This window comes from Halomonas sp. NYA30, assembly GCF_976980765.1.
In genome coordinates, this window is record NZ_OZ334477.1 from 1,489,870 (window position 1) to 1,605,212 (window position 115,343).

The 115,343-nt window shown below is 54.0% G+C and carries 102 protein-coding genes (2 of these 102 only partly in view); 73 read left to right on the plus strand and 29 right to left on the minus strand.

Features of this window, described 5'->3' with window-relative positions; genetic code table 11:
• The 8 genes from ACWI0H_RS06770 to ACWI0H_RS06805 form a co-directional block, all read left to right on the plus strand.
• On the plus strand, positions 1-85 hold the 3' end of the coding sequence (locus tag ACWI0H_RS06770; protein WP_485875673.1) for a DUF932 domain-containing protein. The gene continues 725 nt to the left of window position 1, outside the view; 85 of the gene's 810 nt are visible here — the last part of the coding sequence; the start codon falls outside the window, past its left edge; its stop codon occupies positions 83-85.
• A 55-nt stretch (positions 86-140) separates the two neighbouring features.
• Positions 141-665: a RadC family protein gene (radC, locus tag ACWI0H_RS06775; RefSeq protein WP_485875675.1), complete on the plus strand. Its 525-nt coding sequence runs from the start codon at positions 141-143 to the stop codon at positions 663-665.
• A 190-nt stretch (positions 666-855) separates the two neighbouring features.
• Complete coding sequence (locus ACWI0H_RS06780; protein ID WP_485875677.1) at positions 856-1,689, plus strand: Rpn family recombination-promoting nuclease/putative transposase; 834 nt, start codon at positions 856-858, stop codon at positions 1,687-1,689.
• Positions 1,690-1,694: 5 nt separating this feature from the next.
• Positions 1,695-1,976 carry a DUF4351 domain-containing protein gene (locus tag ACWI0H_RS06785; protein WP_485875679.1) on the plus strand — a complete coding sequence of 94 codons (282 nt, stop codon included), beginning with the start codon at positions 1,695-1,697 and terminating at the stop codon, positions 1,974-1,976.
• On the plus strand, positions 1,957-2,262 hold the full coding sequence (locus ACWI0H_RS06790) for a hypothetical protein (RefSeq protein WP_485875681.1): 306 nt from the start codon (positions 1,957-1,959) through the stop codon (positions 2,260-2,262). Before ACWI0H_RS06785 ends, ACWI0H_RS06790 begins: the two co-directional genes overlap by 20 nt.
• Positions 2,263-2,288: 26 nt before the next feature.
• On the plus strand, positions 2,289-2,447 hold the full coding sequence (locus ACWI0H_RS06795; protein WP_485875682.1) for a hypothetical protein: 159 nt from the start codon (positions 2,289-2,291) through the stop codon (positions 2,445-2,447).
• A gap of 230 nt (positions 2,448-2,677) precedes the next feature.
• The gene (locus tag ACWI0H_RS06800) at positions 2,678-3,055 is read left to right on the plus strand and encodes a hypothetical protein (RefSeq protein WP_485875684.1); all 378 of its coding nucleotides are present in this window, start codon (positions 2,678-2,680) and stop codon (positions 3,053-3,055) included.
• Positions 3,056-3,355: 300 nt separating this feature from the next.
• Positions 3,356-4,255 (plus strand): Rpn family recombination-promoting nuclease/putative transposase, encoded by a 900-nt coding sequence (locus ACWI0H_RS06805; RefSeq protein ID WP_485875686.1) that lies wholly within the window; start codon positions 3,356-3,358, stop codon positions 4,253-4,255.
• Positions 4,256-4,379: 124 nt separating this feature from the next.
• Here the strand turns inward: ACWI0H_RS06805 and ACWI0H_RS06810 are convergent, their stop codons facing one another.
• On the minus strand, positions 4,380-5,651 hold the full coding sequence (locus tag ACWI0H_RS06810) for a tyrosine-type recombinase/integrase (protein WP_485875688.1): 1,272 nt from the start codon (positions 5,649-5,651) through the stop codon (positions 4,380-4,382).
• A gap of 108 nt (positions 5,652-5,759) precedes the next feature.
• Between ACWI0H_RS06810 and ACWI0H_RS06815 the strand changes: the two genes are divergently transcribed.
• A complete protein-coding gene (locus ACWI0H_RS06815) occupies positions 5,760-6,053 on the plus strand; it encodes a helix-turn-helix domain-containing protein (RefSeq protein ID WP_290693347.1) in 294 nt (97 codons plus the stop codon).
• 259 nt (positions 6,054-6,312) lie between these two features.
• Entirely contained in the window at positions 6,313-7,701 is a 1,389-nt protein-coding gene (locus ACWI0H_RS06820) for a hypothetical protein (protein WP_485875690.1), read from the plus strand.
• A 535-nt stretch (positions 7,702-8,236) separates the two neighbouring features.
• Here the strand turns inward: ACWI0H_RS06820 and flgK are convergent.
• Positions 8,237-10,963 (minus strand): flagellar hook-associated protein FlgK, encoded by a 2,727-nt coding sequence (gene flgK, locus ACWI0H_RS06825; RefSeq protein ID WP_485875692.1) that lies wholly within the window; start codon positions 10,961-10,963, stop codon positions 8,237-8,239.
• Between the two features lie 203 nt (positions 10,964-11,166).
• On the opposite strand from flgK, the gene ACWI0H_RS06830 reads away from it, so the two are divergent.
• On the plus strand, positions 11,167-11,565 hold the full coding sequence (locus ACWI0H_RS06830) for a hypothetical protein (RefSeq protein ID WP_485875694.1): 399 nt from the start codon (positions 11,167-11,169) through the stop codon (positions 11,563-11,565).
• 118 nt (positions 11,566-11,683) lie between these two features.
• On the opposite strand, the gene ACWI0H_RS06835 is transcribed toward ACWI0H_RS06830, so the two are convergent.
• From ACWI0H_RS06835 to ACWI0H_RS06850, 4 genes are all read right to left on the minus strand, one after another.
• Entirely contained in the window at positions 11,684-12,205 is a 522-nt protein-coding gene (locus tag ACWI0H_RS06835; protein ID WP_485875696.1) for an opioid growth factor receptor-related protein, read from the minus strand.
• 48 nt (positions 12,206-12,253) lie between these two features.
• Positions 12,254-13,063 carry an HNH endonuclease gene (locus tag ACWI0H_RS06840; protein WP_485875698.1) on the minus strand — a complete coding sequence of 270 codons (810 nt, stop codon included), beginning with the start codon at positions 13,061-13,063 and terminating at the stop codon, positions 12,254-12,256.
• 332 nt (positions 13,064-13,395) lie between these two features.
• Positions 13,396-13,710, minus strand: a complete 315-nt coding sequence (locus tag ACWI0H_RS06845) for an addiction module antidote protein (RefSeq protein ID WP_485875700.1) — start codon at positions 13,708-13,710, stop codon at positions 13,396-13,398.
• 4 nt (positions 13,711-13,714) lie between these two features.
• A complete protein-coding gene (locus ACWI0H_RS06850) occupies positions 13,715-14,011 on the minus strand; it encodes a type II toxin-antitoxin system RelE/ParE family toxin (RefSeq protein ID WP_485875702.1) in 297 nt (98 codons plus the stop codon).
• Between the two features lie 976 nt (positions 14,012-14,987).
• Here ACWI0H_RS06850 and ACWI0H_RS06855 point away from each other — a divergent pair.
• The 7 genes from ACWI0H_RS06855 (at position 14,988) to ACWI0H_RS06885 (ending at position 22,393) form a co-directional block, all read left to right on the plus strand.
• Positions 14,988-16,505, plus strand: coding sequence for a class I adenylate-forming enzyme family protein (locus ACWI0H_RS06855; protein ID WP_485876170.1), 1,518 nt, complete (start codon positions 14,988-14,990; stop codon positions 16,503-16,505).
• Positions 16,506-16,517: 12 nt separating this feature from the next.
• A complete protein-coding gene (locus tag ACWI0H_RS06860) occupies positions 16,518-17,684 on the plus strand; it encodes a thiolase domain-containing protein (protein WP_485875704.1) in 1,167 nt (388 codons plus the stop codon).
• Between the two features lie 93 nt (positions 17,685-17,777).
• The gene (locus ACWI0H_RS06865; RefSeq protein ID WP_485875706.1) at positions 17,778-18,545 is read left to right on the plus strand and encodes a 3-hydroxybutyrate dehydrogenase; all 768 of its coding nucleotides are present in this window, start codon (positions 17,778-17,780) and stop codon (positions 18,543-18,545) included.
• Positions 18,546-18,597: 52 nt separating this feature from the next.
• A complete protein-coding gene (locus ACWI0H_RS06870; RefSeq protein WP_485875708.1) occupies positions 18,598-19,164 on the plus strand; it encodes a LuxR C-terminal-related transcriptional regulator in 567 nt (188 codons plus the stop codon).
• Positions 19,165-19,388: 224 nt separating this feature from the next.
• Positions 19,389-20,486 (plus strand): C4-dicarboxylate TRAP transporter substrate-binding protein, encoded by a 1,098-nt coding sequence (locus ACWI0H_RS06875; RefSeq protein ID WP_485875710.1) that lies wholly within the window; start codon positions 19,389-19,391, stop codon positions 20,484-20,486.
• Positions 20,487-20,589: 103 nt separating this feature from the next.
• Positions 20,590-21,090, plus strand: a complete 501-nt coding sequence (locus ACWI0H_RS06880) for a TRAP transporter small permease (RefSeq protein ID WP_485875712.1) — start codon at positions 20,590-20,592, stop codon at positions 21,088-21,090.
• Positions 21,083-22,393 (plus strand): TRAP transporter large permease, encoded by a 1,311-nt coding sequence (locus tag ACWI0H_RS06885; protein ID WP_485875714.1) that lies wholly within the window; start codon positions 21,083-21,085, stop codon positions 22,391-22,393. The genes ACWI0H_RS06880 and ACWI0H_RS06885 overlap by 8 nt, the downstream gene beginning before the upstream one ends.
• Positions 22,394-22,841: 448 nt before the next feature.
• Here ACWI0H_RS06885 and ACWI0H_RS06890 read toward each other — a convergent pair whose 3' ends face one another.
• Positions 22,842-24,851: a hypothetical protein gene (locus ACWI0H_RS06890; RefSeq protein ID WP_485875716.1), complete on the minus strand. Its 2,010-nt coding sequence runs from the start codon at positions 24,849-24,851 to the stop codon at positions 22,842-22,844.
• Positions 24,852-25,195: 344 nt separating this feature from the next.
• Between ACWI0H_RS06890 and ACWI0H_RS06895 the strand changes: the two genes are divergently transcribed.
• The 3 genes from ACWI0H_RS06895 to ACWI0H_RS06905 all read left to right on the plus strand — a co-directional run bounded on the left by ACWI0H_RS06895 (position 25,196) and on the right by ACWI0H_RS06905 (position 29,949).
• A complete protein-coding gene (locus ACWI0H_RS06895; protein WP_485875718.1) occupies positions 25,196-27,133 on the plus strand; it encodes a DUF4214 domain-containing protein in 1,938 nt (645 codons plus the stop codon).
• 612 nt (positions 27,134-27,745) lie between these two features.
• Entirely contained in the window at positions 27,746-28,945 is a 1,200-nt protein-coding gene (gene ltrA, locus ACWI0H_RS06900; protein WP_485875720.1) for a group II intron reverse transcriptase/maturase, read from the plus strand.
• A 308-nt stretch (positions 28,946-29,253) separates the two neighbouring features.
• The gene (locus ACWI0H_RS06905) at positions 29,254-29,949 is read left to right on the plus strand and encodes a hypothetical protein (protein WP_485875722.1); all 696 of its coding nucleotides are present in this window, start codon (positions 29,254-29,256) and stop codon (positions 29,947-29,949) included.
• Positions 29,950-30,504: 555 nt separating this feature from the next.
• On the opposite strand, the gene ACWI0H_RS06910 is transcribed toward ACWI0H_RS06905, so the two are convergent.
• Complete coding sequence (locus ACWI0H_RS06910) at positions 30,505-30,942, minus strand: hypothetical protein (protein WP_485875724.1); 438 nt, start codon at positions 30,940-30,942, stop codon at positions 30,505-30,507.
• Between the two features lie 140 nt (positions 30,943-31,082).
• Here ACWI0H_RS06910 and ACWI0H_RS06915 point away from each other — a divergent pair, with 140 nt between their 5' ends.
• Positions 31,083-31,334 (plus strand): hypothetical protein, encoded by a 252-nt coding sequence (locus ACWI0H_RS06915; RefSeq protein WP_485875726.1) that lies wholly within the window; start codon positions 31,083-31,085, stop codon positions 31,332-31,334.
• Positions 31,335-31,341: 7 nt separating this feature from the next.
• On the opposite strand, the gene ACWI0H_RS06920 is transcribed toward ACWI0H_RS06915, so the two are convergent.
• Both ACWI0H_RS06920 and ACWI0H_RS06925 read right to left on the minus strand, forming a co-directional pair.
• On the minus strand, positions 31,342-31,665 hold the full coding sequence (locus tag ACWI0H_RS06920; RefSeq protein WP_485875728.1) for an NUDIX hydrolase: 324 nt from the start codon (positions 31,663-31,665) through the stop codon (positions 31,342-31,344).
• Entirely contained in the window at positions 31,666-31,959 is a 294-nt protein-coding gene (locus tag ACWI0H_RS06925) for a hypothetical protein (RefSeq protein ID WP_485875730.1), read from the minus strand.
• Positions 31,960-32,113: 154 nt separating this feature from the next.
• Between ACWI0H_RS06925 and ACWI0H_RS06930 the strand changes: the two genes are divergently transcribed.
• Positions 32,114-33,070: an Rpn family recombination-promoting nuclease/putative transposase gene (locus ACWI0H_RS06930; RefSeq protein WP_485875732.1), complete on the plus strand. Its 957-nt coding sequence runs from the start codon at positions 32,114-32,116 to the stop codon at positions 33,068-33,070.
• 12 nt (positions 33,071-33,082) lie between these two features.
• Here ACWI0H_RS06930 and ACWI0H_RS06935 read toward each other — a convergent pair whose 3' ends face one another.
• The 5 genes from ACWI0H_RS06935 to ACWI0H_RS06955 form a co-directional block, all read right to left on the minus strand.
• A complete protein-coding gene (locus ACWI0H_RS06935) occupies positions 33,083-33,304 on the minus strand; it encodes a hypothetical protein (protein ID WP_485875734.1) in 222 nt (73 codons plus the stop codon).
• 91 nt (positions 33,305-33,395) lie between these two features.
• Positions 33,396-33,788 (minus strand): opioid growth factor receptor-related protein, encoded by a 393-nt coding sequence (locus ACWI0H_RS06940; protein WP_485875735.1) that lies wholly within the window; start codon positions 33,786-33,788, stop codon positions 33,396-33,398.
• Complete coding sequence (locus ACWI0H_RS06945) at positions 33,754-34,068, minus strand: addiction module antidote protein (RefSeq protein ID WP_485875737.1); 315 nt, start codon at positions 34,066-34,068, stop codon at positions 33,754-33,756. Before ACWI0H_RS06945 ends, ACWI0H_RS06940 begins: the two co-directional genes overlap by 35 nt.
• Positions 34,069-34,072: 4 nt before the next feature.
• The gene (locus ACWI0H_RS06950; RefSeq protein ID WP_485875739.1) at positions 34,073-34,369 is read right to left on the minus strand and encodes a type II toxin-antitoxin system RelE/ParE family toxin; all 297 of its coding nucleotides are present in this window, start codon (positions 34,367-34,369) and stop codon (positions 34,073-34,075) included.
• Between the two features lie 263 nt (positions 34,370-34,632).
• Entirely contained in the window at positions 34,633-35,001 is a 369-nt protein-coding gene (locus tag ACWI0H_RS06955) for a site-specific integrase (RefSeq protein ID WP_485875741.1), read from the minus strand.
• Positions 35,002-35,030: 29 nt separating this feature from the next.
• On the opposite strand from ACWI0H_RS06955, the gene ACWI0H_RS06960 reads away from it, so the two are divergent.
• The gene (locus ACWI0H_RS06960) at positions 35,031-35,225 is read left to right on the plus strand and encodes a hypothetical protein (protein ID WP_485875743.1); all 195 of its coding nucleotides are present in this window, start codon (positions 35,031-35,033) and stop codon (positions 35,223-35,225) included.
• A gap of 196 nt (positions 35,226-35,421) precedes the next feature.
• Here ACWI0H_RS06960 and ACWI0H_RS06965 read toward each other — a convergent pair whose 3' ends face one another.
• Both ACWI0H_RS06965 and ACWI0H_RS06970 read right to left on the minus strand, forming a co-directional pair.
• Positions 35,422-36,471, minus strand: coding sequence for a calcium-binding protein (locus ACWI0H_RS06965; RefSeq protein WP_485875745.1), 1,050 nt, complete (start codon positions 36,469-36,471; stop codon positions 35,422-35,424).
• 46 nt (positions 36,472-36,517) lie between these two features.
• A complete protein-coding gene (locus ACWI0H_RS06970) occupies positions 36,518-38,782 on the minus strand; it encodes a DUF4214 domain-containing protein (protein WP_485875747.1) in 2,265 nt (754 codons plus the stop codon).
• Between the two features lie 158 nt (positions 38,783-38,940).
• Here ACWI0H_RS06970 and ACWI0H_RS06975 point away from each other — a divergent pair, with 158 nt between their 5' ends.
• From ACWI0H_RS06975 to ACWI0H_RS07000, 6 genes are all read left to right on the plus strand, one after another.
• On the plus strand, positions 38,941-40,242 hold the full coding sequence (locus ACWI0H_RS06975; protein WP_485875749.1) for an IS1380 family transposase: 1,302 nt from the start codon (positions 38,941-38,943) through the stop codon (positions 40,240-40,242).
• Between the two features lie 197 nt (positions 40,243-40,439).
• Positions 40,440-40,769, plus strand: coding sequence for a helix-turn-helix domain-containing protein (locus ACWI0H_RS06980; protein WP_485875751.1), 330 nt, complete (start codon positions 40,440-40,442; stop codon positions 40,767-40,769).
• Positions 40,741-41,763: an RNA-guided endonuclease TnpB family protein gene (locus ACWI0H_RS06985; RefSeq protein WP_485875753.1), complete on the plus strand. Its 1,023-nt coding sequence runs from the start codon at positions 40,741-40,743 to the stop codon at positions 41,761-41,763. The genes ACWI0H_RS06980 and ACWI0H_RS06985 overlap by 29 nt, the downstream gene beginning before the upstream one ends.
• A gap of 112 nt (positions 41,764-41,875) precedes the next feature.
• Positions 41,876-42,115 carry a hypothetical protein gene (locus tag ACWI0H_RS06990; RefSeq protein ID WP_485875755.1) on the plus strand — a complete coding sequence of 80 codons (240 nt, stop codon included), beginning with the start codon at positions 41,876-41,878 and terminating at the stop codon, positions 42,113-42,115.
• A gap of 30 nt (positions 42,116-42,145) precedes the next feature.
• Complete coding sequence (locus tag ACWI0H_RS06995; RefSeq protein WP_485875757.1) at positions 42,146-43,258, plus strand: RNA-guided endonuclease InsQ/TnpB family protein; 1,113 nt, start codon at positions 42,146-42,148, stop codon at positions 43,256-43,258.
• 213 nt (positions 43,259-43,471) lie between these two features.
• Positions 43,472-43,849 (plus strand): DUF4214 domain-containing protein, encoded by a 378-nt coding sequence (locus ACWI0H_RS07000; RefSeq protein WP_485875759.1) that lies wholly within the window; start codon positions 43,472-43,474, stop codon positions 43,847-43,849.
• Between the two features lie 320 nt (positions 43,850-44,169).
• On the opposite strand, the gene ACWI0H_RS07005 is transcribed toward ACWI0H_RS07000, so the two are convergent.
• Both ACWI0H_RS07005 and ACWI0H_RS07010 read right to left on the minus strand, forming a co-directional pair.
• Positions 44,170-44,910, minus strand: coding sequence for a response regulator transcription factor (locus tag ACWI0H_RS07005; RefSeq protein ID WP_485875761.1), 741 nt, complete (start codon positions 44,908-44,910; stop codon positions 44,170-44,172).
• A gap of 12 nt (positions 44,911-44,922) precedes the next feature.
• A complete protein-coding gene (locus ACWI0H_RS07010; protein ID WP_485875763.1) occupies positions 44,923-46,242 on the minus strand; it encodes a sensor histidine kinase in 1,320 nt (439 codons plus the stop codon).
• A gap of 109 nt (positions 46,243-46,351) precedes the next feature.
• On the opposite strand from ACWI0H_RS07010, the gene ACWI0H_RS07015 reads away from it, so the two are divergent.
• From ACWI0H_RS07015 to ACWI0H_RS07045, 7 genes are all read left to right on the plus strand, one after another.
• Complete coding sequence (locus ACWI0H_RS07015; protein ID WP_179917458.1) at positions 46,352-47,653, plus strand: IS1380 family transposase; 1,302 nt, start codon at positions 46,352-46,354, stop codon at positions 47,651-47,653.
• Positions 47,654-48,188: 535 nt separating this feature from the next.
• On the plus strand, positions 48,189-55,226 hold the full coding sequence (locus ACWI0H_RS07020; RefSeq protein ID WP_485875765.1) for a DUF4347 domain-containing protein: 7,038 nt from the start codon (positions 48,189-48,191) through the stop codon (positions 55,224-55,226).
• A 352-nt stretch (positions 55,227-55,578) separates the two neighbouring features.
• Positions 55,579-55,731, plus strand: a complete 153-nt coding sequence (locus ACWI0H_RS07025) for a hypothetical protein (RefSeq protein ID WP_485875767.1) — start codon at positions 55,579-55,581, stop codon at positions 55,729-55,731.
• 77 nt (positions 55,732-55,808) lie between these two features.
• Complete coding sequence (locus ACWI0H_RS07030) at positions 55,809-56,246, plus strand: hypothetical protein (RefSeq protein ID WP_485875769.1); 438 nt, start codon at positions 55,809-55,811, stop codon at positions 56,244-56,246.
• A 169-nt stretch (positions 56,247-56,415) separates the two neighbouring features.
• Positions 56,416-57,189, plus strand: coding sequence for a SapC family protein (locus ACWI0H_RS07035; protein ID WP_485875771.1), 774 nt, complete (start codon positions 56,416-56,418; stop codon positions 57,187-57,189).
• 144 nt (positions 57,190-57,333) lie between these two features.
• A complete protein-coding gene (locus ACWI0H_RS07040) occupies positions 57,334-59,079 on the plus strand; it encodes a DUF6311 domain-containing protein (RefSeq protein ID WP_485875773.1) in 1,746 nt (581 codons plus the stop codon).
• Between the two features lie 229 nt (positions 59,080-59,308).
• Entirely contained in the window at positions 59,309-60,379 is a 1,071-nt protein-coding gene (locus tag ACWI0H_RS07045; protein ID WP_485875775.1) for a DUF4214 domain-containing protein, read from the plus strand.
• A gap of 128 nt (positions 60,380-60,507) precedes the next feature.
• Here the strand turns inward: ACWI0H_RS07045 and ACWI0H_RS07050 are convergent, their stop codons facing one another.
• Entirely contained in the window at positions 60,508-64,332 is a 3,825-nt protein-coding gene (locus ACWI0H_RS07050; RefSeq protein WP_485875777.1) for an Ig-like domain-containing protein, read from the minus strand.
• A 116-nt stretch (positions 64,333-64,448) separates the two neighbouring features.
• Between ACWI0H_RS07050 and ACWI0H_RS07055 the strand changes: the two genes are divergently transcribed.
• From ACWI0H_RS07055 to ACWI0H_RS07090, 8 genes are all read left to right on the plus strand, one after another.
• Positions 64,449-65,302, plus strand: a protein-coding gene (locus tag ACWI0H_RS07055; RefSeq protein ID WP_485875549.1) for an IS5 family transposase whose coding sequence is annotated in 2 segments (ribosomal slippage) — positions 64,449-64,791 and positions 64,791-65,302 — 855 coding nt in all. Because the reading frame shifts where the segments join, the coding sequence is not laid out codon by codon here.
• A gap of 195 nt (positions 65,303-65,497) precedes the next feature.
• Complete coding sequence (locus ACWI0H_RS07060; protein WP_485875779.1) at positions 65,498-66,751, plus strand: IS256 family transposase; 1,254 nt, start codon at positions 65,498-65,500, stop codon at positions 66,749-66,751.
• 361 nt (positions 66,752-67,112) lie between these two features.
• Entirely contained in the window at positions 67,113-67,469 is a 357-nt protein-coding gene (locus tag ACWI0H_RS07065) for a GtrA family protein (protein ID WP_485875781.1), read from the plus strand.
• Entirely contained in the window at positions 67,469-68,407 is a 939-nt protein-coding gene (locus tag ACWI0H_RS07070; protein WP_336269464.1) for a glycosyltransferase family 2 protein, read from the plus strand. Before ACWI0H_RS07065 ends, ACWI0H_RS07070 begins: the two co-directional genes overlap by 1 nt.
• A gap of 3 nt (positions 68,408-68,410) precedes the next feature.
• On the plus strand, positions 68,411-70,144 hold the full coding sequence (locus ACWI0H_RS07075) for a DUF6311 domain-containing protein (protein ID WP_336269463.1): 1,734 nt from the start codon (positions 68,411-68,413) through the stop codon (positions 70,142-70,144).
• 8 nt (positions 70,145-70,152) lie between these two features.
• The gene (locus ACWI0H_RS07080) at positions 70,153-71,754 is read left to right on the plus strand and encodes a DUF6311 domain-containing protein (RefSeq protein WP_485875783.1); all 1,602 of its coding nucleotides are present in this window, start codon (positions 70,153-70,155) and stop codon (positions 71,752-71,754) included.
• Positions 71,755-72,108: 354 nt separating this feature from the next.
• The gene (locus ACWI0H_RS07085) at positions 72,109-73,638 is read left to right on the plus strand and encodes a DUF4214 domain-containing protein (protein WP_336270694.1); all 1,530 of its coding nucleotides are present in this window, start codon (positions 72,109-72,111) and stop codon (positions 73,636-73,638) included.
• A gap of 236 nt (positions 73,639-73,874) precedes the next feature.
• Positions 73,875-74,889, plus strand: a protein-coding gene (locus ACWI0H_RS07090) for an IS630 family transposase (protein WP_101146788.1) whose coding sequence is annotated in 2 segments (ribosomal slippage) — positions 73,875-74,261 and positions 74,263-74,889 — 1,014 coding nt in all. Because the reading frame shifts where the segments join, the coding sequence is not laid out codon by codon here.
• 429 nt (positions 74,890-75,318) lie between these two features.
• Here the strand turns inward: ACWI0H_RS07090 and ACWI0H_RS07095 are convergent.
• Positions 75,319-76,878 (minus strand): DUF4214 domain-containing protein, encoded by a 1,560-nt coding sequence (locus tag ACWI0H_RS07095; RefSeq protein ID WP_485875785.1) that lies wholly within the window; start codon positions 76,876-76,878, stop codon positions 75,319-75,321.
• A 218-nt stretch (positions 76,879-77,096) separates the two neighbouring features.
• Between ACWI0H_RS07095 and ACWI0H_RS07100 the strand changes: the two genes are divergently transcribed.
• Both ACWI0H_RS07100 and ACWI0H_RS07105 read left to right on the plus strand, forming a co-directional pair.
• On the plus strand, positions 77,097-77,627 hold the full coding sequence (locus ACWI0H_RS07100) for a hypothetical protein (RefSeq protein ID WP_336269673.1): 531 nt from the start codon (positions 77,097-77,099) through the stop codon (positions 77,625-77,627).
• Positions 77,599-78,054 carry a type II toxin-antitoxin system YafO family toxin gene (locus ACWI0H_RS07105; RefSeq protein ID WP_336269674.1) on the plus strand — a complete coding sequence of 152 codons (456 nt, stop codon included), beginning with the start codon at positions 77,599-77,601 and terminating at the stop codon, positions 78,052-78,054. Before ACWI0H_RS07100 ends, ACWI0H_RS07105 begins: the two co-directional genes overlap by 29 nt.
• A 104-nt stretch (positions 78,055-78,158) precedes the next feature.
• On the opposite strand, the gene ACWI0H_RS07110 is transcribed toward ACWI0H_RS07105, so the two are convergent.
• Positions 78,159-78,287 carry a hypothetical protein gene (locus tag ACWI0H_RS07110; RefSeq protein WP_336269676.1) on the minus strand — a complete coding sequence of 43 codons (129 nt, stop codon included), beginning with the start codon at positions 78,285-78,287 and terminating at the stop codon, positions 78,159-78,161.
• Positions 78,288-78,461: 174 nt separating this feature from the next.
• On the opposite strand from ACWI0H_RS07110, the gene ACWI0H_RS07115 reads away from it, so the two are divergent.
• Together ACWI0H_RS07115 and ACWI0H_RS07120 are read left to right on the plus strand one after the other, a co-directional pair.
• Positions 78,462-79,091: a sensor histidine kinase gene (locus tag ACWI0H_RS07115; RefSeq protein ID WP_336269677.1), complete on the plus strand. Its 630-nt coding sequence runs from the start codon at positions 78,462-78,464 to the stop codon at positions 79,089-79,091.
• A 12-nt stretch (positions 79,092-79,103) separates the two neighbouring features.
• Entirely contained in the window at positions 79,104-79,841 is a 738-nt protein-coding gene (locus ACWI0H_RS07120; protein ID WP_336269678.1) for a response regulator transcription factor, read from the plus strand.
• 206 nt (positions 79,842-80,047) lie between these two features.
• Here the strand turns inward: ACWI0H_RS07120 and ACWI0H_RS07125 are convergent, their stop codons facing one another.
• Together ACWI0H_RS07125 and ACWI0H_RS07130 are read right to left on the minus strand one after the other, a co-directional pair.
• Entirely contained in the window at positions 80,048-80,629 is a 582-nt protein-coding gene (locus ACWI0H_RS07125; RefSeq protein WP_485875786.1) for a FlgO family outer membrane protein, read from the minus strand.
• Between the two features lie 4 nt (positions 80,630-80,633).
• A complete protein-coding gene (locus ACWI0H_RS07130) occupies positions 80,634-81,299 on the minus strand; it encodes a hypothetical protein (RefSeq protein ID WP_485876172.1) in 666 nt (221 codons plus the stop codon).
• Positions 81,300-81,852: 553 nt separating this feature from the next.
• On the opposite strand from ACWI0H_RS07130, the gene iscB reads away from it, so the two are divergent.
• The 4 genes from iscB to ACWI0H_RS07150 all read left to right on the plus strand — a co-directional run bounded on the left by iscB (position 81,853) and on the right by ACWI0H_RS07150 (position 87,042).
• Positions 81,853-83,223 carry an RNA-guided endonuclease IscB gene (gene iscB / locus ACWI0H_RS07135; RefSeq protein WP_101145152.1) on the plus strand — a complete coding sequence of 457 codons (1,371 nt, stop codon included), beginning with the start codon at positions 81,853-81,855 and terminating at the stop codon, positions 83,221-83,223.
• Positions 83,224-83,311: 88 nt separating this feature from the next.
• A complete protein-coding gene (locus tag ACWI0H_RS07140; protein WP_485875787.1) occupies positions 83,312-84,316 on the plus strand; it encodes an OmpA family protein in 1,005 nt (334 codons plus the stop codon).
• Positions 84,317-84,816: 500 nt separating this feature from the next.
• Positions 84,817-85,755, plus strand: a complete 939-nt coding sequence (locus ACWI0H_RS07145) for an HAD-IIB family hydrolase (protein ID WP_485875788.1) — start codon at positions 84,817-84,819, stop codon at positions 85,753-85,755.
• 66 nt (positions 85,756-85,821) lie between these two features.
• Complete coding sequence (locus ACWI0H_RS07150) at positions 85,822-87,042, plus strand: glycosyltransferase family protein (RefSeq protein ID WP_485875789.1); 1,221 nt, start codon at positions 85,822-85,824, stop codon at positions 87,040-87,042.
• A 78-nt stretch (positions 87,043-87,120) separates the two neighbouring features.
• Here the strand turns inward: ACWI0H_RS07150 and ACWI0H_RS07155 are convergent, their stop codons facing one another.
• Entirely contained in the window at positions 87,121-88,737 is a 1,617-nt protein-coding gene (locus ACWI0H_RS07155; RefSeq protein ID WP_485875790.1) for a methyl-accepting chemotaxis protein, read from the minus strand.
• Positions 88,738-88,966: 229 nt separating this feature from the next.
• On the opposite strand from ACWI0H_RS07155, the gene ACWI0H_RS07160 reads away from it, so the two are divergent.
• The 8 genes from ACWI0H_RS07160 to ACWI0H_RS07195 all read left to right on the plus strand — a co-directional run bounded on the left by ACWI0H_RS07160 (position 88,967) and on the right by ACWI0H_RS07195 (position 95,666).
• Positions 88,967-89,833, plus strand: coding sequence for an MBL fold metallo-hydrolase (locus ACWI0H_RS07160; protein ID WP_485875791.1), 867 nt, complete (start codon positions 88,967-88,969; stop codon positions 89,831-89,833).
• 49 nt (positions 89,834-89,882) lie between these two features.
• A complete protein-coding gene (locus tag ACWI0H_RS07165; protein ID WP_176302761.1) occupies positions 89,883-90,350 on the plus strand; it encodes a YeeE/YedE family protein in 468 nt (155 codons plus the stop codon).
• An 11-nt stretch (positions 90,351-90,361) separates the two neighbouring features.
• Positions 90,362-90,781 carry a DUF6691 family protein gene (locus tag ACWI0H_RS07170; protein WP_176302762.1) on the plus strand — a complete coding sequence of 140 codons (420 nt, stop codon included), beginning with the start codon at positions 90,362-90,364 and terminating at the stop codon, positions 90,779-90,781.
• 123 nt (positions 90,782-90,904) lie between these two features.
• Positions 90,905-91,621 (plus strand): response regulator, encoded by a 717-nt coding sequence (locus ACWI0H_RS07175; RefSeq protein ID WP_485875792.1) that lies wholly within the window; start codon positions 90,905-90,907, stop codon positions 91,619-91,621.
• Positions 91,618-92,937: an ATP-binding protein gene (locus ACWI0H_RS07180; protein WP_176302764.1), complete on the plus strand. Its 1,320-nt coding sequence runs from the start codon at positions 91,618-91,620 to the stop codon at positions 92,935-92,937. The genes ACWI0H_RS07175 and ACWI0H_RS07180 overlap by 4 nt, the downstream gene beginning before the upstream one ends.
• Positions 92,938-92,964: 27 nt before the next feature.
• The gene (locus ACWI0H_RS07185; RefSeq protein ID WP_176302765.1) at positions 92,965-93,630 is read left to right on the plus strand and encodes a c-type cytochrome; all 666 of its coding nucleotides are present in this window, start codon (positions 92,965-92,967) and stop codon (positions 93,628-93,630) included.
• Positions 93,627-94,637, plus strand: coding sequence for a c-type cytochrome (locus ACWI0H_RS07190; protein ID WP_336269695.1), 1,011 nt, complete (start codon positions 93,627-93,629; stop codon positions 94,635-94,637). The genes ACWI0H_RS07185 and ACWI0H_RS07190 overlap by 4 nt, the downstream gene beginning before the upstream one ends.
• 159 nt (positions 94,638-94,796) lie before the next feature.
• Positions 94,797-95,666 carry an Rpn family recombination-promoting nuclease/putative transposase gene (locus ACWI0H_RS07195; RefSeq protein WP_485875793.1) on the plus strand — a complete coding sequence of 290 codons (870 nt, stop codon included), beginning with the start codon at positions 94,797-94,799 and terminating at the stop codon, positions 95,664-95,666.
• A gap of 536 nt (positions 95,667-96,202) precedes the next feature.
• Here ACWI0H_RS07195 and nadS read toward each other — a convergent pair.
• The 4 genes from nadS to ACWI0H_RS07215 all read right to left on the minus strand — a co-directional run bounded on the left by nadS (position 96,203) and on the right by ACWI0H_RS07215 (position 100,180).
• Positions 96,203-96,487, minus strand: coding sequence for a NadS family protein (gene nadS / locus ACWI0H_RS07200; RefSeq protein ID WP_485875794.1), 285 nt, complete (start codon positions 96,485-96,487; stop codon positions 96,203-96,205).
• Positions 96,488-96,629: 142 nt separating this feature from the next.
• Positions 96,630-97,412, minus strand: coding sequence for a thiol:disulfide interchange protein DsbG (gene dsbG, locus ACWI0H_RS07205; protein WP_485875795.1), 783 nt, complete (start codon positions 97,410-97,412; stop codon positions 96,630-96,632).
• A gap of 66 nt (positions 97,413-97,478) precedes the next feature.
• Positions 97,479-98,294 carry a TlpA family protein disulfide reductase gene (locus ACWI0H_RS07210; RefSeq protein ID WP_485875796.1) on the minus strand — a complete coding sequence of 272 codons (816 nt, stop codon included), beginning with the start codon at positions 98,292-98,294 and terminating at the stop codon, positions 97,479-97,481.
• A gap of 119 nt (positions 98,295-98,413) precedes the next feature.
• On the minus strand, positions 98,414-100,180 hold the full coding sequence (locus tag ACWI0H_RS07215) for a sugar phosphorylase (RefSeq protein ID WP_485875797.1): 1,767 nt from the start codon (positions 100,178-100,180) through the stop codon (positions 98,414-98,416).
• Positions 100,181-100,391: 211 nt separating this feature from the next.
• Between ACWI0H_RS07215 and nrdR the strand changes: the two genes are divergently transcribed.
• From nrdR to ACWI0H_RS07275, 12 genes are all read left to right on the plus strand, one after another.
• Positions 100,392-100,895: a transcriptional regulator NrdR gene (gene nrdR / locus ACWI0H_RS07220; protein ID WP_176302770.1), complete on the plus strand. Its 504-nt coding sequence runs from the start codon at positions 100,392-100,394 to the stop codon at positions 100,893-100,895.
• Positions 100,892-102,058 (plus strand): bifunctional diaminohydroxyphosphoribosylaminopyrimidine deaminase/5-amino-6-(5-phosphoribosylamino)uracil reductase RibD, encoded by a 1,167-nt coding sequence (gene ribD, locus ACWI0H_RS07225; protein ID WP_485875798.1) that lies wholly within the window; start codon positions 100,892-100,894, stop codon positions 102,056-102,058. The genes nrdR and ribD overlap by 4 nt, the downstream gene beginning before the upstream one ends.
• Before the next feature lie 110 nt (positions 102,059-102,168).
• Positions 102,169-103,335 carry a bifunctional 3,4-dihydroxy-2-butanone-4-phosphate synthase/GTP cyclohydrolase II gene (gene ribBA / locus ACWI0H_RS07230; RefSeq protein WP_485875799.1) on the plus strand — a complete coding sequence of 389 codons (1,167 nt, stop codon included), beginning with the start codon at positions 102,169-102,171 and terminating at the stop codon, positions 103,333-103,335.
• Positions 103,336-103,408: 73 nt separating this feature from the next.
• On the plus strand, positions 103,409-103,897 hold the full coding sequence (ribH, locus tag ACWI0H_RS07235) for a 6,7-dimethyl-8-ribityllumazine synthase (protein ID WP_176302773.1): 489 nt from the start codon (positions 103,409-103,411) through the stop codon (positions 103,895-103,897).
• Positions 103,894-104,388 (plus strand): transcription antitermination factor NusB, encoded by a 495-nt coding sequence (gene nusB, locus ACWI0H_RS07240; protein WP_101145129.1) that lies wholly within the window; start codon positions 103,894-103,896, stop codon positions 104,386-104,388. The genes ribH and nusB overlap by 4 nt, the downstream gene beginning before the upstream one ends.
• Positions 104,389-104,424: 36 nt before the next feature.
• A complete protein-coding gene (gene thiL / locus ACWI0H_RS07245; protein WP_485875800.1) occupies positions 104,425-105,426 on the plus strand; it encodes a thiamine-phosphate kinase in 1,002 nt (333 codons plus the stop codon).
• A complete protein-coding gene (locus tag ACWI0H_RS07250) occupies positions 105,423-105,896 on the plus strand; it encodes a phosphatidylglycerophosphatase A family protein (RefSeq protein ID WP_176302775.1) in 474 nt (157 codons plus the stop codon). The genes thiL and ACWI0H_RS07250 overlap by 4 nt, the downstream gene beginning before the upstream one ends.
• 99 nt (positions 105,897-105,995) lie before the next feature.
• Entirely contained in the window at positions 105,996-107,249 is a 1,254-nt protein-coding gene (locus ACWI0H_RS07255) for a DUF945 family protein (protein ID WP_485875801.1), read from the plus strand.
• Between the two features lie 157 nt (positions 107,250-107,406).
• Positions 107,407-109,914 carry an endopeptidase La gene (lon, locus tag ACWI0H_RS07260; RefSeq protein ID WP_485875802.1) on the plus strand — a complete coding sequence of 836 codons (2,508 nt, stop codon included), beginning with the start codon at positions 107,407-107,409 and terminating at the stop codon, positions 109,912-109,914.
• 191 nt (positions 109,915-110,105) lie between these two features.
• Entirely contained in the window at positions 110,106-111,230 is a 1,125-nt protein-coding gene (locus ACWI0H_RS07265) for an RNA-guided endonuclease InsQ/TnpB family protein (protein ID WP_101145334.1), read from the plus strand.
• Positions 111,231-111,421: 191 nt separating this feature from the next.
• Positions 111,422-113,584, plus strand: coding sequence for a methyl-accepting chemotaxis protein (locus ACWI0H_RS07270; protein WP_485875803.1), 2,163 nt, complete (start codon positions 111,422-111,424; stop codon positions 113,582-113,584).
• A gap of 187 nt (positions 113,585-113,771) precedes the next feature.
• Positions 113,772-115,343: the 5' portion of a methyl-accepting chemotaxis protein gene (locus tag ACWI0H_RS07275; RefSeq protein WP_485875804.1), read on the plus strand. Its footprint extends 606 nt past the window's final position; the window shows 1,572 of its 2,178 coding nt (coding positions 1-1,572); its start codon is at positions 113,772-113,774; its stop codon lies beyond the right edge, outside the window.

The window sequence follows — 115,343 nt, forward strand, 5'->3', positions numbered from 1 at the left end:
GACCGAAGACGTGCGCTTAAATCGTGCGTTATGGAAGCTCACCGAGCGCTTTGCGGAGCTGAAAGGTGCTGATTTAGCAGCATAAATCGCCAAAAGTTTTTCTACGGATTTTTCTACAGAAACGCCCCCCAGGAGACACCATGAACGCACCGCTCAACGCCTCGCTACTCACCAACCCCCAACTGATTGCCGGGGAGGAGCCCGGCACCTACCGCGTCAATGGCGACGTGACTGACGCCCAGCTGTTACACCTGGCCAAGATGATTGCCCAAAAGCGGCTCAGCAAAGGCAATAAACTCGGCAGCCCCGATGAAGTTCATCGCTGCCTGCAAACCCTGCTGCTCGACTACCCCTACGAGGTGTTTGGTACCTTGCTATTAGATACCCAGCACCGACTGATCGCCTTTGATGAGCTGTTCCGGGGCACTATCGACTCAGCCAGCGTCTACCCCCGCGAGGTCATAAAGCACGCCATTGAGCACAACGCCGCCGCTGTCATTCTGGTGCATAACCACCCCAGTGGTGATCCTGAGCCCAGCGATGCCGACCGGCGCATTACCCAGCGGCTTCAGGAAGCACTGGGCTTGGTGGATATTCGTGTCTTGGATCATGTCGTGGTGGGCCATGAAGGCTACACCTCGTTCGCCGAACGGGGGTGGCTGTAAGACCAAAGTCATCACTCGTCCTCATGCTTCCCTGCCTCACGACTGCCCTGACCGGCAGCGTGGGGTTGGGCTGTCTAGGTGGGTTCTCTTTTTTTCTTTATGCAGTGGATAGATAGGATGAGGAAGGGTGCGGTTGAGCGTTTGCCAGCGCGGGCTGTGGTAGCATGAGGCCATTACGACAGGAGTTTCCATGAGCGAGTTACTCGACCCTACCAACGATTACGTTTTCAAGCGGCTGTTCGCCGAAGCACCCGATTTGCTAGTGGATCTGATCAACGATCTTCGCCCGGATCTGCCCGATATTACGTCAGTCGAGATCCTCAATCCCAACATTGAGCCGTCAGAGCTGAACGGAAAGTACATCATTCTCGATGTGCTGGCACGCGATGGCGAAGGCAACTGCTACAATGTTGAGGTGCAGGTGCGCCGTTATGGCGCGTGGCACAAGCGGGGGTTGTTCTACCTGACCCGCACGCTGGGAAGTCAGCTGAGCGCCGGGGAAGATTACCAAGAGCTGCGTGCCTCGGTAGGCCTGCACCTGCTGGACTTCGACCTGTTCACGGATACGGCCGCCGAACGTGAGCAGGCGGTGTGGCGCTTTGAAATGCGCGATGAACGCCAGCCGAATATTTCGCTGGGGAACGTTTTGCAGATGAACCTGATCGAATTGAACAAGGCGGATCGCCTGGGCTTGCCAGAGGGCCCGTTGCGCGCCTGGATCACCTTCTTCAAGCACTGGCAGGAGGAATTGACGATGGCGAATGTCGCCCATGAACCGGTGAAACGTGCGATGAGCCGCATCCGCGAGCTTAGCGCCGATGAAGAAACCCGCCGCCTGGCCTTTGTGCGAGAGCGGGCGCTAAGGGATGAGGTGTCATTGCTGAATGATGCTCGCAGAGAAGGCCGCGAAGAAGTGGCGAGGAACTTGATTTTAATGAACTTATTGGCTGATGATCAAATCGCTGTTGCCTCGGGGTTAACAGAAACCGAAGTTAAGGCACTGCGTGCTGAAGTGAAGCATTGATGGCAATGAGTCGCATCCGAGAGCTTAGCGCCGATGAAGAAACCCGGCGCTTGGCCTTTGTGCGTGAACGGGCACTACGGGATGAGGTGTCGTTGCTGAACGATGCAAAGCGAGAAGGTGAAATGACAGGAGAGCGTCGCGTTCTGCAGCGTCTGCTGAGAAAACGCTTTGGTGAGTTACCCGCGTGGGTAGGTGAAAAGTTGGAGCGGGCTGATACTGGGCAGCTAGAAACCTGGACAGATGAAATACTGACTGTCGATAGCCTTGATGAACTTTTCAAACACTAAGTCTTCCCAAAAAGCGATGAACCGCATCCGCGAACTCAGCGCCGATGAAGAGACCCGCCGCCTGGCTTTTGTGCGTGAACGGGCATTACGGGATGAAGTGTCATTTTTGAATGATGCTCGTCGAGAGGAGGCCAGCGATAACCTCCGCTCTCTTGTCAAGCTCAAGTTTGGTGATGTGCCTCAGTGGGTAGAAAGTCGTGTCGAGCAGGCCAACCACGCCCAACTGAAAGCCTGGATGGATAAGGTGCTGTTTGCTGATAGCTTGGACGAGATGTTCGAGCGATAGCTTCTTCTTGGCAGGAGGAGTTAACGATGTCCAATGTTGCCCATGAACCGGTTAAACGTGCGATGAACCGCATTCGCGAGCTCAGCGCCGATGAAGAGCCCCCCCCCCCCCGCTTGGCGTTTGTGCGGGAACGAGCGTTGCGAGATGAAGTGTCGATGCTGAACGATGCTCGGCGGGAAGACTGAGAAGAAGTGGCAGGTGGCTGAACCTTAAAACAAAAAAGATGTTGCGGCCATCGGTGATATATGTCAGCTCCCTGAGGATAAAGTAGCCTATCTTCGTGCTGACATTCATCCCTGAGTCTTGATAGCTCATTAACCGGTCAAGAAGACTATGAGCCGCGTCACAGAGCTCAAGGCCGACGAAAAAGTCTGCTGCTTGGCATTAACTAAATTCGGATGAATAGGTGAATAACATGTTCCAGAACTGGAAAAAGCTGCCTGTAGAAAATGCACTGATTAAAGAGTTGTCCATGTCTGGGAATGGGAAAGATTGTATTGTTTTTATTCAGACAGAAGAGCCTGAGCAGCAGGTCGTATTTGAAATGAGAGACCCATCGCTAACGATTGATATACAAGGCCATATCGTCGCTAAATCATTTAGTCATGGTGATACTGTTTTGGGTGTGAGTTATCAACCTTTCAATAAAATGCGTTTAGAGCAGGCTGAAATCGCTTACCCAGGCGATGAGGAACAGGAATGGGAGCGTTCATTGAAGCGTTTTGAAGAAGGTCGAGATGATTTCATTGGATACACGATTTTTCACGCACGGATGAAATTGGTAGCCATCTAGCTAACTGGTTCCAGAATTTTTGGCCTCGCTTTCTCATACTTTTCAGCACGCACAAAAAACAAAAAGGCAGCCTCAATGGCTGCCCTTTTTGTATCTTATTGTTTTTATATATTTTTCTTGATTACCCTCTGTTTGATACCCGCTACCCGTTGAATTACCTTGTGTCTCCACTGAAGGCGGAATGGTAGTGAGCGTTGCGGAACGGGTGTTGTGGTAAAATGAAGGCATTAAGACAGGAGTCAGCATGAGCGATCAAGACGATAGCCGCCGGGCTGATCATGACAGTCGTGGAAGATGGCGTTGGAATCCTATTTTGAAGAGTTTCTGGATTTACTGTTCCCGGCGATCAATGAGCAGGTGGACTGGTCAAAGGGCTACAGCTTTCTGGATACAGAGCTTCAGCAGATTACACCTGATGCTGATAGTGGAAGACGCCACGCTGATAAGCTGATCAAGGTCTACGCCAAAGATGGCAGTGAGACTTGGGTGCTGATCCATGTCGAGGTGCAGGGTGAGCCAGAGGACGACTTTGCCAAACGAATGTTTACCTATCAGTACCGGCTGCGGGATCGCTACAACATGGATGTGGTCAGCCTGGCGGTATTGGCAGATACTCGTAAGAACTTCCGGCCCACCACGTTTCACTATGGGCGCTGGGGATGCGAGCTGACGTTTACCTTCCCCATGGCTAAACTGATTGATTGGGAAGATCATTGGTCACAGCTGGAAGCCAGCAATAATGTCTTCGCTCTGGTGGTCATGGCCCAGATTAAGGCTAAGCGAATGAAAGACGGTGCCACACGCAAGGATGTCAAAGTAGCGCTGATCAGGCTGTTGTATGAGCGGGGCTACAACCGCGACCAGGTCGTACAGCTATTTATCATCATCGACTGGATGCTCCAGCTGCCGAGCGCCCTGGAAAACGAATTTGTACAGGCGGTTCATGCCATACAGGAGGAGAAGCACATGCCTTACGTGAATACGATTGAGCGCCTAGCTATTGAGAAAGGCGAGAAGCTAGGTATCGAGAAAGGGCGTCAGGAAACCTTGCAGGAGGCTGAGCATCGTGTTTTGGAAAGCAAGCGCAATGCGGCACGCAAATTGATCGCTCGTACCGAAATGAATGATCAGTTGATTGCAGAAATCGAAGAACTACCGGTTGAAGAAGTCGAAAAGCTCCGTGCCGAGACGCAGCACTGATCCCACCTTCTCCAGTAACCCGCCTGACGCACAAAAAAGGGCAGCCACCAACCGGGGCTGCCCTTATCGTCTCTGCCTATTTTTTTGTTGCCTTCCTAATCGACGCCATACCCTAATGCGTTGCCTACGTTGTCCCCGGCGAGTCCCCCGAGGGTGCCGGGAGCGGCGGGCTGTGGGTAATCGCCGCCGTTCGGGGTGGCCGTGTAGGTCGACCTTCAATGGCTTTAGCTAATGGCAGCGAAGCCAGTATTGGCACGCTGTTCATTGCCGTGCTGGCCGCTTCCAGCAGTGTTTCCTGACTCAAGTGCGCATAGCGCTGCGTGGTGCGGATCTGGGTGTGGCCCAGGATCTTTTGCACCTCATAGATCGACCGTCCCCCATTTACCAAGAAGCTGGCAAAGCTGTGACGCAAATCGTGAATGCGCAGGTCAGCCAGTCCCGCCCGCTTTCTGACGGTGTCCCAGGCGTAGTGAATGCTTGTATAGGGCTCTTTTGTCTGCGGATTGGCGAACGAATAGGGGCAACCTTCGATACGCGGCATGTTCTCGATCAGTTGGATCGCTGAATCGGACAATGGCACGTAGCGGGTCTTACCGCTCTTGTTGAACTCAATCGTCCACACCCGCGCCTGTGTATCGAAGTCCTTCCACTGGGCGTTCAGCACTTCGCTCAATCGGGCACCAGTCAGTAGCAGCATGGTCACAATCGCCCTTAACTGGGGCGCTTTCGTGGTTTCCAATGCCTCAAACAGCTGTTTAGCCTCTTCCTCGGTCAGATAACGCTCTCGCTTGTTGTTTTCCTTATAACGACGCACGTTCTTGAGCGGATTTGCGGTCAATCCTGTCTCCCACCGGATCGCCAGATGAAACACCGTGTTAAGCATGTCGTATACGCGGTTGGTGCTCGCAGGTTTGTGGGTTAAACGGTGATCGGCGAACAGCTTGATCGCCCGCTGTTGGGTTATCTCATCCAGGTGCAGATGACCCCAGTTAGGTAGCACATGGGCGCGCAACAGTATCTGATCGGTCTCCCAGGAGCGTTTATGACTACGAATGTAGGGCATGTAGGTCTCATTAATGAACACTGATAGCGTCGGGATCGCTTTCATCGCCGCCTTGCGGTCAAAGGGATCGTTTCCTTTCGCAATGTCACTTAAGTGACCTCGGGCAAGCTCTCTGGCCTCCGCTAGCGACAGCACTGAGGCCAAGGCCAGCTTTTTCTCCCTCATACGCCCATGATCGGTGGCATAGCGTAGATACCAGGTCTTTTGACCTGAATAGAGCACCTTTAGCAGCAGTCCTGTGACTTTCAGATCGAAATAGTCGACCTTTTTCTTGCCCTTTGGGCACAGGTTGCTACGATCCACAAAGACTTGGGTTAGGTTCTGCGACGGCATGAGCGGTTCCTCTCTACTTGGCTAAATATCGTACTAATAATGCGAGTACGCTATCAGTGATAGCGAATGCGTACTTTATAGCTTCAGAACCGTGAGGTGTAAACCCTAATGGAAGAAAAAAACCGTTTTGCGCTCGCCATGCGCATGGGCCGGGCTGCCCTCGGCATGAGTCAGCAGGAATTCGCAGATGCGTTAGGTGTGGCTAAATCCACGGTCGCCCGTAACGAAACCCTGGAAATGGCCATGCGGGCCGACACGCTGACCGCCATGATGCGGCTTTTCCGAGAACGGGGGATCGATGTCGACCTATTGGGGGACACTGACAGCCTGACCATTACAGTGACCGCAAAAGGCTTCGCAGCGTTGGAAGAACGTCGAATGGAGAAAGGCAAGGACAAGTAGATGGGGAGAAGAAACTGAGAAGTGGCCCGAGGCCGCACCAATGCTTGTTCTGAAGGTGGTTCAAAATATACGCATCTGCTATCAAAAATAGATATAGCGAAGTAAAAGATCAGAGAGGTCTGAGGGGATTGGTAAAAAGCCTTGTAAATCAATAGGCGGGGGAGATAGGAGAGTCGCAGAGCTCACTGAAGCACTGACTACTCTGTCTGACGCTCAGGCAGCTGAAGCAGAATTCCTCGAAGCTCAAGTCGACAACGAATTGCTTGAAGCTGCTGATCTGGATGAAGAATCCACTCTTCAGGATATTCGTGACGCTGTTGGTAATGCTTACACAGCCACTGCTAACAGTGTAAATGGCGCTCTTGCTCTAGTTGATAATGATGAGGGCAATGCAGGCGATTTCAATGATGCTGGCTTCAATGGTCGCAGTGCCACTGTTCAGGATTCGTTAATCGCTTCTGGCGTTGAGCAAGCTGAGAAAGTGGTTGATGATGCTGAAGATGAAGTGGCTAACGGAGTACTTGGTGCTTTAAGCACTCTAGAGACCCGTACTACCACCCTTGAAAATGCTATCGAAGCTGAAGCATCAGCTGAAGCTACTTTTGATGGAGAGCTGGCCCGTTTTAATGCGGTCAACAATCTGACTGCTGAAGCTGACGGTAGCGCTACACCTTTAACACTTGATGCTACCAATGCTAACTTGTTAGCCAATGGCGACGCTCTGCAGATCGGCGGTAATGATTTTGCCGAATTGGTCAATGGTAAGTGGACACTTGTAGATACCTTTGACTTCGATGCAGTAAGCGGCGTTGATAGTGCTGACGATCTAAATGGTTTGGGCGCTGTTGTTGAAGCTGGTAATACATGGGCCTCAACAACTCAAGCTGCTACTAATGCACAAGAGTCTGTGAATTCTGCTATCGAAAGGGTTGTTCAGCTTGAGCAGGGCAATGAATTAGCTGTTGCTGACCAAGTTGATGATTTTGATGGTACTGCTGAAGCAGGCGCCGAAGCCGAAGTAACTGTTGATCTTGCAACTCCTGGAGCAACGGATGCACAAGCTGTACTTGATGCCCGTACAGTACTCAACGATCTGAACGAAGCTATCGTAGAGTTTGAGGCTGCTCGTGCTCTGGACGCTGAAGCAGAAGATTTCGCTGATGCGATTACTGATGCGCAAGATGCGATCACTGACTCTGAGGAAGACGGCGGTCTAGGTGTTGATCTCTTGACTGAAGCTGACGACCTTACTTTTGCTGATGACACAGCGACAGAAGTAGCCTTCAGTGGTGGTGATGAAATCTATCTATTCAATGCAGAAAACGCTCAAGACGCTGATGGCGACGAAGTGGGTCTTAATGTTACCGGTTTTGCCGATGCTGGCGAAGATCGCATCTTCTTCGGCGAAGGCTACGATCTGGTTCAGATTCCGGAAGGCGACGACATCAATGACAATGTTGGTGACTCTGCTGCACTGGAAATTCTGTGGAGCGAAGACAACACTGGGCTGACGCTGTACGTCGAAACCGAAGCCTTTGCTGGTAACGGCTCTAGCCAGAGCGACGTAACTGAAGTCTTCCTGGCCGGTGTTAGCTCTGACGACATCAACTTCTCTGGTGGTTACCTGACCGCTGGCGAACCTGCCTAAGCTCTTTTGAGCTTTTGATACAGGGGGAGGGCTACCTCCCCCTTGCTCCTTTGAAGACATCGGGTGGTTCAGTGCAGGCCGCCTGATGCAGTAAGCGCTAAGATGCTTACTTGCTCAAATGAAGAACGATCTAACCCCTGGCCTCGGCTGGGGGTTTTTATTGGCTGCTATTTGAGTAATAGGGTAATCGATGCACGATTGGGGAAATCAGTAGTGGGGGATAGGTTCAGCGTTGCCCAAGAAGGCGTCACCCCGTTCGCACGGCATTGTCAGCTTTCTCTTATGGATTTGTAAGCTCTATCGTATCGCTAGGTAAGCAATAGCTCACAAAATGGTCGCATAAAGAGGTTCTTTCCGGTGGCGGCTAGGGGGATCCTGGAGCCTCCCGAAAAGCGGGGAGAGTAGCTTTGATTGTGATGAAGAGGTGAGGTTTGATGTCGATTTTAAATTACGTTGAGTGCCATGTGGTTGATAGCCGCCATGCTAGGCGGCTATGTGCCGTTTGGGCTGATTATTTGGGCGCCTTAGCTCCCCCTTAGCTGCGTAGGCCAAGGATGGTGTCGAAGAGGCTTGAGGCGGTATCAATCACGCGGGCGTTGGCTTGGTAAAACTGCTGGTAACGTATCAGGTTCGCGGCTTCTTCATCCAGGTTAACGCCCGACTCGGACTGTTGTACGGCGCGCAGCTGGTCGGTTAGTCCTTGGCGGGCTTCAAAATTCACCTGGGTAATATTGGTGCGATTCCCGACATCACTCACTATGGCGCCATAGGCACCGCTAAAGGTGGCGCTTTCCCCCACCGTCGCTTCGCTTTGTAAGTTCTGTAAGGCAAGCGCGTTGCGGTTGTCACCGGGGCCGGTGGAGCCTGATAGGCCCGTAAAAGTAACGCCACTGGTCGTTCCGCTACTGGGCAGCTCGTCAATGGTGAAGCTGAGGATCGTCTCGCCCGTGGCATCATCTTTGATGGTTAGGCGCTCACCAACCGCTAAGGTGTCGCCTGTACCGGCATTCACCGACAGCACATTGTCGATTTCTGTGCCGTCTTCTTTAAAGATGCTGTAAATGCCCTCCGGCGGTGGGGAGGTGGGCACAGAGCCTGCATCCGGCGAAACAAACAGGTTGTTGCTGCTATCCGCACCAAAAAGGCCGAGGCTTAATGCGCCATCATCAGCGGCTTTAATGGCAAAGCTGGGGGGCTGGTACTTGGCATCCATCTGCTTAAACGCCGGGGCAACGTCAATCTCGCTGACTTCAAGCTGGCTCTGCACGCGGCCAATGGGGGTGTTGTCTGGGGTAACCCCGCCTGCCGCCGGTGCCCCTGGCATTTCATCCCAAGTGGCGGTGATGTCGAAGTTACCGTTCCCCGACACCAGTAGGAACACAGGCTCTTTTGTTTCATCAATATGAATGCGTTCCTCTAGGAAACCAAAGTCTGTAATTACGTCATTAGGCTTACTGTCGAATCTGTTGCCGTCGCCGGTGTAGGTAAGCGTCATCCCTCCATAACTTAACGTGGCTCCCTCTGCCAAATCAGCGGAATAGCTGTCCTGACGATTAAGCAGGCTGCCACTACTGTAGGTGGTGCCTTCAGGGAAACCATTAGCTAAGGTAAATATATGGGTTTCGACATCTGCTGGCGAGGTAATGGACTTTCCGTCGCCATTGTTTTGCCAAGTATAGTCTGGCTCGGTACCTTCCCAGGTAGTGGTGTCGGCGTCGACCCCTTCGACGGGGGTACCAATTAGATGTTTACCATCCTGGGTGAATAACTGAATGTCATCATCAGCCCCCCTGTCATATACATAGATTTCTACGTTTTTGGCGCCAACAGGGATGAAAGCAATGGGCTTTAAACCTGATTTCATGTCTTCCGCTACGCCATTTTTCAGCACACTGCCGATGGTAGATGTATCACCTAAACGGCTGGCGCTTTGCGATTGGAAATCCACCGTGGAGTAGGGCATGGGTCGCACCGGACCAAGCGCGGCGGCAATTTTATCCAGGTCGTTAATCAGTACGTCCATGCCTGCCGCGGCGCGGCGCACGGGTTGTACGTTAAACGTATCACCCGCCGCTGGGGAGCCGGCCAGCGTGAGGTCGATGCCGCCAAAGGAGAGCGTATTGCCATCCCACTCGGCACTCACTTCCTCGCCGTTATCTTGCCGGGTAACGCTAAAGTCGTTGCCGTTGTAACGTACCTGATAGTCGGTGGCACGCACGTCTTCTACACGGGTTGCGTCAAAGCTAATCGTGCCTACTTCTGCGCTGTTGTCTTTGCCGCTATAGGCTTGGGGGGCGCCAATGGAGTAAAAGTCTTGCCCTTGTTGGCCGTTTAAATCAATGCCTTGCTTGTGTACTTCGTTAAAGGCGGTCGTTAGCGAAACGGCGAGTTGGCCAATTTGGTTTTGGCTTTTGTCTAATGCTTCCTGACGAAAGCGCATTAGCCCGCCCAAGCTGCCGCCGGTAATCAATTCTTCATCGAGTGGCACGACGTTTCCGCCGCCATCCTGGTAGCCGATAACGGTGCGTTGCGGGTCGGTCTCGGCTGCCACCGGGCTCAGCGAGAAGGCGCTGGTATTGGTAACCAGCGGTTGGCCGTTGGGCAGGCTAATGTTGTAGGTTTTTCCATCTTGGATGTTAAGCCGTACGTCCAGGCGCTCGTTCAGCTCGGCGATCATATGGTCGCGCTGGTTGAGCAGGCTGTTGGGTGCTTCGCCGTTGCGTGCGCGTGCCAGTGCAATTTCGCGGTTAAGCCCGGCAATTTGCTGGGTGGTGTTATTGACCTGGGTAATTTCGTCTTTGATCTCGCTGTTGAGGTTGCTCTGCATATCTTGCTGGTAGCCATCAAACGAGCGGAACTGGGCACTAAGCGTTTGGGCAGTGCCGATGACGCCTTGGCGAGCGGCTGGGTCTGAAGGGGCGCTGGCCAGGTCTTCTAGGCTGGAAAAGAAAGTTTGCATTAGCGGTGCAAGGCCCGCTTCGCGGTCGGCGAGCAGGTTGTCGATTTGCTCTATCTGCTGGGAATATTTTTCCAACGCGCTGGACTGGGTACGCGCATTATTAAGCTGATCGGCCACATAGTGATTGAACTGGCGTTGGGTATCATTGACCTGAACACCGCCACTGCCCGACGATTTTTCACCCAGTACCGTCACTTCCCGGTTGAAGCCTGGCGTATAAACATTGCTGATATTGTTACTGGTGGAGTTAAGGGCATTTTGTGCTGCATTTAACCCGCTTAGTCCCGTTGAAAACATGCTCATCGCCCAATGCCCTTGTCGCTACCTGCTGAAATCGCAGTGTTTTTAGTAATTTAGTAAAGTGGACTTTACCATTTTTTTATTGAGGAAGGGTAGCTGAAAAGAGGGGGCGTTCGGTAGGCGTTGTAACACATTCTCCGTGTTTATTTTTGATAGCGGCCAGTGTTGCAAGTAGTTATAAATAGTCATAGAAATTTGAGGATGTGGTGTGGTCGGTTAACGTCACCTGGGAAGGGGTGACGCAAGAGGTTTTTCTGTACGTCCTGCTGGGGTTTCAGTCGGCGGTAGATCGGATTGTGGCGATTATTCAGGCCGATCCGAACAAAGAGCGTATCGACAAGATCATTACCCGCTGGTTAAAGCGCCATCTACAGCGGCTCGGAGCTGACGTCAACCTAGATCAGCTCAATAGTTTAGTGGAGGATAAAGATATGTTGGCAGAGAACCTAGAGAACTGGGCTCATAAAGAGCCCCAGGAGCGCCAGCGTCATTACCTCCTGTCGTGTTTTACCATAGGTTCTCCTATCCGGCGCAGGCGTGCCTGGCTGATCGCATCCAAGCTCACGGTCACTTCCTTGAATCCCTGTGCCTGGCGGCGCTGGTGATAGCGTTGCTGGTTGCTGGCGGCTATGGCGATAACCTTACGACGTGATGGAGTAGGGTTAGTCTGATGTCACGATGTGATAGCGCGGTCGCTCATATAAAGGGGAGATAAGGCTCTCATTAATGATGGCTGTCGTCGGTAGCGGCTCGCCAGTAGTCGATGGACTGCTCAGACACCCCACCATGCTGCGTACCGATCTCAATCACTGCGTGCTGAAAAGCACGGGCGAGCTCCGGCTGATGGCAAAGGTGCAGGCTACGGATAATACGTGATATCCGCAGATGGTTATGTCCTCCCCGCTTTAACCAGATGTGCTCGCGCATGCTGAGGTTAGGCAGCGGCATGATGGCATTTGAGTCCCTTGTCAGGCCGAAAAATTCCAGCATCACATCAAGGGACCGTCGGTGCCGCTCTCGCAGTTCGGCCGAGGCGGAGAAACACGCCCTCTCTTCCTCGCCCAGCAAGGGCGCGAAGCTATTAAAACGGCCTGCTTCGGGTATCGGAAACAGCCATTGGATATAGTCATGGGTATGCTCTAGCCAAAAAGGGCTGAGTGCCCATAGGTCATCAATGATGCGATGGGCATGGTCGGTCGCTTCCCCTAGATAAAAGGCAATAAGCGGACTGGAGGTTGAGGTCATGCATTCTTCCTTCGCTGGGCCACCTAGTAGGCGTTACGTTTGAAGGGGCTAGACAGTCGCTAAATAAGCAAGCAGCTGCTGGCGGATGGATCCTTGGGTCTCCCCATGATGTGCCTCTCGATGGTGATTCGGGCATAAGGCAACGACGTTATCCAGTCTGTCAGGACCACCTTCAGAGAGGGGGGTTACGTGATGGGTCTCCAGGAAGATATTGCCATCACTGGTTGTAAATCCTGGGGAATGGCAATACTGGCAGTAGCCATTTGCCCTGACTAATGCTTTGCGCCGGACCTTAGGACAGCGTTCCGTCACTTCGCTCGTCACTGTTTTTTTCTTGGGGGACGTCGTTCCTTCGTCCCACTGGTCAATAAACGAGGGCTGAGGCTTTTTACGCACCAGCGTGCAGTGGCCGGTATCAACGTCGTAGGATTCGACGCTCCACTCAGCTGAATCAAGAAGACGCTGCTTGACGCCGGTTGCCGTGTTTCCCCCATCCTTTCTACTCCCCGCGAGGATGATGGGTCGAATAGGTAGATGTAACGTCATGGCCTCTTGGATGGCGTGGTCCATCTGATGGGCGCGCGTCACTCTAATGCCCGTCGCTTTCTGAGCAGCTTCTCTCGGATTTAGGGTGTATCGGGCGATGCCGTCTATCTCTACGATTTCCTGGTGCCAGAGATTAAGTACAACGACCTGTTCGCCAATAAAGGACCAGTTGTAGCAATACTTGGGATTGGAAGCGGCGCTACTCGACTGCCCCTTGGACGTTTCCCAGTGGCTTACGTCAATGCCTGCCTCGCGTACCAAGTCATATACGCGTTGCCGTCGGGTTGGTTGGAGTTCATCGAATATCGTCATTGTTCGCCTTATAGTTGAGTTTTCTTATTTATCATGAGGATTATGCCTTTATTTGAGGAGGAGCGTCTATCTTGTCTTGATGGCACTGTACTGAGGGAAAATCCTTCAAACAGGCATTATGTGGTTAGGAGCGCCAACTCCACTTCCTTATGCCTTATGAGGTTATATGCCATGGGCCTGCTCCCGCTGGCGAAGTCTTGTCTAATTGTCGTCTGACGGCGTTAGCGAGAGCGATGATGGTGGGAAAGCCTGGTGCCTATATCAATGCAAAGGCCGCCCCGAGAGGAGCGGCCTTGTTGAAAGGTATCTAGGTGTCATTTGGTACCAGCGATTTAGCGGGGCGCTTCTGGCCGCGAGAGCGGCTCAACGGAAAGCCGTAGCCCCAGGGCGTTGGCCACCTTGCTGATGGTGGAAAACGCCGGGTTTCCCTCGCCGGACAGCGCTTTGTACAGCCCCTCACGGCTCATGCCGACCTCCTTGGCGAGCTGGCTCATGTTACGAGCACGCGCAATATCGCCCAGCGCCGCTGCGAGCAGTGCTGGGTCGTTCTCCTCCATCACGGCATCCAGGTAGGCGGCAATGTCGTCCTCGGTCTGCAGGTAGTCCGCAGCGTCGTAGTGGCTGAAAGTGACGGCTTGCTCAGTCATGGCGTTACTCCTTCCATTGCGTGGCAATGGCTTTGGCTTGATTGATGTCTCGGGCCTGGCTGGCTTTGTCACCACCACATAGCAGTACCACGATCACGGGCCCTCGGCTGATGTAATAGACGCGGTACCCGGGACCATAGGGAATGCGCAGCTCGGAGACGCCTTCTCCGACGGGCTTTACATCGCCGGGATTACCCAGGCTCAGACGCCGGATGCGGGCTGTGATCTTGGCGCGAGCGCGCGTATCCCGCAGGCCACGCAGCCATCCATCGAAGACATCGGTTTTAATCAATTCGATCATCTGATAACTCTAGTTAACAGTGCTGGGGATGTCAACTGTGGTTAACATTGAAGACGCCAAAGGCCGCCCCGAGAGGAGCGGCCTTCCAACATGGATCGGTGGAGAGGGGGCATCCCACCAGGCTCTGATGCATTGGCGAGCGCGATGTTCTCTGGTGAGAAGCGCTTGAAAGGGAACTCCGCGGTACCTTGCAGGCTTCAAATGAAACTGTCGGTGGCCTGGATAACGTTAGTTACTCTTCTGCTGGAAATTCTGTGGAGCTAATAAAACACTGGTTTGACTTTGCACGTCGAAAACGAAACTTTTGCTGGCAGCAGCACTTGTGAAAGCGCCGACATAACCGGGCTCTTCCTGGCCGACGTTTCGTCTGCCGACATCGAGTTCTCTGGTGATTTCCTGACTGCTGGCGAACCTGCCTAAGGTCATCTGACATTCGGTACTTTGAGTAGGCTAACGCCCACGCATTGAACATGAACCCCCAGCCGAGGCTGGGGGGTGTTGGCTGGCATGGGGGAGCAAAAACCTAAGCGGATAATTTAATCCAACCAAGCGTGCAGCTTATACACGGTCGCCGAGTGAAAAAAGTCCCTAATAAAAAGGAACATTTTGCATGCTGAAAATTACCTTATTATTGTCCGCTACCTTTTTGTTAATCGGCTGCGGCGGTGTACCGCTCGTCCCGTTTATCTAATCACTGACCGACCGGCGGCGCACCGGCTTAACTTGATGACGGCAACAAGTCAGCCATCTGTCTGCAAGTGGGTTTAAAGCTATGTTTTATGGGGGGAGTGCGCCTCAGCGCGCAGGGGAGGTAGTGGTTAGATCGGCCTTCCCGCCATGAGATCAGCGGTGATACCTGCATCGACACTAGACTATTAGTCTAGTGCGCTTCGTAAAACTACGTATATAACTAAGTAGCCGCAACCCCTAGCCTAAGGGAGCAATAATAACTAAAGCAGGAGAATGCTCCTTGAATGTGGCCAATTACCTAGCCGTCAATGCTGTTAGATTTCCTGAACGCATCGCGATTTACCAAGGGGAGGAGCCAGCGCTCAGTTATGCTGAGCTAGCTTGCCAAGCCCAGCGCTGGGCAACGTTTTTTGCCCAGCAAGGTTTAGCGCCGGGTGAACGAGTCGCTCTTTTTCTCTCCAATAGCCGTGTTTACATAGAACTACTATGCGGCGCCTGGTACGCGGGCTTGGTGGTCGTGCCGATCAATGCCAAGCTGAGTGTGGCGGAAGTCGATTACATTGCCAGTGATAGCGGTAGCCGCATCGTGTTCACCGAACATGATGATGTGGCCCAGGCCCTCCCTGGCACACTCGTCTTGCCGCCCACGCTGCCGGTAGATCTTGTTCATGAAGGGGCCTTTGATCGGCCGCTTTTTCGTGCCCCTGAAGCGCCCGCATGGATATTCTATACCAGCGGTACCACGGGCAAACCAAAGGGAGCTACGCTTACTCATCTCAATCTGGCTGCCATGTCGGCGTGCTACGCAGCCAACATCGAGCCGGTGACGGCGGAAAGCAAACTGGTGCACTTCGCACCCATGTCGCACGGCTCCGGGCTGTATATCGTGCCTTACTTGATGGCCGGCGGTGCCAATGTCATTCCTGAAAAATTGAAGTTCTCCGGTGAAAATTTCGTGTCTACGTTGGCGGGCCATCACCACGTTTCCATGTTCCTGGCCCCTACAATGATTCGCCGGGTGCTGGATTACCTGGCGGTACACCAGCCTGAGTATAGTGCCGCGCATATCGACACCATTACTTATGGCGGGGGGCCTATGTACGCCAAGGACCTGGACGAGGCGTTAGGGATATTCGGGCACCGGCTGGTGCAAATCTATGGGCAGGGGGAAAGCCCCATGACCATCACTTATCTGGGTAAAGAGCAGCACCATCACCTGAGCTCGCAGTGCTTGACGGGAGATGACGAGGGCTCGCCCTTGTTGCCGGTAGGCCAATCTCATCCTCAGCTTGAAGTTACCATTCAGGACCAAGAGGGCGGCTGCCTGCCCTACGGCCAAGAGGGCGAAGTCTGTGTGCGTGGAGATATGGTGATGGCGGGCTACTGGAATAATCCTTCCGCCACTCAGGAAACGCTGCGTGATGGATGGCTGCGCACTGGGGATATAGGCCATCTCGACTCGCAGGGATTTCTTTACCTGACGGACCGGTTGAAGGACGTGATCATCAGCGGTGGCACGAACATCTATCCGCGTGAAGTGGAGGAGGTGTTGTTGCAATTTCCCGGGGTCAAGGAAGTGTCTGTGGTGGGGCGGCGCGATGCCGACTGGGGTGAGGTGGTAGTAGCGTTCATCTCCTGCGCTGACTCGCTCGATACCACGGCGCTAGATCAGTTCTGCCTTGAAAGGATGGCGCGTTTCAAACGGCCCAAAACGTACCATTTCCTGAATGACTTGCCCAAGAACGCCTACGGCAAGATCCTTAAAACCGAGCTGCGAAAGCGGCTTGATGCAGTCACCAGCTAGGGAGTTCGTTCCATGCGTACTTATATCATCGGTACCGGTGGGCACACACGCTTTGGCAAGCTTGAGCAATCGCTTGAACAGCTGATAGCCGAAGCAGCGATCGAGGCACTGGCAGCGGCTCAGATGGAGGCGAAGGACATTGATGCTGTTTACATCGGGAATTTCAATAGCGGCATGTGCGATCAGGAGTTTCCGGCATCGCTGGTACTGAATGCCTTGCCGGATATGCGTTTCAAACCGACTACTCGCGTGGAGAATGCTTGCGCCAGCGGCTCGGCGGCGTTGCATCAAGCCATCAATCTGATCGAGGGTGGCCTGGCACGCAATGTACTGGTGATCGGTGCTGAGAAGATGACCGATGCCGATGCTCCCCGTATCGGTAAAGGGCTTCTAGGGGCAAGTTACCAACCGGAGACGCGGCATCAACGCGCGGGGTTTGCAGGTGTGTTTGCCGACGTGGCATCCCGCTATTTCGAGGCCCACGGCGACCAAACGGAAGCGCTGGCGCGTATTGCTGCGAAAAATCATGCCAACGGGGTGCATAACCCTTATGCGCAGCTGCGGAAAGACGTGGGCGTGGCGTTCTGTGAGACGGTATCTGAAAAGAACCCGGTGGTGGCGTCACCTCTGAAGCGTACCGATTGTTCTCCGGTTTCTGATGGTGCGGCGGCAATAGTGGTTTCGTCCAAGGATGTGGCGGATGCCGCAGCACAAAAAGTGCGCTTTCTCGCTCGCACCCAAGTGACGGATTTCATGCCCATGCAGCAGCGTAATCCATTGATCTTCGATGGCGTGACCAAAGCGTGGGAGAACGTGCTGCGTGAGGCCGGCATGACGCTGGATTCGCTCTCGTTTGCGGAAGTTCATGATTGCTTCACCATCGCTGAGCTGATGATCTATGAAAGTATGGGATTGACCCCTTATGGTGAAGGAGCACGCGCTATCAAGGAGGGGTGGGTGATGAAAGATGGTCGGTTGCCGATTAATCCTTCCGGCGGCTTGAAAGCCAAAGGCCACCCCGTTGGCGCGACCGGTGTTTCCATGCACGTGATGGCGGCGCGGCAATTGCTGGATCAAGCGGGCGGGTGCCAGATTGCGGATGCGCATACGGGTGCTGTCTTCAATATGGGCGGGCTGGCGGTTGCCAATTACGCCAGCCTTTTACAACGTGTCGATTAAGTTCGGGAGCGAATAATGACATTGTCGACGATAACAACTACAACGACAGCAACAAACTCAGCTGCAACCACAACTGAGACGCCTCGGACCCTCATGGTCACCGGGGCGTTGGGGGGCATCGGGCATGCAATCTGCCGACAATTCGCTAACCAAGGGTATCAGTTAATTGCTCATGACATCTTTGCTGAGAGCGATACGAATGTGCTCCGGTTCGTTGAGGAACTGCGCCAAGCCGGTGCACCGGCAGTCCACTACTTTCAAGCGGACTTGAAACAGCTTTCGGCAATAGATGATCTTTTCGCGGCTCTGCGTGAGAAGGGGTTGCGTGTCGATATCCTGGTCAATAACGCCGGTATTCAAAAAACGGCCCCTATTAAGGAGTTTGATGCGACCACGTGGTCGGACATCCTGGCGATAAATCTAACGGCGGTTTACCGTTGCATTCAGCACGCAGTAGAGGACATGCGCCTTTCTGGATGGGGGCGTATCATCAATCTTTCTTCGGTTCATGGGTTGGTGGGCTCTGCTGATAAAGCTGCTTATGTGGCTGCCAAACATGGTGTAGTGGGCCTTACTAAGGTATTGGCGCTGGAGACGGCGACCCAGAGCATTACAGTCAATGCCGTTTCGCCGGGCTGGACGGATACGCCAATTCTTCAGCCCCAGATTGAGCAGCGAATGGCCCTATTGGGTAGCTCACGGGATGAGGCAGTACACCATCTAGTGGCGGAGAAGCAGCCTACGGGTAAGTTGGTCCCTCCCGAGCATGTGGCGGCGTTAGTCTATTACCTGGCCGGTGATCAGGCAGCGCACATGACCGGCACTACGCTACCCATTGATGGGGGGTGGACCTGTCAATGAGCGCGGTATGCCAATAAGGGTATGCCAATGATATTAGCGGCGGTGATCAGCAATGAATTCAATGGTGCTAGGCAGGGATCTTCTTCAGGTGGCGTTCGAGCATGCGCCTTGTGCCATCGTTGTCACTAGAAACCGTCGTGTGCTGGAGTGTAATCATGCTTTTTGTGAACTCTTCGGTTACGAAAAACAAAAGTTGATCGGCCAGTTGATGTTGAAGCTTTATCCTTCTTACGCAGACTTTAAGTTAATCGGTGAACTTCGTTATAAAGACCTTTTGCAAAACAAGAAGTGTATTGACGAACGTTTCATGCGTAATAGTCGAGGAGAAGTCTTCTGGACGAAAACAATAGGTAACACGCTTACCCCGGATTCTCCTTTTGAACTGGCTGTTTGGTCATTCATGAAAATCAATGTGGGCCAGGATAAAACCAACGACTTAACCATGCGTGAACTCGAAGTGTCCAGCTATATAGCGAATGGACATACTTGCAAGGAAATCGGAAAGACGTTGCACATATCGCATCGTACAGTGGAAGCGCACCGCGCCAAGATAATGAAGAAGCTCGGGTGTCGTAATACTGCTGAATTAGTTTCCAAAATCATACAGTTAGAAGATTGAGCGTGAGTGGGTTCACCGCCTTCCAACCTTGCTCAGGGGGACGTTGCTAAATACCTACGAGGATACGTAGTACTACGTATACCGCATCGTACCTGGAGCGGCTAGGATGAGTTGTATGATGCTTTACCAATAATGAATTAATAATACTAAGTGTCTTTTCCTGCCGAGAGAAACTCGGGTTTTATAATAATGCTAATAAAGCAAAAAGATGTCAGGAGTTAAGCATGAAAAGAAGAGACTTCTTGAAAATCAGTGCTGTTTCCATAGGTGGTACGCTAACGCTGACAACGATGCCCAGCATGTTGTTCGCTCAATCAGGCATGCGATTGAAGTACGATTCTTATGTGACAGAACACGCCTCTCCTTCGGTGTTGGACCGCTGGTTCCTGGAGGAACTGCAAAAGCGTACTAATGGTGCCGTTGAAATCGATTATTACTGGGCGCAATCGCTTAACAAGGCGGGTGCCCACCTTGATGCCATCAAGAATGGTATTTCGGAAATATCGCTTATCTCCCCGGGTTACTATCAAAGTGACTTGCCGGTTACCCGTGGCCTTGAGTGGTACTACAAGATGGACCGCGCTGATGCCCTGCTGAAGGTGTGCCGCGATGTTTACCAGCGCTATGAGCCGTTGCAGCAGGAATGGGAAAAACGACATAAATCCAAGGTGCTGTATTGGACGAACTGGTATTACTGCCCGTTGATAACACGTGACCCCATCAACTCAATTGAAGACCTTAAAGGCAAGCGGATTCGTGGTTACGGGGTAGGTACGGATGTAGTGGAAAGCCTGGGTGGGCGCGCCATTCCCATGGCGGCACCGGAAGTTTATTCCGCCCTTGAACGCGGTGTACTGGATGGCGCTTTCGGCTTCGATTTCATTACCGCGATCAGTTATGCCCTACATGAAGCCGCGCCGTATATCACTGAAATCGGCGCTGGTCCTCACGGCCCCTCAGCCACGGTTATCGGTATCGATGTTTGGAATCAACTCCCCGATGATGTGAAGCAAGTCATGCAGGAGTTGGCCGATGAAATTTACCAGGGCAAGTACCGGGAAATCTATTCGGGCATCGCGGAAGACAGAGTGCGCAAAGCACTGGCTGAGGGCGCTCAATTCTCGAAATGGGACGATGAGCAGATCGACACTGCGCGTAACCTGGTTCAACCCGAGCAGGTCAATAACTGGGTGAATAACGTCGCCCGGGATGCGGGAATCAATGGCGAGGAAATGCAGGAAATCGTCAATGAAGCCATTGAACGCCATGATGGTACCGGTGAACTGAAGACTCCCTACGAGATATACCAGGAAATCTCCTGATTCTAGGCGCTACTTCACAGGTAGCTACTTCGCGGTAGTTATAACCGACCAGGGCTGCTGAATAGCGGCCCGCTGCCTTGTCATGTCGTTGGGGTAACGCACGATGGATGTATTGCAAAAGATAGAATCGCGCTTGGCGTATATGACAGGCGTCATTTCTGCGGCAGCGCTTCTGTTCATGATGTTGTCAACTGCACTCGATGCAACGTCTCGCAGCTTATTCAATTTTCCGCTACCTGGTGTTTACGAGTTTTCCGAAGTTTCGATGGCAATTATTGTTTATCTGGGCCTGTTATGGGCTCAGCACGATAAAAAGCATATCCGTGTGTCGTTGATAAGTGAAAACAGGTCATTTCCAGTCAAACGAGCATGGGAGGCGGTTGGCTGGTTATTTGCGGCTATTTTCCTGTTAATCATTACCGTGCCCACAATCGAGGGTGCGTATAGCTCATTTTTAGATAAGGAATTCCGCTGGGGAATCGTTCAGATGCCTATCTGGTGGGTAAAAATTATCGTTGCTTGTGGTCTGTTGCTGGCCTTCATACAAATGACGTTACATTTCATTCTTGCTATCTACTCTTCCTTTGGGGCTGCTGATGAATAATCCTGGCTTACTTGGCCTGCTTTCCGTAGGACTTATTTTTGTTCTTATGGGTTTAGGCGTCCCTGTGTTCGCTGCCCTGGGGTTGGCGGGTATTGTCGGTATCGTCATGGTGCAAGATATAGGCTATGTATATAACGTGCTGCAGAATTTCGCCTTTGATGAAACGGCGGCGTATCTTTTAACCGTCATTCCATTATTCATTATTATGGGTAACTTTGCCCTGCATGCCGGGGTTGGCAAGTCACTTTTTCATGTGGCAAAACGGTGGTGCGGGCATTTACCTGGTGGCTTGGCGATTTCCACGATACTGACGTGCGCTGGCTTCTCCGCGACGTCGGGCTCTAGTGTGGCGACCGCTGCAACGGTAGGTTCCATCTCATTACCCGAAATGAAGGCGGCCGGCTACGATAAGCGTCTTTCGGCTGGCTGTGTCGCTGCGGGTGGGGTGCTGGGCGTATTGATCCCACCGAGTGTTTTGCTGGTTTTCTATGCGGCATTGACGGAGGTGTCCGCAGGAAAGATGCTGGTGGCCGGTATTCTTCCAGGCATATTGTCAGTTGCCGTGTTCGTGGCAGGGGTGTTCATCATCTCTGTTCTGAAGCCCGATATGTGCCCGAAGGGTGAGCGTGTTGGATGGAAGAAGCGCTTTACCTCGTTGCGCCGGTCCTGGCAGTTACTGGTATTGATCATTGTGGTGCTGGGTAGCATCTATACGGGCTGGGCGACACCTACCGAGGCGGCTTCGCTGGGTGCGGTCGCTTCCATCCTGTTTCTGCTGACTTCCCGTCAGGATAAATCGACCAAGTTACAATCGATTGGCACCTCATCGCGTGATGCAGTCAATACGACGGTCATGATCATGATGACTATGCTGGGTGCGGGGATCTACAGCTTCTTCTTGAGCCTGATCCGCATTCCGCAGCTGGTCTCAGGTTGGGTGATCGACTTGCCGCTTCCTGCTATTGTGATTATCGCGCTGATTCTGCTGTTATATGTCCCTATGGGCATGTTCCTGGATGCCTTTTCCATGCTGGTCATCACCTTGCCCATTCTCTTTCCCGTCGTGACGAGCCTGGGCTTCGATCCTATCTGGTTCGGTATATTGGCAATTAAAATGTGTGAAATCGGGTTGATTACCCCGCCGATAGGGCTGAACGTATATGTCATTGCCGGACTGGATAAGGATACCTCACTCACGGATGTCTTTTCCGGCGCTTCCTGGTTCATCCTGATGGAAGTCGTGACCATTGTGTTTATTTTCTGCTTCCCGTTTATTGCCACGTATCTGCCCAATACGATGTAGGGCTTTAACGGGCAGGTGTTGCCCAGAGGGGAGTGCTGGGCATGCAGAATCGGCTCGGCCAGCAATAACTCGTGCATAACGACCTACGGCCTAGCCGATGTTTGCATTAAAGACCTGCCTCAGGCCCTGCGAGGGGGCAGCCCTGATAACGGCTTCATGAGGTAGTCGAAAGCGAACCGCATTCAGGCATAACCGTTATCCACATAACGTTGCTCCATAAAGGCTAGCTCACTAGCCTGACGGGCCTTGCAGCTGATGTAGTGATATATCAGGTGGGGCACTATTCTCCTAGGCAGCGGTGGGGGGGTAACGTAAACCTCGATCAGCCCGACCGTTGGGTGGTGGATAAAGAGATATTGGCAGATCATTTGGAAAACTAGGCTATGTAAGCGTATCAGGTAGGTCGTCAAGAAGCCGAGCAACCTGTGCTGGCTAAATGAGCCCTGCTTCACATTTTCCGTTTGCGCTCACTCATCCCCCGGAGTAGCTCGACCAGTGCTTTTTCCTGATCGAGTTGGGGCATCTCCCGAATGAACATCAGCGCGCGTCCTTCCCAGCCTGAAGCGCCCAGCACGCGAAGGTAGTGGTAGGCTTCACCATGGGCTTGAGTGAAGGCATTCGTCCTATTTGGATAGTGTGCCATGCTGTGGAACATCGTCTCTGACGATTCGATGAACGATTGGGCCGCGTCAGTTTGCCCGATATCGTTAAGAATACCGGCAATCTTCGCCCACTCAGCAGCCAGGCTGGTGGCGGATCCTGCCATGCGCACCGATTTGTCCATCGCCCAGCGAATATACGACGAGGCGTTTTCAAGGGAGAGTGTCTCGATCAGGCTTTCCATACTTCCCAGTACATCGAGATGTACATCCAAGCCCGAACGGAACTGCGAAGGAATATCTTTTACTAACAAGTAGGCGTGAAGCACATTGCCTTCGGCGGCCATCCGGGTTGCCATCATTTCACGCGCATATAGCGCGCCGCGCTCAGTCGGGTCGGCCGCTCGAAGGGCGTCCATCACTGATCTTTGCGTCGCGGTGATGGGGTTCTGATCATGAATGAAATTGATCGCCCAGGCGCGATCCCTGGTGGCTTCGTTGGTACCTTCAAGGTACGTGAACATTGTCAGTATGTCCGGCTTTTCGGGGGTACGCGATAGCATCTCGGCCAGGGCGAGCTTACTACTATCAGAGATGTCGATGGGCATCCATTGCGGATTGAGCGTAAAGAGTCTGCCGTTGAGCTTGCGCAGTACCGTGCGCACGTTGTCGCCGCGTCTCAACATCCATTCGGCACTCTGCAAGTAGGCGGTCTCGAACCGCCTGCGCGGCGGGGATTGAATATTGCCCGGCTGCGCTGGAAAAGGGGGATCAATCTGGCTCAATACCTCCAGTGCCGCGTCCACTCGTCCCACTTCCGCCAGTATCGATCCCGCCACGTTTTGGGCGGTATTGTGCTCATCGCCGTAGCGCCTGGTCAGTATGTTTAATACCGTCCCGCTATCCTCACCACGATAAGCCGCGATATAAGCCTCATAGAGCGCTTGTTCCCGGTCGGGCGCGTTATCCTCTTGTTCGGTAGGCTGGGTAGTTTGCACCTGCGTCTCACGCTGGGCCATCTGAGCCAGAGTCAGAATACAGGCTTGACTCGGCCTAGCCGCACAGCGCTGGTAAATATCGTCATCACTGCCAGCCTGTGGAGAGGCCAAGCCTGTTTGTGTCGATAGCTCAGCAGAGGGCTCCAGTACTCGGTTCAGTGGATTTGCATTGCCTGCCCGGCAATGGGTGAGCAGCGGGGCCATACTGGAGTGAAAGGTGGAGAGGTCGATGCCGCCAGTCAACGTGATGAAGGCCCCGTTTTCCCGCATGACCTGACCGTTGTGCTTCAGCTGGTACGATAGGTTGGTCGTTGGGCCCAGTGCTTCGAAAAAAGGGTGCTGGACCGGTGCTGATCCACCCATGCGGGCGATAAGTTGGTGGCTCGGAAATGTTTCGATCAAACGTGCGGGTATTACATAGTTTTGATCTTGACCATAAGCATTGAAGTGAAGCTCGTAGGTCGCTGCGGTATCAAGCCCATCCCAGGGCTGACCAAGCAACTGGCTGACAATGACGGATAGGTCGATGATGCCGTCGCCACGGCAACTCATCACGAATTCGAGTCGGCCTTCGGGGATGTCGTAAAAGCCTCCTCTGGTGTAGACGAAGGCAGGGTCCCCATCTTGAGAAACCAATACGGGAGGCGTTTGGATTGTGCGTCCTTCTTCCCGGCGGCTTTCGTCAGCTATGCTCGTCGAGAGACGAGGATCCGCCCCCTCCCTTGCAAGGTCTGCCACACGCTCCAGCGCCACTAGATCCAAGGCGTTCGCGGTGGACGTCTCTTCCTGGCAGAGCGCCGTCGCCGTAAAGAAGAGGAGGAGTGCGCCAGTAAAACCATTCTTCAAAGTAAAATAGTGCATCACTTCCTCCCGAACCCTTCGACGAGAAGCCGATTGCTGCCGGCTTTTCTCATTGAAGGTGATGAAGTTGTGCTACTCGGTTTTGGCTTTGCTTGAGGCACAAGGGTATGTAACTAAGGATAGTTGCTCTTTTAGCGACAGTGGACTGAAATTTAAGAGTTTATTTTTTGGCGATCCTCAGGCTATCAAGCATGAAATTGACCCCTATTTTTTACTTAAAAAGCATTAATAACAGTGATGGGATTGACTAAGTGCGTGGTATCTTTTGACTTCGGCGCAACCGGTAGGAATGCTGGTGTGCCGCCTAGCGTAAAAAACAAAACCTTAGGGGTACATGCGCCACGATGGAAACCACCACTCTTATTCAGCAGCTTTATATCGCCTATTATGGCCGTCCAGCCGATCCCGCTGGGCTGGCGTATTGGGTCAACCGTCTGGAAAGCAACGACGGTAATCTAAACTCGGTGATCAGTGCTTTTGCCACCTCCAGCGAGTTCGAAACCCGTTTTGGCGGGTTAAACGAACAAGCACTGATCAACAACCTGTATCAACAGCTGTTTGGCCGCCCGGCAGACGATGTGGGCCTGGCGTTCTATACCAATATGCTCGCCCGCGGTGACAGCTCGCTGATCGAACTGGCGCTGGACATTGCTAACGGCGCCCAGGAAGAAGATAGCGTGGTGATCGGCAAGCGCACTGAGATTGCCCAGCAATTCACCCAGGAAGTCGCCGAGCGGGGTGTTGCCTATGGCGCTATCGACGCTGCCTCCCAGCTGTTGACCCAGGTAACCGCCACCACCAACGTGAATACCTACATTCAGAACAACGCAAAAGTGCTGGTAGACCAATGGGCGGGTGAAGATGACGCGCCCAGCACGCCGTCGACCAAAGTGCTTACCTTCGAGGTAATGGAGGCCATCGAAAAACTCCAGAGCGATGGTGCACTGCCAGCTCGTTATAAAATTGTCGATAGCGCTGAGAACCTGTATGCGGCAATGAACGCTGCGGGGGCTGTGCTAATGATCACCGTGCAAGATAGCAGCGAACTGCTAGCCCCCAGCGTCACGGTGGAAGAGCTACAGAGCGTGTTAAAAGGCGCCCTTTCTATTGGCTTAAATGATGACACCTTTGATTTTTATGGCGTGACGGAGCTTATTTTCCTCTCCTCGATGATGATCGCTTATGGTGAGGAAGGGGAGTTTGATTACTTTGACAAGTTTTTGGAAATCGCCGCCAAGTTCGACCTGAGTGGCACGACCATAACCGGGACGCTTGATGAGCTATCGGCCGAGAGTGGTCTAGAGGGGTTTTATTCTCTGGATTTTATAGCGCTGGTGAAGGCCAACGGCTACCGCCTGAGCGATACCAAGTTCTCGGCCGAGTCTTTTAACAGCAGTCTCGCTGAGTTTGCCAACCAGCAAGCGGCTGCCGCTGCCGATTATTTTACCGAGCTGGAGCAATCGATTATTGACGGCGCGGAGAATGCTGACGATGTCACGCTCATGGTGCCGTACACCCTTTCCGATACGCTAGCCAATATCCTGGCTGAAAATACCAATGGCAGCGCGGTACTAGCGGGTGCTACCACCATCATCGCCACGGATGTGAATGATGGCGCACTACTAACGCTAGAAACCGTGACGGAGAACGCCGCAGGCACCATGCTGAACTTCGGTGGCGATGTGACGGCGGAGTATGCACTGACCCAGGCCCAGCTAGAGGCGATTGAAAGCTCAGATGTGCTTGACCTTTTTGATGGCGATTTAATCACCGTGACCGGCGTCACCGTGATGGAAGGGCGCTTCGCCGCTGCTGATGCCATTGCGCTGCTGGATGACAACGACACGATCATTCTGGCGGATCAGTCGTTTCTCACTCTGACGGCAGCGGAATTTGAAGTCCTTGCCCCTGAGCTAACACTCAACGGAGACGATTCTGCCAATCTGTTGATTACCGATATTGCCAATGGCGCTGAGCTGGCGGCGACGAGCTTGACGGATACTTTCGTGGTTGCTGGCTTGGAGGGTGGCGAATCAGCCACGATCAGTGGCCTGCAAACCGTTGACAGAATCGCTGTGGGTATCGTTGAGGATCTTAACGGAGGGGGCATCAACGCAAGTATTGATCTGCTTGAATGGAATTTCTCTTCAGGCACGCTCATCTACGAAATCGCTGATGAGATCTCCCTAGGAAATGAAACGGTCGAACTCACCCTGGCCGGTGTTTCCAGCCTTGCCTACGCCAGCGGAATCTTTACCGTCAACAATGAAATGCTTGCTTGATATCGGGTAGGTAAGTTTTCTGTCCCACTGTTTACCCCGGCTTCGGCTGGGGTTTTTTTGTGCGCCCGGCACGGGCGCACTCCTGGAGGTGCAAGTCCTCCCGTAAGCTGGCCACAGCGAACGAAGCGAAGCGCAACTGCGGAAGGGTGACCAACCGTGGGAAGGAAGCGTGGAGCGTAAACCGCGAGCCGATGAACAAGAACCGGATAGGAGGCGCTGCCGAGCAGGGCGAGCGGGCAAGAAGCCGCGAAGCTCTTGTGGCCAAGGCGACGTAGCGTATATCCGGCGGTTGTGCGGTGAAGGAGTGTGTTCTTACCCGGGGAGATCTCGCCTTATGCCTGAAAGGGCAACGTGACCCCACGGAGCGAGAAGTCAGCAGAGGCCGTAGTAGCTCCTCGTTTTTTTTTGGAGCAAAGGGCCGAACGAGAAGGAGCGTCAAACGTCTTGTCGATGAGATCAGTAACGCATCAGATGCCCGCGACTGCGGGGCGGGAGAAGGAATGCCAAGGTGAAGCCTTGTCGTCCTGCTCCAGCGATGAAACTGGCCTCCCGCGACAAGTGCCGGAGGACGCAGGGCAAGGTCTGCTTGAGCGGGCCTTCGCAAGAGAGAACATGCTACGTGCATGGAAGCGCGTGCGTGCCAACAAGGGAGCAGCAGGCATCGATGGTCTGGATATTGCTCAGACCGCCGAGCACCTAAGGTGGGCCTGGCCCGATATTCGACAGCAGCTTCTTGCAAGTCGATATTATCCTCAGCCTGTCCGCCGAGTGGCTATTCCAAAGCCAGATGGAAGCGAACGAGAACTGGGGATACCCACCGTGACTGACCGTCTTATCCAACAGGCACTGCTGCAAGTTCTACAACCGCTGATCGATCCCACTTTTAGCGAGCACAGCTACGGCTTTCGTCCGGGCCGCCGTGCCCATGATGCCGTACTAGCTGCTCAGCGCTTCGCCCAACAGGGTTACCACACCGTTGTCGATGTTGACTTGTCTCGATTCTTTGACCGAGTCAATCATGACATCCTGATAGACCGCCTGAGGAAACGCATCCAGGATAATCGTGTTATCCATCTGGTTCGTGCGTATTTGAATGCGGGAATAATGGAAGGAGGGGTGGTCACTCATCGGCATGAGGGGACGCCGCAGGGTGGCCCATTATCGCCGCTACTGGCCAATATCCTGCTGGATGAGGTGGATCGCACACTGGAACGTCGCGGCCACCACTTTGCTCGCTATGCCGACGACTGCAACGTTTACGTGCGTAGCCAGAAAGCAGGGGAGCGAGTCATGGCTTTGCTACGTCGCTGTTACAGTAAGCTGCGCTTGACGATCAATGAGTCCAAAAGCGCGGTCACCAGCGTGTTTGGCCGCAAGTTCCTGGGCTACGCCCTATGGGAAGCCAAGGGTGGAGATGTCCGACGTGGTATATCAGTAAAAGCGTTGGGGACATTTAAACAGCGGATTAGGCAACTGACACGCCGAAATGGCGGGCGCAGTATCGCACAGGTCGTCGCCTATCTACGACGCTACCTTTTAGGCTGGCAAGGCTACTTTAAGCTGTCGCAAACACCTCGTATCTGGCGGTCGCTGGACGGGTGGATACGAAGACGGTTAAGAGCTTTGCACCTTAAGCAATGGCGTCGGGGTAAAACGATTTATCGTGAGCTGATGCGTCTTGGCGCTACGCCGAGGGTAGCACAATCGGTGGCGGCGTTGAGTCGTCGCTGGTGGCACAACAGTTTGTCGGGCGTCCATCATGTATTAACGGTGGCCTACTTTGATCGGCTGGGCGTGCCCCGTCTCTCATAACCTCAACTTCTCGAACCGCCCGGTGCGGACCCGCATGCCGGGTGGTGTGGCAGGGGATCGGTCAGCCATGCTGACCGCCCCTATGCCGATGTTGTCTACTATTTGAGTAAAAGAGGGAAACCGGTGCGCGCCTGGGTCGCCAACAACGGGCGTTATAGGGTCATTATTTAGGTGAACCTAGCTGGTAGTTGATAAGAGGGTGTCATTGGAGGGTGATTTTAAAGGCTTGTGCCCTTTAGGTTAAAGCAGTGAGCTGAAGGTCTCTTAGGCGGTGGTACAATGAGGAAATCAAAATTTGAGGGAAACTCATGCACGAAAGCCTACACCACGCTTATTCCACGCTGCTATCTGATCATGATTTGTACCCCCTACAAACGCGGGCTGATATGTACTCAGGGGTCTTTTTACCTAGGCTGATTGAGAGTTATCAGCAGGCACCCTTTAAACTCATGCTGGTGGGACAGGAAACGAAAGGGTGGAATGGTAAGCTCCAACGCTTGATTGAGGCCCGCAAAGCCAATGCCATTGAGGCGTATGTCTCCGCATCGACGGAAACCTATCAAAAGCGCCGGATGAAAAAGCCGGGCCAAAGCCAATTTCTTCAATTTCTGCACCACGCAGAGCGCGCACTTGAATTGCCAAAAAATTCAATTCATTGGGCGAATCTTCATGCCGTCGATTACCGAGGGGGATCACCTCGCCATCGGCCTCAGGCAGAAGTGTGCGCGTTTACACCGTTGTCGCAGGCGCTGCTCGCGCTTCAAATCGACCAGCTCAAGCCGGATGCGATACTTTTCACCACGGGCCCCAGTGGCGATCGATTTATAAAAGCCTTATGCAATGACCACCTAGGCGGCTACCACGATTCGAATGTGGTGGTGCCGCGCAAGCTATGGCGTTTTACCGCGGCTGGCATACCCTGCTTTCGAACCACGCATCCTCGCCGTGTGAGCGACATCAAGTATCGTAACGAGGCGTTATCACTCATCCAGGCAACGCGGTAACTATTCTGTATGGTGCCTCCCCCCGCAAAGTGGTTGCACCGGCTAGCCTGGGCAGCTTCTTTGATTATGATGAGGGCTTGAGCTTTTATTTTGATTGTTGAGGGGCAGGAGGTAAGGACGATTTAACGTTCGATTTTGACTGGTTTTCACCATGATCATGAGAGAAGGGAGGCCGCATTGGAGTATATGAGTTTGGTTGGCGCCGTCAGTGGTGTGATTGCTGCCATTTATGCCGCTATGGCCTATTACCGAATGAAAGCAGAGGACAGCCCCACACTGCATGTCCGGTTTCTGGAGCCAGTGGAAGACGGCGAGTATCACCTGGTGTTAGAGGTTCACCCCGGCAAACGCCCTGTAAGGTACAAAGCCTTGTCAATACGCGGTGGTTATATTGGCCCCAGAAGACATGAGTATGCAGGTAATATTCTAAAGGGCGCAGACGCCAGCGATTTTCGACGTTCTCATAAAACAAATATCTGTGTGCCAGCGGCCGTGGCGCGCGACCAGGGGCCCGATTTGTCATTAACGGTGCGCATGAAAAGCAGCGCCGTTGTCTCATTGCGTACCCACCGCATCTGCTTTTGCAGGAAGCTCAGTATCAGGATTACCAGCAGCATGGCCGATGACTGATGTCCAGCACTTATAAAAAGCAAGGACAGCAGCATAAATCGCGGTTCTACCGGTGGCATTCCCAGCCCTTCGTCTTCGGCATCGCGCCCAAACAGCTGCTGATAGAGGCTTATTGACCTGGGCGGAGGTATCAACGCTTCCCAGGTTTTCGGTGTATTCCGCAGAGGTGCCGAAGGCGTTGATGATTTCGCCAAGGTTGCCATCGTTGGCTTGCAGACCTGTGGGGTCGGCGGGGCGGCCGTAATAGGCGACGTAAAGGGACTGTACGGTGTTCATCAATTTTTTGCTTATTTCTTTCTGTAAAACCCAACCGCGGGAGAAGACGCTAAGTAACCGTTTATTAACAAAATAAGCATCAAACATTTTCAGTTTTTAAGCCCAAAAATCGTTAATTTAAATTAGCGAAATTTGGGGCTGTCATTCATTCTCCGGTGCGATAACAAACACATCACAGGGCTTCAGCATCTTCATGGAAACAACCAACTTTATTCAGCAGCTCTATATTGCCTATTATGGCCGCCCGGCTGGACTACTGGATGGCAGACGATGTGGGCCTAGCGTTCTATACCGATCTGCTCGCCCGCGGCGACAACTCGCTGATCGAACTGGCGCTGGATATCGCCAGCAGCGCGCTGTCCACTGACTGTGCCGATGTTGTCAGCTCGCTACGTCCACCCTGGGTGATTAAACCAATGCTGCAAGGCCTCGGCGAGCAGGCAGCCTCGATAACGGCTCAAGGGGGTAGGGGAAAATAAAGGGTGCTCAGACATGGCGTACGGCCTCCAGCAGCGGTTGGTCGTTGGGGTGGTGCAGATCTTCCCCGAGTCGCGCGATGGGCACCAGGCTTACCGCTTGGCTTTCCCAGCCCATATCAGCAGGACTGCCACCGAGACGGCTTGCCAGGAAGTAACGGCACACCGTGCTTGAACGCGACACGTCGATTAGCCAACGGGTTAGCGCGATGACCAGCCCCGCTTCCTCGAACGTCTCTTTGATGGCGGTTTGTTCCAGGCTCAGCCCCGACTCCTGCTTGCCCTTGGGAAAGGTCGCCCGGTAGCCGCCGAAGGCGTTGCTGGGGTGGATCACCTACACCTGGCACACCCGGCCGTCGGGTTCCACGACCACTGCACCGGCGGCGGGCACCTTACCCAGCACGATGGCCAGCGGTGGCACGGTCAGACGCCAGGTAACGTCATCGCTGCCTTGTGGTGAATCGGGGGGCAGCGCCAGCCCATTCAAGCGCTCAGGCAGGGGCCCATCTGGTACCACCCGAGCGACCGCCTTAGAATTCTCCCCGCAGGCCAAAGACGTCGGGGTTGAGGGTGCCAACAAGATAACCGGCTGGCCGGCATCGTCACGGTGAGGATGAAAGACAGGCATGGTGTGGCCTCGATAGCGTAAAGCCACCAGATTAGCCTGAGGTGGCTGCCACAGCCATTAAATCAGTGGGTTAGCCTCTCATTGTACCTTAACGCCTCCCGCGTATCCGGCGAGGCGTGGTAAGCTAGCCGCAGACTATTTGTAGGGACGCCCCATGGCCACCAACCATCATGATACGGGTTATAAAGAGCTGTTCAGCTACCCCGAATTCGTTCAACAGCTGATTGAAGGCTTTGCGCCGGCCGAGATTGCCGAGCTGATGGATTTCTCCACGCTCAAGAGCCACAGCGGTAACTACATCACCCCGCTGTTCGAGGAGAAATTTGAGGACGTGGTGTGGTCGGTTAACGTCACCTGGGAAGGGGTGACGCAAGAGGTCTTTCTGTACATTCTACTGGAGTTTCAGTCGGCGGTAGATCGCACCATGCCCATTCGGCTGATGCACTACGTCGCCTGTTTCTACAGCGGGCTGCTTAAAAATAAAGCCATCACCCCCGGCCAAGGCTTGCCGCCGGTGTTTCCAATGGTGCTACACAACGGCTCGAAGCCCTGGACGGCACCGCTGGATATCTACGACATGGTGCAGCCGGAACCGCCGGGCTTCCTGCAGGTCTACCAGCCACACTTGCGCTATTACCTGGTCGACGAAGGGCGCTATACTGACGAAGAGTTGGGGTTACGCCAGACGCCACTGAGTGGCGTGTTCAGCGTGGAGAATGCCGGTCAGAGCTGGGAGGCGCTACAGCAGGCGGTGGATCGGGTCGTGTCGATCATCCAAGCCGACCCCAACAAGGAGCGCATCGACCGGATCATTACCCGTTGGCTCAAACGTCATTTGCAGCGAGTGGCCCCCAAAGCCCGGCTCGACTTGGAACAGCTCAGCAGTTTGGTGGAGGATAGAGATATGTTGGCAGAAAATTTAGAGAACTTGGTCAAGAAAGAGCAGCAGCAAGGAGAAACTCGCCTGCTTACCAAACAAATGAAATTGAAGTTTGGCGAGCTTCCTGAGTGGGTGCAGAAGCGGCTCGATTCGGCGACCCCAGAGCAACTTGATGCTTGGGGGGAGCACATCTTGACCGCCAACTCCCTTGATGAGCTGTTCCAGCACTAACACCCCGGCGGATCACGGCTTGATCCGCCACGCCCCCTTGGCGATCAACTCACCTTCCAGCAAGCGCTCCGCTGCCAGGAGCGCGAGCGTCACCACCTCCTGTCGCGTCTTGCCATAAGCCTGCCCCATCCGGCGCAGGCGTGCCTGGCTGCTCGCATCCAAGCTCACGGTCACTTCCTTGAAGCCCTGCGCCTGGCGGCGCTGGCGATAGCGTTGCTGATGGCTGGCGGCCATGGCGATCACCTCACGACGTGATGGATTAGGGCTCAGTTTGTCGTCACGACGTGATAGCACAGACGCTCATAAAGGAGCGGTGGAGCCCTAATTAATGATGGCGGTCGTCGGTAGCGGCTCGCCAGTAGTCGATGGACTGCTCAGACACCACACCATGCTGCATATCGATCTCAATTACTGCGTGCTGAAAAGCACGGGCGAGTTCCGGCTGATGGCAAAGGTGCAGGCTGCGGATGATGCGTGATATCCGTAGATGGTTGTGTCCTCCCCGTTTCAACCAGATGTGCTTGCGTATGTTGAGGGTGGGCAGCGGCACGATGGTGTTTAAGCCCCTTGTCAGGCCGAAAAAAACTAGCATTACATCAAGGGATCGTCGTTGACGCTCTCGCAGTTCGGCCGAGGCGGCGAAACACGCACGCTCGACCTCGCCCAGCAAGGGCGCGAAGCTATTAAAGGGGCGCTTCTGGCCGCGAGAGCGGCTCAACGGAAAGCCGTAGCCCCAGGGCGTTGGCCACCTTGCTGATGGTGGAAAACGCCGGGTTTCCCTCGCCGGACAGCGCCTTGTACAGCCCCTCACGGCTCATGCCGACCTCCTTGGCGAGCTGGCTCATGTTACGAGCACGCGCAATGTCGCCCAGCGCCGCTGCGAGCAGTGCCGGGTCGTTCTCCTCCATCACGGCATCCAGGTAGGCGGCAATGTCGTCCTCGGTCTGCAGGTAGTCCGCAGCGTCGTAGTGGCTGAAAGTGACGGCTTGCTCAGTCATGGCGTTACTCCTTCCACTGCGTGGCAATGGCTTTGGCTTGATTGATGTCTCGGGCCTGGCTGGCTTTGTCACCACCACATAGCAGTACCACGATCACGGGCCCTCGGCTGATGTAATAGACGCGGTACCCGGGACCATAGGGAATGCGCAGCTCGGAGACGCCTTCTCCGACGGGCTTTACATCGCCGGGATTACCCAGGCTCAGACGCCGGATGCGGGTTGTGATCTTGGCGCGAGCGTGCGTATCCCGCAGGCCACGCAGCCATCCATCGAAGGCATCGGTTTTAATCAATTCGATCATCTGATAACTCTAGTTAACAGTGTTGGGAATGTCAACTGTGGTTAACACTGAAGACGCCAAAGGCCGCCCCGAGAGGAGCGGCCTTCCAACATGGATCGGTGGAGAGGGGGCATCCCACCAGGCTCTGTGTCACCTCCACCGGGGGTGAGGGATGACTCGCTGGATCCCCCATCGACGCGCTGAGCATCAAGCCCACCCCGTTGGTCGCACTCAGCAAGGTTTCTTGGGAAAGATGGGCATAACGTTGGGTGGTACACACATGGTTATGATCCAGCAGGCGCTGTACCCCCGTAAAGTGAACTGCCGCTGTTAAGCAAGAAGCTGGCGAAGCTATGGCGCAGGTCATGTAGGCGAACACCGGCCAGGCCGGCTTTTTCGCGGGCACTACTCCAACTGTAGGTGACGTTGGTGAGTGGCTTGCCGGTCTGCGGGTTGGCGAACACCCATTCCACGTCCTCGGGTACTGCCTCGTGCCGACTGGCCAGGATCGCCAGCGCCTGATCGGAGAGTGGCACATGGCATGCTTCCCCCGCTTTGGGTAGCGGAATCCGCCAGCGCCGCTGATCCCAATGGATATCCTCCCAGCGGGCCTTCAACACCTCGCCGCGCCGAGCCCCGGTCAAGAGTAGCAAGCCCACGATCGGGGGCAGCAGAGGATTAGGTGAAGCCTCAATGGCCAGGAACAGCCGCTTGGAATGATCTGCTTGAATGGAACTTCGCTTCAGGCACTCTCATCTACGAAATCGCAGATGAGGTATATTTAGGAAGTGAAGCGGTCGAACTCACCCTGACCGGTGTTTCCAACCTTTCCTATGTCAGCGGAATATTTTCCGTTAATAATGAAATGCCTGGTTGATATCGAGTAGGTAAGGTTTTCTGTACTTACTGTTTACCCCGGCTTCGGTTGGGGGGGGTTATTGCTTAGGGCTTTGCTGTGTGGCTGACACTGGCACCTGGGTAGGTGGCAGTGTCGCTGGTGATTTTCGTTCTATAAGGCGTGTTGCTATAAACTGGTAGGCGAATGCCTACCAGTGGGTTGAGCGGCGTTAAACTTAACCGCCGTAGGTGATGGCGCTACCATCCCAGTTGATATCAATATTGCTGCCCACCAGAATGATGTGCATGTCGGCGATATCATCAAATTCTCCTTGCTCGGCGATATCAATGAAAATACGCGTAGCCTCTTCCGTACCCGTTCCTTCCCAGTTCGTGACGTTGGCATTTTTCTCGTAGCGAATAGAAAGGCCTAGATCGCCTTCTTCTACACTAGATGCGTTGGCAGAGCCGCTGCTGAAGAATTGAACATCATCGAAATTCAGGAAATCTATCTTGTCGCCAAGGCTGAAGTTGTTGATGTAGTCACGGGTGTTATAGGTGGTTGAAGACTCCTCAATCAGCTCGTTACGATCGCTGCCTTCATAGATAAAGATATCCGCATCGCTGCTGCCATGCATATCGTCGCCACCTTCACCACCGGTAACGTAGTTTTTGGTGCTGGAAGAGCCGTTAACTACCGCATCACCTGCGTAAATCTGATCGCGGCCCTCTTCTCCGTATAGCGTGTCGCTGCCTGTGCCGCCTGTGATTGTGTCCTGGCCACTCCCACCCTTGACGGTGTCATTGCCATCACCAGCGTTGATAGTGTCGTAACCGGCGCCGCCATCGAGATAGTCGTAACCAGCTCCACCATTAATGGTGTCGCTGCTTCCCCCGCCAGTAACTGTATCATTGTCATTGCCGACATTGATGATGTTGCTACCCGGCCCACCAACGATGATTTGGCTTCCATCGCTGTCGGTGTCGGTGTTGATGAGAATCTGATCCTGGCTGCTATTATTTACCAAGTCAAAGACGTCGTGGCTGCCATTGCTGCTATTGTTTTGAGCCTGTGAAACTTCTTCGGCAGTGCCGGTAATGACGCGCACATCAGCGTTTGCCACCCACTCTTCTGCTGCGAGTTCATTGGTGTAGTTGCCAATCGCATCAGAAATCGTATAAGTAGTTTTGGCCGCTGTTGTTGAAACAGTATCAGCATCTTCAAAGGCAGCCCTGACAGCTGTCCAGAGGACTTCAGCTCCAGTAACATCAAAGGCATCGGTCACCGTAATGTTTTGTACCCGTGCATCGCCTGCAAAGCCGTCTACAGAATTACCTGTGATGAAATCTGTTACTAGAGATAGTATTAGTAATGTTTTCGGCTAAATCACGCACATAGAAGTTATATGCGAGCAAATCAGAACGCGGGTTCGAGCCAACAAAGCTGTTGATATCGGCAACCGTATCCTGCAAGTAACCAATAGAGGTGATTCCTGAATTGGTGAAATCCACTAACGTTTGTGCATTTGCTATATCGTAAAGTGCTGTGTAGTTAGTAAGGTTAGTGGCGCCATTAATACCATCTGTAAAGCTATTGTTGGTAAGATTGCCGTAGTAGTCAGTAACGTCATAAACCGTGTTGCCGCTATTCATTAAGCTATATAAATCATGAGCTTCACTGGCATTGGCTGCATCGTTGGCGGTGAGATTCACTGCATTATTAACGGCATCTCGCGTATTGCCAGTTGTGCTTATCAGATTGTTTGCGCTATCTAAAATATCGTAGGTGGCCCCATTATCACGTTCATAAATAGTACGCGCTTGGGATACATTGGCAGCATCATTAGCGGTGACACTCGTCGCCTGATCTAGGATATCGGCAGTAGTATCGCCGCCGCTACTTAGCGCGGCGCTGGTGTCTACCAATGTATAGGTCAGGTCGGAAAGCTGAATAGCGGTCTCGCCATCAGCCGCTTTTAGATTGCTAAGCGCCTGCAGGTCTTGTATGTCTTTTACGGTACGTGCGCCGATATTGTAACTTGTATCACTGAGCGTAATGGCACTGGCACCAGCTACCAAGTCGCTATCGGCAGCGGCAATATGCTCGTAGCTGTCTTTGAGAGAGTAGTCGAGCGTGCCGTCGCCGTTGGCGTCGTCGATCAAACCTGCCTGAGCTACAGTAGCGTCGTTATTGATGGTGACGTTAGTGCCCTCAGTAATATATTCATGGGCTACATCAACACCATCGACATTAGATATTAACTCGCTAATGTCGTCTGCTAAGTTATCCGCAATGACTTTGCTGCCTTCGCCTACGGCAGTATAGACCTCTGCTAAAGCTGTAATATCAATTGCATTTTCAACAATAACGGTAACGCCAGCTTTGATAAAGCCCGTACCACCATCAGCCACATCGTCTTTTATATGTTGAGCGGTATCTTTAACACGGGTGTAGGTGAGGTTTGAATTTAAATCTTGCAAGCTTACAAGTTGTTCAATGCTCGCCGCATCCAATACGGTGATGGCCGCGGCGTCCCCAAGCGGTGCTCCCGTTGTTAGCAACTCTGCGATAGTGCCATTGAGTTCAAACGTACCATCGCCACTGAGCGTTGTATCGGCGTATTGCGCAAGCAACATGGTCAGCGTCGCGTCGCTACTCACTTCGTAGCTATCGATAGCGTCCAGGTGGGTGTTTTCAGAAATATCCAGGTCGCTGGTAACCGTGGCGGTCACGTCCAAGGCATCGGCCAAGCCGCTCAGGTCTAAATTGTTAGTGAGGCCGTTCAACGTGAGCTGGCCTGTGCCGCTCACCATAATGTTATTCAACAGGCTGGCGTTAGCCGTTAGGGCAGCAGTTCCCAGTGCGATGCTCGATACAACGGACTTGCTGTCGAGCGTGGAAGACTCGCCTGCGCGGGTGAAGGTCCACTCGCCGTCGCTCTCGTTTAATGTAATCGCCCCGGTGGCGGTGCCACCGAAAATGACTGCGTTGTTGTCATCCAGCGTTGCGGTAAAGGTTATTGCTGGAGGAGTGGGTGTACCGCCACCGCTAGGCGGTGTTTCCGGTATCAGGGTATCGACCACCGGGGCGGCTTCATTGAGCACGTCGTCGGATGAGGTCTGCTCGGTTACGCGCTTCAGGTAGTCGCGGCCGATGCCGACACCACGGTCAGTCGAGTAGGCGTCTATATCTTCTTGGGTGTTCAGCTCCTGGGTGAAGGCGTTGGCAACGGTGGTGCGGCCTTCAAACGTGGTGCGGTCGGTTCCCTGGGCGGCTTCACGGATGGTAAGCGCTATCTCTGCGAGCGTCTTTTCACCGTTGTTGAGCATGTTGGTGTAGAAGCCTAGCCCTTCGTCTTCGGCATCGCGCCCGAACAGCTGCTGGTAAAGAGCATTGACTTGGGCAGAGGTATCAACACTTCCCAGGTTTGCGGTGTATTCCGCAGAGGTGCCGAAGGCATTGATGATTTCGCCAAGGTTCCCATTATTGGCTTCGAGCCTTTCTGCCCAGTATTGAAGGCCTGAAGGGTCAGCTGGGCGGCCGTAATAGGCGACATAGAGTGACTGTACGGTGTCGAGAGTAACCTGGTTAGCCATTAGGTAGCCATCCTCTTGTTTATTTTTAACGTTATAATGCTTAATAGCTTAATGTTCCCTTAGCCCGGATTTCTCACAGGGTATAAAAGAAAGCGGCTGAAAGTGCTATGATTTCAAGAACCTAACCAATCCATCAAGCACCAACAGCCGCTTCCAAAATGGTACCTGAAAAGCTGACCTTCTCGCCACTCTCACGCCGCCAAATTGAAGCCGACTTCTCCGGGGGCCACATCACGTCGGACGCCGGATTACTCCTGCTTCGTGAAGTCGATAAACACCATCGCCTGACACGCCGCTTGGCCACCGTGCTTCATGATCCCCGTACACCGGAACAGGTTCGTCATAAGCTCGACACTCTGGTTCGTCAGCGGGTGTTCGGTGTCGCCGCTGGCTACGAAGATTTCAACGACCATGAGGCCCTGCGCTATGATCAGGCCCTCCAGACAGCGCTCGGTGAAGAGGATACGCTGGCAGGCAAGTCAACGCTGTGCCGGGTGGAGCAGAACGCCGATCGGCAAGCAATAGTGAAGGCCCATGAGTTGCTGTGGCATCACTTCATTGAACAGCATGACGAACCACCAAAGGAGATCGTGCTGGACTTTGATGGCACCGACATCCCCGTGCATGGCGAGCAACCCGGCAAGTTCTTTAACCGTTATTACGATCACCACTGTTACTTCCCGCTGTATGTCTTCTGTGGGCGCCACTTACTGGTGAGCTATCTGCGCACCAGTGACCGCAGCGACAGCCGCCATAGCTGGGCGATCCTCGCCTTACTGGTACGCTTTATCCGCCAATACTGGCCCGATACCCGCATCGTGTTACGAGGTGATAGCCACTTTTGTCGTCCCCGGATGCTGAACTGGTGCGATCGGCATCACGTCGACTACATCGTGGGAATCGCCAAGAACAGCCGGCTGCTCAAGGAAGTGGATGTGCCCATGATGCTGGTACGCAAGACCCAATGGCAGGTGGGAGGGAAAGTGGCAGAGACGTTTCGCTTTCCGTATCAAGCACACTCCTGGAAATACCCATGCTGGGTGGTGGCCCGCCTGGAAGAAGGCGAGCTGGGCTCTAATCCCCGGTTTATCATCAGTTCCCGTTACGATGACGGCTTCAAGCTTTACTACGAGCAGTACTGTGCCCGGGGTGACATGGAGAACCGGATCAAGGATCAACAACTGAGCCTGTTCGCTGACCGTACCTCCAGCACGCACTGGTGGGCCAATCAGTGGCGGCTGATCTTGTCGGGCTTCGCTTATACACTGTTCGAGCGGTTACGGACTTACCTGAAGCACACGCCCTTCGCGCGCATGAGTCCGAGCAACCTGAGGCTCAAGCTCATCAAAGTAGGCGCGGTCATCATCCGCAATACGCGTCGAATCCGCGTACTCATGAGTGACAGCTACCCCTATAAAACGGCGCTATCCGATCTCGTCAGGCGGTTGGTTCCTAACTGACTGCTCGGGCGCCCCCGGCCCGACGCAATGGGGGGAAGGGGGAGGTGTGTCTGAACGACGAAAAGTGGTTAAAAAGTAGCCGATGTAAGTCGAGCCAATAGGTGTTTAGCGGTGTTAGAGCCTGAGTGCGGTACTGGCTGAGGTGCTATGAGAAATCCAGGCTAAGTGCCCCCGAACATGGTATCAAGCGCATCGAGGTGTCTTGGGCTCGCCCTGGCAGCGACTCCACCTTGCTGTTTGAGCAGGCGGTCATGTCGCTCGTCAAAGGGATGCCGGTGCTGGCCATCTCTCGACGGTTGGAGATTTCCGACAAGCGCCTATGGCGCATCGTGCACCACTACGTGGGCCGCAAGCTGGGCGAGTTGGACTTGTCACACGTCAATACTTTCGGCTTAGACGAGACGGCCTCTCGACGGGGTCATCGCTACGTCACGGTATTCCTCTATATATACAGGATACAGCGAAAGCAAGAACCGGTGATCTTTGCCATTCCTGGTCATGGAAAGGACATTATCAAGGAGTTTTAGAGCCTTCCTGGCCGAGCATGGCGGCCACCCCGATCACGTCATTGAGGTGGTCTGCGACATGTCCAAGGCCTTCCTCAAGGGAGCTGCTGAACAATTGCCTAATGCCGAGGTGACGGTGGACTGGTTCCATATCGTGCAGACCTTCACCAAGGCACTGGACGAGGTTCGTAAACGAGAGCGACGCTCCCAGGCTCACCCCAAGGCGCTCCACTGGGCGGTGTTGAAGAACACCGAAAGCGGCAACCTGACGGCCAACCAAGTTGCTTTGCTCCAGGAACTGATGAGTGTCCGGAGCGCCACAGCGAATGCTTGGATCATCAAAGAGAAGCTGCGCTGGATTCAGCTGGCACCGACGCCGCATGCGACCCGGTGGCGCATTACGAACTACCTCAAGGTGATAATGGTGGGGATTGATCTTGGGCTGACCGATCTATTTATCACTAGTGACGGCGCAAAGACCGGCAACCCGAGCCACCTGAAACGCTACGAGGCCAAGCTGGCGTACCTGCAACGCCGGTTAGCCAAGAAACGGAAAGGCTCGAAGAACCGCAACAAACTGCGCCAGAAGGTGGCGCGGCTTCATGCCAAGATCGCGGACTGCCGTCGCGATGCCCACCATAAAGCCACTCGCACACTGATTAACGAAAACCAAGTGCTGTGTATCGAGTCGCTCAACATCACCGGCATGGTCAAAAACCGTCATTTAGCCAAGGCGATCAGTGATGCAGGCTGGGGTGAGTTTGTCCGCCAACTCACCTATAAAGCCGAGTGGGCTGGACGCCAGGTGGTAAAAGTCAGCCAATGGTTTCCCAGCAGTAAAACGTGCCACGGCTGCGGCCATAAAGTCGAAAAGCTACCGTTGTCACAACGTCTCTGGCACTGCGAAGGCTGTGGCCAACCAATAGATCGCGACATTAACGCCGCGAAGAATATTCAAACTGCCGGACTGGCAGGGTTAGCCTGTGGAGCGACTGGAGAGGGGGTAGCGGCCTAGCCTCTATCTAGTGAAGGCGTGTTGAAGCAGGAAGGTTCTGGGGCAACCCAAGAACCCTCGCCCAAAGCGCGAAACGCGGCGGGCGGTGAGTGTCAGATAAGAGGCAGAGTTTATGACCGGCGATATCCGCATTGATGCGTTACTTCAGGAGCAACTGAGCCTAGCCACCGGCCTACCCGCCGGTATACCGCTCACGGTCAGCTACCGCTTTATGGAAAACTTGGTTGCCCCTGAAGGCCTGTCGCCATTAAGCAGTACGGTATATGATTTTATCAGTCAGCGCGGAAAACCTCGTACTTTGAGTGCGAGGATGGATAGCGCCGCGTCCGCTAGGACGCCTTGTGTCTTGTAGCCTTACAATATTTTGTTTACATTGTAAGTTATGAAAACCGAACGCGCTTTCAAATATCGCTTTTACCCCACGCCCGAGCAGGCAACCTTGCTGGCACGGACGTTTGGGTGCGTGCGGTTTGTCTGGAATACGGTGCTTCGCTATCGCACCGATGCGTTCTATCAGCGTCAGGAAAAGATCGGTTACAACGACGCTAGCGCGTTGCTAACGCAGTTGAAGAAGCAGCCTGACACCGCGTTCCTGACCGACGTCAGTTCGGTGCCGTTGCAACAATGCCTGCGCCATCAGCAAATGGCGTTCAAACACTTCTTTGCCAAGCGGGCGAGGTATCCGAGCTTCAAATCCAAAAAACATCGCCAGTCAGCCACCTTTGCGAAGTCTGCGTTTTTCTACCGTGATGGCCAGATCACGCTGGCCAAGTGTAGCGAACCGCTTACTATTCGCTGGAGCCGTGACTTGCCCGCCCATCCGAGCAGTATCACGGTGTCCAAAGATGCAGCGGGCCGCTATTTCATCAGTTGCTTGTGCCAGGTAGAGACCGACGCCCTCCCGATCACGCCGAAGATGGTCGGCATCGACCTGGGGCTGAAAGACCTGTTCGTGACCAGCGACGGAGAGCGCGTTAATAATCCGCGCCATACGGCCCGCTATGCCCGAAAACTGGCGCGGGCTCAGCGGCAATTGAGCCGAAAGCAAAAAGGCTCGAATAACCGTGCCAAGGCGCGGTTAAAGGTTGCTAAATGCCACGCTAAAATTGCCGATAGTCGGCTTGACCATCTCCATAAACTCACCCGCCAGATCGTCAACGAGAACCAAGTGATCGCGGCGGAGAGTTTGCAGGTTAAGAATATGGTCAAAAACCGGCCTCTATCCAAAGCTATCAGCGATGTCGGCTGGGGTGAGCTGGTGCGCCAGCTTGAGTACAAATCGGCTTGGGCGGGACGGCAGTTCGTCCAAATCGACCGCTGGTACCCCAGCAGCAAACGCTGTCATGGCTGTGGCTTTGTGATGGCGTCACTGCCGCTCAATATTCGCACCTGGGATTGCCCGGACTGCGGCATCCAAGGCATTGACCGTGACCTCAATGCCGCCCGCAATATCCTACAGGCAGGCACCGCGCTGTTAGCCGGTGCCGAGAGTTGACGTCAATACCGAAGGGCATTCGGGAATCTACGCCTGTGGAGTTTGTGTAAGACCGGCAATGCCAAGGCATTGAAGGCGGCGAACACCGAAGCAGGAACCTGGGAGGTGACCACCAGGGAATCCCCTTCCTTTCCGCCGCAAGGCGGCAGCGCAAGCTGAGGGAGGGGAGAGTGTCAAGAAGAGCGTCACTTTAATCTCGATTCGGTCGAGCGGGTGGCGTTCACCGACCAAGCCGTCGCTTTAGATATTGACCAAGGCGCGGGTGAGGCTTATCGCGTCTATAAAGCTGCGTTCGGCCGTGAGCCAGACCAGCCAGGGTTAGGCTATTGGATACATCAAATGGACGAAGGGGCCTCGCTTATCGAAGTAGCCGCTTCGTTTCTGGGCAGCGATGAATTCAGCGAGCTTTATGGCACCAACGTGGATAACACCGCGTTTGTCGATGCGATCTACACCAATGTGCTGGCGCGCCAGCCGGATGCAGAAGGCCACCACTACTGGCTAAATGAGCTGGAGCAGGGCGCCCGCCGCGAACAGCTGCTGGCAAGCTTTAGTGAAAGCCCTGAAAACAGAGCCAATGTTGCCGAGTAAATCGGTGAGGGGATTGTTTACGATTCCTGGCTTGCGTGAAACACTTGAGCAGTCTCATGTTGAGTACGGTTAACCTGAGCTGTTTCTTCCAAAGTGATGAGGACGTAAATATTGATGTCGATGATTAAGCTGAATGCAGTGCTACTGATGACCTCTATGCTGAGTGGCTGCGTGCCGTTTGTGCCAATTATTTGATGTTAGAGGTGGCTTGGTGATGTAAACGGCCAATCAGCTCACCCATAAATTTTGGGTATTGTCGTCGTTCTGGCTGAAGCAGAGCGTGACAGCTTTTTGGCCGTCTTCATGGACTGGCAATGTGATCAGCTGCTAACAGTTGGTACTAAGTCGTACCGCGAGACCGGGCCGGGAAACACGTAACCTACGCCCCGAACGGACTGAATCGGAAGCTTGAAGGCTGAGGTCGCGAATTTCCTCCGCAGCCGAGAAACCAGCACATCCAGGCTGCGGTCATCGGGTCCACTCGGTGGCTTCTTCAAGGCGACAAAGAGGTGATCGCGAGACACCGGCTCACCGGGTACCTCTGTCAGTAGGGAAAGAACCCCATACTCTGCCGCAGAAAGCCGGGCGCGTTCGCCGTCGGGTGAAGTAAGTGCCCAGCCTTCGGCATCAAACACCCACGCCTCCGCCATTGAGTCGTTTGACGTTTCGGTGGCTGCCTCAGCCGTAGCGTCATTTCCAATCCGCCGCCACAGGCTGAGCACCACCGCCTCTAATTCCCGCATGCTCACGGGTTTGCAAAGATAGCTGTCGGCTCCACGGCCGAGGCCTTCGATCCGCTCTTCGAGCCCCCCACGAGCCGTCACCATAATGACACCGGCTTTGCTTTCCTCGCGCAGGCGGTTGACCGCATCCAGGCCGCTTTCACCGGGCAGGCCCACATCGAGCAGAATGATGTTCGGTGCGAACTCTGAAAGTAGGGGCTGTAACTCCTCGACTGAGCCTACCTCATGCACCGTCATCCCCCGTTTGCGTAGGTAGCGAGCCACTGGCTGGCGAAAGTCCGGTTCGTCATCCACAAGGGCGATGCGAATTGAGGGCATGGAAGTCTCCATTTAAACCTCCAGCAAGGGTAGCGTGACGCAAAACACCGTGCCATGAGCTTGATCCAACCTGACGCTCCCTTCGTGCAGGGCGACGATACGCTGCACCAGATGCAGCCCCAAGCCGGCGCCCGGTTTATGCTGGGTGCGGCGAGCGCGGTAGAACTTCTCGAACAACCGTGGCACTTCGGTGGGGTCGATACCTGGCCCGTCATCACGTACGGCTACCTTCACTGTCTTGCCCTCTTGGCGGCACGAAAGCGTTACGCCCTCGGGCGTAGTCGTGTATTTACAGGCGTTATCCAGTAAGGCGGAAAAGGCGATGGGTAGCAGATAGGGGTCGGCATCCACCCGAACCGGTTTTTCTGCCCCCTGCAGTAGCATGTTGTACTCCTTGGCCAGTTCGGCCAGCACGGCGCCGACATCCAGCTCGCCTGAACGGCGGCTCTGTGAAACGTTCTCCAGCCAGTCGTCCGCCAGGCACCCCTCGACCAGATTACCCAACCGCCGCGAAGCTCTGTGAATACGATCCAGTTCCTCAGCTGATTCTTGATCATCTGCTGGCAAGTTACAGGCAATGAGATCCGCCGATGCCGCCATGATACCCAGAGGCGTGCGGAATTCATGCGAGACCATAGTCAAGAAGTTGCGTTGCTCTTGAAGCGCTGCTTCCGCCGCGCAACGAGCAGCGTTCTCCTTGACGAGGCGGTCCTGTAGTAAGTCACGCAACCGCTCCGTCACCATCACTGCCAACCCTACCGTTAAACCGAAGAAGAACAGGATGCCCCAGGCGAAGAAGGTGCTGGTGCTAGGGCCGAGCCGAAGCATGTCAGTGGCCAATACCGGTTCCAGTAAGGTTTGGGCTGCCCGTGCCAGATTGAGAATGCCATGAAGAGCAAGCAGAACCGCGACTGCCTGATGTGCATTAAGCAGCTGAAAGCGGCTGTCGCGCACAATCGTCCAGGTGCCGAGAAATACCAGAAGCATCATACCGATGCTAATGCTGATGATGCGAAGCCCCATGGCTTCGGGGACATTGTGGTAGAGCGTCATCGGGACGCAGAACACCACCACAATGGCGGCTAGCAAGGGCCAGCCGGCCGACCGGCCGAGAAAGCGCCGCGCCCCGGCGACCAAAAAAGCATGACCGATAAGGATCAAGGCGTTGGCAACGGCGATGGACCAGAACGGCGGAATAACGTTGCGCCCGTACAGCAGCCCCACACCAACGCTGATAGCAACCATGCCGATGGCCCAATCACGTGGGCCAGGCAGGCTTCGGTGCAGGCGGTAAAGCAGTGCCAACGCTAAGGAGGAAAGCGCCAGGGCCATGCACAGCACCGCTAGCCCGGATTTCTCACAGGGTATAAAAGAAAGCGGCTGAAAGTGTTAACGTTTCAGGGCCATACACCAAAAACCAACACCAACAGCCGCTTCCAAAATGGTACCTGAAAAGCTGACCTTCTCGCCACTCTCTCGCCGCCAAATTGAAGCCGACTTCTCCGGGGGCCACATTACGTCGGACGCCGGATTACTCCTGCTTCGTGAAGTCGATAAACAGCATCGCCTAACACGCCGCTTGGCCGCCGTGCTTCATGATCCCCGCTCACCGGAACAGGTTCGTCATAAGCTCGACACGTTGGTTCGTCAGCGGGTGTTCGGTGTCGCCGCTGGCTATGAAGATTTCAACGACCATGAGGCCCTGCGCTATGATCAGGCCCTTCAGACAGCGCTCGGTGAAGAGGATACGCTGGCAGGCAAGTCGACGCTGTGCCGGGTGGAGCAGAACGCCGATCGGCAAGCAATAGTGAAGGCCCATGAGTTGCTGTGGCATCACTTCATTGAACAGCATGACGAACCACCCAAGGAGATCGTGCTGGACTTTGATGGCACCGACATCCCCGTGCATGGCGAGCAACCCGGCAAGTTCTTTAACCGTTATTACGATCACCACTGCTACTTCCCACTGTATGTCTTCTGTGGGCGCCACTTACTGGTGAGCTATCTGCGCACCAGTGACCGCAGCGACAGCCGCCATAGCTGGGCGATCCTAGCCTTACTGGTACGCTTTATCCGTCAATACTGGCCCGATACGCGCATCGTGTTACGAGGTGATAGCCACTTTTGTCGTCCCCGGATGCTGAACTGGTGTGATAGGCATCACGTCGACTACATCGTGGGAATCGCAAAGAACAGCCGGCTGCTCAAGGAAGTGGACGTCCCCATGATGCTGGTGCGCAAGACCCAATGGCAGGTGGGAGGGAAAGTAGCGGGGACGTTCCGCTTCCAGTATCAAGCCCGCTCCTGGAAATACCCACGCTGGGTGGTGGCCCGCCTAGAAGAAGGTGAGTTAGGCTCTAATCCCCGGTTTATCATCAGCTCTCGTTACGATGACGGCTTCAAGCTTTACTACGAGCAGTACTGTGCCCGGGGTGACATGGAGAACCGGATCAAGGATCAACAACTGAGCCTGTTTGCTGACCGGACCTCCAGCACGCACTGGTGGGCCAATCAGTGGCGGCTGATCTTGTCGGGCTTCGCTTATACGCTGTTCGAGCGGTTACGGACTTACCTGAAGCACACGCCCTTCGCGCGCATGAGTCCAAGCAACCTGAGGCTCAAGCTCATCAAAGTAGGCGCGGTCATCCTCCGCAATACGCGCCGCATCCGGGTGTTGATGAGTGACAGCTACCCCTATAAAACGGCGCTATCCGATCTGGTCAGGCGGTTGGTGCCGAACTGACTGCTCGGGCGCCCCCGGCCCGACGCAATGGGGGAAAGGGGGAAGTGTGTCTGAAGGACGGAAAGTGGTTAAAAAGTAGCCGATGTAAGTCGAGCCAGTAGGTGTTTAGCGGTGTTACAGCCTGAGTGCGGTACTGGCTGAGGTACTATGAGAAATCCAGGCTAGAAGCGTGCGGGTATCAAGTTCGGTTATCACGATGGTCCACACTTCTACAAAAGGGCTGTTAATGACACGTCAGCCTTGCAGGCGGCGGCGTGAGGTTCAGGGAGTATCTAATTATGTATTGATACGCTATAGACGCGCGATTAATTCGTCAAGATCGTCGAACATGCAAACAAATGTCACAAAAATCTTTTTGACTCCCCCAGACGAATTGGCTCTACTTAGTGCGAATTAATTAGCAATAAAGCCTGAAATAGTACGGGGTAATTTAATTAATTAAGACTACTATGCCTGGGCTAAAGCATTTGCGATGTACGCATTGGGGCGGCTTCCTCATTGGAAGCGATAATAATAGATGGGGAAGGGGATAGAAATGGTAGGCGATCTTTTACAACGCAATAACGTCAAAGAAGTCATTTTCATCGATACAGGTGTCGATGGTTGGCAAACCCTGGTTGACGGCGCTCCCGAAGGTGCCGAAATCGTCACCCTGGACTCTTCCCGTGACGGCCTGGCGCAGATGGCGGAATGGGCCGAGGGGAAAGTAGGCTATACCGCCATACATATTCTTTCCCACGGCAGCCAGGGCCAAGTACAGCTCGGCACTGCCAGCCTGAATGACGACACTCTTTCTGATTACTCCGAAGCCCTCGCGCAGATCGGCCAAAGCCTGATCGAAGACGGCGATATTTTGCTTTACGGCTGTGAAGTGGCAGCGGGTTTAGCAGGGTTGAATTTTATCGGTAAACTTGCCCAATCTTCAGGTGCAGATATTGCCGCCTCTGACGATTTGACCGGTGCTACAGCATTGGGCGGTGACTGGGTGTTGGAGCAAACCCACGGGGACATTGATCAGTCCAGTCTGGCGATTGAGTGGAGTGGCACTTTAGCGCCTCCTAACCCTCCCACTGTCACCGGAACGGTGGCCGACATTAGCCTAGAGGAAGAGAGTACTACCAATGTGGACTTGTCCGCACTGGAATTTGTCAACGCAGATAGCGATGAATTAACCGTCACCCTGTCGGTGGATAGCGGCACCTTCTCTGAGCCTGCTGACGGTAAAAGCGATGGTGTAATCACCACAAAGGTTACAGATACTCAAATCACCTTGGCTGGTCCCACTTCGGCTATAAACACATACCTTGATACCGCTTCCAATATCCAATACACCGGCGCTGAAAACATCAGCGGCGATAATGCCGCAACGCTCACCATTAGCGCAGAAGATGGGAACGGGAGCTCACTAGCTGAAAACGTCACCGTCAATCTCGACATTACCGATGTTAACGATGCACCCACCAACATCGTCACTATCACTGGTATTGCCACCGAAGACGAGACTTTAACGGCCAACCCTATCTTAGCCGATGAAGACGGCCTGGGCACGACGATCAGCTATCAATGGCTGCGCGACGGGGAGGTAATTGAGGGCGCTACAGATGAGATCTACACCCTGACCCAGACAGACGTGGATGCCGTGATTAGCGTAGAGGTTAATTATATCAACGACCAGGGCACGCCGGAGACGATGACCTCCGACGCCGCCGGTCCGGTTGTCAACGTCAATGACGAGCCTACAGGCACGGTCACCATTACCGGCACCGCAGAACAAGGCGAAACCCTCACTGCTAACAATAACCTCGTCGATGAAGATGGCCTGGGAGACATTAGTTATCAGTGGCTACGGGGCAGTGAAGAGATCACGGGCGCCACGGGCAAGGAGTACCTCTTAACCCAAGCGGACGCCGGCGCTGAGGTTAGCGTTCGCGCTAGCTACACCGACCTGCAAGGCACGCCAGAGTCGTTGACCTCCGACGCTACCGGTGCGGTTGACAACGTCAACGACGAGCCCTCAGGCGCTGTCACTATCAGTGGCGATGCTGTCGAAGGCCAGAACCTCACCGCCGTCAACAACTTGGCCGATGAAGATGGCTTGGGCGCAATCAGCTACCAGTGGCTGAGTGACGGTGAGGTGATTGAAGGTGCTACTGATGAAACTTATACCCTAACTCAGGCTGATGTCGGCGCTGAGATCAGTGTTCGAGCTAGCTATACCGATCAGCTAGGTACCGATGAAGCCGTTATTTCTGAAGCCACTGGGTTCGTGAACAGCGCTAACAATCATATACCTGTATTTGGGAATGATGCGACAAATAGCTCAACACAAGTGTCTGTCTTCGCGTTCCCCGGCCTGAATGGCAGTGATGCTAGCCCAGGGAATGGCAATGAAAACGCCAACTTGGTGAGCATTGTTCAACATATTATTAACAACGGCGGTGACTACACTCTCGATACCTCTATCACTGATTTCGCCTCGACTAATTTTTCTGACCAGCTAAACGCTAGCGGCTTTTTCTTTATGACGGATATGGAGAACGAGGGGCCATCAAACACAGATTTCTTGCCAGTAAGCGCCCAAGCCACTCTTCGCAACTGGGTCAGCGACGGTGGCGTCATAATGATGACGGGCACTGGCGGTTCTGATGATACTGATTTTTTAAATTTGATATTTGATTGGGATTTAACAACTCAATCAGGTTATTCATGGGAACTTAATAGCAATAACGCTGCAGGTACTCCATTTGAAGATGGCCCCGCCAACTTAACTAATTTAAGTGCAACAGATGCTATTGGTAAGGGTACAGTGTCCAGTTTTACTCCTGTTTATGGAACCGACGATAATGCTACCGTAGCCACCATGAGCTACGGTACAGGCACCGTTATTTTCCTAGGGTATGATTACTTTAACGCGGGCATTGCGGGTACAGGTTTTATAGACAACACCCAATACGAAGTTGATGTAACTACTGGGTCTAGTAGCTCTAATGCATGGGTCACGGAGATGATTCCGCGTGCCATGCAGTATTCGGCAAATCTTTCTTCAACATATAACTTAACTCAAACTGATTCAGTGTTTTCAGAGAGCGATGAGATTGTTGTCTCGGATGCGGATATTGAAGATGAAGTGACTATCAGTGTTAGCGGTGTTTCTGCTCTACAAACCCAGAGGGATGGAACTGAGGCAGCCGAACATTCTTCGTTGCCTACTGATGCTGAATTGCTTGCCATGCTCTCGCTTAGTTCAACGGTGGCAGTAGGCTCTACTGAAACACAAGGCAGTGTGAGTTGGAGCTTTAACGCTGAAAACACGGCCTTCGCTTATCTAGGTCAAGGTGAGAAACTCACACTGACATACACACTAACAGCTGATGATAGCAAAGGCGGAATAGCTACTAATGATATTGACTTTATTGTTAATGGCACTAACGATTCTCCGATTTTAGAAAATGCCGATGACGCTCTAATCTATACTGAAGGTGATGCTGCTACTATGATCGATAGCAGCCTCACGCTGATCGATATTGATAGTGACAATATGACATCAGCCACAGTAACTCTCTCCAATGGCTATGTTGAAAGTGAAGATGTCTTGGCCTTTGTCGACGCCAACGGTATCACCAGCAGCTGGGATGCGACCACAGGCACACTAACGCTGTCAGGCATTGCTACCAAGGCTGAATACGAGGCTGCACTGAAGTCTGTCACCTACCTAAATACCAATACTGTTAACCCTGATACCAATGACCGCACTGTTAGCTGGGTCGTTAATGATGGTGGAGCTGACTCTGCCACTTCTACATCGACAATTAACTTGTTAGCGGCTAACGACTTGCCCACCGGCAACGTGACCATTACGGGTGATGCTGTTGAAGACCAAATCCTCAAGGCTAGCAACAACCTGGCCGATGAAGACGGTATGGGTGACGTTACTAGCTATCAGTGGCTACGTGACAGTGTGGCCATTGAAGGCGCGACGGGCACGGAGTACCTCTTAACCCAAGCGGATGTCGGCGCTGAGATTAGCGTTCGGGCCAGCTATACCGATGGCCGAGGAACGTCAGAGTCTAAGACCTCCGACGCTACCGGTTCGGTTGCCAATGTCAACGACTTACCCACCGGCACTGTCACCATCAGCGGCACGGCCGAACAAGGCGAGACCTTTACCGCTAGCAACGACTTAGACGATGTAGATGGTATGGGTGACGTGTCCTACCAGTGGTTGCGAGATGGCGTGGCAATCACCGACGCCACTGGCGAGACCTACATCCTGTCCCAGACCGATGTGGATACCGCTATCAGCGTGCGGGCTAGCTATATCGACGGCCAGGGCACTGCGGAGTCGAAGACTTCTGGCGCTACTGGCCCGGTTGCTAACGTCAATGATATGCCCATCGGCGGCATCACCATCAGTGGCGATGCTGTGGAAAACCAGACACTCACCGCTGATGGCAGTGGACTGACCGATGAAGACGGTCTGGGCACCATCAGCTACCAGTGGCTGCGCGATGGTGTGGAGATCACTGATGCTACCGACAACACCTACACCCTGACTCAGGCCGATGTGGATACCGCTATCAGCGTGCGGGCTAGCTATACTGACGACCAGGGCACGCCGGAGTCGATGACTTCCGACGCTACCGGTCCGGTTGCCAACATCAATGACGAGCCCACCGGAAGTGTGACCATTACCGGCGATGCTGAGGAAGACCAGACACTCACCGCTAATAGCAGTGGACTGACCGATGAAGACGGTCTGGGCACCATCAGCTATCAGTGGCTGTGCGATGGCACGGTCATTAATGGCGCCACGGGCGCGACCTACACCCTAACCCAGGCCGATGTGGATACCGCTATCAGCGTGCGGGCTAGCTATATCGACGACCAGGGCACAGCGGAGTCGAAAACTTCCGACGCCACCAGCCCGGTTGCAAACGTCAATGATGCGCCCACCGGCAGCGTGACCATCAGCGGCGATGCTGTGGAAGATCAAACACTGACGGCCAGCAATACCCTGGCTGATGAAGATGGTCTGGGTACGATTAGCTACCAGTGGCTGCGCGATGGCACGGCAATCACCGATGCTACCGACAACACCTACATCCTGACCCAGGCCGGTGTGGATGCTGTTATTAGCGTACGGGCTAGCTATACCGACCTGCAAGGCACGGCGGAGTCAAAGACCTCTAGCGACACCGCTGCCGTAGCCAACGTCAATGACGCGCCCACTGGCAGCGTGACCATCAGCGGCGATGCTGTGGAAGATCAGACACTGACGGCCAGCAATACTCTGGCCGATGAAGACGGCCTGGACTCGAAGTCTACCAGCTACCAGTGGTTGCGCGATGGCACGGTCATTGATGACGCGACGGGCGAGACCTACACCTTGACTCAGGCAGATGTGGATGCCGAGATCAGCGTGCGGGCTAGCTATACCGACCTGCAAGGCACGGAAGAGTCGAAGACCTCCGACGCTACAGGCATGGTTGCCAACGTCAATGACGTGCCCACTGGCATCGTGACCATCAGCGGCGATGCCGTGGAAAGTCAGACACTGATGGCCAGCAATACCCTGGCCGATGAAGATGGTCTGGGTACGATCACCTACCAGTGGCTGCACGATGGCACGGCAATCACCGATGCTTCCGCCAACACTTACATCCTGACCCAGGCAGATGTGGATGCCGAGGTCAGCGTGCGCGCTAGCTATATCGACCTGCAAGGCATGACGGAGTCGAAGATCTCCGACGCCACCGATCCGGTTGCCAACGTCAATGACGCCCCAACAGGCAGTGTGACCATTACTGGCGATGCTGTGGAAGATCAGACGCTGACGGCTAGTAACGATCTGACCGATGAAGACGGTCTGGACTCCATCAGCTACCAGTGGCTGCGCGATGGTGTGGAGATCACCGATGCCACCGACAACACCTACACTCTGACCCAGGCAGATGTGGATGCCGAGATCAGCGTGCGGGCTAGCTATACCGATCAGCGGGGTGCTGCAGAAGCCGTCACCTCGGCCGCCACGGCGACTGTGGACAACCTCAACGACGCTCCTACCGGCAGCGTGACCATCACCGGTACAGCCAAAAAATATCAGACCCTGGCCGCCAGCAACGATCTAGCTGATGAAGATGGCCTAGGCACCATCAGTTACCAGTGGCTGCGAGACGGCACGTCTATTGTTGGTGCCACCGGAGAGACCTACACCCTGACCCAAGCCGATGTGCGCAACGAGATCAGTGTTGAAGCCCGCTATACAGACGCCTTTGATACCACTGAAACGGTTTATTCCGCAGCCACCAATCCAGTGGCTGCTATTCCTGTGACACCTGATCCTATTCAAGTTGAACCTACGCCCGGCGAACCGCTGCCGGAAACGCCTTCTGGGCAGCTGTCGGTGAGTGAGACCATCAGCAATAACGGTTCTAAACCTGGCAGCGTTCGTCTGGTTGAAAATACCGGTAATACTAATGTCGTCACCGCTACCCTGCCTAGCCGGGTAAAACTGATAAACGAAGGGGCGCGTACCGCAACGGAGCGTGATCAGGCGCTGGCTAATCTTGTTGCCAGTATTGAAGATAAAGTACCCGGTAACTTGTCCGAACAAACGCAAACGGCAGCCAATTGGCTCAGTACTCGCCCTGACGGAACTCAGCTGGATATCCGCACGTTAACCTTTACCTCGGATCTTGCCACCAATGAGCCGATTGAGATCCGTGGTGAGACAGATAACTCTGCGAGTGGTTTTCAGGAAGCCTTTGTTATTGATGTGACCGCTCTCCCTAGCGGTTCACGTCTGCAGTTGGATAATATCGATTATGCCAGCATTAAAGGCGCTGTGAGCATTGAAGGTGGGGAGGGTGACAATGTCGTCATTGGCGACAACGAGGCACAAGTGATTGTACTCGGGCCGGGCGACGATGAACTGCACGGCGGCGGCGGTAATGACGTGATCGGCTCTAAGGGCGGTGATGACCTGCTGTTTGGGGATAGCGGCGACGATGAATTGTTTGGCGGTGCTGGCGCTGACCTGTTGCACGGTGGCAGTGACAGCGACATGGCCAGCTATGAAGGTAATCGGGATGATTACATCGTTACCCAGCAGTTTGGTGTCATCACCGTTCAGTCAAAAGACGATGAAAGCGATATCGATACCTTGATCAATATCGAGACATTGACCTTTGCCGATGACGAGCTGGCCCTGAGCTACGATGAGGATCTGCAGTGGATTACCGGTCTTTATACCCAGGTGCTGGGGCGTCAGGCGGATGTTGAAGGCGTGCAATACTGGGCACAGTACAGTGCTAACGGGGGAAGCCGAGCAGAAATGGCACTTTCGATGCTGAATTCGGAAGAATCTGGCAAGGTGGTACATGAGGGTGGCGACTATCTGGACTTACTTTATACAGGCCTGTTAGGGCGCGATGCAGATGATGCTGGCAAGGCGTACTGGAGCGGGGAGCTGATGGCTGGCGCCTCAATGCGCGACGTAGTGGACAGCTTTATGTTCTCAGAAGAGATGCGCAGCCACGACCTTGACACCATGCAGTGGGATTTCCTGGTTTAACATCTACTTTGAGTTATGTGTAGAGTCTCAACTGAGCTTTGTAGAGAGTCTGAAACTAACACCAGCCTAGCTTTCTAGGCTGGTGTTTTCTATCTATTCGCTGTAACCACTTCAGTATCAATAAATTCTCATCATAATACTCAGCGCACCATATCAGAGCGTAGTGCTGACTCTTCTCAATGTGAACAGCAGTGGTTGTAAGCTTTTACTTACAAACTGTCAGTATTTTCCTACATAAATTGAGACAGATATTAGCTAGAATCCGTAGTCGTTTGTTAAGCAAAAAGCCTTATCTATAAAGGCAATTATAAACCCCGACAGTGCCGGGAATAATCAAGGGATGAATAAGACAATGAAAAAAACATTGAGCCTGTTGGCCGGTGTAGCAGTACTGGCGACCACCGCCCAGGTAAATGCTGATGTGTTTGAAAAACGTGTTTCCGTTGGCGCGATTGCGGGCACCACCGGCATTGGTGCTGGCGTTTCCACAAAAACCTGGCGCTAACTGGTCGCTACACAGATGGACTGGATTTCGACACCGACTTTGAAGAAGATGGCGTTGATTATGATGCTGAATTTGGCATGAAAGCGGCCAGCCTCAAGATGGATTACTTTCCGTTTGGCGGACGTTTCTTCATTTCAGCGGGCGCGATGATGCCGGACATTGAAGCCAATGTAACAGGTACCCCACAAGACGGCACAACCTACGAGTTGAACGGCACCAACTATTCAGCAGCGCAGATCGGCTCTGTAGTGGGCACCGCAACGGTGGCAGATAGCACTCAGCCTTACTTAGGTATGGGTTGGCGCAGCTCTCACGAAACCGGTTTCGGGTTCTTCTCCGAATTTGGCGTTGTGGCCACGAACGTTGATGTTTCGCTTAGTACCACGAATGGCTTTGAAAACCTCGATCCGACCCTACAAGATGATATCCGCGCCGAAGAAGCGAGTTTAAAAGACGATATCGACAAACTGCCGGTATTCCCGGTGGCGCTGATTGGTATTAGCTACACGTTTTAAGCAAGCACGATATTGGGAATTTAAAGGCAGCCGCAGGGCTGCCTTTTGCATTGCACGTACTAAAAAATTTAAAGCCATAACCCAGCGATATTAGAAGGCAGGTTTTGGCTGTGCCTAGTGGGTTGGGTTTGCGACAATAGCCGCACTGGTTATGTCTTCTGGAGTGTTTATGTCTACTTATCTCGTTATTAGTCCCAAAGAGTGCCAAGGGCTGGCGTGGTACCCGCCGCGCGATGTTGGTTTTGCTGCCACTAATCCACTGGTGCCGCTGCATGCTGGTGAGCTCGCCAAGGCCGCTGCTACTATGCCATTGGCGATTGTGCAGGAAGGGCGAGAGTGGAAACTGGTAGGGGTGGCCGGGTTACGCCAAGACCACAATCTTTTCATAAAAGATGGCCAGTGGTTGGGCCAGTATAAACCGCAATCGCTTACTACTTGGCCCTTCACGGTGGTCACTATTGGTGAGAAAGGCGTTGTTACCATGGACCGCGACAGCGGGCTGGTGGCGACCGATGCCAATGAGCCTGGTGCAGAGCCGTTCTTTAATGAACATGGCCTCCCCGCACCCGCGCTGGAAGTAGTACTTTCTGCCCTGAAGGCCAACCATGCCAAGCAGCGGGCAACCCAAAGGGCCTTGGCGGCATTGAATGCAGCAGAGGTGATCACCCCCTGGCCGGAAAACCTAACCACGCCCATGGGCATGCACATTAATGGCCTGCACATGATCAATGAGAAAGCGCTTTCTCAACTGGAAGACGATGCCTTCCTAACCCTGCGCAAAACTCAGGCACTCCCGCTGGCTTATGCACTAAACCTCTCGTTGCAGCAAAGCCACCTGTTAACGCGTTTGGCCCGGCTTAATCCTGGACAGGTCGCCACTCCCGAAAACTTAGATAGCATCTTCGGCGATGAAGATGATTTAAGTTTTGACTTTGATAGCTAGGGTTTAGTGTTGGCAGCTAAGCTAATGTGCTGATGCTTCATTCATTGTTCGAAGCCTCTCCATTAGCGCCTAGCACAAAATAATTAACTTCTCAGATACCACAATGTGATGGGGTTGGTTTTGATAAAACCCTGTAGGAAGCCTATGTTCCGTTTATGTTACGGGGGCATCGAAGCCTCACCCATGCGCCGTGAGACAGCAAGTTACCTTGGGCGTGGCTCGTTTGATCCTGCCTTAATGTTACTGGCAAGCCTACCGGGAATAGCGTTGGCGTTCTGGCTCTATGGGATGGCACTTGATCCTCGTCATGTGGAGTGGTTGCTGGCTGAGGGGGATAGCCTGCAGCATTTTAGTGGCTGGGATATGTTCCGCAGGGATGAGTGGCGATGGCCTTTAGGTGCGGTGCCTACTCTGGGGTATCAAGTTGGATCATCGATCGTCTATACCGATTCAATACCACTAATCGCAATACCTTTAAAGCTGTTGCACGCGTGGCTGCCAGATCCTATGCAGTACATCGCGCCTGTCATGCTGGTGAACTTGGCACTTAACGGTGCTGTGGCAGCGGGGCTCCTGCGTTGGTTAGGTGTAAGCCGCAGCGTAGCACTTACGGGAAGCTTGTTGGTGGTATCTCTACCTATGGTGACTATGCGCGGGCCAGGCGCGTTGGGACACGAGGCGTTGGCGAGCCATTGGTTGATACTGGTGGCGGTGTGGCTGATGTTAGTACCACGCGTCAGTTGGGGCCATGCTTTACGCTGGCTGGCCCTTCTATTGGTAGCTGTATTGGTTCACTTCTATCTGTTTTTCATGGTCGGTGTGCTCTGGACAGCATGGTGTCTGGCTGGGCTGTGGAGCAATAGGAGGGAGCCTTACCGTGTAGTGATGATGTTCGCCGGGGCGGTGTTTACCATGGTTATGGTGCTGGTCTGCATGTATACGGCGGGTTATTTTGAGTTTGCGCTCACAGTCGAAGGCGAGACGGGCTTTGGCCTCTATTCCACCGAAATGCTGAGTTTCTTCAACCCAGGCAGTGCTGGCCTGTTCTTTCAGGATGTTCATTTTGAGGGAGCGTCCAGCCTAATCGAAGGCTGGTTTTCACCTGTAGCGGGGCAATATGAGGGGTATGCCTACGCAGGAATGGGGGTTCTGGGATTGTGGGTAATGGCATTGGCAGTATGGATTACTGGCCGTTACCTGCCGCTTAACCGTGGTGAACGATTGCTTTTCGTGCCGCTGCTTGCGCTGTTCATTTTCGCTCTGAGCGACCAAGTAGTGGTGGGGCAGTGGGTCGTATCGTTGCCATACCCGGCTTGGATGGATGTGTTTACTCACAAGCTTCGCTCTTCTGGTCGGATGGCTTGGCCACTGCTCTATGGTTTGCTGTTCGCAGCATTGCTGATATTGGCTCGACGTATGCCGGTGCGCTGTCTGTGGCCATTATTACTTGTGGTTCTGCTGTTGCAAGCCTGGGATGTTTCACACTGGCAGCGGTATGCCAGATACCAAATCAGTCAATTGGCGCCGGGTATGCCAGTAATGCGACCTTTTGCTTGGCGAGAGGAACCTGCAGTGGTGTCGATGTTGGAGGAGAGTAGTGAAATCCGCCTTTTACCGGGGGATGATTGGCAGCGTGTAAAGATTATTAGTTGGTTGGCCGCACGCCATGATTTAGCAAGCAATGTCGCTTACTTTGCACGCACTAATCCTGGGTTGCTCTATGCGGCCGCTAGCGAGCAGCGAGCAGCTCTTGAGGCGAGGCGGGTTGAGCCGAATGTACTCTACGCGCTGACTGACACTTCTCTTATTGAGATAGCTTGTCAGGTGGAGGGGGTGGCGTGCTTAGCCGTGGACGGTATGACCTTGGCGTTGAAAAGCGAACAACAATAAATGCCAAAGCGGGCTCTAAGCGATACCTTGCCAGGAGGCAACTGCCTTAGCGAGACAATAGTACATTCAGTAATGTAAATCGTAGTTGTGTAAGAAATATCGTACAAAGCAAGAGCGAATGTCTTACATTAAATTGACTTAAATGATGGTAGTTTTCTAATCCAGTGCTCAACGAAATAATAGCGTGGTAACCACGCGCTATAAAAGATCTAACTGGGGAAAGCTATTCATGGAATACACGAATCAGATTCAAAAGTTTTATATCGCTTATTATGGCCGTCCTGCTGACCCTGAGGGCTTGGCCTACTGGGTTACCCAGCTTGAGCAGAATGGGGGCAACCTGACGGCCATTTTAGAGGCTTTTGGTACCTCAGCCGAGTATGAAAACCGCTTTGGTACGTTAAGCCCCCAAGAGCAGATCAATAATCTTTACCAACAGATTTTTGGCCGTGATGCGGACGATGTTGGTTTGGCGTTCTACACCGGTATGTTGGAGCGTGGCGACAGTTCACTTACTGATCTAGCCCTCGATATTACCAATGGGGCTCTGGGTGAAGATGTCACTGCTATTAATAAGCGGGTGGAAGTGGCTCAGCAGTTTACCCAAGACGTAGAAGAGCGCGGCCTGCGATACAGCGGTGAAGAGAACGACGCCGCTGGTCTCTTAGCTAACGTGACGGCGGACACCAATGTTGCGGCGTATGTTGAGAGCACCCTTGAGCCGTTACTAGCTAACCTGCCAACGAGCGATGTTGACCCAACCCCAACCCCAACCCCAGAGCCAGAGCCTTCTTCCCCAGTAGTGGAGCTCGCTAAGGGCAATGTGGTGTTCTCTTTTGCGCAGGAGAGTGTGCTAGATAATGGCGATTCCGCCATTACGATTTCCGAATCGAGCGCACAGGAATTTGTGAATGCTGAAAACGAGCTGTTCGTCTCTAGCGCTGGCAACTTCGGCGATATCATTACGCTTCAAACGGGTGATGATACGTTGGAATTGGTGTCGATTGAGTTTGTAGGTGATAGCCAGCTGCGTGATGCAGCGACAGCAGTGGGCTACGACAATTGGATAGATATGGCGCTGTTTAACGGGGAGCTGGTCACGGCAGATTCGTTAAATATCTCTGAAGATATGTTCTTTGGGGGTGATATCGAGATCGAAAATTATTTTGGCTACAACTGGCCGTCTGACCTTGAACCGATTAGCCGTGAAGACGGCCAACCTTTTACCCTAGAAATAGAGGTGTTGGATTCGCTTGGCGTCGCCAATCTAGATGCGGTTTTCGCCGAGGCTCTTGCCTAAATCTAGGCTGAGCAAAACCATTTTGAATTAATAGTAAAAAGCGAGAGATACCCTGGGTATCCCTCGCTTTTTTTATGGCTACCTTTGGGTTGTACGCAACTCTACCCTAAAGGTATTGGCAGTTTGCGTTAGCCCCCGGTTCCGCCGCTGACAACGAGTTCAAGTTCGGGCAAAAAGTTCGTGGAAGTTAGGTCATTCACCGTGACGCCAATAAGCGTGATAAAGGGGGTCATGTCATAGTTTTCACCCCCAATACCATCAAAGTCGACGTTGATTTGGGTATCATTCTCTACTTGTTCTAACGCAAAGTATCCTAAGTCAGGATCGAAAGGGTTGCCGCCTGTGTAGTCGATGAGGGTGGAGTAGATGTTACCGTTGTGGTTCTCATTAACCAGTAACGAAAAGTCGAGGACATCAAGATCCGCCTCAAAATCTTCGATGATGGCGGGGCCGTTACCCATTTGCCCGTGCCAGTCGAAGAGCTCGATTTGGAAGGTGTCGCTGCCTTCGCCACCCTTAAAGGTATCACCTCGGCTACCAATTAATGTGTCGTTACCCGCACCGCCATCTAAATGGTTTGTGCCAGTGACATCCTCCAGCCAGTCGTTACCTGCGCCACCTTCAAGGCGATCGTTGCCTGCGCCGCCATAAAGCCAGTCGTCACCGCCCAACCCTTGCAACGTATCGTTGCCTACGCCGCCTGCTAGCTCTTCGTTGTCTTCTGTACCGGTAATGATAACGCCAATATCCTCAGTGCCGCTTGGATCAAGCCCGCTCGGAAGGAAGTTCTGGTCGGTAAGTTGCTCTGCTTTTACGTCTTGTAAAAACAGTAATGGTTGATAGTTACTACCGCCACCTTCGTGGGAAACTTCCAGCCAAGTTCCGTTGCCCTCTGCTTCATTAACAAGATGCATAAACCCTAATGCTTCGCTAAAAGGGTTGCCACCCGTGTAGTTTTCCAGCGCGGGGTAGTCATCCACCAGCATCCCAAGTTCAATGAAATCTTCAGTCACATCAAAGTCGGTGATGATGGCCACATCGTCTGGGTGGGGGCCATCAGAACCGGTATAATAATAGTATGAGTTGAGATGGAAGGTATCCTGCCCATTGCCGCCTGTCAGAGTGTTGCCTTGCGCAATGGACAGAGAGTCGTCTCCGTCCCCACCGTCAAGCGTATTGCGCCCATCGATGTCATAAAGGTAATCGTCCCCAGCGCCGCCGTTGAGAGTATCATCGCCTAGACCTCCGTTAATATCGTCACTGAGTGCGCTGCCATTAACCACATCGTTGCCAGGCCCTGCTTGAACATAACTCCAGTTATCTTCATCGGTAATCGTTATTGTGTCATTGCCAACACTTCCCAATATTTCACCGCTGGCCGTAATTGTTTCCCCCTCGGCTTCCGTACCCTCAGGATCAACGCCTGACGGGTTGAAGTCGCTGGCACTCAGTTGTGAGGGGGTGAGCCCTTTAAACACGATGAGCGGTGTTATTTGCTCATTGTCAATGTAGCCAAACTTGGCATTGAGTAACGCATCACCATTTTCATCGGTCGTTAGGCTGAGGAGGCCTAATTCAAACGGATTGCCGCCCGTATAACCCGGAAGGTTAAGCAAAATATCGCTTAGATTTAACGTATCTTCGCCAGGAGTGAAATCCTCAAAAATGGCAGGTTGCAAATCGGTTTGGTTGGAGTAGTTATCATTCTTGTATGGCCAAAGAGCGAAGAGGTCTTTTCCTTGGCCCCCGATAAATGTGTCGCCAATATGGCCATACAACTCGTCGTTGCCCGTCCCGCCGTTTAAGGTGTTGACGCCTTGGGTATCGTATAGGTAATCATTACCTTCGCCACCTAGCAGGGTGTCGTTACCCGCCTCGCCTTCTAAGCTGTCGTCGCCAGCAAGGCCATGGATAGTGTCGTTACCTAATGTCCCGACTAGGTAGTCGTAACTTTCTGTGCCAACGATAGTGCTTTTGTCGCTGGTGGTGAACGTGCGTGATTGATTCTCGCTGATGCCAGCAAATACTTGACCATCTTGATCTACAAATGCCTCGTCGCTGATGGTCACGTAATATTCCGTTTCAACATCAAGGTTCATCCGTGGGTTTAGCCATACCTTGTTGCCTACAACAGTTACATGGTAACTGTCAGTTACTTCGAATATCAGTGCATCTCCTTCTGCTGGGCGCAGGCTAATGGTACCTCCGGCATTAGCTAGAATCGGCTCATTAAATGTGAATAACAACTTAGCCTGAGGAGATACATTGGCGGTGTCATCGGCTGGACTGGTGTTGATAATGAAGGGGGCTTCATCTTGCTTCAAATCAGGGAGCAGCTCTTTGGATGTTGCTTTGCTAACCGCTTGCTCAATAGCGTCATCTGTCAGTGTTTGGCCTTCTTTGAAACTTGCTGATAGATCGCCTTGCGCTACTACCTGGGCTTTTACTGCTTCGTTTAAGGCGTCTTCAGGCGTTTTACTAACATCCGATACGGCTGTTTTAATGCGTGCGTTGAGGTTAGATAAGGAGGTTGCGGCTGAAGCGCTTTCCCCATCACCAAGCATTTTATCGCTACTGGTTGCGGTTGTGTCGATAATGGCAGTAATCGTTGTACTGTTTGAGAGGTCAACACTTTCTTCACTGTCTTTCAAGATGTTGGCAATGGTGATCGCTGCGTTTTTAGCGGTTGCCTCACCGTCATTTCCATTTTTTGACAAAATACTGGAGGTGGCAGATATAAGGTTAGCGACTTGTATCGATGCTGCTTGAATTCCAAGTGCTGCCTGTTTTTCTTCACTGCTGGCAGTGGTGGAGAGCGCTGTGGCAATGGGGTCGCTGGAAAGTAGGTTAGCGCCTTCGGATAAGCCTAGTGCTTTAACTACTTTGGCCTGTGCGGCAGCAATGCCGTCGCTGGTCAGGTCGTTACCCGCCATTTCAGCAATGAGCGTTGTGAGTGGGTTGACGATAGTAGCGCCAGGCGGTGCTTTAAAAATACCCGTATTAGCCAGCCCGGTACTGATATCGGTACCGCCTTTAACGATGATTGGGCCGCCGCTGCCACCCAATAGTGTGAAGTTGCCCTCATAGTCGGTAAGAGATTGAGGCTCGTCGTCGTCCATTACTCCATCAAAATCCAAATCCATGAATACGGTGGCGTCACGCAGATAGCCATCTTGGGCGGTACCGCTGATGATATTTGTCTGCTCGATAACTGAATTATTACTAATGTTATCTGCTAACAATTGCGACTGTGCCGCATTACCTGATGTATCAGCTAAGGAACCTTGGGTGTTAGCGTCATAGCTTATGGTGATTTCAGCATCAGAAGAAACGGGACGGTCTAGTGTCAATTCAAGGCTGTTACCGTTGATTTGAACAGCGGTCACATTTGCTAAGCTGCCTAGGGTAAAGCTACTCGGGTTCGGTGAGCCGGTAAGAAGTTCTGAGTAGCTGATAGTGATACTTTCACCATTTCCCAAAAGCTCAGCGGCCACCATTGCAGGCGGTGTCTGATCTGTCCCGCCGCTGCTTCCACCCGTAGAGCCTTCTGTTTCCTGTTGTGCTGAGGCTTTGATTTGCGACGTCAGACTACTAAGCTCATTTTCATTAAAACTATGTAGCTCAGGGGTGGCGAGGTATTGCTGTGAAAGCTCAGCGATCTTTTCAGGTGTTTCGCTGGTGATTTCGGTGATCGTTTCAGCGATGACAAGCTTGGCCGCTAGCGTGTCTGCGTCGACCCCTGTGTTGCCACCCGCGGCATTCATAAATGCTGCTAGCATGGCAAGCCCTGCGCTTTCTAGCGGGGTTCCTTGGTCTAGCGTTGCTTGTATCCGCTCACTCCAATAGTCGAGGCCATTCGCATCAGGGTCACGGTTGAGCAAGTTGCGATAAACTGTACTGATATAGCTTTCTGCGCTATTGACATCGGTGTAAAGCGCACTGATTTCCGGCACGTCCGGATTAGCAAATGCCTGATGCAGTGAGGCGATGCTTTCACCAGCTTCTAGGTTTTGTACGAAAAGCCTTATCTGCTAATTTTACCCATGCAAAAGCAGCATAGGGGAAAGCAATGGTCGGACGTTACGAGATATCTGATGACGGCTGGGCACAGATTGAAGATATCGTGTCGCCCCCTCAAACCATGGGCAGGCCCAGGCGGGATGACCGAAAAATGCTCAATGGTATCTTCTGGGTGCTGTGCTCTGGCGCCAAATGGCGTGATTTACCCGAGCGATATGGTCCTTGGTCGACGGTGTATGACCGGTTCCGCAAGTGGCGTGATGACGGCACCTTTGAAGCGGTACTTTCTCGCTTGCAGCTCAAATTACGTGAAGATGGGCTTATGGACTTGGACACGTGGATGATCGACGCCACTTCCGTGCGGGCCACACGCGCTGCCGCTGGAGGCGGTAAAAAGGGGGCTCGAAAGAACCGCTAGACCATGCACTGGGCCGCAGTCGCGGCGGTTTAACCACCAAAATTCATTTGGTTTGTGATCGCCATGGCTGGCCACTGGCGTTCACGCTGTCCCCTGGTCAAGAGGCAGATTCTCGGCACTTCATTCCGACATTGGAGAGAGTTCATCTACCAGGTAGCGTCGGGCGCCCTCGCAAACGTAGTCGCTATATGGTGGCTGATAAAGGATATGACAGCGATGAGCTGCGTCATTACTGCGACAGGCACGGCATGAAACCCGTGATTGCTCAGCGCAACATGCACCGAAGAGCCCGGCCTGGTCTACCCAGACGGTTCGATAAACCCAAATATCGTCAACGGAATGCGATAGAACGCTGCTTTGGCTGGCTTAAAGAATGTCGCCGCATCGCCACACGCTATGAAAAGCTGGCAAGTAGCTTTAAGGCGATGGTATGCGTGGCGTGCATCGACCGTTGCTTGCGAGCCAACTTTTCGTACAAAACCTAAGCGTTCCTGCCAGTAGGTGAGGCCTGACTGGTCTGCAGCGCGGTTAAAGTAAGTAAGATATAGCAGTTGGATATTTTCTTTTGCTGTCATGATTGAGTTATGGTGATTTCTGGTGTATGGAAGCAGGCTGAAAGGATGGCGTATCCTGTTGGTTGATCACCGCCAAGATCACAACCAACAGAGGATGGATACGCCATGTCCAAGTCTAACCTGCATGCTCTTTCACAACCAGAGGCGACCACGAACGATCCCTTGCACGATCTGATCCGACAGGGTGCCCGTGACCTGATTGCGCGGGCTGTCGAGTCTGAGCTTCAGGGGCTACTGGATCAGTATGCCGATGTATTGACACCCGATGGTCGCAAGGCGGTGGTCCGCAACGGACACCTGCCCAAGCGAACGATCCAGACAGGCGTTGGGGATGTTGACGTTCAGGTGCCCAAGGTCAGGGACCGCAGTGGTTCCGGTATTCGCTTCAACAGTCAGCTCCTGCCACCGTATTTGAAGCGGGCCCAGAGTCTGGATGAACTCATCCCTTGGCTCTACCTGCGCGGTGTCTCCTCTGGCGATTTCCAGGAGGCCCTGAGTGCCTTGGTCGGCGAGCAGGCCAAGGGCCTGTCCGCCAACACGGTGTCACGGCTCAAGGCACGGTGGCTGAAGGAGCACGAGGATTGGCGTCGCCGTGATCTGGGCCAGAAGCGCTACGTCTACTGGTGGGCAGACGGTGTCTACAGCAATGTTCGCCTGGATGATCGGCTTTGCCTGCTGGTGATCATCGGGGTCACAGAGCATGGCCACAAGGAGCTGGTCGCGGTGGAAGACGGCCATCGCGAGTCCGAAGCCAGCTGGAGAGAACTGCTCACCGGCTTGCGGGAACGTGGCCTGGACCATGCGCCCAAGCTGGCCGTAGGCGACGGGGCTTTGGGCTTCTGGAAAGCGCTGAGCAAGGTGTTTCCGGATACCCGGCACCAGCGGTGCTGGGTTCACAAAACTGCCAACGTGCTGGACAAGCTGCCCAAGTCCGTACAGCCGAAGGTAAAGTCAGACCTGCATGAGATCTATCTGGCGGAGACCCGTGATGGGGCTCACAAAGCCTTCGAGAGCACGTTAAGGCGATTCCGGGACAAGTACCCGAAGGCCATGGAAAACCTTGAAAAGGACCGGGATGAACTACTGGCCTTTTACGACTTCCCGGCAGCGCACTGGATTCACTTGAGGACCACGAATCCCATTGAATCTACCTTCGCCACAGTCAGGCTGAGGACCAAGCGAAGCCGGTCCTGTGGCAACCGCGACACCACGTTATCGATGGTGTTCAAATTGCTCCAATCCGCCCAGAAACGCTGGAAGCGGATCAAGGGGTTTAACCAACTGAAGCTGGTCGTGAACAACGTTCAGTTTCGGGATGGAGAACGGGTGGATGATCAACCTGACAGAGACGCCGCTTGATGGTCATACACCAGATTTGACAATAACTCGTCATGATTCCCTTTGCCTTACATTATTTCCGTTAATTGAGTACGTAATCACTGGCAACTCTCTCCAAAGAGAAAGCATAAGCACTACGGTAAGGAGGTTGATCTAATTAATTTTTTTAGCTTTCTCAATTTAATGAACTACAAAATAAAAGCAACATTAACTTAGTTATAATTGTTTTTTTTGTTTCTGATTGTGGTTGTAGGGGAGTGGTTGCTAACAGAACGTAAGTGAAGATGGGCAAGACGCTGTTACCAATTTTGGAGTGGATGTCGAGACGAAAAGCCGTTTAAGCATGCTAAACTGCGCGCTTTTGCTAATAGGTGGGTTCGATATGCGGGCGCGCTTTACACGTTATCTCAGCGTCGGGGTCGTTAACACCGCTATTCATTGGGCGCTTTTCTTGGCATTACAGGGGCTTGGGCTCAGTCAATGGGCGAGCAACGGGATGGCTTTTTTGGTAGCAGTGACTTTTTCATTTTTTGCCAATGCAAAAGTCACATTTCAAGCGCGGGCGACGCCTGGGCGTTATGCCATGTTCGTGCTGTTTATGGGCTGTTTAAGTGTGCTAGTGGGCGCTGTTGCAGACCAGTTGCAGCTCTTCCCGCTAGTGACACTGGCGGTGTTTTCTGGCCTAAGTTTGGTGGTGGGCTTTCTGTTTTCTCAATGGTTTGTTTTTCGGAGATCGTAATGAAACTCTCTCTCGTCGTGCCTGTTTATAACGAAGAGGCGGCAATTACGCTGTTTTATTACGCTGTGCGGGAAAGCCAGGCCCTTTCCGGTTATGACGTGGAGATAGTGTTCGTTAACGACGGTAGTCGCGACGCTACAGCGCGCATCGCCGAGGCGTTGGCTGAAAAAGATCCTTTAGTGGTACTGGTAGACTTTTCGCGAAATTTTGGCAAAGAGCCAGCGCTATTTGCCGGTTTGGAGCACGCAACGGGAGATGCGGTCATTCCGATTGACGTTGATCTGCAGGATCCCATTGAGGTGATCCCCGTGATGGTGGAGCGCTGGAAAGCTGGAGCAGAGGTGGTGCTGGCAAAACGCACAGATCGCCGTAGCGATAGCTATTTAAAGCGACGTTCAGCTGAAATGTTTTACCAGCTACATAACTGGATTAGTGATCCCAAGATTGAGCCCAATGTTGGCGACTTTAGGTTGATGGCGCGTCATGTAGTCGATGCTATTTTAACATTGCCTGAGCGAAAGCTATTTATGAAAGGGGTGCTCTCTTGGGTTGGTTTCAATACAGAGGTCATCACATACACCCGTGCTGAGCGGGTTGCCGGTGAGACTAAATTCAACGGTTGGAAGCTGTGGAACTTGGCGTTGGAAGGAATCACGTCGTTCAGTACGGTACCTTTGCGTGTTTGGACCTATTTGGGCTTTGGGGTGGCGACGTTTGCGTTTGTTTATGCAGCATTGCTGATTATTGAAAAACTCACCACCGGTAATCCTGTACCTGGCTATCCATCGTTGATGTCGACCATACTTTTTTTGGGTGGGATACAGCTAATCGGCATTGGTGTGTTGGGTGAGTACATCGGCAGGATTTATACCGAAAGCAAACAGCGACCACGCTATATCGTGCGTCGGGTAGTGCAGTCCAAGGTAGAGGACGAGTAACCGATGCGTTTAGCGGACGATGGCTGGGTGGCTCCTTCATTAGCCGTACGCCAAGCAGGGGCTTTGTTGGCGGCGGCGCTGGGCGGTGGGGTATTCGCTTTTTGGTTATATGGCTGGGGTGTCATCAACCCTGCGAGTGTTCGTTGGTTGCTGCTAGAGGGAGATCCATTTCAGCACTACATAGGCTGGGAGGCATTTCGTCACGATGAGTGGCGCTGGCCGCTGGGGGCACTACCACGTTTTGGCACAACGATCGATGCCAGTATTGTGTTTATGGATGCTATCCCGCTGCTGGCACTGCCTTTGAAGCTGGTGTCAGCATGGTTGCCAATGCCGTTTCAATACCAGGGCTTGGTGATGCTTTTCAACAGTATGTTGAATGCATTGGTAGGCGCTTGGGTAGCTCAACGTCTGGGCGCCAAGCCATTACTTTCGTTTCTATTTGCGATCTTAATTGTGCTTTCGCCAATCGTTATCATGCGGGGCATTGGTGCTCATGGGCACGAGGCATTAACCGCGCACTGGTTGGTACTGGCGGCTCTGGGTATGGCGTTATTACCGCGCTCAGGTTGGGCTCGTGAGTTGGCATGGTTAGGCTTGCTACTGGCAGCAGTATCCATTCATTTTTATCTTTTTTTCATGGTTGGCGTTATTTGGGCGGCTGCCTGGACAGCTTCGGCGCAAAGAGCATTTACCCACCGGCAGATGGCGCAGCTCGGCAGACTGTGTACCGTGGCGGTAATGAACGTAGCGTTAGTATTGTTTGTTATGTTGGCGTTGGGGTATTTCCAGTACGGTTTGGATGTTGGTCGTGAAACGGGATTTGGTTACTTCTCCGCGGAGTGGATGACATTTATTAATCCGCGCTCTGAAGCGTGGTTTTTGGCAGGTACGGAGTTATTTAGCGGTTCAAGGGTACTTCCTGGGTGGCTTTCGCCTATTGCCGGGCAATATGAAGGGCAGGCCTACGCCGGGCTGGGCATGCTGGCCTGGGGCTTATCGGCCGTGACAGTAGCGCTGCGCCGCATGCCCGTTAGTGCAGTGAGTGGCGTATCTCGCGAGCATGCGACACTATTTGTAGCATTGGTCATGCTTTTTGTGTTCGCGCTAGGCGACCGATGGGTAATTGGGCGCTTGGTATGGGATATTCCTTACCCCGATTGGACTCAGTTAATTACGCAGTATTTGCGCTCAAGTGGACGCTTAGTGTGGCCGCTTTTCTATGCGTTGCTATTAGCTGCCCTGTGGTTAACGGCGCGCTTCATGAGTGCGCGAATGGGCATAGTAGTATTAATCATAGCGATTTGGGTGCAGTGGTCTGATCTTAAACCGTTGAATGATTTTATACGTGATGGCTTGAGCAGTCGCGTGGCTGATACGCGCTCCTCGTTCCCTTATGCCACTTTGGAAGATCCACGCTTGGCTGCTTTGGTAGATCAAAGCGATGCGATCTATTTCTTGCCGGGTGGCAATATGGAGCGTCTGAAACCTTACTTATGGTTGGCTGCTCATAATGATGTGAGCATTAATGTGGCTTACTTTGCGCGAAGTAATTCGGAGGCATTAGAGATAGCTAACCGTTCATATGTCGCGCAAGTTAGCCGTGGTGAATTATTGCCTTCCACATTGTATGTGATGACTGATAGCGAGCTGGCCGACAAAGTTTGCGATTATTCACAGGCGGTTTGTTTTAACAGCGATGGTGCCACCGTCGCGACACTATCCAGCAATGAGTGAGAAATGTTGTGCCATTGAATAGAACATTCGACCTGCTAATAACGTGCCTATTAGGCGTGGTGGCGTTTGCGCTGATTGCAGGCAACCCCCTTGCTGTTCTTGCGGGGGGGCTGGTGATTGACACCGATTATGCCAACGCTGCAGCAGCGTTCGAACTGTTTGTGAAGGATCGTTGGCACTGGCCGTTAGGTGCTAACCCGCATTTCGGGGGGGTTAATATATTTTTCAGTGATGGTGGCCCTTGGCTAGCGATGTTTGCCAAGCTGGTGCGGCAAGTGAGTGGTGTGTTTATCAACTTTCACTGGCTTACATTGATCAATGTGGTGATGTTTGCGGTAATGGCGCGACGATTGGCTTGCCTGCTTTCGAAACAGGCGTGGACTAGCTGGTTGATTACTCTCTGTTTGTTATTCAGTTTGATGATGCCCGTTCGCATGATTGGTGGCCAGCATATAGCGCTTAGCAGCTATTGGGTGGTTCTTTGGGCAATGTGCTGTGTGCCTCTGGGTGAAGAGGGAAATTCCTTTCGCCGTCGTTGGGAGTTTGTTCTGGCGTTGACCTTTGCCGTTTGGAGCCATGCCTATCTTGCTGCTATGGCGTTAACGTTAGTAGGTGCTTTATTACTATCTGAGAAGCGTTGGAAAGCGACGATTTTAGCGCTAGGCGTTGCGTTATTTTTACTCTATGTAGTGGGTGTTTTCCATGGTGAACATGCCATTACAGAAGGGGCGAAGGCTTACTCGTTGGATGTCCTCGCTTTTGCTGAATCACTTGGCTGGGCGCTACTGCCCAATCTTTATACGATTAAAACGCCAACCCAAAGCGATGCCATTCTCTATTTGGGAACTGGGATGTGGTTGCTGCTGGCCATAAGCTTAGTAGTGGCTTTGGTTCAGCTATTGAAGGGGCGTTTAGCACCATCATTACCACTGAGTGAGATGAGTAAATTCTGGCAGCATGGGACAGCAACAAAGCGCTTGGGGGTCTTGCTACTGGCGTCGATAGCTTTAGCTATTTACAGCATGACATTTGATCTTCGTGTGGCGGGTTATGTATTGGTCTCATTAGATATACCGTCTGTATTTGAGCCGCTTTATCACCGTTTTCGTGTCACTGGCCGGTTCGCCACGCCTCTTGCTTATTGTTTGATTATTCTTGCTTGCCTGGCTTGGAGTAGGCTCAGTCGGGGGGCTCCCCGCTACGTCATATACGGCGTGGCAGTGGTGGTAATAGCATTACAAATGGCAGATGTATGGGTGGCTGGGAAAAAAAGCCCACCGGGAGATTGGTTGGCGGATGCGCAATCACAAAGAGCAACCGTAACCTCAGTAGCAGAAGAGGGCGCTTGGTCGGGTCGAGTATTCAGGGCGGTTGGCTATTTTGATCTTGAGCAGCAGCGAATGATCGATTTGGCGTTGGTTGAACAAGGCGCTTGGTTCTTTGCTGTGGCGCATGGGGCACGCTTGAACCCGGAAGAGGTTGAGCGGCGTTCAGGGTATGCGGAGGCGGATGCTGGCGATGTGGTGATCACGTTAACGGATGCTGATGAACAGCTCGAATGCAGCAAAACAGGCACCATCAAGAATTACGCGCTTTGTCTGGTGAAATGACGGGTTGCGTTATGGTGCCTATAAGACGGTGTTTGCTTTTTTGACGTTACGGTATATGGGTTTGTTAAGCCGCTCGGCAGACACGGAAGGAGGGATTGATTCATGGCGGCGGGTAGGCTCACTCATGCAGGGTAAGATCACTTCCTCAAGACTAGACTAATATTGACAAACGCAACGCTTATACCTATTGGTTAGTAGTGGGGTGTGAAATAGATGGCTGCCATGTTCAGTCATCTGCGCGATAACAACAAAGGTGTTATGAGTCGCTAATGCGATTCACTGTAATACATCGTTTTGAGCGCTTCACCGATGAGAACAGGGAACGTTACTTGGTAAATGCCAGGAGGCATCACCATGTCATCACTTTCTACGCAGCAAACATTGCAGGCATTTTATCTAGGAGTATTCGGGAGAGCAGCTGATCCGGATGGATTTAATTATTGGTCTTCTCAAATAGATAGCGGTGCGATTGAGCTCACTGATGCATTAGGCGCTATGCTGCAATCCGATGAGTTTGCCGAGCGACAAAACGAGCTACCTCAAAGCGAAAATGATGTTTGGATTGACGATATCTACCAAGATTTTTTTGGCCGAGACGCTGATAGTGGCGGCGCTGAGTATTGGTCTTCTTTACTTTCACAGGGTGTTTCTGCTCAAGAGGTAATTCAACGCATTATCCTATCTGCATCCGCAACCGATAAAGAAGCGTTAGACGCGACGACATCTATTGCCCGCTTCTATACCGAGAATGTTTCTAATACCGAGTATGACGCTGACCAACCCCTTATTCAGCAAGGGTTGCGTAGCAATGAGCAGTTGTATAGCGATCTAGCGGCGTTAGACGCAACCTACGATACGATGGCGCTTGATCAAGTGGGGGAGTCCTTAGAGGGGCGCCCGCTTTATAGCGCGACGGTTGGGGAAGGCGAACGTAAGCTAATGATCGTCACTCAGCAACATGGCGATGAACCTACCGGTACTGAAGCCGCCATGCTGTTACTGGAGTGGTTGAGTGGTGATAGTGAAGCCGCCCAGGCACTGCGCAGTGAAATGACGGTGACAGTGATGCCCCGCGTTAACCCCGATGGGTTTGAGCGTTGGGAACAGCTAACCTATGGTGATGCCGTACTTGATGACACCATTGACCCAAGAAGAAACTCAGCGGATATGGATTTAAACCGCACCTGGGATTCAAGCGAAGCGATTGACCCAGCGCTTATTCCTGAAGCTTTGGCCGTTCGCGAGGTGTTAGCTGCGTTTCAGCCCGAACTGATTCTGGATTACCATAATCAAAATAACTACCTCAACGCAGAGGGTGAGTTAGAGACTATTTCTGTCTTGTGGCCTACTAATGAGCTGGTGGACACTGAGATAACCGCGGCTGCTCAGCAGGCGGCCATGGCAGTTTCTCAGGGCATAGAAGGTTTTGATTTTGGATCCTTATCGTTATATCCCGGTAGCGAAACACCGCAAATAGCACGCAATGGATTGGGTATTGATGGCGTGCCTGCCTTATTGATTGAGCAGCGCGGATTGGAAGAGATGGAAATAGCTGCCAGCGGCGAGCTTGATGTTGATTACAGTGCGCTATCAAGCTCGTTGATATTAGAAAGTTTGCTTAGCATGTTGGGTGTAATTACCGCCATGGGAAATGATGAGCTTGAAATGATTGATCCAGCTTTGGCCACCATGATTCCTGAGCGCGGCGAGCGTATCGCATATGAGGATATTTATCTGGAAGGGATGGCCGAGGATGATGGTGCTATGCTAGCCATGAATAGTGCAGAAGGGGGCTCTGGCACTATTCGTGATCCTATGCCTGACACTGTGGAAGTAACGGGAGTCGATACGGCAGCGGCTAATGCGGATATGTGGGCCGCTTAATCATTAAGTGTCGGTTCTGAAACGTTAGCAGGCTGAAGCTTGATGATCAGGTGGCTGGGCGTTGGCTGACTAATCTTTGCTTCATAATGCTCGGGGGATGGGGCTATACCATCTTGGAAGCGTTCCATTACATCGACTAGTTCATTGGCCAGCGCCTTTTTTTGTAAAGATGTTAAGTACCTGATCTAAAGTTTTCGTGTAATATCCATGCCAGGATTTCTGTCACGGACAGAACCATGGAAAAACGCTTCGTTGCCCCTCTCACTGAACCTGAACAACAGACGCTGACCTCCGCCTATCACCATGGCGAGAAGCGCGCTCTCCGTCGTCGGGCGCATGCCATTCTACTGAGTGACCAAGGCCATACTATTACCCAAATCAGTGAGATACTTCAGGTTCGCCGCGATGCCGTATCACGATGGTTCAAGCAATGGGAAGTGTCCGGTTTTGATGGTCTCACCGACAAACCGCGTAGTGGACGAACACCCGCCCTCGATGAACACGATCACAAGCGACTGCAAGCGTTGGTAGCCGAGCATCCCCATCAGATTCGCGCCTTACAGGCTCGCTTTCAAGAAGAGACTGGCAAGTCTGTCGCCACGGTGACACTGCGCCGGGCGTTGAAAAAAAAATGGCCATAGCTTCAAGCGCATTCGGCATTCACTCAAGACCCAGCGTGACGAAACGGACTTTCGCAAAACGCAAGGCTTGATGAAAGCGCTTCACGAGCGAGAGGACCAAGGCGAGCACGAGCTCTATTACTTTGATGAATCAGGTTTTTCACAAGCGTCGTCGGTGCCGTATGCGTGGAGCCCTATCGGCAAGCCCTGGGAAGTCACTGCCTACTCCCGCAGCCGAAGGCTAAACGTGCTGGGCTTCCTAAGCCGAGCCGGAAAACTGGTCTATCACACGACAACCGAGACAGTGACCACGGAAACGGTCATAGAAGCGTTTGACCAGTTTGTGATCCAGAAGGATCCAGACACCTTCGCCGTTGTGGTGCTCGACAATGCCAGCATGCATCGCTCCAAGGCCTTTAGGCGCAAGAGGGTGGAGTGGATGTCGCAACGTGTGCATCTGATCTATCTGTCTGCCTACTCACCAGAGCTGAATCTGATAGAGATTCTGTGGCGGCAGATGAAGTACACCTGGCTGCCCTTGAGTGCCTATCTCTCGTTTGAACGTCTACATGAAGAGGTACACCGCTTACTCGGTGGTTACGGAACTGATCACGCGATTAATTTTGAATAGGCACTTAGAGGCATAGTGATTATCCTTGGAAATTGAGTGCTGTTTTGCTAAGCAGCGCTCACTTTTTTATTAGTGTTTACTTCATGCTATGAGTGAAGGTATATCTTTATTAAAGTTGGATTAACTTATTATATCGTATTAAGCGTTATTATAAAGCTGCAATTCAAGTACTCGAACGCACTAAATGTGTATTATTGTGAACTCGACTATTGTTGCATTGCAGAATGAAAACTCCGCTTGAAAATTGAGTTTCAGAGATGTAGTTGGCAAGCTTGCCGCGGTCTAAGTTACATGCTTTAAGCAAGCACTTTTGATAGCGTCTTTATTGAGAAGGCAGCTGCTTGGCTGCTTTTTTGAAAATTTGTACAAGAGCGCCATACCTCTCAGACATGGCGCTCTTGTCGTTAATTACTCGTATCAGGCACTACCTCAGGCAAGGAAGTCCCACTGCACAGAATCAAGGTCGTGGCTGCGCATCTCATCTGAGAACATAAAGCCGTCCACTATCTCACTTAATGTGGCTTCAGCCATTTGTTCACTCCAGTACGCCTTACCGCTCTCATCTGCTTCGCGCCCCAACAGGCTTGTATAAAGCAAGTCTAGATAGTCGTCGTCCTCTTGCACTAACCGGCCCGATTCCTCCGAGTTCAGGATCGAAAGTGCCATATCTGCACGGCTCACCCCGTTGGCACTCTGCTGTGCCCAGTACTGCACGCCTTCTACATCTGCCTGGCGACCCAGCACCTGGGCATAAAGCCCGGTAATCCAGGCCAAGTCTTCATCGTAGCTCAAGGCCAACTCGTCGTCGGCAAAGGTGAGTGTCTCGATATTAATTAAGGTGTCGATATCCTCAGGTTCTGTCTTGGACTGCACGGTGATCACGCTGTGCTCCTGAGTGACCACATAGTCATCCCGGTTGCCCTCATAACTGACCGTGTCGGTGTCGCTGCCGCCGTGCAGCAGGTCGGCACCAGCGCCACCGAACAGTTCATCGTCGCCGCTATCGCCGAACAACCGGTCGTCGCCGCCCTCAGAGCCAATGGTGTCGTTGCCACCGCCGCCGTGCAGCTCGTCATCGCCAGCCCCCAACACAATGTATTGACTGGCATCATCACCAATCACCACGTTGTCACCGGCACCACCGCGGATAGTCGTAGCGCCGACAATACTGGCAAAATCGATATTATCGAGCTGGAGCTGGTTGCCTTGGGAAAGTGAGTGCACGTCGATCACAAATGCTTCCTGATGGCTATTGCCTGCGCCATCGTCGTCGCCGATACCGGTAATCTGAATGGGCGTACTGGTTGAGTTGCCGTTGTTGTCACTGATGACCAACGTGCGGATATCCAGCAGTGTGCCTTCCGGGCGGTTAGCGAGCCACTGCCCGGCCACACCGGTTTGCGCGCTCAAGTTAGCCGGTTGCTGTGCATCAATGCTGTTGATTAAATCGGCCAACGCTAGCTGTGGGTCAATCGCTGTGCGAGCCCCCTGGTTTACTAGGCTAACGCCACCGGGCAGCGTCGCGGTCACTTCGTTGGCGTTGCCACTGTTTTCTACCAGCTTGGCCGTACCGCTGCGGCTGCTGGTATTGGTAATCGTCTCGCTCACCGTTGGCTGGCCGGAGGGGGTACTCGGTTGGGGCTCGTCGGGGGTGGTCGGTTCTACCTGGATAGGGTCTGGGTTAGGCGAGGACTCGTTCACATTCGTTACAGTGACCGCCAGCGTTTGCGCGGTGGTGCCACCCTGGCCGTCGTCGGCGGTCACATCAACATGGTAGACGTTATCGTCATCGGCATCCGCGGGGGTTTCGAAGTTCGGGGCGCTGGTGAAGGTCAGCACCCCGCTGTTGGCGTCCAACGCGAACAGTGCCTGGTCGGTGCCGCCGGTCAGACGGTAGATCAGCGTGTCGCCGTCGGCATCCGTGGACGCCAGTGTGGTGACCGCTGTTGCGTTCTCGGCCACGCTCAAGGTAGGGGAGGTGGTGAGCACCGGGGCATCGTTGGTTCAAAGATGTGTGCTTCATTGATAAGGGCAAAAAGCTCTCCAACGTTTAACACGGAGCCTTTATCATCGGCTGCAGGCCACAAGGATCTTGGCTATTGAGGAAGACGGTCATAAAAGGGCTTTGACATGGCGGACACAAGCCGTCTACACGGGTATGATACATTTATCAACAGCCACGCTATTCACGGTGGGAGGTAAAGATCATGATAACGGCTACCCACAATCTCCTTGTCCAGCACCTGCTGGATGTTGCCTTTGACCTGGCCAACAATGCCGGTCGGCTTATTCAGCGCATTGCGGATACCCGGGGAAATACCAAACCTGGGGACGACACCTTCCAGCGTCTTGTTCGTAACGCTCAGGTGTCCTTCGATCAGCTAGTGGAAGATGCTGATCAATACATTCTGACGGTCGAAGAGAGCGGTGATGCCCCGCTGGATTACCGCTCACTGGAAGGGCTTGCCGAACGTTTACGCACTATCGAACGCGAAGTTAAGCGCTTGATGAATCATTCTGAGACACCCAGCGATATCATAGTATCGTTGGAGCAATGCGGTTTTCGCCGTTCTATTGCCAAGACCCGTAGTCGCATGACACTGGCAGCCCAAGTTTCCAAACAGCGGCAAGTGATCGCTAAGACATATGATACAACGGTTTCTCCGGCAGCCTATGCCGCCGCTGCCACGCTCATGACAGAAAAGCTGGGTGAGAAAGCGAGGCAGTCCGGTGATTGAGGTGGCGTTTCATCCAGAGACGGAACACTACTTCGACAGTATTGACACCACCTTTCCTGGGTTCAAGCAGGAACTGCTGGAGAGTTTCACTGACTATATAGCTTCCGGTAGGGAAGTCGTACCTGATTGCTTCGGTAATGATGCGCCCTATACGCAACCTTATGGCGCTTTTCGCGCGGGGTTGATGCATATCCACATTGCCGTCCCGCCGACGATCTTTCCTAAAAAGCGTCCCCAGGCTGACCGGAAATGTCCGCTGAACGCACCGGATCAAGACGCAGCCTTGGTTTACGTGCAAGGCGAACTGGAAGAAGACCATTACTGTTTGCTTGCCATTCTCTATCCAAACGCTCATCAGCAAGCAAGCGACAACCGCACGATCCCCTATCTCGCCCGTCTGGCTCAAGACTTCAAAGACCGACACTGAACTTTTGCATCCATCTACCCGGCAATCTACAGCGGTTAAAAGTTGCGTTTATGAAGGCACTCAAAACGCCGCATGTAGTGGTATGGGGCGCTCCTAGCGCCAAATCACTGCGCCAACGTCACCTCATCGCCAAAGGCAAGCCCCAGATCAGCTATCAGCAGCACTGCGTAAAATTTATCCATCAAAATCAAAGCGCCAATCCTCGGCGTCATCAAAGATGCAGGCGTGGCCATGCTACCGAGCCTGGGATATAGATCGGTTCATCGTAAAGGTAATATTTAAGCCTTTTTTAAGCGGTTTCCTTTAGAAAACGAGGTTTCCCGTTGGTTCGGAAATATCACAATGGCAATAAATAAAGATAAAACAAATGGTTAAGCGTATTTTGCTGGGGAGCTCACCGCAACTTCTTGACTATGGTCTCGCATGAATTCCGCACGCCGCTGGGTATCATGGCGGCGTCGGCGGATCTCATTGCCTGTAACTTGCCAGTAGATGATCAAGAATCAGCCGAGGAACTGGATCGCATCCACAGGGCCTCGCGGCGGTTAGGAAACTTGGTTGAGGGGTGCCTGGCGGACGATTGGCTGGAAAGCGTTTCACAGAGCCGCCGTTCAGGCGAGCTGGATGTCGGTGCCGTGCTGGCCGAACTGGCCAAGGAGTACAACGTGGTTCTACATGGGGCAGAAGAACCGCTCCGAGTAGATGCCGACCCCTATTTGCTGCCCATCGCCTTTTCCGCTCTGCTGGATAACGCCTGTAAATACACAGCCACGCCCGAGGGCGTCACGCTTTCGTGCCGCCAAGAGGGCAGGACCGTGGAGATAGCCGTACGTGACGACGGGCCAGGGATTGACCCTGCTGATGTGTCGCGCCTGTTCGAGAAGTTCTATCGCGCACGCCGCACTCAGCATAAACCGGGCGCCGGCCTGGGACTGCATCTGGTGCAGCGCATCGTTGCGCTGCACGAAGGGAGCGTTAAATTGGACCAAACCCATGGCACGATGTTTTGTGTCTCGTTACCAGTGCTTGAGGCTTAAATGGAGATTCCCATGTCCTCAATACGCATCGCGCTTGTGGATGACGAACCGGACTTTCGCCAGCCGGTGGCCCGCTACCTGCGCAAACGGGGGATGACGGTGTATGAGGTTGGCTCGATCGAGGCGTTGCAGCCCATACTTTCGGAGTTTGCACCGAACATCATCTTGCTTGATGTGGGCCTGCCCGGTGAAAGCGGCTTGGACGCGCTTAAACGCCTGCGCGAGGAAAGCAAAGCTGGGGTCATTATGGTGACGGCTCGTGGGGGGCTTGAAGAACGCATCGAAGGCCTCGACCGTGGCGCCGACAGCTATCTTTGCAAACCGGTGAGCATGCGAGAGCTGGAAGCCGTGGTGCTTAGCCTGTGGCGGCGGATTGGAAATGACGCAACGGCCGAGGCGGGCGCCGAAACGCCCAACGACCCAATGGCGGAGGAGTGGGTATTTGATGCCGAGGCCTGGGCACTTATCTCACCCGACGGCGAGCGCGCCCGGCTTTCCGCGGCAGAGTATGGCGTTCTCTCCCTGCTGACGGAGGTGCCTGGCAAGCCTGTGTCCCGCGATCACCTCTTTGTCGCCTTGAAGAAGCCACCGAGTGGACCCGATGACCGCAGCCTGGATGTACTGGTTTCCCGGCTGCGAAGGAAGTTTTCGACCTCGGCGTTCAAGCTTCCGATCCAGTCAGTTCGGGGGGTGGGCTACGTATTTCCCGGGCCGGTCTCGCGGCGCGGCTCGGTACCTGTGGTGAGCTGAGCTTATGTCGCCATTTGAGATTATTAGAGACCTCAAACATCTGCCTTGCGCCTAGATCGCCCTCTAGAGAAGATGTATTGGTGCTGGAATCTACAGCACCTGGTGCTGCACCCAGCCCTTGTAAGAGCTCGACTTGTCGGGCGAGGTGTGTCTGGTAAAGCGGAAGGCCGCCCTCAAAATAGCAGCATGGTTAGGCGTCTAAGTCCTCACCAGCCCCCCTGGCCCTCTAACAAACTGCGGGTGTTGTTGTTTAACGGCAGGCGGAAATCGGCGCTGCCGAGTACCATGGCGTCGCCTGCTCTCACCACACGCGCACTGACGTAGACATAGTCCTGGCCTTGCGCGTAGGTGCCCATCAGTATGGAGCGGGCGTTGTGCTGGGCGCTTAGGCGCTGTACTTGCCGGGAAAGAATCAACTCTCCCACGCTCTCTTCAATAAACATGCTGTCGCGCATTTTGACTTCGCGGACTTCCATGCCCTGGCGCGAGAGCGCTGATGCCATGATTTCAGAACTAATCCGCCCAAGCGTGGAGGATTGGCTCAAGTTGTCGATGCTGACAAAGGTAGCGGCAATCATGGGGCTGTAGCGCGTCAGTTCCGGGTTGCTGGCGATCATCTGTTCGGCAGCGGTATGCACCAATTCAGAAAGGTCGGGTTCCGGTTCCGCAGGGGGATTGTTAGCATTACCCAGCGTACCGCAGCCAGCCAGCAATAGTAGTGCCATGCTCATGACCGCAATACGGGTGATAGAGTGCGCGCGCCGTGTAGTGAAGAGTGTGTTCAGCATGAAATTACCACGTATCAGTAAGAGGAACGGAGGGTGTGGTAGGCGCCTGGGGCACACGATGTGGGGCATATTGACGACGATCGCCTGCATTAATGTAGTAAATGTTGGACGACGAGTAGAGAATTCGTTCGCCATCGATAATCTGGGTCGTCACAATGATCTCTTCGTTACCGGTATAGGTCCAACTGCCGCTGGTGGTATCGGCAAGCATACCTGCAGGGATTAACGCCAGCGCTGGCTCGCTCCACTGATTAAAGGGAATGGTGGCCACGGCGATGCCAGCGGTTAGCGCAGTGAAAGCGCCTACCGGCGGGCGTACAAAATCGCGATCCCGATGTTCGACCACTTCGACATCAATGGAGATATTGGCGCTGTTGGCAGTGGGCACGGTAGTGAGGTTGGCGCCGCGTGAAACCAGCTCACTGGTAAGCAGCGTGCGAAAGCCACGCCCAAATTCACCGCCGCTGTAGGCGTGTAAGTCACCCGTGTCGGCTTCTGTGATATATAAGTCGCGATTGCGAACGCGCTCACGTTGCAAAATGCTGGTAGCTTCGTGACGTGCGAGCACATCCCAGTGATGGGCAGCCTGCATGCGTTGCTGCTCGGTATAGGGGTAAGTCGTAGCAACTGGCGCTTGTGATGTATTGGCATAGAAGCAGCCGCTGAGCATTAGGCTTGCCAGCCCCACGCTAACAGGACGTGTGAAATAAGGTAAATGACATAATAGGGGACGGGTGCGCACCTGCGGTTTCCTTTTTGCTACAAAACGGCTTTTGATAGACTGTTCGCTATGCTTAGTTTGCCATGCCTAATTCGACGTACCTAGCGCTAAGTGCCTAGTTCTAAGTGCTAGGTTCACAGTACTGGGTTCAAAATACATGATTAGATCTAAATAGCTAAATCGGCCAAGAGGTTCAAAACTTGAGTCAACTACCCCCGCCTGAAGGCGGGAGCTTGTGACAACACGCTGGGTTGACCAGGGAGAGCGGTAGCCAACCCGCTACGTTGATAACAGGTCGCCAAAACTCACCGGCAAGTGCTTCCTCAGCTTGCCGCTCTGAAAGGTCAGGATCATGCGGGCGCAAGGTAAAACGCCGAAGGTCTTGATCGCTGTTGGCAGCGCTATCGTCAGCAGGAGCCGGTTATCGACATTCCCGAGGGGAGACGGGGCGCACGCCTCGCGACACAAGACCCGTAAGGGTATTTACACAGGAGAAAATCGCATGGCGGTTTTCGTAATAGACAAACAGAAGCAACCGTTGATGCCGTGCAGCGAAAAGCGCGCCCGCTTGCTGCTAGGGCGCGGTCGTGCCGTGGTGCATAAGCGTTACCCGTTTACCATTCGACTGAAAGATCGGGTGGGCGGAGACATGCAGCCGCTACGCCTGGGCATTGACCCTGGCAGCAAGACCACTGGGTTGGCGCTGATGCGCGAAACCGACACTGAACAGCGTCATGTGCTGTGCCTGTTTGGGCTGGTGCATCGTGGGTACCAGATAAAGAAATCGCTGGAGCAGCGCGCTGCCTTTCGGCGTCGTCGCCGGTCGAAGAATCTGCGCTACCGCGCCCCGCGCTTTAACAATCGCACCAAGCCCAAAGGTTGGCTGGCACCGTCGCTGCAGCATCGCGTTGACACCGTGATGGCCTGGGTAAATCGGCTCAGTCGCTTGGCACCGATCACCGGCATCTGCCAAGAGTTAGTGCGCTTTGACACGCAACAGTTGGAAAACCCAGAGATTAGCGGCGTCGAGTATCAGCAAGGCACGCTGTTGGGCTACGAGGTGCGCGAATATTTACTGGAAAAGTGGGGGCGCGAATGTGCGTATTGTGGCGACACAGACACACCACTTGAAGTCGAGCATGTGGTGCCGCGTTCACGCAGCGGTTCGAATCGTGTCAGCAACTTAACGCTGAGCTGCCACCCCTGTAATCAGGCCAAGAACAGCCAGGCATTGGCTGACTTCTTTGCCCACGACAAGGGACTGCATCGCCGCTTGAAAGCCAATGGCCACACCGCTGCCATTCGACTAGAGCGGGTACAGCGCCAGCTCAAGCAGTCATTAAGAGATGCCAGCGCCGTCAACGCGACCCGTTGGGCGCTGTTCTCCGCGCTCAAGACCACTGATTTGCCGGTCGCCGTCAGCAGCGGCGGCCGCACCAAATACAACCGCCAGCGACTGGGCATCCCTAAAACCCACGGCCTGGATGCTGCCTGTGTCGGTGCATTTGACACGCTTCACGCTTGGCAGGTGCCTACCTTAACCATCAAGGCGATGGGGCGTGGCAGCTATCAACGCACGCGCCTGAACAAGTACGGCTTCCCACGCGGCTTTTTGATGCGACAGAAGCAAGTAAGAGGCTTTCAGACCGGCGACATGGTGCGTGCGCTGGTGCCCACCGGCAAGAAAGCCGGAATGCATACGGGGCGTGTCGCGGTGCGTAAAACCGGCAGCTTCAATATCCAAACAGAACACGGTGCGGTGCAAGGGGTTTCGCACAACTACTGCACCGTGATCCAGCGCGGTGATGGCTACGGCTATCACCACACCCCCTCTATCAACCTAACAGGAGGAGCGGGACAGGCGGTGGCGTGATCCAAGTCGCCCTGCGGACGACGCGCTCTCCCTCCTCGCACTAAAAGTACGAGGTATCCCGCGTAAAATCTGATGAGCGATAATACCAATGCTTGAAGATCACCGCGGCGGACCGCGCCATGATTCGCTGATGTCGGCTTATCATGAAAGTGATAGCAATAGCGGTTGGATGATTAGCTATCTGGATATCATGACGTTGTTGGTGGCTCTCTTCGTCGTCATTATCGCCGCGACAGGGGCGAACCATTCAGAGTGGTTGGCAGGCGATACAGCAATTGACGCTAGTCAATCGTCATCGCCTTCGCTGGAAATCCCTTTGCCTGAGTCGTTAGCAAACGCCATGCCTGAGCGCGTTGGTAGTGCCGCCTGGAGTGGCGCAGGGCTGAGCCCGATGGCGGTGAGTGCGTCGCTGGGGGTGGCTGGCTTGCCTAAGCTGTCTCGGTTACCCCGGCGGCGCGTTAGCGTTGGTGTACCGCCGCTGTTGGCCGCGCCGAAACCTGTTGAACCGGCCATTACCCTCCCTAAACTGCTAATGCCTGCGGGCAGTGATGATTTTTCATCGCCTCTGGCGGATTACATGGTGGTGTTAACTGACCGGCCCCCGGTAAATGTGCAGGTTGTCAGCGACGAGTCAGTGGCGGGTGCGCTTGCCCTGAACCAAGCGCTTTCCCAACGCGTTGAGGAGTCTACCTATCTGCCCGACCTGGAAGGTGTTGAAGTATCACGAGTGGCGGAAGGCATTAGCCTGCGTGTACAGGATCAATTGCTGTTTCCTTCGGCGACGGCTGAGTTAACCAACGACGGGTCATCATTAGTCGGCAGTTTGCTGGAAACGATTCAGCGCTATGATGGTGAAGTGTGGGTGGAAGGCCATTCGGATAGTCAGACAATAAGCACCGATGAGTTCTCTTCCAACTGGGCGCTTTCAAGTGCGCGCGCCATCGCCATTGTTGAGGCGCTGGAAGCATCGGGCGTCGACGCCGAGCGCCTACGCGCCGTCGGCTTGGCAGCCACAAGGCCGCTGGAAAGCAACGCTAGCGAAGAAGGGCGGGCTCGCAACCGGCGGGTTGAGGTGGTTATTCATGTGGAATAGAAGCTAGCACTAAGATCGCCGTGCTTCGCTCAATGATGACATCTCTCTTTTACTGCATAAAAAAAACCCGCCGGGGAAGGCGGGCATGAAAGGGCTTGGCTCACTGCAGCCCACTGGTATCAGGTGAGGGGTGTACAGGATTACCAGTGGGTACAGGTTGAGTATAGCTATTTATAAGGCGTTGCCAAGTGCTGTCTCAGTTTTTTATAGGTTCTGTCTCATTTTTTAATAGGTAACGGCGCGACAAGTGCACTAATGTGTTTCATGCGCTATTTTGGTGCATTCAAGCTGCTTCTTTTTGGTGCTTGGACGTGTGGTGCGCCATAAAATTCTAAAAATCCCCGCTAACCCTCTGCTAAAGCTACACTTCTCTGATTTGGCTCATAACTTGCTATCCTTTTCATAGCCACTTTCCATAGCCAATTACTCGTTGGTCATCGCCATAGGGCATCGCAGGTTACTGTCTTGACGATGTGCTAAGACCGAATAGAGGTAGTGCCATGCCGGAATCCAGTCAATTTTCAGCGCCGTTTTCTCCGTCGCCTTCTCCGCCACCATCGCCGGTAGACCCTGCGTTTCAGCCGCGTCTGGTAGTGACCGATTTAGATGGCTCGCTGCTGGATCACCATAGTTATGACTTCAGCCCCGCCGCGCCGTGGCTTGCTCGTTTAAAACAAATGGGCGTGCCGGTCATTCCGGTCACCAGTAAAACCCGTGCGGAGTTGATTCCGCTGCGCGAAGCGTTGGGCCTAACGGGTACGCCTTTTATCGCTGAGAATGGAGCGGTGATTGGCCTACCGCCCGGTTGGTGCCATGCCCGTTTAGACCGCCCTGGTGGCGGTCGCGATGGCGTGGTGATTAAACACCCTGGGGTAGATATTGGCTTTATTCGTGCGCGCTTAAAGGTGTGGCGCGAGCGCCTGGGTATTCAATTTACCCGAATGGGTGAGCTGAGTGTGCAGGAGGTTATGGAGCTGACTGGGTTGGATGAGTCCCGCGCCCGTGATGCGCGGCAGCGAGAAGGCAGCGAGCCGCTGTTATGGAAAGACAGTGACTCAGCATTAGAAGCATTTCGTGCAGCTCTGGAGGGAGATGGCCTACAGCTAACACAAGGCGGACGTTTCTGGCATGTCATGGGGCGCTCGGCAGATAAAGGCAGCGCTGTGGAGTGGCTGGTGAAACGCTTTACGGCATTAAGAGGCCGAACGCCTCTCTCGTTAGGGCTGGGGGATGGGCCAAACGATATCTCTATGCTTGAAGCGGTTGATCAAGCCGTCGTCATCCGCGGTTGCCACGATTTAGTCGTAGAGCCGCGTAACACTTCGCTATATCGCACGGAAGCAACAGGGCCGACCGGCTGGGCAGAGGGGGTTGCCCACTGGTGGGGGCGAGATGACCGCCGTTTAGCGACGGCGGAGAAGGGTGAAGCTGTGGTTTGAGAACAGACGTTGTTTGAGAACGGTTCGGTATTTGAGAACAGTTCCATGAATCCAGGGAGCAAGCGCATGAGTGACTTTCATCAAAATGGGATTATTACCGATTTCCATAACCTGACTAAGCGTTCAGTCGAGGCACTTGAAGAGGAGCTATGCCAATTTTCCCGACGGCGGCCGATGGGGTTGATTCTGCCGTCGCTTTTTTCCGAATTGGAAGGACCTGCGCTTTCAGCGATTGTTGATGAACTGGTTAAGGTCCCTTACCTCAGTGAAATCGTCATTGGCCTGGATCGCGCCGACCGCGAACAGTTTTTATACGCTCGCGAATTTTTCTCACGTCTGCCGCAGCATACGCGCATTTTATGGAACGATGGCCCGCGCCTGAAAGCGCTCGATGCGGAACTGGAAGAGCATGGGCTAGGGTCGTTGGAGCCGGGCAAAGGGCGCAATGTGTGGTACTGCGCAGGTTATATGTTGTCATCTGGGCGCTCGAGGGTGGTCGGGCTGCACGATTGCGATATTCTCACCTACGAGCGTGGCCTGTTGGCGCGCTTGATGTACCCGGTGGCCCACCCCAATTTCAACTACAGTTTCTGCAAAGGCTATTACCCTCGCATTGCGGAAGGCAAGCTCAATGGCCGTGTCTCTCGGCTATTAGTCACGCCGCTGCTGCGGGCGCTTAAAACCGTTTGCGGGCCGCTGCCGTATCTCGACTACTTGGATAGCTTCCGTTATCCGCTTTCGGGTGAGTTTGCGATGCGTAGCGAAGTGCTGGAAGGCATCCGTATCCCCGCTGATTGGGGGCTAGAAATCGGCGTGCTATCGGAGCTGCAGCGTAATTACTCGCTGCGCCAACTCTGCCAAGTCGATATTGCCGATGCCTACGACCACAAGCATCAACCGGTTAGCGAAGATGATCCCAACGGTGGCTTAAACCGGATGAGTTTGGATATCTCCAAAGCGCTGTATCGCAAACTAGCGACCCAGGGTATTACCTTTAGCAGCGAAGATTTCCGCACGCTCAAAGCGACTTATTACCGTTTCGCGTTGGATCTGATTGAGGCCTACGACCACGACGCCACCATGAATGGCCTGAGCCTTGATCGTCATAGTGAGGAGCAAGCGGTCGAGCTATTTGCCAGTAATCTGCTCGAAGCCGGTAACCTATTCCTGGATAACCCTAGAGAACGGCCCTTTATTCCCAGTTGGAACCGCGTACAGGCAGCCGTGCCCGACCTCCTCACGCGTATGCACGAGGCAGTCGAACTGGATAATCAAGGCAAGGTTTAACCGCACAAACTGCGTCCAAACTGTGTAAAGAAATAAGGCCAGCTACCCACCGGTAGCTGGCCTTATTTTTAGAGTGTATTAAAAATCGCTGTCCTGATAGGCAGCCTGCGGGGCAGGTGAGGAGGCGGGTAAGCTTGTCTGCGTATGCTCTGTGGACTGATTAATGCGGAAGTTGGCTACCAACTGACGAAGCTGGTTGCTTAGCTGGGCCAGGGTTTGGGTGGCCTGAGTGCTCTGTTGTACTAGGCTGGCATTCTGCTGGGTCATTTGATCCATTTGCGTGACGGCTTGGTTGACCTGCTCGATACCGCTGCTCTGCTCAATGGTGGCGGCTGAAATTTCCTGAACCAGTGTGCTGAGCTCCTTGATGTCACTGACCATGCTGTTAATCACATCACCGGTGTCGCGTACCTGGCGGCTACCTTCAACCACTTTGCTGTCTGATGCTTCGATCAGCGTCTTGATCTCTTGTGCAGCAGCTGCCGAGCGGCTGGCAAGTTGACGAACCTCATTGGCCACCACCGCAAAACCGCGCCCTTGCTCTCCAGCGCGCGCGGCTTCAACGGACGCGTTCAGGGCCAAGATATTGGTTTGGAAGGCAATACCATCAATCGTGTTGACGATGCTGCTCATTTGCGTGGCGCTTTCGTTGATGGTGGCCATCGTGGTCGTGACGGATGACATCGAATCGCTGCCGCGCTGAGCACTGTCGGCTGCCCTGGTGGCAAGTTTGCGCGCATGGTCTGCGTGTTCCGCGTTTTGCTTAACGGTGGCCGTGAGCTGCTCCATGCTGGTGGCTGTTTCGGCTAGCGACGCTGCCTGTTCTTCGGTGCGTGTCGAAAGCTCTTCGTTCACCCCTACAATTTGCTCGACACCGCTGTTGACCTGATTGGCTCCTTGATGAATATCACCGATGGTAGCGGCTAGGGTTTCCCGCATACGGTTAATATCAAACAGTAAACTCTGCTGATCTTTCGCTGAAAGCTGCGTTACCTGTGTGAGATCACCGTCGGCGATATGGCGCACAACGCTGGCGGCGTAGCGTGGGTCACCGCCTAAACGACGGGAAACATCACGGATCACCCAACCCATCAGCAGCGTTACCGGCAGGCCAATGATCAGCAGTACCCCTATGGAGCGAATCAAATCGGCAATAAACGCTTCATTGATATCATCGACATAAACGCCCGTGGCGAGCGACCACTCCCATTCGGGAAGGTGTGCTACATAGCTGGTTTTCGGCAACTGTTCTTCGCCACCGGCGCGGGTTGAGTAGTAGTTAACGTGGCCCCCACCCGCTTGGGCAACACGCAGCAACTCCGGGTATAGCGCCATACCGCTGGCGTCCAGGTAGTCGGTCATGTCCGTGCCGGGTATGCGGCTGGGATGGGAAATAACGAGTAAGTCGTCATTGAAGGAGAAAATGTATTCGCCTGCCCCAAAGCTCACACTAGACATATTGTCGATGGCGCGCTGCTGCGCTTCTTCAAGGCTGAGTTCACCGGCGGCAACCCTTTCTTGCAGGGCTTCAATTTGTTTTTGGACGCTTTCGACCACGTACTGAATGCTGTCGCGGCGCTCGCTGACAATCGTTTGACGATTCTCCAGCGCTAGCCATCCCACCAAGAGCAGCATAGCTACCCAGATGATGCCCAGCGTTCCCCACAGTTTTTGTGTTGTTGTTAAACGAGTCATGTTTTTCCTTTTTTGTAATTGAGTAGTTCTGCCCCTATTTATTCCTATCGGCCTCAACAAGGCAAAGATTAATGAAATGTTTTATCAATGCTGTTTGACGTATCACTCTTATTTTTTTGAATAAATAGTAGCTTCTGCAATATTCAAAAATAGTCTAACGATAGAGCCTGGGATGCACTATGCTGTCTTTAAAGCATGAGAATGCAATTACCACTAATGGGAGGCCGTCATGCAACGCCCAATTGTTAAGCACTTTTTTGATGAGCCCACGAACACCTTTAGCTATGTCGTTCAAGACCCCGATAGCAGTGCCTGCGCGATCATAGATTCGGTGCTCGACTTTGATTATGCCGCTGGGCGAACAGATGTGCGTTCAGCTGACAACATCATCGCCTTTGTTCGCGAACACCAACTCGACGTCGCCTGGATTTTGGAGACCCATGTACATGCCGACCACCTTTCGGCAGCGCCCTATCTGCATGAGCATTTAGGAGGCAAAACCGGCATTGGGGCAAAAATAGTCAAGGTGCAAGAGATCTTCGGCAAGGCATTCAACGCGGGTACCGAATTTGCTCGGGATGGCAGCCAATTTGATGCGCTGTTTGAAGAAGGGGATACGTTCAACATTGGGCAATTACAGGGCCGTGTACTGCATACCCCTGGCCATACGCCCGCCTGCTTAACCTACGTAGTGGGGGATGCTGCCTTTGTAGGCGATACGCTTTTTATGCCGGATTATGGCACCGCGCGGTGCGACTTTCCCGGCGGCGATGCACGTACCCTGTATCACTCTATTCAAAAAGTGTTGGCGCTACCCGAGCAGACGCGGCTGTTTTTATGCCACGACTATAAAGCCCCCGGTCGCGATACCTTTCAGCATGAAACCAGCGTAGCAGAACAGCGCAGTGAGAATGTGCATGTTCACGAGGGTATCAGCGAAGAGGAGTTTGTGAAGATGCGCACCGAGCGCGATGCCACCTTAGGCATGCCACGGCTCATTATTCCTTCGGTTCAAGTCAATATGCGTGCAGGAGCGCTGCCTCCGGCGGAAGAGAATGGCACGGTCTATTTAAAAGTGCCGATTAATTTTTTCTAACCGTTTCTATTTTTTTCACCTGTGAAAGCGGAATGCTTGGGAGACACCAGTGGATTGGACAGCAGGTTTACAAGGCTTAGCTGGGGGCTTGCTGATTGGGCTTTCCGCCACCTGGCTAATGGCAACGTTAGGGCGTATCGCGGGGATTAGTGGGATCGTTGGTAACTTAATTACCCAACGTCCCAAAGGCGATAGTGCTTGGCGAGTGGCGTTTGTTTTAGGGCTGATTAGCGGGCCGCTATTGATCATGGCATTAGGTGGCGGTTTGGGAAACGTGGCGGGGAGCCCGGGTGAAGTGATTGGCGCGCCAGCCGGTGGCGTCGGATTGATGTTGGTGGCCGGCTTGTTGGTGGGTGTGGGCACAGGGCTTGGTAGCGGCTGTACCAGTGGGCATGGCGTATGTGGCCTAGCACGCTTGGCGCCACGCTCCATGGCGGCCACCGGTATGTTTTTGCTGACGGCGCTAGTGACCGTTTATATCTCGCGTCATCTGTTAGGCCTAGGCGGTGTGCAATGAACAGGAGTGTCATGAACAGTAACGCGATGAAAACAGCGGCTGGTTATGCGGCGGGGCTGATTTTTGGTTTGGGTTTGGCAATTTCAGGCATGACTGACCCCGCACGAGTGCTGGGGTTTTTAGATGTAGCGGGCGCCTGGGATCCGACGCTGATGTTTGTGCTTGGCGGGGCCGTGGTAACCACCTTTATCGGCTATCGGCTGGTATTCAAGCGTTCGGCACCACTGTTGGGCGGCGTCTTTCAATTACCCACCAAAAAGGAGCTGGATGGCAAGTTGCTGGGCGGCGCTGCCCTGTTTGGTATTGGTTGGGGGCTTTCCGGCTACTGCCCGGGGCCTGCCATTGCCTCTATCGGCGGCATATCACTCCCGCTAGCGGCCATGCTGTTGACGATGGTGCTGGGGTGGTTTGCCGCCAAAAGGCTCGGCTAATACGTCGGAGTTATATGGCCGCTATTGCTAACGCCCTTGCCTTTATTGCAAGGGCGTTTTGTTTTCTTAACGCTGAGTTAATGCGTGGCCGTCATGCTGTCAGGTAATAAAAAGGAAACCGTTATGCACGTCTTGCTGATTGAAGATGACCCGCTGGTGGCATCGGGTATCCGCTCTGGATTAATGACCTTCGATTTTGTCGTCGACCACGTCTCCACGCTCAATGCCGCTCGCCAATCGATGCGAACAGTTGCCAGTGATGTGGCCATTCTTGACCGTGGCTTACCGGATGGCGATGGCCTGCAGCTATTGGCTGAGTGGCGTGAGCAGGGCGTCAATGTGCCGGTACTGGTTTTAACCGCAAGAGATAGCGTGCGAGACCGGGTGGATGGCCTGCAGGGCGGTGCCGATGACTATCTGGTCAAGCCCTTCGATCTGGATGAATTAGTTGCGCGCCTGCACGCTTTGCTGCGCCGTGTGGCAGGGCGCAGCAGCGGCATGATTTCCCATGGGGCCCTTGCGTTAGATCCCGCCGCCCGCGAAGTGTATGTCGAAGGGCAACTGATCACCCTATCTCGCCGTGAGCTGGTGCTGCTGGAAACCTTCCTGCAATCGCCGCGCAGCGTACTGTCGGCCGATCAGCTCAAAGACAGCCTTTATGGCATGAATGATGATGTCGAGAGCAATGCGCTGAATGTGCATATACACCATCTGCGCCGCAAGCTCGGGAGCGGGGTGATTGAAACGGTGCGCGGGCTTGGCTATCGACTGGGCAAGCCTGAGGCGGTGCACTTGGCGGGCACACCCTATGAGTGTGAGATAGATAAAGGCCAGCTATGAGTTTACGTGCCCGCTTACTAATCACCCTGGGGCTAACCCTGGCGTTGCTATGGGGTATCGCCGCCGCGTGGCTGATGCGCGACCTGGAAGACAAATTTGTAGAAACCCTGGACCAACGTCTGGCGCAGTCGGCGCGAATGGTGGCGGGGCTGGTTTTGCAGCTTCCCCTTGACGTTTGGGCGGACGCCGAGCATCCAGTGCTCTCCATTCCCTCTATTGAAGGGCTGGCCTGCCAGGTGCATTCCCCCCAAGGCGAGGTCATGGCGCGCACCCATGCTGATATGGACGATGTGCTGGCGCCGGGAGAGGGCGGGCACACTTATCGTCAGGCTGACGATGTGACCTGGCGGGTCTTCACCTACGAGCGCAATGGCATCGTGATTACCACCGCCGACCGGATGGATGAAAGGAACATACTGCTTAGCGGCGTTATTCGGGTGGCGGTGGTGCCGTTTGTGGTGGCGCTGGTGGGCAGCATGGTGGCGCTGTGGCTAGGTATCTGGCGTGGGCTGGCACCGCTGACACGGCTGCGGGAGTCGCTTGCCAACCGCCATCCAGATGCGCTGGCGCCGGTGGCTACCTACGGCTTGCCAAAAGAGATCCGGCCCCTCATTACAACGCTTAACGCGCTGTTGGCGCGGGTGCAGCAAACCATTATCCGCGAACAGCGCTTTACCAATGACGCTGCGCACGAGTTGCGCACGCCGCTGACGGCCATCAAGACCCACCTGCAAGTTGCCCGGCGCGTCGAAGGGGAAGCGGCGAAGGCATCGCTCAATCAGGCGGAAGAGGGCGTGGTGCGGCTGAGCTCGACCCTTGATCAGCTGCTGACTCTGGCACGGGTAGAAGGACGTGCCCGGTTTGATGATGGCGAGGTAAGCCGTGTTGCCGATGTTGCCGAGTGCGCCCTGGCGGATTGCCACCATAGTCACTCCGGCCGCTTTGTGGTGCCCGCTGACTGGCCAGAAACCAACCTGGCCATGCCCCGTGAGCTAGCGATTACCGCGCTACGCAATTTGCTCGATAACGCGCTGCACCATGGACCATCGGAAACACCCGTAACACTGGAGGCGCAGTGGGAGCACGGGCAGCGCTTTCTTACCTTCAGCGTCAGCGACCAGGGACCTGGCGTCGATGACGCGACGCTCAAGCAACTGACGCAACGCTTCTGGCGCGCCAGCAAACAGCAGGGAAGCGGGCTGGGGCTGGCGATTGTCGCGGCAATCGCTGAACGATTCGATGGCGAAGTGGCATTCGCCAGCCCGGCGGGGGGCGGGTTTACCGCTCGCCTAATGGTGCCAGTGGCGGACAGCTAAAAATGATAACGCAAGGGAGAAACCGATATGAATAACAAATACGTTAGCAGGGTTGGTCTCTGTGTAGGTCTCACCCTGATCGCCGCAGGGACGGTGGCCCAGGAGGGGGACGCGGAGCGCGGTCAAGCCGCCGCGGCTAGCTGTAGCGCCTGCCACCAGGCAGATGGCAGTGGCATGAATGTGCCGGACGGTGAGTCCTGGCCGCGTTTAGCTGGTCTGGATGCCGACTATATCGCCAAGCAGTTACATGATTTTAAAGCGGGGCGGCGTGAAAACGCGACGATGGCAACATTTGCCAATATGCTCAACGACCAGCAAATCGCTGATGTGGCCGCCTACTACAGCCAACTGCCCGCTACCCAGGGGCAAGGCGGCGATGAGGCAGATGAGACGCTGCTGGCCCGTGGGCAGCAGCTCGCCGAACGTGGCGATTGGAACGCCTACATTGTTTCCTGCCAAAGCTGCCATGGGCCTGGGGGCAAGGGCGTAGGTGATACCTTCCCAGGCATTGCAGGCCAGCATGCCGGCTACATTCGCACTCAATTGTCGGCGTGGAAAAACGAAACCCGCAGCAACGATCCGCAAAACCTGATGGGCGCCATTGCCAAGCGCATGAGTGATGACGACATTCAGGCTGTATCCGCCTGGTACGCCACGCAACCCGCCTCCGCCGACCAGGAGTCAGCACAATGATAACCTGTCCACGCCCTCTCGTTTTAGCGCTTACTGGCTGTTCATTGACGGTCGGCATCGGTATTAGCGTATACGCCACCAGTGTCTTTGCTCAGGAAGAGCGGGCGGATGCAGCGCTGAACCAACTGGTGCACGAACCGCCCACCATGGAAGATCTGGAAAGTGCCGATATTCATCCGGAACTGAAAAAAGTCATCCGCTATGGTCACGATCTATTCACTAACACGCAGCAATTGCGTGGTGAGAATGTCTTCAATGATATGAACTGCTCCAGTTGCCATCTGGGGGAAGGGCGGGTGCCGTTCAGCGCGCCGGTGTGGACAGCCGCCATTACTCTGCCGGACTTCCGTGGCAAGAACCAGCATGTGAATAACCTGGAAGAGCGCATCGCAGGCTGCTTTGCCTACTCCATGAACGGCGTGCCCCCGGAGTATGGCAGTGATGAGATGTTAGCACTCAGTGCCTATCATCAGTGGTTGGCCACCGGCGCACCGATGTATCCCGACAAGCCGATTTATGGTCGAGGCTTCCCGGCGCCAGAAGAGCCGACCGAAGAGCCCAGCTATGCTAGAGGGGAAACTGCCTACCAGGAAAACTGCTCGATATGCCACCAGGAAAACGGTGCCGGGCACTATGAAAATGATGAGTACGTGTTTCCCGCGCCCTGGGGGGATGGTTCCAATAACTGGGGAGCCGGCATCGCGAGGCTGGAAACCATGGCGGGCTTCATCTATCAGAACATGCCGCTTGGCCAGCCTCGTTCGCTCAGTGATCAACAGGCCTGGGATATTGCCTATTACATCACCAGCCAGGAGCGTCCTCAGGATCCTCGCTATACCGGGGATGTCGCCGAGACCGCGGAACGGTTCCATGGCCGTTCACTCTATGGTCAAACCCGCGAGCATGATGGTCATGTGCTGGGAGACCATGACAACTTCGGAGAGAAAGGCGATATCAAGCCCTGGAATGTAGGCATGCCGAGGTTTGAGAATCTGTCGGAGGAGTAGAAAATTCACTGTAGGTCAGTGTTAAGAGCACAGCGACATGGCAATCTCAATTGGCGGGGGAGGGTAACTAAGATCAAGGTTCTTAGATTGCCGTGTCATGGGTAAACCGCGCTGTGGTCCCGCTATGGTAAAGTGCCTGTATTACATAAGGAGGGGCTCATGAGCGAATTACTCGACCCCACCAACGACTACGTTTTCAAGCGGCTGTTTGCCGAAGCCCCGGATCTGCTGGTGGATCTGATCAATGATCTGCGCCCGGATTTGCCCAACATTGCCTCGGTGGAGATACTGAATCCGAATATCGAGGCGACAGAGCTTACCGGCAAGTACATCATTCTCGATGTGCTGGCACGCGATGGGGATGGCAACTGCTACAATATCGAGGTGCAGGTGCGCCGTTACGGGGCCTGGCACAAGCGGGGGGTGTTCTATCTGGCCCGTACGCTGGGAAGCCAGCTGAGCGCCGGGGAAGATTACCAAGAGCTGCGGGCCTCGGTGGGTCTACACCTGCTGGACTTCGACCTGTTTACGGAAACAACCGCTGAGCGCGAGCAAGCGATCTGGCGATTCGAGATGCGCGATGGACGCCAGCCCAAGGTTTCGCTGGGGAACGTTTTGCAGATGAACCTAATCGAATTGAACAAGGCGGATCGCCTGGGCTTGCCAGAGGGCCCGCTACGCGCCTGGATTACTTTCTTCAAGCACTGGCAGGAGGAACTCACCATGGCCAATATTGCTCATGAACCGGTTAAACGTGCGATGAGCCGTATCCGCGAGCTTAGTGCCGATGAAGAAACTCGCCGCCTTGCATTTGTGCGGGAGCGGGCGCTGCGTGATGAAGTATCGCTGCTAAACGATGCGCGGCGGGAAGAAGCGCAACGTATACTTCAACGCCTACTTACTAAGCGGTTTGGAGATCTGCCTGAGTGGGTTATTCAGAAACTGGAGACTGCTAATGCCCAGCAGCTAGAAGGCTGGACAGATGAAATCTTGGTAGCGAACAATCTTGATGAGCTGTTCAAGCATTAAAATGACCTAGAGTGTCATGAACTGCATCCGCAAACTCAGCGCCGACGAGGAAACACGTCGCCTGGCCTTCGTGAGGGAGCGAGCGTTGCGAGATGAAGTGTCATTTTTGAACGATGCGAAGCGGGAAAGTGAGTAGTTGGGCATTGAGAAGGGCCGCCTGGCAGAGGCTCACGATGTTGTGCGGGCCAACTCAACTTCAAATTTGGTGAGGTGCCTGGTTGGGTAGAGGAGAGGCTCATACAAGCCGACCAAGATCAGTTGAAAGGCTGGATGCGCGATGTACTGTTCGCCGATAGCCTGGAAACTATCTTCAAGCACTAACACCCCGGCGGATCACAGCTCGATCTGCCCATGCCCCACCTTTGGCGATCAGTCGCCGTCCAGCAAGCGCTCCGCCGCCAGGAGTGCGAGCGTCGCTACCTCCTGCCGCGACTTGCCATAAGCCTGCCCCATCCGGCGCAGGCGTGCTTGGCTGCTCTCATCCAAACTTACGGTAAAAACTCGCTAGCCACTGTCCTTATCGGCGTTAAGGTTGGCTAGTGAGAAGACAGCTCGTTGAAGAAAGCGGGGTTGTCTTGGATGATTGCCAACACTTTTGCTGCTAAGCCTGTAGGGTTACGGCGTTTGGCCTCCCAGCTTTTGATCGTATAGACACTGGTACCCATGGCATCGGCAAACTCGGCCTGGGATACGTGAAGCTTTGCGCGGATAGCTTTCACATCGGCCACTTCGTGGCGAGTGATGCGAGCTGCATTAACATTTCCTTTTTTAATGTTAACGGCTTCCTGCAATGATGTCTGGAGTTCATCAAATAGGCTCATTCGAAAACTTCCCCTTTTAAATAGTGACCGATTTTGCGTCCTTAAAAGCCGAGATTGCTTCGCTACGCTCGTAGTGAAATTTCATAAGTCATTGTGAGTTGCGCAGCGACGCGGCAATCTCAATTGGCGGTGGCAGCTAAGCCTATGGCGCTTCACTGCCCATCATGTCGATCAGCCGCTCGTCACTGGGCATACCCTGAATGCGGTCAAGACGCACGCTACCATTTTCTGTTTCACGCTGATAAATCGAGGTGGGCGTGGCATACAGCCCTAGCTCTTCGAAAAGCTGGTTATTGGCATAAACCTGTTCTTCGATCTCTCGTGGTTGGGCACTGGCGTCGATTTCTTCCTGGCCACTTTCATGAGCATGCAGTGTAGCCGCCGGGTCGTCGGCTCCGAGTATGGCGGCGGCCTTGCCAGGGCTGTCGGGCGCTAAAATACCCACCATGATATGGCGCAACTGCACTTCACCGGCCTCTACCCAGGGGCGAACGTCTTGCCATAGCTGACGGCAATAGGGGCAGTTGGCGTCCGTGAAGGTGTAAATCACACGAGGGGCATCCACGTCACCATCCTGAATCCAATGGCTTTCGCTCAGAAGCTGCCAGGTCTGTGCTTCTAAAGGCGCACGTACGTGCTCGTCCAGTTGCGCCTCAGTGAGGTCGTTACCCTCGCTATCCATCAGTGTCCCCACCACCGCGTGCTCGCCATCTGGGGTCAGGTAGATGGCCATGTCTTGGCCCTGAACGCTGGCGCCGTAACCACGCAAACCGGCAGGGGCGTCAAACTGGCCATGAATTTCCAGGCCCTGGTCGGCCAGTGCCTGCACTGGGGCAGGGAGTTCATCGGCGTAACCTGTGGATACTCCTCCCAGCCCTGCCAGGAGAAGAAAACTGCTGAGAGTGGTGTAGTGGTTCAAGCGCATTGCAACATCCTGTTTGTGTGAGGTGACGTTAGCCAGGCGAAAAAAGGTGGACGGCTCATGCAGCAATCAGCGTAAACGCTCCAATCCTTGCTGCAGGGTGGCGCTGGAAAGTTCGCCAAAATGGGAGCTGACGAGTTGGCCGTCGGCATCATAGTAAAGTGTGGTAGGCATCGCATTGGCGCCGGTGGCCTGGCCAACGGCATTGCGTGGGTCTTGCCACACGTTCTTGAGAGAAAAGCCGTACTCATCCATGAAAGCGTTGATCTGGCCGAGCGACTCCCCTTGGTTAACGAACACAAAGGTGATGCCGGGTTCATTATCCTGGGCTTGCTCAAACACCGGCATTTCACGGATACAGGGCGGACACCAGCTGGCCCATAAATTGACCACCATGGGTTGCTGGGTCGAGCGTGACAGTTGGGGAAGGTCAATGGGCTCGCCTGAACGGGTAGTCAGCGCCACCTCCGGCAACGGCCGGGATTGATGCTCTATCATGGTGGCGCTAGCGGCGGTCAACCCCCAGACAAGGCCGCCCGCCAGTAGGGCACCGGAAAGTGGCACCCGCTGGCGGGGGGAGCGCCACAGCGTCCAGCCAGCGTACGCCAGTGCCGCGATAAGGCCACCGACAATATCAAAGCCGCCATCTCGAATATCCAGACGGCCAAGTAGCCCCTCGTATTCTCCCCAGTAACGCAGGACGAAAACCAGGCGCGCGCCGACAAGGGCAACCAGCAGCAGGGTAAACAGCGTATCGCTGACGGCTACCCGATGGCGCCTTCCCAACAGCGCGCCAGCCAGCAGTGCCAATAAAAAGGCCAGGCCGATCAATAGCTGGTGAATACTAAAGCCCATCGGGCCAAGGGCGATGCTTTGTTGCAACATAACCAGTAACGATCCTTCATGTGATCTTGGACTGGCATCATCGCAGCACTAGATTATTTAAGGATTATGTTAGTCGCCCCTGGGACGTTATGTCGCAACTGGCGAGCGAGGCGCCGCGACTAACCGGTGGCCACCAGCCAGCGCACCGCATAAGGCGGAAGGGCGCCTTCGGCCTCCCACGGGTTGCTTGGGTCAAGCGCGTGCCATGCGTGTTGGTTCAGCGCTTGGGTTACCGCCTCACCCACATTCGCTAAGGGGAGCGGCAGGTCGGTAACGTTATACAGCGCCAGCAGGCGACGGCCATCATGCAGGGGGCCACGTTCCACCGCCAACAATTCTGGTGGCGACTCCAACACCCGCTGGGCAGCAGTGGGATGGAAACAGGGCTCTTGACGACGCTGATCCAGCAGCCGGTTTAAGGCATGAAACACATCGTGGGTAGGGGTGGAAGGACTATCCAGTAGCAGGTCCAGCTCGCTACGCTGCCAGCGTCGCCGATTGATCGAGCGCAGGCGACCACTGCGCTCAACGCCTTCTACATCGTTGAGTGTGCCCGTTAACGTATGGATATAGAGGGCTGGAATTCCCTGCAGGCTGAGCATGATCGCTTGGCTGCATAGGAAGCGGGCTATTTGCCATGGATCCGGGCCACGGCGAGTGCCGCGCATGGCTTCAAACCAGGTGATGTTGATCTCGTAGGGCGTGTCGCTGCCATCCGGGTTGCTCCGCATGCTGACAAAACCGCCGAATTTGTGCATCAGCTCCAGTAGTGCATCGCGCTCGTGATCGGGCAGTAGGCCTTCCAGTGGGCGCACACCAATACCGTCATGGCTGGCGGTAAAATTCAGGTAAGTACAGTGGTCAGGCAGTACCGGCAGGCTGGCAAGCCAGGTTTGCAGCGTGCTGGCCTCGCCACGGGTTAAGGTATGGAGCAGCAGCGGTGGCAGCGTGAATTGATAAATCATGTGCGCTTCATCGGGCGGCTCCTTGGGGAGCCGTTCAAGCCCGAAATAGCTGATGTTCTCTTGGTGCGGCACGTTGGTTTCGGTAATCAGCAGAGTGCCTGGGGCGACATGGTCGACAATCGCGCGAAGCAAACGCACCACGGTGTGGGTTTCCGGCAGGTGAATACAGGAGGTGCCCAACCGCTTCCATAAGAAAGCCACCGCATCCAAGCGGATAATCCGTGTGCCCTGCTCCAGGTAGAAGAGCAGAATACCGACGAACTCCAGCAGTACATCCGGATGTTCAAAGTTTAGATCGAGCTGGTCTTCGGAGAAGGTTGCCCATAGATAACGAGTGCCGCGCCGGGTTGAAACAGGTACCAGCAACGGGTTGCTGCGGGGGCGAACTACCTGGGAGACATCGGTATCAGGGTCAACCTCGATAAAGTAGTCGCGGCCTGGCTGGCTGCCGCTCAGGTAATCCACAAACCAGAGCGACTCCCTGGAAACATGGTTGAGCACCAAATCGGCCATTAGGTCGTAATGACCGGCGAGCTCGCGGATATGCGACCAGTCGCCAAGCTCACTATTCACTTCCCGGTAATGGATCACCGAGAAGCCGTCGTCGCTACTCCACGGGAAGAAGGGCAGCACATGCACGCCGCTGATACGCTCGCCCAGCCGCAGTTGAAGAAAATCGCTAAGGACTGCCAGTGGTGGCACCCCCTCTTCTATAATGGAGTCACCATAGCTAATCACCCACTGATCTTTTTCGCTCCATGAAGGTGCGTTTTTGGAAGGAGCATCGCCAGGGGCGGACGAAAACGGGGCAAGCGACAAAAAATGCTCAATGTGTTGATTTAAGCGGCGCTGCACTTCGTCAGCACGCGGCCCGTATAGGTGGCTGAGGTAGCCGTGCACGGTCTGCTCAAACGGGGACATGGGTGGCTCCTGATAAACAATCTGCGACAAACGCTGCAGCTTGTGTGCCAAATCGTTACAATGCGTGGTTGATAGCGCGTTTAAACGCTAAAATCCATTAGCTTAAGACGTTGATGCCGGTTTAAACGCCATTAATAGCATATTCATTGCCAGGTTATAACACGCTAACTCGTGCGGCATGCCAGCACGAGCTGACAACAGGTTGACCGCTATGCATTGCCCTTTTTGTGGTGCAAACGATACTCGAGTGACCGATTCGCGGTTGGTAGCCGATGGCGATCAAGTGCGCCGTCGTCGCCAGTGTGCGAGCTGTCAGGAGCGATTTACCACTTACGAAACTGCTGAACTAGTGATGCCTCGCGTGGTGAAGTCAGACGGCTCACGGGAAAGCTTTAATGAAGCCAAGCTCCGGGCGGGCATGTTGCGTGCGCTTGAAAAACGCCCGGTCAGCGCGGAAGCCATTGAAGCGGCCGTCGAGCGCATACGTCAAACCCTTCGCGCGCGAGGCGATCGTGAGATCAACGCCCGTGATATTGGCGAGTCGGTGATGCAGGCGCTTAAAACCCTCGATCATGTGGCTTACATTCGCTTTGCCTCGGTGTACCGCAAGTTTCAGGATTTGGATGAATTTCGTGCTGAGATTGATCGGCTTTCCCAAGAGCCCAATCAAGAGTCCTCTTCTACAGTGAGACACACTAGCGAGCCGCCAAAATGAGCGCCCTGTTTAGCCAAGACGATTACCATTATATGGCGCAGGCGCTAAAGCTAGCGCGCAAAGGGCTTTACACCACCGATCCTAATCCTCGGGTCGGTTGTGTGATCGTGCACGATGAGCAGATCGTTGGGGAAGGCTTTCATCGGCGAGCCGGTGAGCCGCATGCGGAAATCCATGCCTTAACCGCGGCCGGTGAACGGGCCCAGGGCGCGACGGCTTACGTCACTCTTGAACCTTGCTCGCACACTGGGCGTACCGGCCCCTGTGCGGTTGCTCTGCAAAAGGCCAAGGTGGCACGGGTAGTGATTGCGATGCAGGACCCCAACCCCCAGGTCAGTGGCCGGGGGATTCGCTTGCTTGAAGAAGCCGGTATTGAGGTGGCAGTAGGCCTGCTTGAGAGTGAAGCGCGGGCATTGAACCCTGGCTTTATTGCCCGAATGACCACTCAGCGCCCCTTTGTACGCCTGAAAATGGCAATGAGTTTGGATGGGCGTACAGCCATGGGGTCAGGCGAGTCTCAGTGGATTACCGGCCCCGAAGCGCGAACGCAAGTGCAGCGGCTAAGAGCGCGTTCCAGTGCGATATTAAGCGGCGTTGAATCGATTATCATGGACGACTCGCGGCTTACTCTTCGCTCCGAGCAGTTGTCGCTTGCCAATGCCGATGAGGTGGTACAGCGCCAACCGTTAAGGGTAGTGTTAGATACCCATTTGCGCTTGCCCTTGGCAGCCGCCTGTTTAAGCGAACCGGGGCGAACCTTGGTGGTTACCACCCCAGACCATGTGGCTGAAAAGCGCGAACGGTTAACCAAAGCAGGTGCCGAGGTGCAGGTGTTGCCTGCCGGTAGCGATGGCCGCATTGATTTAGCCTTGATGCTGAATTGGTTAGCCGAGAGCGAGCAGGTTAATGAGCTGCTGGTAGAAACCGGCGCGACCCTGGCGGGTGCTTTGCTTGATGCGGATCTGGTCGATGAGCTGCAGCTGTTTGTCGCCCCCACGCTGTTAGGTGGCGAGGCTCGACCGCTATTTGCGCTGCCAGGGCTCTCACAGATGGCCGATCAGCGGCGTTTAACCATTCATGATATGCGAGCGGTGGGGCGCGATTGGCGCATTATCGCTTCCCCTCAGTCGACTAGCGCAATTGGCGATAGCAAGGTACCCTGACGCGCGAAATCGCAGCTAACGTGACAACTTTATTTCGTGACGACTTTTCGTTACAAGCTGGCGCAACAGCTTTTTTGCGGCAACGTTACGCGACAACTTTTGGAGATTCCATGGCGCACTCCTCCTCTAGAGGCTTAGCCCCTATCGCCGAGCTGGTGGAAGATATCCGCCAGGGCAAAATGGTGATTCTCATGGACGATGAGGATCGCGAAAACGAAGGTGATATCATCATGGCCGCCGAAAAAGTGCAGGCCGAGCATATCAACTTCATGGCCCGTTTCGCCCGTGGTCTTATCTGTATGCCGATGACCCGTGCCCGTTGTGAGCAGCTTAATTTGCCGCTCATGGTGCGTGACAATGGCTCCGGCTTTGGCACCAAATTTACGCTCTCGATTGAAGCGACTGAAGGCGTTACCACCGGTATTTCAGCCGCGGATCGCGCGCGCACGGTTCAAGCGGCAGTGGCGCCCCATGCCAAGCCCTCTGATATCGTTCAGCCGGGGCATATTTTCCCGTTGATGGCAGAGCCCGGCGGCGTGCTTCGCCGTGCGGGGCATACCGAAGCAGCGTGTGATCTGGCCGCACTGGCGGGCTGTGATCCCAGTGGTGTGATCTGCGAGATCATGAACGACGATGGTAGTATGGCGCGCCGCCCAGAACTTGAAGCGTTTGCCCAAGAACACGGCATTAAAATGGGCACCATTGCGGATTTGATTCACTACCGCATCGTCAACGAGCAGACTATTGATCACCTGGAAGCCTCAACGGTGATGACGGCGCATGGCGAGCTGACGCTGCACGTTTTCCGTGATCGCATTCAGGGCGCTCACCATTTGGCGTTGGTGAACGGTCAGCCCACCCCAGAGGAGTCCACCACGGTTCGCGTGCATCTTACCGATACGCTGCGCGATGTGATGGGCCTGATGAAAGGCGACCAGTGCCGCTGGGATGCCCACCGGGCGCTGGAGGAGATTGCCAGTTCAAACGCGGGGGTATTTGTGTTGATTGATGACGGTCGCCCCCATCAGGATTTAAAAGATCAACTGGATATCTTTTTAGATCGCATTCGCCAGCCGCGTACCAGTGATTCTGACGGCGCTGGCAACTATTTAACCATTGGCACCGGCTCGCAGATTCTGCGCTATTTAGGCGTGGGTAAAATGCGATTATTGAGTTCACCGTGGAAGTTCTCCGCGCTATCCGGCTTTGATCTCGAAGTCGTTGAGCGTCTGGGGCCTAATGACACGGCGGATGAGCCAACCTTTCAGCAGGACTGACCCAGCAGGATCACTCCAGCAGGACTAATCTCGCAGTACTAATCTAGCAGTACTAAGCAGCAGGAATAAATTGATGAACTCCCTTTCTCAAGTTGAAGGTACTTTTGTTGACGTCGATGGACATTATGTCATCGTGGTCGGACGTTTTAACCATCACGTGGTGGATAGCCTGGTGGAAGGGGCGGTCGACAGTTTGACGCGTCATGGCGTCGATGCTGAGCATATCCATATTGTTCACGTGCCGGGTGCCTGGGAACTGCCGTTAGCGGTCAAGCGCGTGCTGAAGGTGATGAAGCCTGACGCCGTCATCGCGCTGGGCGCGGTGATTCGCGGTGGTACGCCGCACTTTGAATACGTAGCGGGCGGCTGCAACACAGCGATTAATCACTTGCAGCTTGAGTTTGATACCCCGGTCGCTAACGGCGTGTTAACCGTTGAGTCGATCGAACAAGCGATTGAGCGTGCGGGCACCAAAGCCGGTAATAAAGGCACCGAAGCGGCCATGGCCGCCATGGAAATGGTCTCACTGCTACGCGCGCTGCCGTTAGGAGATACCCAATGAGCGAGCGTAAACCCTCTGCTGCTCAGCAAGGCCGCCACGCGGCGCGTGAGTTAACCGTGCAGGGGCTTTATCAGTGGCAAATGACGGGTAAATCCATCACTACCATTGAAGCTGAGTTTCGTAGTCAGGTAGCCGATGACGACCTGGAAGACCACGAAAACTGGGTCAAGGTGATGGAGATCGCTGACAAAGCGCTGTTTCACGAATTGCTGCACAATACCGTTCGTTTTAAAGCGGAACTGGATCGTGAAATTTCCCCGCTGCTAGATCGCCGTCTGGAAGATCTCGATGCCGTCGAACTGGCGATTCTTCGCTTAGGCGCTTATGAGCTATCCCGGCGAATGGAAGTACCCTATCGTGTAGTGATTAACGAAGGCGTTGAGCTGGCTAAGTCATTTGGCGCCACCGACGGCCATAAATACGTGAACGGCATTCTAGACAAGCTAGCGATTCGCCTGCGTAGTGCCGAGGTCAGCGCTCGCCGTCTCTGAACGCGAGCGTCATGACAATGCGTTTAAGGGGCCTTTGTGCTTGCCGAATTTGATTTGATCCGACGCTATTTCATGTCGTCGCAGGAGGCGTCGACCGCGTCAAATGGCGTCACACTAGGATGTGGAGACGACGCCACGCTATTGATGCCGCAAGCGGGCCAACAATTGGCCGTGAGTGTTGATACCTCGGTGGTGGATGTTCACTTTCCTCGCGAAGCGCCAGCGTTCGCGGTGGGCCATCGTGCCTTGGCGGTCGCGCTTAGTGATTTGGCCGCTATGGGAGCCAAATCCCGCTGGTGCCTAATGGCTTTAACCTTTGATCAGCGAGAATTTGTCGACGATGAAGCAACGCATCTTTGGCTTGCTGACTATGCGCGTGGCTTTCATACGCTCCGCCAGCAACACGCCACCACGCTGGTGGGCGGGGACGTCACTTCCGGCGCGCTTTCGATTGGTGTGACCGTGATGGGCGATGTGCCAGTGGGCGAAGCGCTGACCCGCAGCGGTGCTCAGCCTGGCGACCTGATTGCCGTTACCGGTGCATTAGGCGGCGGGGGTGGTGGGCTAGCGCTCTGGCACAAGGGCGAGCGTGACTTGGCGCACCCATTGCTGCACCGCTACTTGCTACCTGAACCGCGTTTGGCGGCGGGCGTGGCACTGCGTGGATTAGCTACCGCGGCGATGGATATTTCAGATGGCCTAATGGCCGACCTGGCGCACCTTCGCGAGGCTTCGCAGGTTGGAGCAGTCATCAATATAGCCGCTTTACCGCTGGCAGAAGAGCTGGAAAGCACGCTGGGTCGGGAGGCCGCACTAAAGGCGGCGCTTTCCGGTGGTGATGATTATGAACTGCTCGTCACGTTACACGCTGACGATATAACCAAGGCTCAGCAACGGCTTGCGTCATTAGGCTTGACGCTAACGGTGATTGGTCATTGTTGCGAGACGCTAGGCATTAGTGCTTCTGACCAGAGTGATCTGAGTAGTTATGTCAATGGCTATGCCGGTTGGCAGCATTTTAGTGGGGACGCGCCATGAATCGTGCACCGAAAAGTGTCTGGCGTCGCCCAACACATTTTTTTGCCTTTGGCTTAGGTAGCGGCACGGTGCCATGGGCACCCGGCACCTTTGGAACGCTGGCCGCCATTCCGTTCTACTGGATGATGGCGGATTTGCCTTTAGGGTGGTACCTAAGTATTTGTTTTGTCGCTTTTGTTGTTGGCGTTTGGCTATGCGATAAGACGTCACACGACTTAGGCGTACACGACCACTCAGGGATTGTGTGGGATGAATTTGTCGGCTACTGGCTCACCATGGCCGCGGTGCCCTTTTCATGGGAAGCTGCGCTGTGGGGATTTGTGGTCTTTCGTATCTTCGATGTTTTTAAACCCTGGCCAATACGTTGGGCAGACCGCCGTGTAGCCGGTGGTTTCGGCATTATGATTGATGATGTGATGGCAGGGGGCTACGCCTGGAGTACTATGCATTTATGGTTCTGGCTGCATTAGAAAATTCATTAGGAAAACGGTACGGATACTAGGTATTACAGATACCAGGCATTGTCGGTAGCTTTCGCCATTTAAGTGCGTTGGCACCAAGGAGGCAGCATGCGCAAGGAACGTCTGATTGTCCCTACCCTGGCGATAATCGCCGTGGTATGGATGGCAGCGCAACTTCTCTCAAGCGTGCTCTTTGAGCGCAGCCTGCGTCAGGCGCTAGTAGATCTTGAAGCGCGGGGCGAATGGCGTGTCAACAGAACTGAGAGCCACCAGGGTTGGCTAAGTTCCCAAGGGCGGCTGATACTTTCACCGCTATTGGGCCGCCCCTGGCGGCTTGAACTGACCTATAGCGCCCGCCACGGCATTTTAAGCACGGATGTAGAAGGCACTATTTTACCTCGCCTGGATACAGTGTTGCAGCAAGCAGTGGGGGAGGTTACCGCCCCTTCGGTGCCCCGTTGGCAGGGGCGTTATCACACCCTTAGTGGCCGCAGTGAGCTACGTCTTGCCCTGGCGCCTTTTGTCATTCAACAAAATGGTCGCGAGTTAGCCGTCCGTGGTGGTCGGCTGCGCCTCGAAGGCGTCTTTGGTGATTGGCGCCTGCGTGGGTTATTGGATCAGCTAACACTGACCGATGGCTTGGCACAGCTTGCATTAGGGCCCACGGTGCTTGAAAGCCGCTACACCTATACCGATGGTGCCTACCACTTTGCCCAGCGCGATCATCTGCATATTGAGACACTGACGCTTAGCTATCCCTCCTATGACATCCAACTGGCGCCACTCGATTTAAATAGCTATATGGTGCTGGACGAAAGCGAACTGCGCATTAAAGGCGATTTAGAAGTGGGGGAGGTGATGGTTCCCTCAGAAGCACCCGAAACGCCGTTGCTTAATGGACGAATAGAGATGGAGCTTTCGCGCATCAACGCCGATGCGGTTCGCCACGCCATTCGTCGTTTACGCCAGGAAGCCGCTTGGGGCGATGCCAGCCTGCCCATGGCTGAAGGGTTGCTGGCCCGTCTTGAGCCTGATTTTCGGAATATGCTCAGTGACTCGCCGCGCCTAGACGTGCCCACGGTGGCGATTGACAGCCCACTGCTCGGCATTCGTCTCGATGCGGATGGCGCGCTGTTTTTTGACGCCCGCGCGTTGGATGAGCTAAGCGTGGTGAATCTCGACGAAGAGGACGAGCAGGCGAAATGGCTGGAGCGTATTGATGGCGACTTCACCTGGCATGATGCGCCCACCGTTGCTGCACTATGGTTAGGTTTACCGCTCGGCACCCGTGAACTGCAGTTTGATGTAGTGCGCGGCGTCTGGCGTGTTAATGGGCGGCCGATGCCAGAGCTATGGCCTTAAGTTTGGTACGAAAAGTCTTGGCTTTATCCACTCAGCTGCATGACGCTGCACCGGTCGTTAGCTACCGCTGCCTCCCACAAATCAGGCCATAAGGGTTGAAGTTTTGGCGCACTGCCCGCATTCCATGAACAACACTAGGCGGTTCATTGGAGGAAGCATGAGCGACCAGGATTACGAACACGACGCTGAACACTTTGAGTGGGAACTTGATGAACAGCCGTCATCATCCACTGATGATGATCCCCGCAATGATAATGAAGAGCGTGCTGAAAAGAATGCTGAAGAGCAGGGCAGCAAAGAGTACCGCTCCGACGGCGAACGGGTAAATTCCCTAGTGCCCGCCAGCGACATGCTGCCCGAGCGCATTTATCTTCTTCCTATTCATAATCGTCCTTTCTTCCCCGCCCAGGTTCAGCCTTTGGTGGTTAACCGTGAGCGCTGGGAAGAGACCATGCGCCGCGTGGGTAATACACCGCATCACACCTTGGGCGTGGCGTTTGTGGGTGAGCAGGGCGTTACCTCTCTTGACCACGAAGGTTTTCCTGAGATTGGTACAGCGGTGAAGGTGCATAAACTGAAGGGCGAAGATGATCAGATCCAGTTTATCGCCCAGGGCCTGCAGCGCTTCAAGATTACCCGCTGGCTCTCCAAAGAACCGCCTTATCTGGTGGAAGTCACTTATCCCAAAGAGCCGGTCGACGCGGAGAATGAAGAGACCCGCGCCTATGCCATGGCGATTATCAATGGGATCAAAGAGCTGCTGCCGATCAACCCGCTGTACGGTGAAGAGCTCAAGCACTACCTCAACCGCTTTAGCCCGCACCAGCCGGGGCCGCTGACCGATTTTGCCGCCGCTATCACCTCCGCCAAAGGCCCTGAGCTGCAGGATGTGCTGGCCACGCTGTCGGTGGAAGAGCGGATGCAGAAAGTGCTGCCGTTGCTGCGTAAAGAGATTGATGTGGCGCTGCTGCAGGGCGAGATCAGCGAGCAGGTCAACGCGCAAATGCAGGATCGCCAGCGCGAGTTCTTCCTGCGCGAACAGCTCAAAGTGATCCAGCGTGAGCTAGGCATTTCCAAAGACGATCGCGAAAACGATGTCGATACCTTTCGAGCGCGGCTGGAAGCACTGGTCGTGCCCGAGCGCGTGCAAGTACGTATTGATGATGAGCTGAATAAGCTTAGCGTGCTGGAAACCGGCTCACCGGAGTATGGCACCACACGTAATTATCTCGACTGGCTAACGTCGTTACCCTGGGGCGTGACCAGCCAGGATCAGCTCGATCTACCTCATGCGCGGCAAGTACTCGATCGTGACCACGACGGCCTGAAAGACGTTAAAGAACGCATTGTTGAGTTTCTGGCCGAAGGTACTTTTAAGGGCGATGTTGGTGGTTCGATTGTGCTGTTGGTCGGCCCGCCAGGGGTGGGTAAAACCTCTATTGGACGCTCGATTGCCGAAGCCTTAGGCCGTCAGTTTTACCGTTTTTCGGTAGGCGGTATGCGCGACGAGGCGGAAATTAAAGGTCATCGGCGCACCTATGTCGGCGCGATGCCCGGCAAGCTGGTGCAGGCGTTTAAAGAGGTCGAAGTCGAGAACCCCGTGATCATGCTCGACGAGATCGACAAGTTAGGGCAGTCCTTCCAGGGCGACCCCGCTTCGGCGTTGCTGGAAGTGCTTGATCCCGAGCAGAACGTCGATTTCCTTGATCACTATCTTGATGTGCGCATGGATCTCTCCAAGGTGCTGTTTATATGCACCGCTAATACGCTGGATTCGATTCCTGGGCCACTGCTTGATCGCATGGAGCAGATCCGTCTTTCTGGCTATATCGCCGAGGAGAAACTGGCGATTGCCAAGCACCACCTGTGGCCGAAGCTGCTCAAGCGCGACAACCTGTCGAAAAAGCGTATCAGTCTGTCCGATGCGGCCTTGAAGCAGGTGATTGAAGGCTACGCCCGTGAAGCCGGTGTCCGCCAGCTTGAAAAGCAGCTCCATCGTATTGTGCGTAAATCGGCCGTCAAGCTGCTCGAAGAGGAGCCCGAAACGGTCAAGATATCGGTGAAGAATCTGGAAGAGTTCTTAGGCGCACCGATCTTCCGCAAGGAAAAAGTGCTCACCGGCGAAGGGGTGGTGACCGGCCTGGCGTGGACCTCTATGGGCGGGGCAACGCTACCCATTGAGGCAGGCAAGGTACATTCGTTGGATCGCGGTTTTAAGCTGACCGGCAAGCTGGGCGAAGTGATGCAAGAGTCCGCCAATATTGCTTACAGCTATACCCTTGGCCACCTGCAGGAGTATGGCGCCGATGCCGATTTCTTTGACTCGGCTTTTGTGCACTTACACGTGCCGGAAGGGGCCACGCCGAAAGATGGGCCTTCGGCCGGTGTCACGATGACCACCGCGCTGCTGTCGTTGGCTAAGCACCATGCGATCGACCGGCCCCTGGCGATGACTGGCGAGCTAACCTTGACTGGCCAAGTGCTGCCCGTTGGCGGTATTCGCGAAAAAGTGATTGCCGCACGGCGCAGTGATATTTTCGAATTGATCCTGCCCGAGGCCAATAAACGTGATTACGAAGAGTTGCCGGACTATCTGAAAGAGGGCATGACGGTGCACTTTGCCAAACGTTATCGCGATGTAGCCGATGTGGTGTTTGGCCGTTAATTAACGCCTCGACACGCTGTCTGTGATCCATGCAGGTGAGTGAAAATAACCGTTAAAAGCGCCGTACTTAAGTACGGCGCTTTTTTTACCACTCAGCGCGTAAAGCATCTTCGATTGGGCGGTGATATAAGCGCGCACCGCGTAGCGGTGCTGTATTGATACCACCCCAGATAGCTGATAATTTATCCAGTATGACAAAGCGTGCCTACAAAGAACGACTTTATCCCACCGCCGAGCAGGCTGTGCTGTTGGCACAGTCGTTCGGCTGTGCCCGTTTTGTCTGGAATAACACATTGGCGTTTCGCACTGAGGCGTATCAGCAGCATGGGGAAAGTGTTTCTCACTCCGCAGCGGAAAAGCGCCTGGTTGACTTGAAGGTAGAATATCCATGGTTAAAAGAGGTATCGAGCGTCATCCTGCAACAAACCCTCCGCGATCAAAAAGCCGCGTTCGACAACTTCTTTAATCCCAAGCTCAGGGCACGCTACCCACGTTTTAAGAAAAAAGAGGGTCGACAATCGATCCGGTTAACCAAAGCCGCCTTTCGCTATCGCGATGGAGAGATCACGATCGCCAAGTCGACGGTGGCGTTACCGATCCGATGGAGCCGCCCGCTACCGAGTGCGCCGTCGAGCATCACGATTTCCCGCGATCGTGCAGGCCGATATTTCATTAGCTGCTTGTGTGAGGTCACGCCAGAGGCTTTGTCAATCACTCCCAACATGGTGGGTATTGATCTTGGGTTGACCGATCTCTTTATCACCAGCGAAGGCGAAAAGTCGGGGAACCCACGACATTTTAAACGCTACGAGGCCAAGCTGGCGTTCTTGCAACGCCGGTTAGCCAAGAAACGGAAAGGCTCGAATAACCGTCAAAAATACCGCCAGAAAGTGGCGCGGCTGCATGCCAAGATCGCGGACTGCCGCCGTGATGCAATCCACAAAGCGACCCGAACACTGATTAACGACAACCAAGTGCTGTGTGTCGAGTCGTTGAACATCACCGGCATGGTCAAAAACCGTCATCTAGCCAAGGCCATCAGCGATGCGGGGTGGGGCGAATTTGTCCGCCAACTTGAGTACAAAGCCGCCTGGGCGGGACGCCAGGTGGTGAAGGTCAGCCAGTGGCTCCCCAGCAGCAAGGTGTGCCACGGCTGCGGCCATCAGGTCGAAAAGCTACCGTTGTCACAGCGTCACTGGCATTGCGAAGGCTGTGGCCAACCGATAGATCGCGATATTAACGCCGCGAAGAATATTCAAACTGCCGGACTGGCAGGGTTAGCCTGTGGAGCGACCGGAGCGGGGATAGCGGCCTAGTCGCTATTTAGTGAAGGCGTGTTGAAGCAGGAAGGTTCTGGGGCGACCCAAGAACCCTCGCCTATAGCGCGAAGCGCGGCAGGCGGGGAGTGTCAGATTTGTTCACTTTGTTATAACCCAACAATAGCCATAATGGCGCATAATAGCGGCTGATTTAGTAAAATTAAGAACATCTAATTTTCGGAGCATTAATGCGCAATAACCAGCCTGTGTCCCAACGTGAATACGTCCTGAGCGAAGAAACGGTGCTCATTTCCCGTTCGGACTTAAAAGGGAATGTCACCTACGCAAACCCTACGTTTGTTGAGGTCAGTGGCTATAGCCGTGAAGAGCTAATCGGCGCTCCGCATAATCTACTTCGTCACCCCGATATGCCAGAAGCGGCTTATGCGGATTTCTGGAAAACGATTCAAGCCGGAGAAACCTGGCAAGGCGTGGTCAAAAACCGCCGCAAAAATGGCGATCACTATTGGGTACATGCCACCGTGGCGCCACTACGGGACGGTGAACGCATTGCAGGCTATACCTCCGTTCGCCGCAAAGCCTCTGCCAACGCAGTGGCCAGGGCGGAAAAGGTTTACGCTGAAATTCGTGAAAAGGGCAAGTCCCGCCACTATAAGCTCGCCCAGGGCGCGCTACGTCGCAAAGGCTTAACCGGCATACTGACCCGGTTCCAGCTCACCAGCCTGAAAGCCAAGCTCACCAGCATGGTGGCTTCGCTACTGCTTATAAGCCTTGCAGGAGGCATGGGGGTTTACGCCCTGGTGATGTCCGGTGAGCGTCTGGAAACACTCAACCGCTCTGGGCTGGGTGAAGTAGCTACCCTACAGCACATCGAACGCTATATTGGGCAAACGGTCGAGACGCTGGAGCCGGTCGTACGTAATCCACGCCAAGCGGATCTTGACGCCATTAACGCTGAAATTGGCGAATATACCCGCTCATTGAATACGCTATGGCTTGATTACAATATCGATGAGGTGGCTGAGATTGAAGCAAACCAAGCATTCGATAGTGCGCTGACCACATGGGACGCCGGTGTGGAAAACACCCTGGTCGCTATTCAAGAAGGCAACGGGTTTGCGGCCTTTGAAGCTTTTAACGACATAGTGGTACCGACGACGGAATCACTGCGTGAGCTAAACAGCACCTTGGTCGAGCAAGTGCGCGCCGATGCTGAAGCGTTGGTCTCTCAGGCGCAAAGCGGACGCCAACAGATGCTGGTAGCCCAGCTGACATTACTGGCCATTGGTTTTCTGGTCATGATTGGCCTGAGCGCGATGATACTGAAATCCGTGTTGCGCAGTTTATCGGGCGCGCGCTATATCACTTTTCAAATCGCCGCCGGCAATCTGGCTGCTCAAGGACATCATCAAACCAACGACGAGTTGGGCGAGTTACTTTATTCGTTGGATACCATGCGCTTTAGCTTATCCAGTATTGTGGGAGATGTGGAAAGTCGCGTCTCGGTCGTCACCCCGGCAATCCAACAGATCGCCGCTGAAAATGAAGAACTCTCGTCGCGTACGGAGCAACAGGCATCGTCACTGCAGCAAACCGCTTCGAGTATGGAAGAGATGACCTCGACGGTTCAGCAGAATACCGAGAATGCCCGTCAGGCAACCGAACTGGCGGTACAGAACGCTGCCAGCACCAAAGATACCGGCCAGCAAATGCAGCAACTGGTGGAGCGCATGCAGCGTATTGCCCAGAGCGCTGAAAAAATGACCGACATGATTAGCGTCATCGATGGCATTGCCTTCCAAACCAATATTCTGGCACTCAATGCCTCGGTTGAGGCCGCTCGTGCCGGTGAGCATGGCCGCGGCTTTGCCGTAGTCGCCAGCGAAGTACGTAATCTGGCTGGGCGGAGCGCGGATGCCGCCCAGGAAATCCGCAAGATGATTGACAGCACGACGCAAGAAGTAAGCGGGGGCCGCAGTGCCGTCGAGCAGGCGGAACGGGCGATTGAAGAGGTGTCTCAGCAGGTTAGTCGGGTCAGTGAACTGATGGCCGCGATCAGTACCGCCTCCACCGAACAGAGCAGTGGGATCGGCCAAATAAACACGGCGATTGCTGAAATGGACCATGTGACTCAGCAGAATGCCTCTAAAGTTCAGACGATTGCGGCATCAGCCGACAATCTCTCCCTTGAGGCTCATGAGCTTGCCAACGTGGTGGACGCATTCCGTTTGGAAGGTGCCCAGGATGAGAACATCAACGAGGCGCGGGCGAAGTTGCAGCGTGCAACCCATGCATTAAACAAAGCAACCCGCGGTTTGCCAGCGCCTTCTCAGCGACGCCCCCAAGCCCTCTCAACACAACCCCATACCGAGCAGTGGGAAGCGTTCTAGCAGGCAGTTTAAAGAATGCTAGGTCGCTGATTTTCCTCATTTCGTTTAACAACATGCCACCCTTAGCGGTGGCATGTTTTATGCATTACCCCTAATTGAAATGGCCCAGCCAGTAAATGAAAGAGTCTAGGGAACTCGGCTGAGTCTAATGGCGATATAAGCCTTCAATAAAAAGTAGGGGTTCTAAATGCGCAGTGCTAAACAGGCAACATCGACGCAGGCAACATCCGGCTTCTACGAGTTAGCCGATGACGAAGTGCTGATCTCACGCTCGGATCTGCAGGGCAGAATCACCTACGCCAACCAAACCTTTGTGGAAGTGAGCGGCTACTCGTTAGAAGCGTTAATGGGCGAACCCCATAGCCTGTTCCGCCACCCAAGCATGCCCAAAGCTGTTTTTCAGAATTTGTGGGAAACCATTGAGGCGGGAAAAACCTGGCAAGGACTGATTAAAAATCGTCGCCAAAGCGGAGAGGCGTATTGGATGCATACCACCATCGCGCCGCTACTCGATGGTGAGCGCGTAGTGGGCTATACCTCTATCCGGCGCAAAGCCGACGCTAAGGCCATTGCCCAGGCAGAGCGCGTTTACGCTGCGATGCAAGAGGGCAAAACACGCGGCTTTACGCTCCATTATGGTGCAGTGCGCCGCACTGGCGTGCGCGGTTGGGTAAAGCGTTTTAGTTTCAATAGCATGCAGGCCAAACTGATAGGCATGGTGCTGGCTGCGATTGTTTTGCTGCTGGTGGCCGGGGCTGCGGGCGTTTACGGCTTGACCAGTTCCGCGGAACGGTTGCGCACGCTCAATCAAACAGGGCTTGAAGGTATTACCGACCTTCAGCAAATTGACCAGCGTGTTAGTCAAGCGATCCAAGCACTTGAACCTGCCGTACGTAATCCCCGCCGTGCAGACCTGGATGTGCTAGAAACGCAATTAGCCACCATGAGTACCGATATTGAACAATCCTGGCAAGGCTACACTGCGCTGCGAGAAACAGGGAGCGTGCAGGAAGGGCTCACGGCACACCTCGCCACTTTTATGGAAAGTGCTGATGTCACTCTGACCGCTATCCGGGATGGCAATGGGTTTGCTGCGTTTGAGGCCTTTAACGATACCGTCCAACCGACCTCTGAAAGCATTAGCGCCACGGTCAATTTGCTGGTGGATCAAGAGCGAACAGCGGCCCAAACGCTGATGGGAAATGCTGAACAACAGCAACAAGTACTGCTATACGGCCAGTTAGGCGTACTACTGCTCGGTATTGTGTTGATGGTCGGGCTGAGCATGGCGGTGCTTAAATCGTTGATTAAATCACTCAATGAAGCGCGCAGAGTAACGTTCCAGATTGCGGCGGGTAACCTGGCCAACCGTGTCACCCTAAAGCGCAATGATGAACTAGGTGAGCTGTTGAGTTCGCTGGAAACCATGCGTGCAAGCCTATCCGGGCTGATTACTGAAGTGGGCAATAAGGTTGATGTCGTCACACCTGCTTCTGAACATATTAAACAGCAGAATGAAGACCTGGCGTCACGCACCGAGCAGCAGGCGTCTTCGCTGCAGCAAACGGCTTCCAGCATGGACCAAATGACGGCGACTGTGCAGCAAAATAGCGAAAACGCCCGCGAGGCCAATCAGCTAGCCATGCAAAATGCTACCACTAGCCGTGAGACCGGCGAGCGTATGCAGGCGCTTGTCGAGCGGATGGAGCGTATTGCCGCCAGTGCCGATAAAATGACCGACATCATTAGCGTGATTGAT

Bases quoted from the DNA above. Each gene is read 5' to 3' on its own strand.
- radC (WP_485875675.1), top strand. From the start codon at position 141: ATGAACGCACCGCTCAACGCCTCGCTACTCACCAACCCCCAACTGATT.
- ACWI0H_RS06780 (WP_485875677.1), top strand. From the start codon at position 856: ATGAGCGAGTTACTCGACCCTACCAACGATTACGTTTTCAAGCGGCTG.
- ACWI0H_RS06785 (WP_485875679.1), top strand. From the start codon at position 1,695: ATGAGTCGCATCCGAGAGCTTAGCGCCGATGAAGAAACCCGGCGCTTG.
- ACWI0H_RS06790 (WP_485875681.1), top strand. From the start codon at position 1,957: ATGAACTTTTCAAACACTAAGTCTTCCCAAAAAGCGATGAACCGCATC.
- ACWI0H_RS06795 (WP_485875682.1), top strand. From the start codon at position 2,289: ATGTCCAATGTTGCCCATGAACCGGTTAAACGTGCGATGAACCGCATT.
- ACWI0H_RS06800 (WP_485875684.1), top strand. From the start codon at position 2,678: ATGTTCCAGAACTGGAAAAAGCTGCCTGTAGAAAATGCACTGATTAAA.
- ACWI0H_RS06810 (WP_485875688.1), bottom strand. From the start codon at position 5,651: ATGCCGTCGCAGAACCTAACCCAAGTCTTTGTGGATCGTAGCAACCTG.
- ACWI0H_RS06815 (WP_290693347.1), top strand. From the start codon at position 5,760: ATGGAAGAAAAAAACCGTTTTGCGCTCGCCATGCGCATGGGCCGGGCT.
- flgK (WP_485875692.1), bottom strand. From the start codon at position 10,963: ATGAGCATGTTTTCAACGGGACTAAGCGGGTTAAATGCAGCACAAAAT.
- ACWI0H_RS06835 (WP_485875696.1), bottom strand. From the start codon at position 12,205: ATGACCTCAACCTCCAGTCCGCTTATTGCCTTTTATCTAGGGGAAGCG.
- ACWI0H_RS06840 (WP_485875698.1), bottom strand. From the start codon at position 13,063: ATGACGATATTCGATGAACTCCAACCAACCCGACGGCAACGCGTATAT.
- ACWI0H_RS06845 (WP_485875700.1), bottom strand. From the start codon at position 13,710: ATGACTGAGCAAGCCGTCACTTTCAGCCACTACGACGCTGCGGACTAC.
- ACWI0H_RS06850 (WP_485875702.1), bottom strand. From the start codon at position 14,011: ATGATCGAATTGATTAAAACCGATGTCTTCGATGGATGGCTGCGTGGC.
- ACWI0H_RS06860 (WP_485875704.1), top strand. From the start codon at position 16,518: ATGCGTACTTATATCATCGGTACCGGTGGGCACACACGCTTTGGCAAG.
- ACWI0H_RS06865 (WP_485875706.1), top strand. From the start codon at position 17,778: ATGGTCACCGGGGCGTTGGGGGGCATCGGGCATGCAATCTGCCGACAA.
- ACWI0H_RS06870 (WP_485875708.1), top strand. From the start codon at position 18,598: ATGAATTCAATGGTGCTAGGCAGGGATCTTCTTCAGGTGGCGTTCGAG.
- ACWI0H_RS06875 (WP_485875710.1), top strand. From the start codon at position 19,389: ATGAAAAGAAGAGACTTCTTGAAAATCAGTGCTGTTTCCATAGGTGGT.
- ACWI0H_RS06880 (WP_485875712.1), top strand. From the start codon at position 20,590: ATGGATGTATTGCAAAAGATAGAATCGCGCTTGGCGTATATGACAGGC.
- ACWI0H_RS06885 (WP_485875714.1), top strand. From the start codon at position 21,083: ATGAATAATCCTGGCTTACTTGGCCTGCTTTCCGTAGGACTTATTTTT.
- ACWI0H_RS06890 (WP_485875716.1), bottom strand. From the start codon at position 24,851: ATGCACTATTTTACTTTGAAGAATGGTTTTACTGGCGCACTCCTCCTC.
- ACWI0H_RS06895 (WP_485875718.1), top strand. From the start codon at position 25,196: ATGGAAACCACCACTCTTATTCAGCAGCTTTATATCGCCTATTATGGC.
- ltrA (WP_485875720.1), top strand. From the start codon at position 27,746: ATGCTACGTGCATGGAAGCGCGTGCGTGCCAACAAGGGAGCAGCAGGC.
- ACWI0H_RS06905 (WP_485875722.1), top strand. From the start codon at position 29,254: ATGCACGAAAGCCTACACCACGCTTATTCCACGCTGCTATCTGATCAT.
- ACWI0H_RS06910 (WP_485875724.1), bottom strand. From the start codon at position 30,942: ATGTTTGATGCTTATTTTGTTAATAAACGGTTACTTAGCGTCTTCTCC.
- ACWI0H_RS06925 (WP_485875730.1), bottom strand. From the start codon at position 31,959: ATGCCTGTCTTTCATCCTCACCGTGACGATGCCGGCCAGCCGGTTATC.
- ACWI0H_RS06930 (WP_485875732.1), top strand. From the start codon at position 32,114: ATGGCCACCAACCATCATGATACGGGTTATAAAGAGCTGTTCAGCTAC.
- ACWI0H_RS06935 (WP_485875734.1), bottom strand. From the start codon at position 33,304: ATGGCCGCCAGCCATCAGCAACGCTATCGCCAGCGCCGCCAGGCGCAG.
- ACWI0H_RS06945 (WP_485875737.1), bottom strand. From the start codon at position 34,068: ATGACTGAGCAAGCCGTCACTTTCAGCCACTACGACGCTGCGGACTAC.
- ACWI0H_RS06950 (WP_485875739.1), bottom strand. From the start codon at position 34,369: ATGATCGAATTGATTAAAACCGATGCCTTCGATGGATGGCTGCGTGGC.
- ACWI0H_RS06970 (WP_485875747.1), bottom strand. From the start codon at position 38,782: ATGGCTAACCAGGTTACTCTCGACACCGTACAGTCACTCTATGTCGCC.
- ACWI0H_RS06975 (WP_485875749.1), top strand. From the start codon at position 38,941: ATGGTACCTGAAAAGCTGACCTTCTCGCCACTCTCACGCCGCCAAATT.
- ACWI0H_RS06985 (WP_485875753.1), top strand. From the start codon at position 40,741: ATGGAAAGGACATTATCAAGGAGTTTTAGAGCCTTCCTGGCCGAGCAT.
- ACWI0H_RS06990 (WP_485875755.1), top strand. From the start codon at position 41,876: ATGACCGGCGATATCCGCATTGATGCGTTACTTCAGGAGCAACTGAGC.
- ACWI0H_RS06995 (WP_485875757.1), top strand. From the start codon at position 42,146: ATGAAAACCGAACGCGCTTTCAAATATCGCTTTTACCCCACGCCCGAG.
- ACWI0H_RS07005 (WP_485875761.1), bottom strand. From the start codon at position 44,910: ATGCCCTCAATTCGCATCGCCCTTGTGGATGACGAACCGGACTTTCGC.
- ACWI0H_RS07010 (WP_485875763.1), bottom strand. From the start codon at position 46,242: ATGGCCCTGGCGCTTTCCTCCTTAGCGTTGGCACTGCTTTACCGCCTG.
- ACWI0H_RS07015 (WP_179917458.1), top strand. From the start codon at position 46,352: ATGGTACCTGAAAAGCTGACCTTCTCGCCACTCTCTCGCCGCCAAATT.
- ACWI0H_RS07020 (WP_485875765.1), top strand. From the start codon at position 48,189: ATGGTAGGCGATCTTTTACAACGCAATAACGTCAAAGAAGTCATTTTC.
- ACWI0H_RS07025 (WP_485875767.1), top strand. From the start codon at position 55,579: ATGAAAAAAACATTGAGCCTGTTGGCCGGTGTAGCAGTACTGGCGACC.
- ACWI0H_RS07030 (WP_485875769.1), top strand. From the start codon at position 55,809: ATGAAAGCGGCCAGCCTCAAGATGGATTACTTTCCGTTTGGCGGACGT.
- ACWI0H_RS07035 (WP_485875771.1), top strand. From the start codon at position 56,416: ATGTCTACTTATCTCGTTATTAGTCCCAAAGAGTGCCAAGGGCTGGCG.
- ACWI0H_RS07040 (WP_485875773.1), top strand. From the start codon at position 57,334: ATGTTCCGTTTATGTTACGGGGGCATCGAAGCCTCACCCATGCGCCGT.
- ACWI0H_RS07045 (WP_485875775.1), top strand. From the start codon at position 59,309: ATGGAATACACGAATCAGATTCAAAAGTTTTATATCGCTTATTATGGC.
- ACWI0H_RS07060 (WP_485875779.1), top strand. From the start codon at position 65,498: ATGTCCAAGTCTAACCTGCATGCTCTTTCACAACCAGAGGCGACCACG.
- ACWI0H_RS07065 (WP_485875781.1), top strand. From the start codon at position 67,113: ATGCGGGCGCGCTTTACACGTTATCTCAGCGTCGGGGTCGTTAACACC.
- ACWI0H_RS07070 (WP_336269464.1), top strand. From the start codon at position 67,469: ATGAAACTCTCTCTCGTCGTGCCTGTTTATAACGAAGAGGCGGCAATT.
- ACWI0H_RS07075 (WP_336269463.1), top strand. From the start codon at position 68,411: ATGCGTTTAGCGGACGATGGCTGGGTGGCTCCTTCATTAGCCGTACGC.
- ACWI0H_RS07085 (WP_336270694.1), top strand. From the start codon at position 72,109: ATGTCATCACTTTCTACGCAGCAAACATTGCAGGCATTTTATCTAGGA.
- ACWI0H_RS07100 (WP_336269673.1), top strand. From the start codon at position 77,097: ATGATAACGGCTACCCACAATCTCCTTGTCCAGCACCTGCTGGATGTT.
- ACWI0H_RS07110 (WP_336269676.1), bottom strand. From the start codon at position 78,287: ATGGCCACGCCTGCATCTTTGATGACGCCGAGGATTGGCGCTTTGATT.
- ACWI0H_RS07120 (WP_336269678.1), top strand. From the start codon at position 79,104: ATGTCCTCAATACGCATCGCGCTTGTGGATGACGAACCGGACTTTCGC.
- ACWI0H_RS07125 (WP_485875786.1), bottom strand. From the start codon at position 80,629: ATGCTGAACACACTCTTCACTACACGGCGCGCGCACTCTATCACCCGT.
- ACWI0H_RS07130 (WP_485876172.1), bottom strand. From the start codon at position 81,299: ATGCTCAGCGGCTGCTTCTATGCCAATACATCACAAGCGCCAGTTGCT.
- iscB (WP_101145152.1), top strand. From the start codon at position 81,853: ATGGCGGTTTTCGTAATAGACAAACAGAAGCAACCGTTGATGCCGTGC.
- ACWI0H_RS07140 (WP_485875787.1), top strand. From the start codon at position 83,312: ATGCTTGAAGATCACCGCGGCGGACCGCGCCATGATTCGCTGATGTCG.
- ACWI0H_RS07145 (WP_485875788.1), top strand. From the start codon at position 84,817: ATGCCGGAATCCAGTCAATTTTCAGCGCCGTTTTCTCCGTCGCCTTCT.
- ACWI0H_RS07150 (WP_485875789.1), top strand. From the start codon at position 85,822: ATGAGTGACTTTCATCAAAATGGGATTATTACCGATTTCCATAACCTG.
- ACWI0H_RS07155 (WP_485875790.1), bottom strand. From the start codon at position 88,737: ATGACTCGTTTAACAACAACACAAAAACTGTGGGGAACGCTGGGCATC.
- ACWI0H_RS07160 (WP_485875791.1), top strand. From the start codon at position 88,967: ATGCAACGCCCAATTGTTAAGCACTTTTTTGATGAGCCCACGAACACC.
- ACWI0H_RS07170 (WP_176302762.1), top strand. From the start codon at position 90,362: ATGAACAGTAACGCGATGAAAACAGCGGCTGGTTATGCGGCGGGGCTG.
- ACWI0H_RS07175 (WP_485875792.1), top strand. From the start codon at position 90,905: ATGCACGTCTTGCTGATTGAAGATGACCCGCTGGTGGCATCGGGTATC.
- ACWI0H_RS07180 (WP_176302764.1), top strand. From the start codon at position 91,618: ATGAGTTTACGTGCCCGCTTACTAATCACCCTGGGGCTAACCCTGGCG.
- ACWI0H_RS07185 (WP_176302765.1), top strand. From the start codon at position 92,965: ATGAATAACAAATACGTTAGCAGGGTTGGTCTCTGTGTAGGTCTCACC.
- ACWI0H_RS07190 (WP_336269695.1), top strand. From the start codon at position 93,627: ATGATAACCTGTCCACGCCCTCTCGTTTTAGCGCTTACTGGCTGTTCA.
- ACWI0H_RS07195 (WP_485875793.1), top strand. From the start codon at position 94,797: ATGAGCGAATTACTCGACCCCACCAACGACTACGTTTTCAAGCGGCTG.
- nadS (WP_485875794.1), bottom strand. From the start codon at position 96,487: ATGAGCCTATTTGATGAACTCCAGACATCATTGCAGGAAGCCGTTAAC.
- dsbG (WP_485875795.1), bottom strand. From the start codon at position 97,412: ATGCGCTTGAACCACTACACCACTCTCAGCAGTTTTCTTCTCCTGGCA.
- ACWI0H_RS07210 (WP_485875796.1), bottom strand. From the start codon at position 98,294: ATGTTGCAACAAAGCATCGCCCTTGGCCCGATGGGCTTTAGTATTCAC.
- ACWI0H_RS07215 (WP_485875797.1), bottom strand. From the start codon at position 100,180: ATGTCCCCGTTTGAGCAGACCGTGCACGGCTACCTCAGCCACCTATAC.
- nrdR (WP_176302770.1), top strand. From the start codon at position 100,392: ATGCATTGCCCTTTTTGTGGTGCAAACGATACTCGAGTGACCGATTCG.
- ribD (WP_485875798.1), top strand. From the start codon at position 100,892: ATGAGCGCCCTGTTTAGCCAAGACGATTACCATTATATGGCGCAGGCG.
- ribBA (WP_485875799.1), top strand. From the start codon at position 102,169: ATGGCGCACTCCTCCTCTAGAGGCTTAGCCCCTATCGCCGAGCTGGTG.
- ribH (WP_176302773.1), top strand. From the start codon at position 103,409: ATGAACTCCCTTTCTCAAGTTGAAGGTACTTTTGTTGACGTCGATGGA.
- nusB (WP_101145129.1), top strand. From the start codon at position 103,894: ATGAGCGAGCGTAAACCCTCTGCTGCTCAGCAAGGCCGCCACGCGGCG.
- ACWI0H_RS07250 (WP_176302775.1), top strand. From the start codon at position 105,423: ATGAATCGTGCACCGAAAAGTGTCTGGCGTCGCCCAACACATTTTTTT.
- ACWI0H_RS07255 (WP_485875801.1), top strand. From the start codon at position 105,996: ATGCGCAAGGAACGTCTGATTGTCCCTACCCTGGCGATAATCGCCGTG.
- lon (WP_485875802.1), top strand. From the start codon at position 107,407: ATGAGCGACCAGGATTACGAACACGACGCTGAACACTTTGAGTGGGAA.
- ACWI0H_RS07265 (WP_101145334.1), top strand. From the start codon at position 110,106: ATGACAAAGCGTGCCTACAAAGAACGACTTTATCCCACCGCCGAGCAG.
- ACWI0H_RS07270 (WP_485875803.1), top strand. From the start codon at position 111,422: ATGCGCAATAACCAGCCTGTGTCCCAACGTGAATACGTCCTGAGCGAA.